This window comes from Arthrobacter sp. 2RAF22 (genome assembly GCF_052115325.1).
Taxonomy (GTDB): domain Bacteria; phylum Actinomycetota; class Actinomycetes; order Actinomycetales; family Micrococcaceae; genus Arthrobacter.
Window position 1 is genome coordinate 629,816 of record NZ_JBFRGL010000001.1, and the last position, 110,545, is coordinate 740,360.

General features: G+C 65.0%; 97 protein-coding genes, 3 tRNA genes and 1 pseudogene (1 of these 101 only partly in view). 29 read left to right on the forward strand and 72 right to left on the reverse strand.

Annotated elements, in window-relative coordinates; all coding sequences use genetic code 11:
- The 7 genes from AB4068_RS02895 to AB4068_RS02925 form a co-directional block, all read right to left on the reverse strand.
- A tRNA-Met gene (locus tag AB4068_RS02895) sits at positions 1-9 on the reverse strand; it reaches 68 nt to the left of the window's first position.
- Positions 10-71: 62 nt separating this feature from the next.
- Positions 72-143, reverse strand: a tRNA-Thr gene (locus AB4068_RS02900).
- Between the two features lie 118 nt (positions 144-261).
- Positions 262-624, reverse strand: coding sequence for a LysM peptidoglycan-binding domain-containing protein (locus AB4068_RS02905; RefSeq protein ID WP_441432605.1), 363 nt, complete (start codon positions 622-624; stop codon positions 262-264).
- Between the two features lie 126 nt (positions 625-750).
- Positions 751-2,940 (reverse strand): DEAD/DEAH box helicase, encoded by a 2,190-nt coding sequence (locus AB4068_RS02910; RefSeq protein ID WP_441432606.1) that lies wholly within the window; start codon positions 2,938-2,940, stop codon positions 751-753.
- 440 nt (positions 2,941-3,380) lie between these two features.
- Entirely contained in the window at positions 3,381-4,043 is a 663-nt protein-coding gene (locus AB4068_RS02915) for an MOSC domain-containing protein (RefSeq protein WP_441432607.1), read from the reverse strand.
- Positions 4,044-4,064: 21 nt separating this feature from the next.
- A complete protein-coding gene (locus AB4068_RS02920; protein WP_059387283.1) occupies positions 4,065-4,739 on the reverse strand; it encodes a response regulator in 675 nt (224 codons plus the stop codon).
- Complete coding sequence (locus AB4068_RS02925) at positions 4,736-6,220, reverse strand: sensor histidine kinase (protein WP_441432608.1); 1,485 nt, start codon at positions 6,218-6,220, stop codon at positions 4,736-4,738. Before AB4068_RS02925 ends, AB4068_RS02920 begins: the two co-directional genes overlap by 4 nt.
- A 91-nt stretch (positions 6,221-6,311) precedes the next feature.
- Between AB4068_RS02925 and AB4068_RS02930 the strand changes: the two genes are divergently transcribed.
- Entirely contained in the window at positions 6,312-7,496 is a 1,185-nt protein-coding gene (locus AB4068_RS02930; protein ID WP_441432609.1) for an acyl-CoA dehydrogenase family protein, read from the forward strand.
- A gap of 30 nt (positions 7,497-7,526) precedes the next feature.
- Here AB4068_RS02930 and AB4068_RS02935 read toward each other — a convergent pair whose 3' ends face one another.
- The 4 genes from AB4068_RS02935 to AB4068_RS02950 are packed head-to-tail and all read right to left on the reverse strand — an operon-like array spanning position 7,527 to position 12,029.
- Positions 7,527-8,888, reverse strand: coding sequence for an MFS transporter (locus tag AB4068_RS02935; RefSeq protein WP_441432610.1), 1,362 nt, complete (start codon positions 8,886-8,888; stop codon positions 7,527-7,529).
- Complete coding sequence (locus tag AB4068_RS02940; RefSeq protein ID WP_441432611.1) at positions 8,885-9,412, reverse strand: winged helix-turn-helix transcriptional regulator; 528 nt, start codon at positions 9,410-9,412, stop codon at positions 8,885-8,887. Before AB4068_RS02940 ends, AB4068_RS02935 begins: the two co-directional genes overlap by 4 nt.
- A gap of 53 nt (positions 9,413-9,465) precedes the next feature.
- The gene (locus AB4068_RS02945; protein ID WP_284990999.1) at positions 9,466-10,629 is read right to left on the reverse strand and encodes a cystathionine gamma-synthase; all 1,164 of its coding nucleotides are present in this window, start codon (positions 10,627-10,629) and stop codon (positions 9,466-9,468) included.
- 14 nt (positions 10,630-10,643) lie between these two features.
- Positions 10,644-12,029, reverse strand: coding sequence for a cystathionine beta-synthase (locus tag AB4068_RS02950; protein ID WP_306959016.1), 1,386 nt, complete (start codon positions 12,027-12,029; stop codon positions 10,644-10,646).
- Positions 12,030-12,085: 56 nt separating this feature from the next.
- Between AB4068_RS02950 and AB4068_RS02955 the strand changes: the two genes are divergently transcribed.
- The gene (locus tag AB4068_RS02955; protein WP_441432612.1) at positions 12,086-12,394 is read left to right on the forward strand and encodes a VOC family protein; all 309 of its coding nucleotides are present in this window, start codon (positions 12,086-12,088) and stop codon (positions 12,392-12,394) included.
- Positions 12,395-12,446: 52 nt separating this feature from the next.
- Here AB4068_RS02955 and AB4068_RS02960 read toward each other — a convergent pair whose 3' ends face one another.
- Positions 12,447-12,854 (reverse strand): VOC family protein, encoded by a 408-nt coding sequence (locus AB4068_RS02960; protein ID WP_059387279.1) that lies wholly within the window; start codon positions 12,852-12,854, stop codon positions 12,447-12,449.
- 138 nt (positions 12,855-12,992) lie between these two features.
- Between AB4068_RS02960 and AB4068_RS02965 the strand changes: the two genes are divergently transcribed.
- Positions 12,993-13,982 carry a DNA-3-methyladenine glycosylase family protein gene (locus AB4068_RS02965; RefSeq protein ID WP_306959018.1) on the forward strand — a complete coding sequence of 330 codons (990 nt, stop codon included), beginning with the start codon at positions 12,993-12,995 and terminating at the stop codon, positions 13,980-13,982.
- A 26-nt stretch (positions 13,983-14,008) separates the two neighbouring features.
- On the opposite strand, the gene AB4068_RS02970 is transcribed toward AB4068_RS02965, so the two are convergent.
- Complete coding sequence (locus AB4068_RS02970) at positions 14,009-14,971, reverse strand: hypothetical protein (RefSeq protein WP_441432613.1); 963 nt, start codon at positions 14,969-14,971, stop codon at positions 14,009-14,011.
- A 132-nt stretch (positions 14,972-15,103) separates the two neighbouring features.
- Positions 15,104-16,777, reverse strand: coding sequence for an AMP-binding protein (locus AB4068_RS02975; RefSeq protein ID WP_441432614.1), 1,674 nt, complete (start codon positions 16,775-16,777; stop codon positions 15,104-15,106).
- 101 nt (positions 16,778-16,878) lie between these two features.
- On the opposite strand from AB4068_RS02975, the gene AB4068_RS02980 reads away from it, so the two are divergent.
- Entirely contained in the window at positions 16,879-17,157 is a 279-nt protein-coding gene (locus tag AB4068_RS02980; RefSeq protein ID WP_059387275.1) for a putative quinol monooxygenase, read from the forward strand.
- Positions 17,158-17,208: 51 nt separating this feature from the next.
- Here AB4068_RS02980 and AB4068_RS02985 read toward each other — a convergent pair whose 3' ends face one another.
- The gene (locus tag AB4068_RS02985; RefSeq protein ID WP_441432615.1) at positions 17,209-17,580 is read right to left on the reverse strand and encodes a thioredoxin family protein; all 372 of its coding nucleotides are present in this window, start codon (positions 17,578-17,580) and stop codon (positions 17,209-17,211) included.
- 111 nt (positions 17,581-17,691) lie between these two features.
- Complete coding sequence (locus AB4068_RS02990) at positions 17,692-18,237, reverse strand: acyl-CoA thioesterase (RefSeq protein WP_441432616.1); 546 nt, start codon at positions 18,235-18,237, stop codon at positions 17,692-17,694.
- A 139-nt stretch (positions 18,238-18,376) separates the two neighbouring features.
- Between AB4068_RS02990 and AB4068_RS02995 the strand changes: the two genes are divergently transcribed.
- A complete protein-coding gene (locus AB4068_RS02995) occupies positions 18,377-18,601 on the forward strand; it encodes a hypothetical protein (protein ID WP_059387272.1) in 225 nt (74 codons plus the stop codon).
- Positions 18,602-18,784: 183 nt separating this feature from the next.
- On the opposite strand, the gene AB4068_RS03000 is transcribed toward AB4068_RS02995, so the two are convergent.
- A tRNA-Tyr gene (locus AB4068_RS03000) sits at positions 18,785-18,866 on the reverse strand.
- A gap of 133 nt (positions 18,867-18,999) precedes the next feature.
- On the reverse strand, positions 19,000-19,260 hold the full coding sequence (locus AB4068_RS03005; protein WP_306959021.1) for a hypothetical protein: 261 nt from the start codon (positions 19,258-19,260) through the stop codon (positions 19,000-19,002).
- A gap of 186 nt (positions 19,261-19,446) precedes the next feature.
- Here AB4068_RS03005 and AB4068_RS03010 point away from each other — a divergent pair, with 186 nt between their 5' ends.
- The 4 genes from AB4068_RS03010 (at position 19,447) to efeB (ending at position 23,731) form a co-directional block, all read left to right on the forward strand.
- Positions 19,447-19,938, forward strand: coding sequence for a YajQ family cyclic di-GMP-binding protein (locus AB4068_RS03010; RefSeq protein ID WP_059387254.1), 492 nt, complete (start codon positions 19,447-19,449; stop codon positions 19,936-19,938).
- A gap of 303 nt (positions 19,939-20,241) precedes the next feature.
- Positions 20,242-21,096 (forward strand): iron uptake transporter permease EfeU, encoded by an 855-nt coding sequence (efeU, locus tag AB4068_RS03015; RefSeq protein WP_332602774.1) that lies wholly within the window; start codon positions 20,242-20,244, stop codon positions 21,094-21,096.
- Positions 21,097-21,131: 35 nt separating this feature from the next.
- Positions 21,132-22,343, forward strand: a complete 1,212-nt coding sequence (gene efeO, locus AB4068_RS03020; protein ID WP_441432617.1) for an iron uptake system protein EfeO — start codon at positions 21,132-21,134, stop codon at positions 22,341-22,343.
- A complete protein-coding gene (gene efeB / locus AB4068_RS03025) occupies positions 22,340-23,731 on the forward strand; it encodes an iron uptake transporter deferrochelatase/peroxidase subunit (RefSeq protein WP_441432618.1) in 1,392 nt (463 codons plus the stop codon). Before efeO ends, efeB begins: the two co-directional genes overlap by 4 nt.
- Positions 23,732-23,781: 50 nt before the next feature.
- On the opposite strand, the gene htpX is transcribed toward efeB, so the two are convergent.
- Positions 23,782-24,651: a zinc metalloprotease HtpX gene (gene htpX, locus AB4068_RS03030; RefSeq protein WP_284990988.1), complete on the reverse strand. Its 870-nt coding sequence runs from the start codon at positions 24,649-24,651 to the stop codon at positions 23,782-23,784.
- Between the two features lie 154 nt (positions 24,652-24,805).
- Entirely contained in the window at positions 24,806-26,077 is a 1,272-nt protein-coding gene (locus AB4068_RS03035; protein WP_441432619.1) for an MFS transporter, read from the reverse strand.
- Between the two features lie 206 nt (positions 26,078-26,283).
- On the opposite strand from AB4068_RS03035, the gene AB4068_RS03040 reads away from it, so the two are divergent.
- From AB4068_RS03040 to AB4068_RS03050, 3 genes are all read left to right on the forward strand, one after another.
- On the forward strand, positions 26,284-26,763 hold the full coding sequence (locus AB4068_RS03040; RefSeq protein ID WP_059387252.1) for a Fur family transcriptional regulator: 480 nt from the start codon (positions 26,284-26,286) through the stop codon (positions 26,761-26,763).
- A gap of 7 nt (positions 26,764-26,770) precedes the next feature.
- Positions 26,771-28,255 (forward strand): catalase, encoded by a 1,485-nt coding sequence (locus AB4068_RS03045; RefSeq protein ID WP_441432620.1) that lies wholly within the window; start codon positions 26,771-26,773, stop codon positions 28,253-28,255.
- Positions 28,256-28,414: 159 nt separating this feature from the next.
- Positions 28,415-29,050: a DUF2461 domain-containing protein gene (locus AB4068_RS03050; protein WP_441432621.1), complete on the forward strand. Its 636-nt coding sequence runs from the start codon at positions 28,415-28,417 to the stop codon at positions 29,048-29,050.
- A 45-nt stretch (positions 29,051-29,095) separates the two neighbouring features.
- On the opposite strand, the gene AB4068_RS03055 is transcribed toward AB4068_RS03050, so the two are convergent.
- The 9 genes from AB4068_RS03055 to AB4068_RS03095 all read right to left on the reverse strand — a co-directional run bounded on the left by AB4068_RS03055 (position 29,096) and on the right by AB4068_RS03095 (position 39,437).
- Positions 29,096-30,667, reverse strand: coding sequence for an amino acid permease (locus AB4068_RS03055; protein ID WP_306959028.1), 1,572 nt, complete (start codon positions 30,665-30,667; stop codon positions 29,096-29,098).
- A 112-nt stretch (positions 30,668-30,779) separates the two neighbouring features.
- The gene (locus AB4068_RS03060; RefSeq protein ID WP_059387249.1) at positions 30,780-31,196 is read right to left on the reverse strand and encodes a DUF779 domain-containing protein; all 417 of its coding nucleotides are present in this window, start codon (positions 31,194-31,196) and stop codon (positions 30,780-30,782) included.
- Positions 31,196-32,218 (reverse strand): alcohol dehydrogenase AdhP, encoded by a 1,023-nt coding sequence (gene adhP, locus AB4068_RS03065; RefSeq protein WP_284990979.1) that lies wholly within the window; start codon positions 32,216-32,218, stop codon positions 31,196-31,198. The genes AB4068_RS03060 and adhP overlap by 1 nt, the downstream gene beginning before the upstream one ends.
- 124 nt (positions 32,219-32,342) lie before the next feature.
- Positions 32,343-33,866 carry an acetaldehyde dehydrogenase ExaC gene (gene exaC, locus AB4068_RS03070; protein WP_441432622.1) on the reverse strand — a complete coding sequence of 508 codons (1,524 nt, stop codon included), beginning with the start codon at positions 33,864-33,866 and terminating at the stop codon, positions 32,343-32,345.
- Positions 33,867-33,997: 131 nt separating this feature from the next.
- Entirely contained in the window at positions 33,998-34,624 is a 627-nt protein-coding gene (locus AB4068_RS03075; RefSeq protein ID WP_306959030.1) for a hypothetical protein, read from the reverse strand.
- An 82-nt stretch (positions 34,625-34,706) separates the two neighbouring features.
- Positions 34,707-36,071: a GAF domain-containing protein gene (locus AB4068_RS03080; RefSeq protein WP_284990976.1), complete on the reverse strand. Its 1,365-nt coding sequence runs from the start codon at positions 36,069-36,071 to the stop codon at positions 34,707-34,709.
- Between the two features lie 70 nt (positions 36,072-36,141).
- On the reverse strand, positions 36,142-36,420 hold the full coding sequence (locus AB4068_RS03085; RefSeq protein WP_441432623.1) for a hypothetical protein: 279 nt from the start codon (positions 36,418-36,420) through the stop codon (positions 36,142-36,144).
- Positions 36,421-36,440: 20 nt separating this feature from the next.
- A complete protein-coding gene (locus AB4068_RS03090; protein ID WP_441432624.1) occupies positions 36,441-37,886 on the reverse strand; it encodes an amidase in 1,446 nt (481 codons plus the stop codon).
- 117 nt (positions 37,887-38,003) lie between these two features.
- Positions 38,004-39,437 carry an FAD-dependent oxidoreductase gene (locus AB4068_RS03095; protein WP_441432625.1) on the reverse strand — a complete coding sequence of 478 codons (1,434 nt, stop codon included), beginning with the start codon at positions 39,435-39,437 and terminating at the stop codon, positions 38,004-38,006.
- Positions 39,438-39,623: 186 nt separating this feature from the next.
- Here AB4068_RS03095 and rarD point away from each other — a divergent pair, with 186 nt between their 5' ends.
- Positions 39,624-40,631, forward strand: coding sequence for an EamA family transporter RarD (rarD, locus tag AB4068_RS03100; RefSeq protein ID WP_441432626.1), 1,008 nt, complete (start codon positions 39,624-39,626; stop codon positions 40,629-40,631).
- A 122-nt stretch (positions 40,632-40,753) separates the two neighbouring features.
- Here the strand turns inward: rarD and gabT are convergent, their stop codons facing one another.
- Positions 40,754-42,118, reverse strand: coding sequence for a 4-aminobutyrate--2-oxoglutarate transaminase (gabT, locus tag AB4068_RS03105; RefSeq protein ID WP_441432627.1), 1,365 nt, complete (start codon positions 42,116-42,118; stop codon positions 40,754-40,756).
- A 69-nt stretch (positions 42,119-42,187) separates the two neighbouring features.
- Positions 42,188-43,618, reverse strand: a complete 1,431-nt coding sequence (locus tag AB4068_RS03110) for a gamma-aminobutyraldehyde dehydrogenase (protein WP_059387244.1) — start codon at positions 43,616-43,618, stop codon at positions 42,188-42,190.
- Positions 43,619-43,762: 144 nt separating this feature from the next.
- Between AB4068_RS03110 and AB4068_RS03115 the strand changes: the two genes are divergently transcribed.
- From AB4068_RS03115 to AB4068_RS03125, 3 genes are all read left to right on the forward strand, one after another.
- Positions 43,763-45,205, forward strand: a complete 1,443-nt coding sequence (locus AB4068_RS03115; protein WP_441432628.1) for a PucR family transcriptional regulator — start codon at positions 43,763-43,765, stop codon at positions 45,203-45,205.
- Between the two features lie 174 nt (positions 45,206-45,379).
- Positions 45,380-46,645: an MFS transporter gene (locus AB4068_RS03120; protein ID WP_306959038.1), complete on the forward strand. Its 1,266-nt coding sequence runs from the start codon at positions 45,380-45,382 to the stop codon at positions 46,643-46,645.
- Complete coding sequence (locus tag AB4068_RS03125) at positions 46,642-47,322, forward strand: FadR/GntR family transcriptional regulator (protein WP_307052450.1); 681 nt, start codon at positions 46,642-46,644, stop codon at positions 47,320-47,322. Before AB4068_RS03120 ends, AB4068_RS03125 begins: the two co-directional genes overlap by 4 nt.
- Before the next feature lie 174 nt (positions 47,323-47,496).
- Here AB4068_RS03125 and AB4068_RS03130 read toward each other — a convergent pair whose 3' ends face one another.
- From AB4068_RS03130 to AB4068_RS03185, 12 genes are all read right to left on the reverse strand, one after another.
- The gene (locus tag AB4068_RS03130; protein ID WP_441432629.1) at positions 47,497-48,876 is read right to left on the reverse strand and encodes an MBL fold metallo-hydrolase; all 1,380 of its coding nucleotides are present in this window, start codon (positions 48,874-48,876) and stop codon (positions 47,497-47,499) included.
- Between the two features lie 109 nt (positions 48,877-48,985).
- Entirely contained in the window at positions 48,986-50,452 is a 1,467-nt protein-coding gene (locus AB4068_RS03135) for an FAD-dependent oxidoreductase (RefSeq protein ID WP_332602756.1), read from the reverse strand.
- A gap of 30 nt (positions 50,453-50,482) precedes the next feature.
- A complete protein-coding gene (cobA, locus tag AB4068_RS03140; RefSeq protein ID WP_441432630.1) occupies positions 50,483-51,739 on the reverse strand; it encodes a uroporphyrinogen-III C-methyltransferase in 1,257 nt (418 codons plus the stop codon).
- A gap of 79 nt (positions 51,740-51,818) precedes the next feature.
- Positions 51,819-52,859, reverse strand: a complete 1,041-nt coding sequence (locus AB4068_RS03145; RefSeq protein ID WP_441432631.1) for an LLM class flavin-dependent oxidoreductase — start codon at positions 52,857-52,859, stop codon at positions 51,819-51,821.
- Between the two features lie 66 nt (positions 52,860-52,925).
- Positions 52,926-53,876 carry an ABC transporter permease gene (locus AB4068_RS03150; RefSeq protein WP_084784265.1) on the reverse strand — a complete coding sequence of 317 codons (951 nt, stop codon included), beginning with the start codon at positions 53,874-53,876 and terminating at the stop codon, positions 52,926-52,928.
- Positions 53,866-54,603, reverse strand: a complete 738-nt coding sequence (locus AB4068_RS03155; protein WP_307053605.1) for an ABC transporter ATP-binding protein — start codon at positions 54,601-54,603, stop codon at positions 53,866-53,868. The genes AB4068_RS03150 and AB4068_RS03155 overlap by 11 nt, the downstream gene beginning before the upstream one ends.
- A 106-nt stretch (positions 54,604-54,709) precedes the next feature.
- A complete protein-coding gene (locus AB4068_RS03160; protein WP_307053606.1) occupies positions 54,710-55,864 on the reverse strand; it encodes an ABC transporter substrate-binding protein in 1,155 nt (384 codons plus the stop codon).
- A 279-nt stretch (positions 55,865-56,143) separates the two neighbouring features.
- The gene (locus AB4068_RS03165) at positions 56,144-57,556 is read right to left on the reverse strand and encodes a sulfate adenylyltransferase subunit 1 (RefSeq protein ID WP_284990959.1); all 1,413 of its coding nucleotides are present in this window, start codon (positions 57,554-57,556) and stop codon (positions 56,144-56,146) included.
- Positions 57,556-58,626: a sulfate adenylyltransferase subunit CysD gene (gene cysD / locus AB4068_RS03170; protein ID WP_441432632.1), complete on the reverse strand. Its 1,071-nt coding sequence runs from the start codon at positions 58,624-58,626 to the stop codon at positions 57,556-57,558. The genes AB4068_RS03165 and cysD overlap by 1 nt, the downstream gene beginning before the upstream one ends.
- Positions 58,623-59,390 carry a phosphoadenylyl-sulfate reductase gene (locus AB4068_RS03175; RefSeq protein ID WP_307053607.1) on the reverse strand — a complete coding sequence of 256 codons (768 nt, stop codon included), beginning with the start codon at positions 59,388-59,390 and terminating at the stop codon, positions 58,623-58,625. The genes cysD and AB4068_RS03175 overlap by 4 nt, the downstream gene beginning before the upstream one ends.
- Positions 59,387-61,132 carry a nitrite/sulfite reductase gene (locus tag AB4068_RS03180; protein ID WP_284990956.1) on the reverse strand — a complete coding sequence of 582 codons (1,746 nt, stop codon included), beginning with the start codon at positions 61,130-61,132 and terminating at the stop codon, positions 59,387-59,389. Before AB4068_RS03180 ends, AB4068_RS03175 begins: the two co-directional genes overlap by 4 nt.
- A gap of 133 nt (positions 61,133-61,265) precedes the next feature.
- Complete coding sequence (locus AB4068_RS03185; protein ID WP_441432633.1) at positions 61,266-61,994, reverse strand: sirohydrochlorin chelatase; 729 nt, start codon at positions 61,992-61,994, stop codon at positions 61,266-61,268.
- A 63-nt stretch (positions 61,995-62,057) separates the two neighbouring features.
- Between AB4068_RS03185 and AB4068_RS03190 the strand changes: the two genes are divergently transcribed.
- Entirely contained in the window at positions 62,058-62,729 is a 672-nt protein-coding gene (locus tag AB4068_RS03190) for a trimeric intracellular cation channel family protein (RefSeq protein WP_441432634.1), read from the forward strand.
- 13 nt (positions 62,730-62,742) lie between these two features.
- Positions 62,743-63,165: a hypothetical protein gene (locus AB4068_RS03195; RefSeq protein WP_059387238.1), complete on the forward strand. Its 423-nt coding sequence runs from the start codon at positions 62,743-62,745 to the stop codon at positions 63,163-63,165.
- Positions 63,166-63,277: 112 nt separating this feature from the next.
- On the opposite strand, the gene AB4068_RS03200 is transcribed toward AB4068_RS03195, so the two are convergent.
- The 4 genes from AB4068_RS03200 to AB4068_RS03215 all read right to left on the reverse strand — a co-directional run bounded on the left by AB4068_RS03200 (position 63,278) and on the right by AB4068_RS03215 (position 68,074).
- Positions 63,278-64,258, reverse strand: a complete 981-nt coding sequence (locus AB4068_RS03200; RefSeq protein WP_441432635.1) for a hypothetical protein — start codon at positions 64,256-64,258, stop codon at positions 63,278-63,280.
- Between the two features lie 506 nt (positions 64,259-64,764).
- Positions 64,765-65,868 (reverse strand): polyprenyl synthetase family protein, encoded by a 1,104-nt coding sequence (locus AB4068_RS03205; RefSeq protein WP_059387239.1) that lies wholly within the window; start codon positions 65,866-65,868, stop codon positions 64,765-64,767.
- A gap of 9 nt (positions 65,869-65,877) precedes the next feature.
- Complete coding sequence (locus tag AB4068_RS03210) at positions 65,878-67,275, reverse strand: geranylgeranyl reductase family protein (RefSeq protein ID WP_441432636.1); 1,398 nt, start codon at positions 67,273-67,275, stop codon at positions 65,878-65,880.
- Positions 67,276-67,297: 22 nt separating this feature from the next.
- On the reverse strand, positions 67,298-68,074 hold the full coding sequence (locus AB4068_RS03215) for a demethylmenaquinone methyltransferase (RefSeq protein ID WP_084784263.1): 777 nt from the start codon (positions 68,072-68,074) through the stop codon (positions 67,298-67,300).
- Between the two features lie 128 nt (positions 68,075-68,202).
- Between AB4068_RS03215 and AB4068_RS03220 the strand changes: the two genes are divergently transcribed.
- From AB4068_RS03220 to AB4068_RS03235, 4 genes are all read left to right on the forward strand, one after another.
- Positions 68,203-69,615, forward strand: a complete 1,413-nt coding sequence (locus AB4068_RS03220) for an isochorismate synthase (RefSeq protein WP_441432637.1) — start codon at positions 68,203-68,205, stop codon at positions 69,613-69,615.
- A gap of 200 nt (positions 69,616-69,815) precedes the next feature.
- Positions 69,816-70,769 carry an ABC transporter substrate-binding protein gene (locus AB4068_RS03225; protein WP_059387235.1) on the forward strand — a complete coding sequence of 318 codons (954 nt, stop codon included), beginning with the start codon at positions 69,816-69,818 and terminating at the stop codon, positions 70,767-70,769.
- Between the two features lie 35 nt (positions 70,770-70,804).
- Positions 70,805-71,779, forward strand: a complete 975-nt coding sequence (locus AB4068_RS03230; RefSeq protein WP_059387234.1) for an amino acid ABC transporter permease — start codon at positions 70,805-70,807, stop codon at positions 71,777-71,779.
- Positions 71,776-72,552: an amino acid ABC transporter ATP-binding protein gene (locus AB4068_RS03235; RefSeq protein ID WP_059387233.1), complete on the forward strand. Its 777-nt coding sequence runs from the start codon at positions 71,776-71,778 to the stop codon at positions 72,550-72,552. The genes AB4068_RS03230 and AB4068_RS03235 overlap by 4 nt, the downstream gene beginning before the upstream one ends.
- 109 nt (positions 72,553-72,661) lie before the next feature.
- Here the strand turns inward: AB4068_RS03235 and menD are convergent, their stop codons facing one another.
- From menD to AB4068_RS03250, 3 genes are all read right to left on the reverse strand, one after another.
- Positions 72,662-74,371, reverse strand: coding sequence for a 2-succinyl-5-enolpyruvyl-6-hydroxy-3-cyclohexene-1-carboxylic-acid synthase (menD, locus tag AB4068_RS03240; protein ID WP_441432638.1), 1,710 nt, complete (start codon positions 74,369-74,371; stop codon positions 72,662-72,664).
- 207 nt (positions 74,372-74,578) lie between these two features.
- Positions 74,579-76,663: a PhoX family protein gene (locus AB4068_RS03245; protein ID WP_441432639.1), complete on the reverse strand. Its 2,085-nt coding sequence runs from the start codon at positions 76,661-76,663 to the stop codon at positions 74,579-74,581.
- A gap of 109 nt (positions 76,664-76,772) precedes the next feature.
- Positions 76,773-77,762 (reverse strand): o-succinylbenzoate synthase, encoded by a 990-nt coding sequence (locus AB4068_RS03250; protein WP_441432640.1) that lies wholly within the window; start codon positions 77,760-77,762, stop codon positions 76,773-76,775.
- Positions 77,763-78,098: 336 nt separating this feature from the next.
- On the opposite strand from AB4068_RS03250, the gene AB4068_RS03255 reads away from it, so the two are divergent.
- Entirely contained in the window at positions 78,099-79,169 is a 1,071-nt protein-coding gene (locus tag AB4068_RS03255) for a LacI family DNA-binding transcriptional regulator (RefSeq protein WP_441432641.1), read from the forward strand.
- A 115-nt stretch (positions 79,170-79,284) separates the two neighbouring features.
- Here AB4068_RS03255 and AB4068_RS03260 read toward each other — a convergent pair whose 3' ends face one another.
- The 4 genes from AB4068_RS03260 to AB4068_RS03275 form a co-directional block, all read right to left on the reverse strand.
- Positions 79,285-80,706, reverse strand: coding sequence for a glycoside hydrolase family 32 protein (locus AB4068_RS03260; RefSeq protein WP_441432642.1), 1,422 nt, complete (start codon positions 80,704-80,706; stop codon positions 79,285-79,287).
- A gap of 25 nt (positions 80,707-80,731) precedes the next feature.
- Positions 80,732-81,535: a carbohydrate ABC transporter permease gene (locus tag AB4068_RS03265; protein ID WP_253257148.1), complete on the reverse strand. Its 804-nt coding sequence runs from the start codon at positions 81,533-81,535 to the stop codon at positions 80,732-80,734.
- Positions 81,536-81,627: 92 nt separating this feature from the next.
- Positions 81,628-82,596, reverse strand: a complete 969-nt coding sequence (locus AB4068_RS03270) for a carbohydrate ABC transporter permease (protein ID WP_441432643.1) — start codon at positions 82,594-82,596, stop codon at positions 81,628-81,630.
- On the reverse strand, positions 82,593-84,011 hold the full coding sequence (locus AB4068_RS03275) for an extracellular solute-binding protein (protein ID WP_332602741.1): 1,419 nt from the start codon (positions 84,009-84,011) through the stop codon (positions 82,593-82,595). Before AB4068_RS03275 ends, AB4068_RS03270 begins: the two co-directional genes overlap by 4 nt.
- Before the next feature lie 392 nt (positions 84,012-84,403).
- Between AB4068_RS03275 and AB4068_RS03280 the strand changes: the two genes are divergently transcribed.
- From AB4068_RS03280 to AB4068_RS03295, 4 genes are all read left to right on the forward strand, one after another.
- A complete protein-coding gene (locus tag AB4068_RS03280; protein ID WP_441432644.1) occupies positions 84,404-86,575 on the forward strand; it encodes an amylo-alpha-1,6-glucosidase in 2,172 nt (723 codons plus the stop codon).
- Between the two features lie 12 nt (positions 86,576-86,587).
- Positions 86,588-87,598 (forward strand): glycosyltransferase, encoded by a 1,011-nt coding sequence (locus AB4068_RS03285; RefSeq protein ID WP_441432645.1) that lies wholly within the window; start codon positions 86,588-86,590, stop codon positions 87,596-87,598.
- Between the two features lie 104 nt (positions 87,599-87,702).
- Positions 87,703-88,548, forward strand: coding sequence for a phosphatase PAP2 family protein (locus tag AB4068_RS03290; protein WP_307053692.1), 846 nt, complete (start codon positions 87,703-87,705; stop codon positions 88,546-88,548).
- Positions 88,549-88,572: 24 nt separating this feature from the next.
- Positions 88,573-89,367, forward strand: coding sequence for an alpha/beta fold hydrolase (locus AB4068_RS03295; protein WP_441432646.1), 795 nt, complete (start codon positions 88,573-88,575; stop codon positions 89,365-89,367).
- A gap of 15 nt (positions 89,368-89,382) precedes the next feature.
- Here the strand turns inward: AB4068_RS03295 and AB4068_RS03300 are convergent, their stop codons facing one another.
- From AB4068_RS03300 to AB4068_RS03370, 15 genes are all read right to left on the reverse strand, one after another.
- A complete protein-coding gene (locus AB4068_RS03300; RefSeq protein WP_441432647.1) occupies positions 89,383-90,660 on the reverse strand; it encodes an acyltransferase family protein in 1,278 nt (425 codons plus the stop codon).
- Positions 90,661-90,903: 243 nt separating this feature from the next.
- Entirely contained in the window at positions 90,904-92,124 is a 1,221-nt protein-coding gene (locus tag AB4068_RS03305; protein ID WP_284990940.1) for an MFS transporter, read from the reverse strand.
- 147 nt (positions 92,125-92,271) lie between these two features.
- Complete coding sequence (locus AB4068_RS03310) at positions 92,272-93,225, reverse strand: hypothetical protein (protein ID WP_441432648.1); 954 nt, start codon at positions 93,223-93,225, stop codon at positions 92,272-92,274.
- 155 nt (positions 93,226-93,380) lie between these two features.
- Complete coding sequence (locus tag AB4068_RS03315) at positions 93,381-94,277, reverse strand: hypothetical protein (RefSeq protein WP_441432649.1); 897 nt, start codon at positions 94,275-94,277, stop codon at positions 93,381-93,383.
- Positions 94,278-94,646: 369 nt separating this feature from the next.
- On the reverse strand, positions 94,647-95,996 hold the full coding sequence (locus tag AB4068_RS03320) for a MinD/ParA family ATP-binding protein (RefSeq protein WP_370872700.1): 1,350 nt from the start codon (positions 95,994-95,996) through the stop codon (positions 94,647-94,649).
- A gap of 83 nt (positions 95,997-96,079) precedes the next feature.
- The gene (locus tag AB4068_RS03325; RefSeq protein ID WP_441432650.1) at positions 96,080-96,688 is read right to left on the reverse strand and encodes an AAA family ATPase; all 609 of its coding nucleotides are present in this window, start codon (positions 96,686-96,688) and stop codon (positions 96,080-96,082) included.
- Between the two features lie 92 nt (positions 96,689-96,780).
- A complete protein-coding gene (locus AB4068_RS03330) occupies positions 96,781-98,076 on the reverse strand; it encodes an MFS transporter (protein WP_441432651.1) in 1,296 nt (431 codons plus the stop codon).
- Between the two features lie 97 nt (positions 98,077-98,173).
- Positions 98,174-98,821: a bifunctional 4-hydroxy-2-oxoglutarate aldolase/2-dehydro-3-deoxy-phosphogluconate aldolase gene (locus tag AB4068_RS03335; RefSeq protein WP_059387220.1), complete on the reverse strand. Its 648-nt coding sequence runs from the start codon at positions 98,819-98,821 to the stop codon at positions 98,174-98,176.
- A gap of 54 nt (positions 98,822-98,875) precedes the next feature.
- A complete protein-coding gene (locus AB4068_RS03340) occupies positions 98,876-99,406 on the reverse strand; it encodes a DinB family protein (protein WP_441432652.1) in 531 nt (176 codons plus the stop codon).
- A gap of 146 nt (positions 99,407-99,552) precedes the next feature.
- Positions 99,553-99,894, reverse strand: coding sequence for a DUF5655 domain-containing protein (locus AB4068_RS03345; RefSeq protein ID WP_307053625.1), 342 nt, complete (start codon positions 99,892-99,894; stop codon positions 99,553-99,555).
- A 177-nt stretch (positions 99,895-100,071) separates the two neighbouring features.
- Positions 100,072-100,494 (reverse strand): arsenate-mycothiol transferase ArsC, encoded by a 423-nt coding sequence (locus tag AB4068_RS03350; protein ID WP_441432653.1) that lies wholly within the window; start codon positions 100,492-100,494, stop codon positions 100,072-100,074.
- 38 nt (positions 100,495-100,532) lie between these two features.
- Entirely contained in the window at positions 100,533-101,909 is a 1,377-nt protein-coding gene (locus tag AB4068_RS03355) for an NAD(P)-binding domain-containing protein (protein ID WP_441432654.1), read from the reverse strand.
- 37 nt (positions 101,910-101,946) lie between these two features.
- Positions 101,947-102,366: an arsenate reductase ArsC gene (locus tag AB4068_RS03360; protein ID WP_306959068.1), complete on the reverse strand. Its 420-nt coding sequence runs from the start codon at positions 102,364-102,366 to the stop codon at positions 101,947-101,949.
- Positions 102,363-103,076, reverse strand: a complete 714-nt coding sequence (locus AB4068_RS03365) for an aquaporin (RefSeq protein ID WP_441432655.1) — start codon at positions 103,074-103,076, stop codon at positions 102,363-102,365. The genes AB4068_RS03360 and AB4068_RS03365 overlap by 4 nt, the downstream gene beginning before the upstream one ends.
- Positions 103,073-103,423 (reverse strand): metalloregulator ArsR/SmtB family transcription factor, encoded by a 351-nt coding sequence (locus AB4068_RS03370; protein WP_441432668.1) that lies wholly within the window; start codon positions 103,421-103,423, stop codon positions 103,073-103,075. Before AB4068_RS03370 ends, AB4068_RS03365 begins: the two co-directional genes overlap by 4 nt.
- A gap of 158 nt (positions 103,424-103,581) precedes the next feature.
- On the opposite strand from AB4068_RS03370, the gene AB4068_RS03375 reads away from it, so the two are divergent.
- Entirely contained in the window at positions 103,582-104,394 is an 813-nt protein-coding gene (locus tag AB4068_RS03375; protein WP_059387214.1) for a DeoR/GlpR family DNA-binding transcription regulator, read from the forward strand.
- On the opposite strand, the gene AB4068_RS03380 is transcribed toward AB4068_RS03375, so the two are convergent.
- Positions 104,391-105,881 carry an SDR family oxidoreductase gene (locus AB4068_RS03380; protein WP_441432656.1) on the reverse strand — a complete coding sequence of 497 codons (1,491 nt, stop codon included), beginning with the start codon at positions 105,879-105,881 and terminating at the stop codon, positions 104,391-104,393. The two genes, AB4068_RS03375 and AB4068_RS03380, sit on opposite strands and share 4 nt — an antisense overlap.
- 78 nt (positions 105,882-105,959) lie before the next feature.
- A complete protein-coding gene (locus tag AB4068_RS03385; protein ID WP_441432657.1) occupies positions 105,960-108,296 on the reverse strand; it encodes a glycosyltransferase family 2 protein in 2,337 nt (778 codons plus the stop codon).
- A gap of 218 nt (positions 108,297-108,514) precedes the next feature.
- Between AB4068_RS03385 and AB4068_RS03390 the strand changes: the two genes are divergently transcribed.
- Positions 108,515-110,080: a chitinase gene (locus AB4068_RS03390; RefSeq protein WP_441432658.1), complete on the forward strand. Its 1,566-nt coding sequence runs from the start codon at positions 108,515-108,517 to the stop codon at positions 110,078-110,080.
- A gap of 141 nt (positions 110,081-110,221) precedes the next feature.
- Here AB4068_RS03390 and AB4068_RS03395 read toward each other — a convergent pair.
- Positions 110,222-110,545 (reverse strand): annotated as a pseudogene (locus tag AB4068_RS03395) (TasA family protein); the annotation flags it as partial.

The following is a 110,545-nucleotide window of genomic DNA, read 5'->3' on the forward strand; positions in this document are numbered from 1 at the left end:
TACACCGCCACGAATGAGAAAAACCTGCGTCAAGCCGGTCAAAAACCGCCTTGACACAGGCCCTCATTCAGAGCCCCCCACCGGAATCGATCCGGTGACCTCGTTCTTACCAAGAACGCGCTCTACCACTGAGCTAGGGGGGCAACGAGTAAATACTCTACCGGACGATTTCGCAGGCCACAAATCGGCTGCGGGACAGGGAAAAACGGCGCCGACACAATTTGCATCCGCCCCGGTTTCTTGAGCCGAAGAGCGTCCGCATCAGGGCAGTCGGAGCACTTGGCCAGGGTAGATGTGGTCCGGGTTGGGCACGGTGTCCGCGTTCACGGCGATCAGGGCATCCAAGTCGACGCCGAACTGCATGGCGATGCCGCTGAGGGTATCGTCGGTCTCCACTACGACTTCCGTGACCGGCCCTGCGTTGGCGGCGGAAGCACCGGCGTCGGGCAGTGCGGGGCCGGGCGCCACGGGAGCCTCCACTGACGGCTCCGGACCCGGGCTTTGGACCGTCTCCCCCGTTGAGGCTTCAGCGGCCTCCTGTGGGGCCTCAGACGGCCGTCCATCCGGCTTGTGTTCGGCCTTCTCGAAGCCGAGGTTCTTCTTCAACCCATCGAGGAATCCCATGAACCTAGCTTTCCACAGCCGGGCAAGCGCGGAACCTGGGCGGGCGTTAAAGTGGGGCCACCGTTAAACGGCCAGAGGCCGGCTCGAAAGCCGGCCTCTGGCGAGAAACCCAGGAACTAGTCCTGTTTACCACTTACTCTTGCGGTTGAAATCGCGGTTGCCCGCGTCGCCGCCAGTGCGCGGCTTGCGTGCGCCGCGGTCGGCGTAGCTGCCCGTCCCGGTACCGGCGCTGCTGCGCTCGCTGTAGGAACGGCCGCCGCGATCAGCGGAAGTGCGCTCGCCACCGGAGTAGCCGCCACGGTCGCCTTCAGTCTTACGGAACTCCTTCTTGAAGCCACCGTTGCCCTTGAAGTTTCCGCCACGGTCACCACCGGAGTAGCCACCACGGTCGCCGCCGCGGCTGCCTCCGGAGTAACCGCCACGCTCGCCGCCACGGTCAGAGGCCGGCTTGCGGCCGTTGTCCAGCTCGAGGTGAATCAACTCGCCGCCGATCCGGGTGCGGGACAGGGCACGCAACTGCTCGGGGCTCAGGTCTGCCGGGAGCTCCACCAGGGAGTGGTCCGAGCGGATGTCGATGCCGCCGATCTGTGCCGAGGAGATGCCGCCTTCATTGGCAATGGCGCCAACGATCGAACCCGGCATGACGCGCTGGCGGCGTCCGACGGCGATCCGGTAGGTGGCGTTGCCCTCGGTCAGGGCGCGGGTCGGGCCACGGGAACCGAAGCCGTCCTTGGAGCGCTCGCGCTTCTGGAATTCCGGTGCAGCCGGCAGTTCCTTGACCAGGAGCGGCTGGCCGCCCTGTGCCATGACGGCCAGTGCAGCTGCGATCTCCGAAGCCGGAACGTTGTGCTCCTCTTCGTAGGAAGAGATCAGGTCGCGGAACGCGGCAACGTCCTCGGACTCGAGGGTCTCCGTGATCTTGTCCGCGAACTTGCCAAGGCGCAAGGTGTTGACCGTCTCGGCAGTGGGCAGGTGCATCTGCTCAACCGGCTGGCGGGTGGCCTTCTCGATCGAACGCAGCAGGTACTTCTCCCGCGGCGTCATGAAGAGGATGGCGTCGCCGCTACGGCCTGCACGGCCGGTACGGCCGATGCGGTGGACGTAGGACTCGGTGTCGTGCGGGATGTCGTAGTTGACCACGTGGCTGATGCGCTCAACGTCAAGGCCACGGGCCGCGACGTCGGTGGCGACCAGGATGTCGATGCGGCCTTCCTTCAGCGCGTCGACAGTCCGTTCGCGCTGCTGCTGCGGAATGTCGCCGTTGATGGCGGCGGCCTGGAAGCCGCGGGACTTCAGCTTGTCAGCCAGGTCCTCGGTAGCCATCTTGGTGCGCACGAAGGCGATAACGCCGTCGAACTCTTCCACCTCGAGGATGCGGGTCAGGGCATCGAGCTTGTGCGGGCCCATGACCTGCAGGTACCGCTGGCGGGTGTTGGCGCCGGTGGTGGTCTTGGACTTGACCGAGATCTCGGCAGGGTTGTTCAGGTACTGCTTGGACATACGGCGGATCTGGCCCGGCATCGTGGCAGAGAACAGCGCAACCTGGCGGTCTTCCGGGGTCTGCTGGAAGATCTGCTCAACGTCCTCGGCGAAGCCCATGCGGAGCATTTCGTCGGCTTCGTCCAAGACGAGGTACTGCAGCTCGGACAGGTCCAGGGAACCCTTGGAGATGTGGTCGATAACGCGGCCCGGGGTACCCACAACAACCTGTGCACCGCGGCGAAGGCCAGCAAGCTGCGGGCCATAAGCGGAGCCACCGTAGACGGGGAGAACCGTGAAGTCATCGATGTGCTTGGCGTACGAGGTGAAGGCCTCGGCAACCTGGAGCGCAAGCTCGCGGGTCGGAGCGAGGACCAGTGCCTGCGTCTTGCGGGACGGGCCGTTCAGGTCGTGGAGTTCGGCCAGGCGGGACAGTGCCGGTACTGCGAATGCTGCAGTCTTACCGGTGCCGGTCTGGGCGAGGCCGACGACGTCGCGGCCTTCGAGCAGCAGCGGAATGGTTGCTGCCTGGATCGGAGACGGCTTCTCGTAGCCGACGTCCTGCAGGGCCGCAAGGACGCGGGGGTCGATTCCGAGGTCGACGAAGCGGATGCCCTCTTCCTCTTCTTCGACAGGCGATTCGGCCGGAACTGCAGCCGGGGCCTTGGCGGAAGCCTCGGCGGGTGCCTCGGCCGGGGCCTCACCGGGCGCTGCAGCCTCGATGAACTCAGCGGCGGGTGCGGCGGTTTCGGCGGGTGCGGTTTCGGCGATCTCGACGGCGGTCTCTGCTTCTTCAGCAGACTCGGCGACGAACGGGTCGTTCAGGTTTTCGGGCATAGGGGAAAGTTTCCTCATCCATAGGGGGCCAGTCGGCGCGGCCCGGTTGGGCTTGGCCGCAGTACACGTTGCGGGCAAAAGAACCCGAAGGCTCTGGTGCTCGCAAGAAGTCCGGCGCTGTCGCAATCCCATGGCAGGACTTCCCGCTGCATCTCTTGGCTGCTATCTCAGCAGTCTGTACAGCGTTTTCTTCGCCCGGCTCTCCCTATGAAACTGCCCACACACATTTTGCGGGCCCCAACACTGACCAGTCCTGCCTCAAGAATTGGGCAGGAAAAAGGGATTTCCGGAGTGGGGGATAGTTCAAGTGTAGGGCACAGATGAGTCCCTTGGCGACATAACGGTCGACGGCGGCGGTGAGCTTGCGCACAAACCCGCCACCGGCGCCGTCAAGGCCGCCCCTCAGGACGTCCTTCCCGGCTGTCCGCTCAACGGCCGCTTCAGGCATCCACCCCGTTGCGGCGCATCAGCTTTTCGAAGGTGTCGTGGTAGTCGGACTGCAGCAGGACTTCTCCGTCGGCTTCGGCGTCGAGGAGCAATTGCATGTCATCGAGGTTGGGGTTGCTGAACCACTGCCCCACCGTGATGCCATGTTTGGGCACAAACAGCTTGTGGATGTAGTCACCGGCCGAAATGGAGCCGGTCTTCACCACGCGCAGATAGGTGCCGACGCGTCCGGCTTCCGTGAAGCGCTTGACCCACTGTGGTTCGTTCATGCGGCGCTGGAAAGTCGCGCACGGCACACGCGGGGAGGTGACCTCGACTTCGACGTCCAGGCCGATCTTCCACCGTTCGCCGATCACGGCACCGCTGGTCTCGATTCCGGCAACGCGGAGGTTCTCCCCGAAGATCCCGGGAGGCATGTCCCTCTGGAGTTCACCCGCCCAGAAATCGGCATCGGCCTGGGAGTACGCATAGAGTGCTTGGTCCTCGCCGCCGTGGTGGATCCGGCTCGCCTGGATGTCTCCGTGGATTCCCAGCTTGTGGACCTTCACCGGCCCCTCGACGGGGCGCTTGTCAATGGCCGTCACTCCGACCGACCCTTCGGGATCGGGCAGGAGCTCGTATACCCGGCAAACAGCAAGCAACGATGCGGTATCCATGACTACAGTCTACGTACGCAGCTACGGATCGAAGCGATATCCCATGCCGGCCTCGGTATGGAGGTGTCGGGGCTGCGCAGGGTCGCGTTCGAGCTTGCGCCGGAGCTGGGCAATATAGACACGCAGGTACTGGGTCTCCTTGGCGTAGGCCTGTCCCCAGACCTGTGTGAGGATCTGCTGCTGGCTGACCAGCCGTCCGGCGTTGCGCACCAGCAATTCCAGGATGTTCCATTCCGTGGGCGTCAACCGGACTTCCGCGCCGTCTTTGGTGATCTTCTTTCCGGCCAGGTCAACCAGGAAGTCGGCGGTCTGGAGCGTCGGCGCTTCATGCCGGGGCGCTGCCCGCCTCGAGGCTGCACGGAGCCTGGCCAGGAGTTCGTCAAGGCCGAAGGGCTTGGTCACGTAGTCGTCGGCCCCGGCATCGAGGGCCTCAACTTTGTCTTCCGAACCGTGGCGGGCAGACAACACGATGATGGGCATGGTGCTCCAGCCGCGGATTCCCTTGATCACGTCCACGCCATCCATGTCCGGCAGGCCGAGATCGAGCACCACGATGTCCACTGGCTGCTGGGCAGCCGCCTTGAGTGCGTCTGCGCCGTTGCCGACGCTGATGGCACGGTAGCCGTGGGCATGGAGATTGATCTGCATTGCCCGGGCGATCTGGGCTTCATCTTCCACGATCAGCACGAGGCTCATGGCCGTCCTCCCGTCCACAGAGGGATTGTGACCACCATGGTCAGCCCGCCTCCCGGCGTCGCCTCGGCCATGAGCGTACCGCCCATGGCCTCGGTGAAGCCCTTGGCGACAGCGAGTCCCAGGCCGATTCCGCTGCGGCCGTCACGGCTGGATGGAGAATCATCGAGGCGTTGGAAAGGCTGGAAAAGCTCCAGCACGGCCGCGGGCGCTATCCCCGAGCCGTGGTCCATCACCCGCAGTTCGCTGGCCGGCCGACCATCCACCATGATGCCCGCACCGGTCCGCGCCACCAGCACAACATCGGAATCAGGCGCGTATTTCACCGCGTTCTCCACGAGGTTCGCCACAACGCGTTCCAGCATCCCGGCGTCGGCCTCTATATACGGAAGGTTGGCCAGTAGCTCGTTGCGTATGCGCTCCCCCGGCACCCCGCGTAAAGCCTCCGGCAGGATCTGGTGCCAGCCCAGTCCGCGCAGCAGCGGGTTCACGGCATCCGCGGTGATACGGGACATGTCCAGTAGGTTATCCACCAAGTGATCCAAACGGTCCGCGTAGTCCTCGATAGTGGCCAATAGTTCGCGCTCGTCTTCGGGAGCAAAGGTCACGTCTTCCTGGCGCAGGCTGCTGACGGCAAGCTTGATGCCCGCCAAAGGAGTGCGGAGGTCATGGGAGACGGCGCGCAGGATGGAGGTCCGCATCTTGTTGCCTTCCGCCAGGCGCGCGTTGTCCTGCCTGCTCTTGACCAGCTGCTGGCGCTCCCGCACGGCCACCACGAAGGCGCCGAACGCGGCGAGCATGCGGCGGTGCTGTTCGGAGAGCGGTCCGCCCCTGAGCAGGAGCGTGTAGTTGCGATCGACGACGGCGGCATGGTCGGCGGCCGCATGGGTCACCGGCGGTTGAATCCCGGAGCTTGCAAGGACCTTCCAACCCGGTCCGGTGGCGTCCGGCGAGTCAAACGTGGAGAGCAGCGTCATCGCTTCCATGCCGAGGTTGACGCGGATTTTGTCCAGGAACGACTCGAGGCTGCCGTCCGAGCTCAGGATACGAAGGGCCAATTCGCTCAGTGCCCTCGCCTCGGCTCCGGAATGCGCGGCTTCCTGGGCCCGTCGGGTCGCCAAACCGACGGCGAGCGCCACGCCGCACGCCACGGCAAGGAAGATGACCAGGGTGAAAAGCGTGGCAGGATCCGCGATCGAGAGGGAGCCCACCGGATCGGCTGAGAAGTAGTTCAAGAGCATGCTGCCGAGGACGGCGGACACCACCGCCGGCCACAACCCGCCGATCGCGGCAACGGCGGCGGAGACGGCCAATTGGAAGAGCATGATCATGGCGAAGTTCCGGTATTGCAGCGCGGATACCACGACTTCGATCGCAGAAGGTAGCAGCAGGGCCAGGACTAGGCCCGCCAGAATTCGGGGTCGCCCGATTCCCTTGACTGCCGGTAGCTGCAGCCCTATTGCGTTCACATCCGCGGCGGCCATGGCTCAATTCTGGCACGGCGCAGGTGCCGCGCCGGCGCCGACGGTCCTTACAGGACGCTGCGGGGAACATGTCCGGCCTTAGGATGCTGGCATGAGCCATTCAACGACGGATACCTCCGATGTCCTTGCCCTCGATTCCCTCTTGGGCTCCGAGGAACTGGAGCTTCGCGAGAAGGTACGCGATTTCACGGACCAGCGGATCCGGCCGAACATCGCCCGCTGGTACGAGGACGCGGTGTTCCCGCGGGAACTGCCGGCGGAACTCGGCGAACTCGGCGTCCTTGGCATGCATCTGGAGGGCTACGGCTGCTCCGGCCGCACCGCCGTCGAATACGGCGTTGCCGCCATGGAACTCGAGGCCGGCGATTCCGGCATCCGGACCTTCGTGTCCGTCCAAGGCTCCCTGGCCATGACGGCGATCCACAAGTGGGGCAGCGAAGAGCAGAAGGAACAATGGCTCCCGCGCATGGCTGCCGGCGAACTGATCGGCTGTTTTGCCTTGACGGAGCCGACGGCGGGTTCGGACCCGTCGTCCATGGCCAGCTTTGCCCGCCGCGACGGGACGGGCGACGACGCCTGCTGGGTGCTGAGCGGTTCGAAGCGCTGGATCGGGATGGCATCGATCGCGGACGTCATGGTGGTGTGGGCAAACACCGACGACGGCATCCGGGGCTTCCTGGTTCCGGCCGGCACCCCGGGAGTCGCCGTGACTCCCATCGACGCGAAGCTCTCCATGCGTGCCTCGATCCAGTGCGATGTGGTGTTCGACGCCGTCCGGCTGGGTCCGGAGGCACTCCTCCCGGGTGCCATGGGACTCCGCGGCCCGTTCTCCTGCCTCAACGAGGCGCGGTACGGCATTGCTTGGGGTGCCATGGGCGCTGCCCGCGACTCCTACGAGGCCGCGCTCGAATATGCCGGAAGCCGCATGCAATTCGGCAAGCCCTTGGCCGGCTACCAGTTGACCCAGGAAAAGCTCGTTAACATGGTCCTGGAGATCCAGAAAGGTACCTTGCTCGCCCTGCACCTTGGGCGGCTCAAGGATGCGGGCAAACTGCACCCGGAGCAGATCTCGGCGGGCAAGCTCAACAATGTGCGGGAGGCAATCAAGATCGCCCGCGAAGCGCGCACCATCCTCGGTGGCAACGGCATCACGCTGGACTACCCGCCCATGCGCCATGCCAACAACCTGGAATCCGTGCGCACTTACGAAGGGACGGACGAGGTGCACACGCTGATCCTTGGCCAGCACATCACGGGCGTCCCGGCTTTCCGCTAGCTCCGCGCGCGGGGGGACCAGCCCAGCGAGCTAGGCTCCGACCGAAACCGGTTCCTTCTTTCCCGCCTCCTTGCGGATGGTGGCGCTGATGACGGCGGCCACCGTGCACATCGCTGCGGCGCCGATCCATGCGTAGGTGTAGTGGCCAGTGGCATCGCGGATGTAACCCGCGAGCAACGCGGCCGCAGCGGCCCCGAGCTGGTGCGCGGCAAAGACCCACCCGAACACCACCGAGCCGTCCGCGCCGAACACCTTCCGGCAGATGGCCGCCGTCGGGGGCACGGTGGCCACCCAGTCCAGGCCGTACACCACTACGAACAGGATCATGCTCGGTTGCACGGTGGAGCCCAGAAGCACGGGCAGCACCAACAGCCCAACCCCGCGGAACTGGTAATACACAGCCAGGAGCACCTTGGGATTGAAGCGGTCCGTCAACCAACCGGAGGCGATGGTGCCCACGATGTCGAAGATCCCGACGACGGCCAACAGGCCCGCCGCGGTGGTTTCCGGCATGCCGTGGTCGTGCGCCGAGGGGATGAAGTGGGTGCCGATCAGGCCGTTGGTGGTAGCACCGCAGATGGCGAAACCGGCAACCAGGGCCCAGAAGGTGCGCACTTTGCTGGCGCGTTTGAGGACCTGCAGTGCGCGCACGGCTGCGTTGGGCGTCTTGGCGCCTTCCGCGTTGGCGACTTCCGGGACCGGGGCGGGCTCCGCCGTCGTCGCTTGGTCTTCTTCGGCTCCGTAGGGCTGGACCCCGACGTCGGCAGGTGAGTTCTTCAGCCAGCGCAGCACGAGCGGCACTACGGCAAGCGCACCCGCTGCGATGAGGAGCGACGCGCCGCGCCAGCCCGGGCTCTGGGCAAGCACCGCGATGAAGGGCAGGAACACTAGCTGCCCGGCCGCGCTGCCCGCCGTCAGGATGCCGATCACGAGTCCGCGGTTCTTGGAGAACCACGTATTGGCGATGGTGGCCGCGAAAACCAAGGCCATGGAGCCGGTGCCCAGCCCGATCAGGACGCCCCAGGTCAGCAGGATCTGCCACGACTGGTTGACGAACACCGTCAGGGCGGAGCCGAGACCGATCAGGCAAAGGGCAATCGCGGTGACGGTGCGGATGCCGAAGCGTTCCATGAGCGCCGCAGCGAACGGTGCCGTGAGCCCGAACAACACCAGGTTGATGCTGACTGCGAGCGACAAGACGGTTGTTGACCAGCCGAATTCCTGTTGCAGCGGCACCATGAGCACACCGGGGGCTGCACGGAATCCGGCTGCGCCCACAAGGGCCAGGAACGCGACGGCGGCCACCATCCAGGCGGGGTGGAGGCGCCGCTTCCGCGGAGTCTTGCCAGCTGGTTTGCCGGCGGAAAGTTCGGTGGGATTGGGTGCGGTCATGCGGAGGGCTCCGATTCGTCCAGGAGGTCGCGTCGGGCGGGGGCGGTGGCCAGGGCCATGGGGTGTTCCGATCGCGTGAGGCTATGCCAACTGGTGTTGGCGGCGGTCAGGCGGGACCCGCAATGGGAGCACGTATCGGCCGACGCCGTCGGCAGTCCACAGCCGTTGTGGATCACGCGCATGTGGGCGTTGTCCGCCGGCGCATCGAGATGCTTTTCGGACCAGATGATGATGGCGTTCAAGACCGGCAAAGCATCTTCGCCCTTGGGGGTGAGGACGTACTCCTGGCGCGTGCGGGCGCCGTCCAGGTAGGGCCGTTGGACAAGGAGGCCTGCCTCGACCAGCCAGCCCAGTCTTTTACTGAGGACGTTGTCTGCGATGTGGAGGCGGGTTTTGATGGCGTCGAAGCGGCCGTTGCCGAAGAAGACCTCCCGCAGCACCAGGCTTCCCCAAGGGTCGCCGAGGATATCGAGGCCGCGCGCCAGGCTGCACGTCCGCTCGGACCAATCGGATCGTAAGGGCATGGTTCGAGATTAGCTGGCTTTCCTAAAGAAAGCTAGGTGATTTGGAGGGGTTTTCAGTCGGTGATGTTGCCGATCGCCTGCTCGAGGTCCGCAATCAGGTCTTCGACGTCCTCGATGCCGCAGGAAAGCCGGATCAGGTTGACAGGCACGGCCAGCTCAGTGCCCTTGACCGAAGCGTGCGTCATCTCCGAGGGATAGTTCATGAGGGACTCGATGCCGCCCAGGGACTCGGCCAGAGTGAAGACCTGGGTGGATTCGGCAACTTTGCGGGCCGCGGCTTCGCCGCCCTTGAACTGCACGGAAATCATGCCGCCGAACTTCTTCATCTGCTTGGCCGCGAGCTCGTGGCCCGGGTGGGAAGGCAGCCCCGGATACAGCACGGCTTCAACCTCGGGGCGCTCCAGCAACCACTCGGCCACGGCCTGGGCGTTCTCGCTGTGGCGGTCCATGCGCACGCCGAGCGTCTTGAGGCCACGCGTGGTCAGGAACGCATCCATGGGTCCGGACACGGCGCCGACAGCGAACTGCACGAAGCCGATCTTCTCTGCCAGTTCGGCGTCCTTGACCACGATCGCCCCGCCCACCACATCCGAGTGGCCGCCGATGTACTTGGTGGTCGAGTGGACCACGACGTCGGCCCCCAGGGCGAGCGGGGTCTGCAAGTAGGGGGACGCAAAGGTGTTGTCGACCACCAGGAGGGCACCGGCGTCGTGCGCAACTTTGGCGAGCGCTTCGATATCGGTGATCTTCATCATGGGGTTGGAAGGCGTTTCCACCCAGACGATGCGGGTCTTGTTCGCCGCGACGGCCGCGGCAACGGCGTTCAGGTTGGACATGTCCACTGGTGTGTTGCCGATGCCCCACTCACCGAGCACGCGGTTGATGAGCCGGTAGGTTCCGCCATACGCGTCGTTGCCGAGGACGATGTGGTCGCCGGGCCGGGCAACAGCACGGATCAGTGAGTCCTCCGCTGCGAGGCCCGAGCTGAAGCTGAAGGCGTGGGTGCCGCCTTCGAGCGCGGCGAGCTGTTCTTGCAGCGCATCTCGGGTGGGGTTGCCGCCGCGGCCATACTCGTAGCCGTCGCGCAAACCGCCTATGCCGTCCTGGGCATACGTCGAGCTGAAGTGCAGCGGCGGAACCACGGCGCCGGTGCGCGGTTCGAACGCCTGGCCGGCGTGGACGGCACGCGTGTTGAATCCTGCTTCGTTTGCAGACATATGAACTCCTAGTGTCAGTTGCTCAGGTAGGCGAGAAGGTCGTGGCGGGTCAGGATCCCCACGGGAGCTCCAACGAACGTCACCATGACGGTGTCGACGTCGGACAGCAGCTCGCGTGCGGCGGAAATGGTCTCCAGGGAGCCGATCACGGGCAGGCGCTCCCCCATGTGCTCGGAGATCTTGTCGGTCAATTTCGCCTCGCCACGGAACAGCTTGGAGGTCAGCGTGCGCTCATCGACAGCGCCGAGCACCTCGCCCATGACCACGGGCGGCTCCTGCGAGAGGACCGGGATGTGCGAAACCCCGAATTCGTTCATGATGTTGATGACATCGCGGACGGTCTCGTTGGGATGGATGTGGACGAGGTCCGGCATTTCGCCGGTCTTGGACTTCAGGACCTCGCCCACCGAGGCTTCCTCGCCGCCGGAGAGGAAGCCGTAGGAACGCATCCACTTGTCGTTGAAGATCTTCGCCAGGTAGCCCCGGCCGGAGTCCGGCAGGATCACGACGACGACGGCTTCCTCGCCAAGGTCTTTGGCCACCTGCAACGCGGCAACCACTGCCATGCCCGAGGAACCCCCTACCAGGAGTCCTTCCTCGCGGGCCAGGCGCCTGGTCATCTCGAAGGAGTCGGCGTCGCTGACGGCGATGACATCGTCCGGCACAGTCTTGTCGTAGTTGGCCGGCCACATGTCCTCGCCGACGCCCTCCACGAAGTAGGGCCGCCCCGTGCCGCCCGAGTAGACCGAGCCTGCCGGGTCCGCGCCGATGACCTTGACGCGGCCGCCGTCGGACTCCGGCCGCTGGGCGGACACATCCTTGAGGTAGCGCCCGGTGCCGGTGATGGTGCCGCCCGTCCCGGCGCCGATCACGACGTGGGTGATCTTCCCGTCGGTATCACGCCAGATCTCGGGCCCGGTGGTTTCGTAGTGGCTGCCGGGGGCTGCGGGGTTGGAGAACTGGTCCGGCTTGTAGGCTCCGGGGATCTCCGACACGAGCCGGTCGGAGACGCTGTAGTAGCTTTGCGGGCTGTCCGGGGCCACGGAAGTAGGCGTCACGACAACTTCGGCGCCGTACGCCTGAAGTACGGCACGCTTGTCCTCGCCCACTTTGTCCGGGACAACAAAGATGCATTTGTAGCCCTTTTGCTGGGCCACCAGGGCGAGTCCGACGCCGGTATTGCCCGAGGTCGGTTCCACGATGGTTCCGCCCGGCTTGAGCTTTCCGTCCCGCTCCGCTTCCTCGATCATCTTCACCGCGATGCGGTCCTTGATGGAGCCACCGGGATTCACATATTCAAGCTTCACCAGAATGGTGGCTTTGATGTCCCCGGTCACGTGGTTGAGCTTGATGAGCGGTGTATTGCCAATGAGGTCCAGGACGGACTGGGCGTACTTCATAGGTACCAAGTTACCGCTTGGTCGGGACTGCTCCGGTGCAGCGGAGGACTCAGCACGTGGCACAGCTGACTCCGCCGGGCTCCGGATGCTCGATCGTCGTCGGAGACTTGCCGGCGCAGAGCGAGATGGCGCCGGGTTCCATGCGGGGCCTTCAGCTTGTGGTCGCGGATGCCCGCGCCGCACGCGAGGAATTGCTCGGCCGCGGGGTCGAGGCCAGCGAAATCACCGTCTTCGACGAGCGCGACGGCGGCACGTTCTTCGGCTTCAGCGATCCGGACGGCAACACGTGGACGGTGCAGGAACTCAAGGTCCGGGCCGAGAACCCGCTGATTCCGGCGGAGTCCCGCGGGCGCTTCGGAGAGTAGTTTCGGGAGCGTAGGGCCAGCTCCGCGTAAAGGGCCGTCCCGAGCAACCCATTCACTCTGCCGGTGCAGTGCCTCCTGCCGAAGAGTCCGTCTGCCAGAGGCCGAGGATGTTGCCTTCGGTGTCCTTGAAATAGGCGTAGTAACCCATGCCCGGAACAGCATCCTTGCCTTTGACCACAGAACCGCCCGCACTCTCGATTTGGCCGAGCGAAGCCTCGATGTCTTCGACGTCAACGGTGATGATGGGCGTCTTCAATTCCTCTGTACGCGGGAACAGTGCACCATTGATGGCCCCTGGCGCGCTCGGCATGCCCGTCTGTGGGTCCGAAGGCGTGGTGATGGCGATCGTGTAGTCCATTTCCTGCATGGGGTTGAGCATCCAGCCGAAGGCACCCTGGTAGAATGTGTTGGCCCGCTCCTTGTCGTCCGCGGGGATCTCGAAATGCACTACACCGGCCATTGCGTTCTCCTGAGATTGTCATGGAAGGCGCAGACGCCCCGCGCCACACGTGGAGTCTAGTCGTGTGGGTTTCGCGGCGTAAGGGCTTGAGCGCGGCTCTTTTCGAGTGTTGTCACACGAGCATGCGACCATGAATGAATGACCATCGTCGATGCCCCACCCGCCGCAGCGGCTGCGGCCGACGCATCAGTGCGATGGCACCCCGGCGGCCCCTTCGACCTCCTGCAGACCGTGGGAATCCTCATGCGCGGCAACGGCGATCCGTCCTTCGCTGCACGGCAGGACGGGGTGTGGATGGCCTTCACGACGCCGGATGGCCCGGTCACATTGCGACTCACCGCCGCGGGAACCGGCCAAGACACCCGTGTCGATGCCCAGGCGTGGGGCCCCGGCGCGGGCTCCGCCATTGCCTCCGTGCCTGCGTTGTTGGGGAGCGGGGACGACTGGTCCGGCTTTGATGACGCTGCGTTCCATGCCACCCTTCCGCGCATGGTCCGGGAAGCCCGACGCCGGAACCTCACCGTCCGTTTGCCTACCACCGGCCGTGTGGTGGACTCCCTCGTGCCCACGATTCTTGAGCAAAAGGTCACCACTATCGAAGCCCGCCGGGGCTACCGCTACCTGATGTACAGGTTCGGCACCGCAGCGCCAAGCGCAGGCCGCCTCCCGACGTCGGGCCCCTCGGGGCTGCTCGTGGCGCCGACCGCCGCCCAATGGTTAGCCATCCCTTCGTGGGAATGGCACAAGGCAGGCGTGGGTCCCCAGCGTTCGGCGACGGTCATGCGGGCGCTGCGATCCGCCGTCGCGCTTGAACGGCTCGCCTCACTCAGCGCGGTTGAAGCCGGGGCAAAGATGCAGACCATCCCGGGCATCGGCATCTGGACGGCCGCCGAGGTGGTCCAGCGGACCCATGGCTGCCCTGATTCGATCGCGGTGGGCGACTACCATTTGGCCTCGTACGTCGGTTATGCGCTCACAGGCAGGAAGACGGACGACGCCGGAATGATCGCCCTCCTGGAACCGTGGCGTGGGCACCGCCAGCGGGTAGTCCGGATGCTGGGGCTCAGCGGCTTCCGCAAGCCGACCTTCGGACCACGGATGACCATCCAGGACCACCGAGGACACTAACGCCACCAACGCCCTCCAACGCGGGGTCACTTACGGCCCATGTTGCCGCCCAACATGGGCCGTATGTGACCCCGCGTTCGGAGTTTCGCGCGTTTGATCCGGACAATCAGGCCAGAGAACCCTTCGGCCAGATCATCGGCGTTGGCCTTGAAGTAGGACCAGCCGGCATTGGTGAACGCTTCGTCCCTCCGGTTGTCCCGTGTCTGCTGTTCCCGCGTGAGATGTGGTGCGCCGTCGTACTGCACGGCGATCCGAAACCGCCGGTACCCCAGGTCCGCGGACGGCGACCACGGATCGTCCGGGTCGAGGCGGAGCTGCAGTTCCGGTTCAGGCAATCGCGCCTCCGACATTGCGAGCCGCAGGAATGTCTCCGGAAACGAATCTGCTCCAACCCGCATGTCTTCAAGGGCAAGCCGGGCCTTCTCCACGCCTTTCATGTTCGGATGCTGCCGGATCAGGAGCCGCAATCCTTCCTTGGTGGCGTAGGCCTCCGTCCTTCCTTCAAGGCCAGGCCGAGGCCTACGGATCAGCTGATCGCCCATGGCAATCACGTACCGCAGCGGCAACTGATGCGCCAGGTCAAGCCACGTCCGGGACGGGGAGGACACCGGGATACCGCCTATCTCCGTGACTTCGCCCTGGAGGACACGGACTCGGTGCCCCGTCACCCCGGTCCGGCGGACCCGGGGAAGCTCATGGGGCTTGCTCAGGTGGACCGTCTCGCAGTCGCCCAGCCACGGAGGAAGGCCGAGCCGGGTCAGTACCGCGGCGCTCTCATGGGACACCCAGGCGCCCGGTGTTGCCGCGGCAAGGACCCGCGCCTGTTCGGCAAACTCAAAGTCACGACCCGCAGGCAAGTAGATCAGCCGCCCGCCGTCGGACATATCCCTGGCCCGGAGCCGCTTCGGAGCGACGCCAAGCACGCGGGATTCATAGACCGTGAAAGGACGGTTACTAAGTTCCTCCGGCAGCGGCATGATGCGGACCATGGGATCCAGTTTGTCCGCAGTTTGACCCCGGCAAGGAGTTATCCACAGGCTGACTTCCAAGCAAGCCAACGCGGGGTCACTTACGGCCCATGTTGCCGCCCAACATGGGCCGTAAGTGACCCCGCGTTGGAATTAGAGTCCGAGGCGGGCGATCGCTTCTTCGCGCATGTCGATCTTGCGCACCTTGCCGGACACCGTCATGGGGAAGCTCTCCCTGATGTCGACGTAGCGGGGGATCTTGTAATGGGCCAGTTTGCCTCGGCAGAACTCCTGCACCCCTTCCAGGTCCAAAGCCGCTCCCGGTTTGAGGATGATGCACGCCATCAACTCCTCGCCGTACTTGGGGTCAGGCACCCCGATGACTTGGACGTCCTGGATGGCGGGATGGCGATACAGGAACTCCTCGATTTCGCGGGGATAGATGTTCTCCCCTCCGCGGATGACCATGTCCTTCATGCGGCCTTCGATGATGATGAAACCGTCCGAGTCCATCCGGGCGAGGTCGCCGGTGTGCATCCAGCCGTCGTCGTCGATGGCCTCGGCTGTCTTCTCCGGCTGGCCCCAATACCCGGCCATCACGGCGTAGCCCCGCGTGCACAGCTCGCCGATCCCTCCGCGTTCCAGGGTTTCGCCGGTGCCCGGATCCACGATCTTGGACTCGAGCCTGGGCATCGTGCGCCCTACAGTCGTGGTCCTTTGCTCAAGGGTGTCGGCCGCGAGGGTCATGGTGGATACGGGAGAAGTCTCGGTCATGCCGTAGCAAATGGCCACGTCCCGCATGTTCATCTCGGCGATGACACGCTCCATGACCTCGATAGGGCATAGTGAGCCGGCCATGACGCCGGTACGCAGCGTCGAGAGGTCGTAGGACGCGAAATCCGGCAAAGCCAGCTCGGCGATGAACATGGTGGGCACGCCATACAGCGAGGTCCCGCCAAAATCCTGCACGGCTTCCAGCGCTGCGGCCGGGGTGAATCCGCGGCCGGGAATGATGGTGGCCGCGCCGAAGCTCAGGGCGTTCAGGTTCCCGATGACCATGCCGAAACAGTGGTAGAAAGGCACCGGAAGGACCACGCGGTCGCGTTCCGTGTACCCCAACAGCCTGCCGATTTGGTTGCCGTTGTTGAGGATGTTGTGGTGCGTCAGGGTGGCGCCCTTGGGGAAGCCCGTGGTCCCCGAGGTGTATTGCAGATTGATGGGATCGTGCGGGTCCAGCTCCGCCATCCGAGCCTTGAGCGCTGAGGGGACGACGTCGTCCGCCCGCTTGAGCAGTTCGGCGTACGTCAGCTCGGCGTCAGTTTGCGGTTCGCCTGCGTTAAGCATGTCCAGTCCCAGATCGGGAAGAAACACGAGCTCCCGAAGCTCAGGGCAACTGGTCAAGGCGTCCCGGGCCATGGCCACATAGTCACTGTTCTTGTCCGATGGCGCGGCCACCAGCATCCGCATGCCGTTCTGGCGGACCACGAATTCGAGTTCATGGCTGCGGTAGGCCGGATTGACGTTGACCAGGATCGCCCCGACCTTCGCCGTGGCGTATTGCAGGATGGTCCATTCGGCGCAGTTCGGGCTCCAGATGCCTACCCTGTCACCCTTCGCGACGCCCATGGCGAGCAGCGCACGCGCGAGGCGATCGACGTCGTCGTTCAGTTTTTCGTAGCTCCAGCGCCTGGCCTCATCGCCCGGCACCACGGCGGCTTCGATGAGCGCGTCCCGCAACGGAAACCGCGCCGCGACGCGTTCGAAGTTGGCGCCGATGGTCTCTTCAAGCAGCGGGACGTCAGTGTCCCCGGCTGTGTAGGAAAGCATGAACGCACGCTACCAACTCCGGGGGCCAAGAGAAGACTTTTGCTTGGAAGTCCTACAAAATATTTCAGGGCCTTGGCGGGCCAGCCGGTAATGTGAATCCCATGAGTGCACCCATTGACCTGCAGGCCACGTTCATCCCCAACGACGGCGAATTCTTCCGCGTCAAGCTCGCGCTGGAAATCGCGATCGACGAAGTGGTCAACGAACCCGGCTGCATCCGCTACGAGCTCACCGAAGCCAACGAGGACAAGCTGGTCCTGACCGAACAGTGGGCATCCGAGGAGCACCTCGACACCCATTCCAAGGGCATCGCCGTCCAGGACCTCAACGAATCCCTCAGCGCCCTGCTCGCGGAGCCGGTGAAGCTCGAGCGCCTCTAACTAGCATCGGCTGTTGCCCACTGGAAAGTGGGCAACAGCCGATGGCGTTTGCTAGGGGTTTTCGGCGCGCTGCTTTGCGATGTGCGCGTGGACCTCATCCATGTCGAGACCCTTGACGGCCTCGATGACCTGCTCCAGCTGTGGTCCGTTCAGTGCGCCCGGCTGGGAGAACACGAGGACCTTTTCGCGGAAGGCCATGAGCGTGGGGATCGAGGAGATACCGGCTTCGGCGGCCAGCTGCTGCTCGGCCTCGGTGTCCACCTTGGCGAAGAAGACATCGTCATGCTTCTCGGAAGCGGCCTGGTATGTGGGGGCAAACTGCCTGCAAGGGCCGCACCACGCAGCCCAGAAATCCACCAGGACAATGTCATTGCCCTCGATGGTCGATGCGAACTGCTCGCCGGTGATGTCAACTGTAGCCATGCTTCCACGGTACGCGACCGCACCGCCTAAGTCGCGCTTGTTCGCTACCCGGCAAACCGGGAATAAAGCACGACGCCGGGCAGCTCGTTTGGGGCCGCCCGGTACCGTCGGCTAGTGCCAGAGGTGCGGGGCGGCCTTCCTGGCACCGGGGAGCGCGTTGCTCTCGCGCCACTCGTGGATCCATTCCGGAAGCTCGAGGTCCGCGGGGGGCTCGCCGAACTCGGCCAGGATTTCCTCCTGGCTCACGGGCCGGCCCTTGGCGACAAGCCTTGTGGCGATGTGCGCGCGGGCGTAGATCTCGCCGTCGGCCACCATTCGTTGTTCAAAGTAGATCGCCTTCGAATCGAGCCCGATGATCTTGGACTCGATGGTGTATTGCTGCCAGAGCTGCAACGACTTCCGGAACGCGACGGTCTCCCCAGCTGCCACGGGGCTCCAGCGGCGTCTGCGCATCTTTTGCCAGATCCCCGCGCGCACCATGAGGTCGAAGCGTCCAAGATCCATCAGCGAGAAATACATGCCGTTGTTGACATGCATCGCAATGTCGATGTCCGTGGGCAGCACTCGCATGGGCAAGGAAGACGTGCCCCAAACGCTGAGCCGGCTCCGCCTGGACGAGGTGAACAAGAGGAAGAGGGTTCGGAGAAGCAAATGCATAACCGCAATGTTACTCCCCAGTAACATTTCGGGACAGCCCCGTTTTGTGTGTCGCTACGTGGCATGTCGTTTACCGCCGGTTCACATGCCGCGGGAAGAATGTCTGAAAACAAATTGCAGAAGGCACCAAGGAGATCCCGTGAGCACCACCCAAACCATCAGGCCACACGCAGAGGTGTGGCCGGAACTTCCGCTCCACCAGGAGCTCGTGTTGCAGGACACCCGCGGCAACAGGATCGTAGGCACCTTGGACGGCATGACCGAGGATCGCAGCACGCTCTGGATCCAGTTGTCCGGAGGCCTGGGCCGGCAACTCGTCCATCACCAGGACGGTTACTGGCTGGAGCCGGGCAGCGCGAGCTAACTGGGCTTTCGTTTTCGACACGCAAAATCCCTGTCGACACCGGAATTCGTGCGTCGAGAATCCACCAGCGCCGCGCAAAGGATTTTCCGCGTCGAACGGCCCCGCGCGCGTCGAACGGGGCCTCCCCAGAAAACACGGACAAAAAAATCCCCGGAACCATGTGGTTCCGGGGATTTAATTTTGTGGCAGATGAGGGATTCGAACCCCCGTAGGCGTTGCCAGCTGATTTACAGTCAGCCCCCTTTGGCCGCTCGGGTAATCTGCCGAACTTCAAAGAAGTCACTCCCGATCATCGGTTCGTTTCCGATCCGGTAAGCGCGAGCAAGACAACCTTACAGAACTTCTGCCGAAGAATCGAAWCGAGCCCTCGAGGCCACAAAATCGGCGGAAATCTCAGGCTAACCAAGTATCCGTCCTGCAAGTTTGGCCTCGAAACTGGCCGCCTGCTCAAGGGTGATCTGGTTGAGCTGCACGGCCCGCAACAAGTCCGCGTGGACGCCATCCATCCGCGACGCCGCGTCCGGGACCGGGCTCAGGACCACGGAGGCGGCGAGCGCTGCGGCTGCAACCGCGCCTGCGGCCGTGGCGGCAGCGACTCCGATTGAACCGGCGGCGGCAGCGGCTGACTTGGTGACGTAGCGGACGGCCTGGTTGCTCATGGTGCTCCTTTTCAGGACGGGCTCTTCAAACTGATACAACTCTGTCGGGGCAGTCTCAGTTCCGGCCATGCGTGTGCTGTGAGCGAACTGTGAACGTTCAGCACACGCCGGGCGCTTCCGTACTAGGCTGGATGGCAGACAAAACCGCCCGTTTCCGGGCCACCCCCAACGATCACAAGGAGAGTCATGGCAGGCGAATCCACATTCGACGTCGTCAGCAAGGTAGACAAGCAGGAAGTCGCCAACGCGCTCCACCAGTCCCAGAAGGAAATCGCCCAGCGGTACGATTTCAAGGGCGTCGGCGCTGAGATCGACTTCAGCGGCGAGAAGATCCTCATGAAGGCCAACTCGGAGGACCGCATCCTCGCTGTCCTGGACGTGTTCCAGTCCAAGCTCATCAAGCGCGGCATCTCCCTGAAGTCCCTCGACCAGGGCGAGCCTTACCCCTCCGGCAAGGAATTCCGCCTGGAGTGCTCCATCAAGGAGGGCATTGCCCAGGACATCGCGAAGAAGATCAACAAGATCATCCGTGACGAAGCCCCTAAGTCCGTCAAGTCCCAGATCCAGGGCGACGAGCTCCGCGTCACCTCGAAGTCCCGCGATGACCTGCAGGAGACCATGAACATCCTCAAGAAGTTCGAAGAGGCCGATCTCCAGTTCGTGAACTTCCGCAGCTAGGACTTCGCGGCGGCCCAAGCCGCCATCCGGAAGTACGACGACGGCGCGTTGCCCGCTCAGGGGGCAACGCGCCGTCGTCGTTAACGGAGACAGGCGCGTCACTCCACGCAGCCTTTTGGGGCCGAGGCCTGGCGAAGGCCCCGGGATTCCGCGACTGCACCGATCCTCGGAGGTCAAAAGATTGCAGCGCGTGACATCCACCCCAAAATAATTACGACACGTTTCTTTTGCGCAATCACTTCCAGCGGGTACTGTACTTCCTTAGGTGAGCCTAAGTGTGGCTCCCCTAACGAAGGATTCCACATGACCGCGAACTTCCTGATCGGCCTGCGCGAGGGCCTTGAAGCCACCCTCGTTGTGGTCCTGCTCATGGCCTACTTGGTCAAGACCGGACGCCGCTCGCTGCTCCCCCGGCTGTGGGCCGGCGTCGGCATCGCCGTGGCCGTATCCATCGCCTTCGGCGCCTTGCTCACCTTCGGTCCGCAGGGACTGACTTTCGCCGCGCAAGAGGCGATCGGGGGCGGATTGTCGATTGCCGCCGTCGGGCTCGTCACCTGGATGGTCTTCTGGATGGCGCGCACCGCCCGCAGCCTCGGCGGCGAGCTGAAGTCGCAAGTGGACAAGATGGCCGACGGCGCCGCGTGGGGCCTCGTGGTGGTGGCGGCATTGGCGGTGGGCCGCGAAGGACTTGAGACTGCGCTGTTCCTTTGGGCTGCTGCCCAGGCCGCCGGCGAGTCGTCGCAGCCGCTGCTAGGCGCGCTACTCGGCCTGGCCGTCGCTGCCGGGCTCGGATACCTGCTGCATCGCGGCGTCCTCAAGGTCAACCTCTCGCGGTTCTTCACCTGGACCGGAGTCGGCCTCATCGTGATCGCGGGCGGTGTGCTCGCCTATGGCATCCATGACCTCCAGGAAGCCGGAATCCTGCCGGGGCTCCACACCCTCGCTTTCGACGTCTCCGCGGCCATCCCGCCGTCATCCTGGTACGGCACCCTGCTGAAGGGCACCCTCAACCTGTCCCCGGCCACCACGTGGCTCGAAGCCGGGGCCTGGCTGCTGTACGTGATCCCTGTGCTCTATTTCTACATCCGCACCAACGGTTCCTCGCCGCAACAGTCCACCGGCAACGCCCCCACGGCCCAAGCCGCCAACGCTGCCTAAAAGCTTCCCGCACCCCACAACAGAAGGAAACCCCCATGCCTGGCACTCCCCTGCCCAAAATGTCCCTGCCCACAACGGCTTCACGCCGCCGGACGTCCCTCGCCCTCGTCGCCGCTGCTGCCGCGGTGCCGCTCGTCCTCACCGGCTGCACGGACAACGCAAAGACGCCAGGCGCCAGCGCCTCCGCCGGACCGATCCAAGTCACCAGCACCAAAACCGAATGCAAAGTCTCCACGGGCAGCGTCCCCAGCGGCAACCTGAGCTTCGCGGTCAAGAACGACGGCACTGAAATTACCGAGTTCTACCTCCTCGCAGAGGACGGCCTGCGGATCGTCGGCGAAGTGGAGAACATCGGTCCCGGCCTGACCCGCAACCTGGTGGTCACTGCTCCCGCGGGCAAGTACACCACCGCCTGCAAGCCCGGCATGCAGGGCGACGGTATCCGTGCCGCCTTTGAGGTCACGGACTCCGGAAACAAGACCGGCGTCGATGCCGATTTCCAGAAGCTTGTGGACACTGGGGTCCAGCAGTACACGGCGTACGTCAAAGACCAGACTGAGCAGCTTGTGACCGGCACCAAGGCCTTCGCCGATGCCTACGCGGCGGGCGACGTAACGAAGGCCCGCGAACTGTACGCCGCAACCCGCATGCACTGGGAACGGATCGAACCCGTAGCGGAATCCTTCGGGGACCTCGACCCCAAACTCGACGCCCGCGAAGCCGACCTTGAACCGGGCCAGGAATGGACCGGCTGGCACCGCGCGGAGAAGGACTTGTTCCCGCCGTCGGGCTACACAGCGCTGACGGCCACCGAGCGGGCCAAAATCGCCACGCAGCTCGTTTCCGACACCGAGGAGCTCGGCAAGCGCACCCGCACAGTGGTGCTCTCCGCGGACAAGCTCGGCAACGGAGCCAAGGAACTCCTGGACGAAGTCGCGCGCGGCAAGGTCACAGGCGAGGAAGAAATCTGGTCCCACACCGACCTCTGGGACTTCCAGGCCAACATCGACGGCGCGCGGATAGCGTTCGAAAACCTCAAGCCTGCGCTCGCGCAGAAAGACCCGGCCCTGGCCACGAGCCTCGACGGGAAGTTCGCTGCCCTTGAGGCCGAACTCAAGAAGCACGCCAAGGGTGACGGCTTCGCGTACTACAACGAACTCAGCCCCGCCGAGGTCCAGCAGCTCGCCGCGCTGGTCGACGCCTTGGGAGAGCCGTTGTCCAAGCTCACCTCAGCCGCGGTCCTGTGAGCGGCTGCCCTTTCAACCACGAGACCGCTGAGGCGCCCGACGGCGGGACCCAGGCTGCCGCCGTCGGGCCGGCCAATGCGGCCGTTGCGTCCGCTGCCAAGGACGACGACGGCAAGCGCGGCATGTCCCGACGCGGACTGTTCTCCCTCGCCGGCGTGGGCGGTGTCGGTGCAGTGGCAGGCCTTGCCGCCGGGTACCTCAGCCATGACGCAGTGGCAGCTGAGGCGGCCCCGGCCAGTGCTGCGAGCGACGTGGTTCCCTTTTACGGCGAGCGCCAGGCCGGGATCATCACTCCCGCCCAGGATCGCCTCCACATCGCTGCCTTCGACGTGACGGTTGAGGACCGCGCCGCACTGATCCAGCTCCTGAAGGACTGGACCGCCGCGGCCGAAGCCATGACCACCGGTCGCACGACCGGCGCGACTGGCGCCGTCGACGGCCCCTACGACGCGCCGCCTGAAGACACCGGGGAAGCCCTCGATCTGGCGGCCGGCAAGCTGACGTTGACGTTCGGCTTTGGCCCGGGCCTCTTCGAAAAGGACGGCAAGCCGCGCTTCGGGCTGGAGGGCCGCAGGCCCGATGCCCTGATCGACTTGCCGCATTTCCCCGGCGATGCCCTCGAGGCCGCGCGTACCGGCGGCGACATTGTGGTCCAGGCCTGCGCCGACGATCCGCAGGTCGCCGTGCACGCGATCCGGAACCTCGCACGCATCGGCTTCGGCAAGGTGCGCGTCCGCTGGTCCCAGCTGGGGTTCGGCCGCACCTCGTCCACCTCACGGGCCCAAACGACTGCGCGCAACCTCTTCGGCTTCAAGGACGGCACGGCCAACCTGAAGTCGGAAGACACGGCACTCCTCAACGAGCACGTCTGGGCCACCGCCGGAACCCGCCCGGGTGAAGCGTGGATGGCGGGAGGCAGCTACCTTGTCTCCCGCCGGATTCGGATGCATATCGAGATCTGGGACCGGACCTCGCTCCGCGAACAGGAAGGGCTGATCGGCCGCACGAAAGGTGCCGGAGCGCCGTTGTCCGGAGGGGAAGAATTCACGGTGCCGGACTTCGCAATCAAGGGCCGCGATGGCGAGCCGCTGATTCCCATCGATTCCCACGTCCGCCTCGCCCACGCGGACCAGAACAACGGCGTGAAGATGCTTCGCCGCGGATACAACTACGCCGACGGTTCGGACGGGCTCGGCCACCTCGATGCAGGCCTGTTCTTCATCGCCTTCGTCAAGGACCCGCGGACGCACTACGTGCCCATGCAGATGATGATGGCGAAGAGCGACAAGCTGGCCCTGGAGTACCTCAAGCACACGGGCTCCGGCCTGTTCGCGGTGCCTCCGGGCATCAAGGCGGGCGGCTTCATTGGTGAGGGCTTGTTCGCATGAAGCCGCCCGTCGTCGGACGCGGCCGGTAGGGCGATCTACCGGACCGCTGGCTAGGAAAGCGGCCGTCCGGCCATCCGTTCGAGCCGCTCGATGCGCTCACGCATGGGCGGGTGGGTGGCGAACAGCTTGGTCATGGCACCGCCGCGGAACGGGTTGGCAATCATCAGGTGCGAAGTATTCACGAGGCGCTGATCCTGCGGCAGCGGCACCTGCTTCACGCCTGCTTCGATCCTGCGGAGGGCTGAGGCGAGCGCCAGCGGATCGCCGGTGAGCTCCGCGCCGTCGTGGTCGGCGTCGTACTCCCTGGTGCGGGAAATGGCGAGCTGGATCAGCGAGGCGGCAAACGGCGCCAGGAGGGCCATGGCGATCATGGCAAACGGGTTGGCGTTCCGCCGGTCCCCGCCGCCGAAGAACAGCAGCATTTGGCCCACCGAAGTAATGACGCCGGCGACGGCGGCCGCGATGGACGAAGTGAGGATGTCGCGGTTGTAGACGTGCATGAGTTCATGCCCGAGGACGCCGCGGAGTTCGCGCGCGTCGAGCAAGTTCAAGATCCCCGCGGTGCAGCACACGGCGGCGTTCTTGGGATTGCGTCCCGTGGCGAAGGCATTGGGGGTCATGGTCGGAGAAACGTAGATCCGCGGCATGGGTTGGTTGGCCCGCACGGAGAGCTCCCGGACGATTTGGTACAGCTGCGGAGCCTGTGCTTCCGAAACCGGGTACGCGGCCATGGAGCGGATGGCGATCTTGTCGCTGTTCCAATATCCATAAGCCGTTGTCGCGACGCCGATCACTGCCATGATCCAGATGGGCGACGCACTGCGGGTGCCCACACCGATCACGGCACCAAGACCCAGCAGCACCGCCCAGAGCACACCGAAGAGCGCTGCGGTCTTCAGGCCATTGTGATGATTATGCACTTCACTACTTTCTTGCAGTACGGCTTTTGGTTCTGTTCCGATTAACGCCGACGGCGGCCCGGACGTTCCGCCCAACTAGCTCGCATTTGTTGTCGTTCCGAGCCGCCATAACGACAACAACTGCGGGCTAGTTGGGCGCGGGGCTGGGTCCGGGCTAAGGCACCGGGTGGAGCGAATCGTACTGGAGGAATCCACGCTGACCGCGCGCCACCAGCCAGGCAAGCACTGCGCACAGCACGCCGCCGAGGAGCAGCACCCAGCCCTCGCTGAGAACTTTCGTGACTCCACCGGCGAGCATGTCCCCCACGCGCGGACCACCGGAAACCACCACAATGAACACGCCTTGCAACCGTCCCCGCATGTGGTCCGGAGTGGCCGATTGCAGGATGGTGGTGCGGAAGACCGCGCTGACGGAGTCCGAGATCCCGGCAAGGGCACAACACAAGGCCGCCGGGATGATCCACAGCGTGACGCCATCGCGCCCTGCGTCCCCGGCCAGGACCACCACCAGCCCGAAGGCCGCTATGGAGAAGCCCCATCCGGCGACGGACCACACCACCGCGCTCCCCTGGCGCCGCACCCTCCCCAGGGGCCCGGAGAACAGTCCCGCCAGGAAGGCGCCGACGGCCACGGACGCGAGCAGCACACCCACAGTGGTGTCACCGCCCCCGATCATCGTGGCTCCGATCGCGGGCATGAGGGCACGGGGCTGGGCGCAGATCATCGCAATGAGGTCGATGATGAACGTCATGCGAAGGTTGGGCCGGGTGCCCAGGAAACGGAAGCCCTCGACGACGGAGCGCAGCCCGGGTGCCGACGCGTTCTCCGCCGCGGGAAGGGCCGGGAGCTTGAACAGGCTCCACAGCGCGAAGGCGAAGCTGAGCGCATCGATCGTGTAGGTCCAGCCAAAACCGCTCGACGCGACCAGCACACCGGCCAGCAGGGGGCCTGCCGTCATGGAAATGCCCATGTTGAGCATGCTCAACGCGTTGGCGGCGGGCAGCAGTTCCTTGCGGACCAGCAAGGGAATAATGGCGCTGCGTGCCGGTCCGTTGATGCCCTGCGCGCCGCTCTGGATAGCGACGAGGAGGAACAGGATCCAGACATTGTTGAGCTGGAACCAGGCCTGGAGTGCCAGGGCCACGCTGCAGGCCCACAGGACGAGGGACGCAACAATGGCGACCGTCCGCCGGTCATAGGCATCCGAAAGGGCGCCGCCGAACAAGCCCGCAACCACCAGCGGAACCAGGGCAAAGATGCTGAGCAGTCCCACGTAGAGGCTCTGTTGGGTGATGCTGTAGACCTCGAGGCTCACGGCAACCAGGGTCAGCTGGGATCCGACCATCGACACCGAAGACCCCAGCCACAGGCGGCGGAATGCGGGGCTTTCGCGAAGCGGGGTCATGTCAGCCAGGAGTTTTGCCACCGTCCAACCCTACCCACCAAGCCATCCGCCCTCCCGGAGCGCCGCGGGGGCAGGGTTCGCAGCTGCGGTGCGGTCCGCCGTCGGGCCCGAGTCCGGGCCGCGAGCGGGGTGCCGTCGTGCCCGAGTGCCGCCCGCCGTCGGCGGGTTCATCCGAAGTTAGCCTCACCTTATTGTGAAGTACTCATAATAAGTGCTTCAATGGGCGTATGGCAGATCACACGGCAGACCAGGAAGCGTGGGCTTCCGCCCTGCATTCCCACGGACGCCGCGTGACCAAGCAGCGTCTTGCGGTTCTTGCTGCCGTTCAGCACAATCCACATTCCCCGGCCGAAGGCATCCTGGCTGCCGCGCGCAAGGAACTTCCCGAACTGACAGCGCAGTCTGTTTATGTGGTGCTGAGCGACCTCACGGACCTACAGATGCTGCGACGATTCGAACCGCCCCACTCTCCCGCGCTGTATGAGACCCGGGTGGGCGACAACCACCACCACGCCGTCTGCATCAGTTGCGGCCGGGTGGAGGATGTCGACTGTGCCGTCGGCCATGCCCCCTGCCTCACCCCGCACTGGGATGAGCACTCCAAACCCATGACCATCCAGATCGCAGACGTCCTGTACCAAGGCATCTGCCAGGACTGCCAGGCCAAACAACAGCTTCCTACTCACACGCAAGTAACCACGAAATAGGAGAACGATGACCGCGAACATCTCGACCACCCAGTCGGGCGCCCCCGTCACCTCGGACGCGCATTCCAAGTCCGTTGGTGCCGATGGTGCCATCATCCTGACCGACCACTACCTGGTGGAAAAGCTCGCCCAGTTCAACCGCGAGCGCGTCCCGGAGCGTGTTGTCCACGCCAAGGGCGGCGGCGCTTTCGGTACCTTCAAGACTTCCTCGGATGTTTCCAAGTACACCAAGGCTGCTTTCCTGCAGCCCGGTGTCGAGACGGACATGCTCATCCGCTTCTCCTCCGTCGCAGGCGAGAACGGCTCCCCTGACACGTGGCGCGACCCCCGCGGCTTCGCCGTCAAGTTCTACACTTCCGAGGGCAACTACGACCTCGTGGGCAACAACACCCCGGTGTTCTTCATCCGCGACGGCATCAAGTTCCCGGATTTCATCCACTCCCAGAAGCGCCTCCCGGGCACCCACCTGCGCGACGCCGACATGCAGTGGGACTTCTGGACCCTCTCCCCGGAGTCCGCACACCAGGTCACCTGGCTCATGGGCGACCGCGGCCTGCCGGCTTCCTGGCGTGAAATGCAGGGCTACGGCTCGCACACCTACCAGTGGATCAACGCCGAGGGCGAGCGCTTCTGGGTCAAGTACCATTTCAAGTCCAACCAAGGCGTCAAGACCATCACGGGCGACCAGGCTGAAGAGCTGGCCGGTTCGGACGCGGACTTCTACATCCGCGACCTCCAGGAGAACATTGCCGCCGGCAACTTCCCGTCGTGGGAACTGCACGTCCAGGTCATGCCTTACGAGGACGCGAAGACCTACCGCTTCAACCCGTTCGACCTCACCAAGGTGTGGCCGCACGCGGACTACCCGCTGATCCACGTTGGCACCATGGAGCTCAACAAGAACCCGGAAAACTACTTCGCGCAGATCGAGCAGGCCACCTTCGCGCCGTCGAACTTCGTTCCGGGCATCGCCGCCTCCCCGGACAAGATGCTGCAAGCCCGCATCTTCTCCTACGCTGACGCACACCGCTACCGCGTGGGCACCAACCACGCCCAGATCCCGGTAAACCAGCCGAAGAACCAGGTCAACAACTACAGCCAGGACGGCGCGGGACGCTACCTGTTCAACGCTCCTTCGGTTCCGGTCTACGCACCGAACTCCGTGGGTGGCCCGGCTGCTGTTGAGCCGCAGAACCCGGCCGGCGGCTGGGAGAACGACGGCGAGCTGACGCTCTCCGCACACTCCCTGCACGCCGAGGACGGCGACTTCGTCCAGGCCGGCGCGCTCTATCGCGAGGTGTACGACGACGGCGCCAAGGCCCGTCTGCTGGACACCATCACCGGCGCCGTCGGTGGCGTCAAGAGCGCCCACATCAAGGAACGCGCCATCCAGTACTGGACCAACGTGGACGCCGAACTCGGTGCCAAGCTGCGCGCCAACCTCGGCGCGGGCGAAGGCGAGTCGGCCGCGGAAGCAGCCAACAAGCTGTAACAACGGCCTCCAACGAAGCAACCCCGCTACGGAATTTACGTGGCGGGGTTGCTTTTTATGGCATGAATAGCGGGTCTTGTTTAGCGTTCCTCGGCGGGTTTTCCACATAGCAAGCGGTGGCTCTGGCTAGTTCGGCATGGTGATCCATAGGATCCTTACATGAGCACATTTACCGGGATCCCCGCAGAGGCGATCGCCTTCTATGCCGAACTTGAAGAGAACAACAACCGCGAATGGTGGCTGGAGCACAAAGACATCTACGACTCCGCCGTGAAGGAGCCATTGACGCTGTTATTGGACGAGCTTGAGCCACGATTCGGGCCGGGCAAGGTGTTCCGTCCGAACCGGGATATCCGTTTTTCCCAGGACAAGTCCCCCTACAAGACGGCACAGGGAGCGTTTGCGGCAGACAAGGAGGGCGTCGGCTTCTACCTCCAGCTCAGTGCAGACGGCCTGTTGGTCGGGGGTGGATGCCACTCGCGCACCCCGGAGCAGATTGCCCGTTTCCGCGCAGCCACGGATTCGCCGGCCAGCGGGGAGCAACTGCAGAAGATCGTCGATTCCATCGCCGGGGCAGGTTTCGCGGTGGAAGGCGAGAAGCTCAAGACCGTGCCTCGTGGTTTCGACAAAGACCATCCCCGGGCCGAGCTTCTGAAGCACAAGTCGTTGTCCGCAGGCATGACCTTGGGCGAACCGGAATGGATGTCCAAGCCCTCGGCCAAAGAAGAAATCGCCAAGCGTTGGGAGGTACTGCGCCCGCTTGTGGAATGGGTCAACGAACACGCGGCGCCGTAAGCGTAGGGCCGTGAATCTAGCCAAGCAGTGAGCCCGGTCCCGGGATCAAACCTTGCTGAGGCTGTCTTCGTCGTCGCCGCTCTTGTCGGAAGCCGCGGCCTTGTCGGACATAGCGGCGTTCCCGGCCACAGCGGCTTTCGCCGATGCGAACTTCTCGTTCAAGCGGGAGTGGCGCTGTCCATAGGCAAAGTAGATGGCAAGTCCGATTGCCAGCCAGATGGCGAAGAAGATCCAGGTCTCCACTGCCAGGTTTGTCATCAGGTAGACGCACAGGACGGCAGAGACCACGGGAAGCACCTTGCCGAACGGAACCCGGAAAGCCGGCTTCAGATCTGGACGCTTCTTACGCAGGACCAGGATGCCCAGGCTCACCATGACGAAGGCCGAAAGGGTACCTATGTTGATCATTTCCTCGAGAAGATCCACGTTGGTCAGGCCAGCGACGATTGCCACGGCAGCGCCGCAGATGATCTGGAGGCGGACCGGCGTCGAACGCTTGGCACTGGTCTTGGACAGCGCGCGCGGGAGCAGGCCGTCACGGCTCATGGCAAGGACCACCCTGGCCAGGCCCATGAGCAGCACCATGATGACGGTGGTCAAACCGATGAGCGAGCCAAACGCAATGACCTTGGCCGCGTCGGTGTTTCCAACCGCCTCGAAGGCCGTGGTCAGGGTGGGGTTCTTGGCTTCGGCCAGTTGGGTGTAAGACACCATGCCGGTCAGGGCCAGGGAGACCAGGATGTACAGCAGCGTCACCAGCGCCAGGCCGCCGAAGATGCCCCGTGGCAAGGTCTTCTGCGGGTTCTTGACCTCTTCCGCTGAGGTGGCGACAACGTCGAAGCCAATGAAGGCAAAGAACACCAACGCTGCGCCGGCAAAGATGCCCAGCGTTCCGTACTGCGCCGGAACCGCACCAGTGAGGAAGCCGAAGAAGGACTGCTTCATGACATCCGCGCCGTCGTTGCCCCCGGTAGGCTGCGATGCCGGGACGAAGGGCGCGTAGTTGGAGAACTTCACGTAGGTGAACCCGACAACAATCACGAACAGCACCACGGCGATCTTGATCAGCGTGAACACGTTGCCCACCCGTGCGGAGAGCTTCGTGCCAAGCACCAGGAGCACCGTGAAGATCGCGACAATCAGGAAAGCGCCCCAATAGAGATCCACGCCGGCGATGTTCACGGCCGGAGGCATATCCACACCCATGAGCGCAAAGACTTTGCTCAAGTAGATTCCCCAGTACTTGGCGATCACCGCAGCAGCGGTAAAGAGTTCAAGGATGAGGTTCCAACCAATGATCCAAGCGAGGACTTCTCCCATCGTGGCGTAGGTGAAGACGTAGGCGGACCCAGCAACAGGGATCGCGGTAGCGAATTCGGCGTAGCACATGATGGCCAAGGCACACGTGACGGCCGCGACGGCGAAGGAAATCGTGACGGCCGGGCCGGCGAAGTTCGCAGCCGCCTTGGCACCGACGGAGAAGATCCCGGCGCCGACGGCAACGGCGACGCCCATGATCATCAGATCCCACGTGCTGAGGGAACGCTTGAGCTTGCGTCCGGGCTCATCGGCGTCCGCAATGGACTGCTCGATCGATTTGGTCCGGAAGAGGTTCATAGAAGAGTCCACAATCTTGATGAGGTGGTAGAAACAGACTCATCAAGAGTAGTGTCCAGCCAATGGACCCCCACATTTGTCCCGAATCGTGAGACACAAGCACGGTCCATCTTCAGAGATTGGAGACGTTCCAATCCATCAACGTGGAACGGATAAGGAAGCGCTTCCCCTCAGGCGATTCCACTGAGAACCCACTCCCGCGGCCGTCCACTACGTCCACCGTCAGATGGGTGTGGGACCAGTAATTGAACTGCTCCCGGGACATCCAGAACTCCAGGAGCTGCGGCCGCTCGGGCTCGCCAATATCGAAAAGTCCGAGCAGAACGTCCGAATCACCGGTGATGAATTCGCCGGCGGGATAGCACATGGGTGAGGAACCGTCGCAGCAGCCACCCGATTGGTGGAACATGAGGGGACCGTGTTGCTCCCACAGCTTCCGGAGCAGTTCGATGGAAACGGCGGTGAGCGCCACCCGGGAAAAGTCTTCCCCGGGCAGTGTCACTGCGGCGTCAAGCCTGTTGCGGGGCATTAGAACCTCAGCACCACGCGGCCGTCGATCTTGGCATGCTTCATTTCGTCAAAGACCGCGTTCACCTCGGAGAGCTCCCGCGTGGACACGGTCGGGTGGATCTTGCCCTGCGCGTAAAAGTCCAGGGCTTCCTCCAGGTCCTGGCGTGTTCCCACGATCGAACCACGGACGGTCAGGCCCTTGAGCACGATCTCGAAGATCGGCGCGGGGAAGTCTCCCGGCGGGAGTCCGTTGAAGACGATGGTCCCGCCACGGCGGGCCATGCCGATCGCCTGCCCGAACGCCGAGGGGTGCACCGCCGTGACCAAGACGCCGTGGCAGCCTCCGGTTTCCCGTTGAATGACTTCCGCCGGATCTTCGTGCAGCGCGTTGACCGTGAGCTCGGCGCCGTGTTTCCTGGCGAGGGCGAGCTTGTCGTCGGCGATGTCCACAGCGGCAACCCGCAGGCCCATGGCCACGGCGTACTGGACTGCGATGTGTCCCAGGCCGCCGATGCCGGAAATAGTGACCCATTGGCCCGGCTTGGCCTCGGTCATCTTCAATCCCTTGTAGACCGTGACTCCGGCGCACAGCACCGGGGCGACCTCTACGGGGTCCGAACCTGCCGGGATCCTCGCAGCGAACCGGCTGTCCACCAGCATGTACTCACCGAAGGAACCGTCCACGCTATAGCCGGCGTTCTTCTGGGCTTCGCACAGCGTCTCCCAACCGGTCCGGCAGAACTGGCAATCGCCACAGGCGGACCATAGCCAGGCGTTGCCCACCAGGTCCCCGACGGCAAGGTCGGTGACGCCCTCGCCGAGGGCAACCACTTCACCCACGCCTTCGTGGCCGGGCACGAACGGCGGTGAAGGCTTGACCGGCCAGTCCCCCTCGGCGGCGTGCAGGTCTGTGTGGCACACGCCGCTGGTGATGACCTTGACCAGCGCTTCTCCTCGACCGGGCGTGGGAAGGGGAAGTGACTGGATCTGAAGGTCTTGTCCGAATTCTGTTACTACGGCTGCTTGCATTGTCGTCGTCATTGGCGAAATCCTTGCGTCGTTAAAACTAGATGTGCGGTGTAGGTGCTGCTTTCCTGAGGGGTGGCCAGGGTGGGCCGGCGGGGAGGGATCTGTGCTGGTCCCGCCCCGCCAGGTCAAATGAGGCTTAGAAGAAGCCGAGTTTGTTTTCGTTGTAGCTGACCAGGAGGTTTTTGGTCTGCTGGTAGTGGTCCAGCATCATAGCGTGGTTCTCGCGTCCGATGCCGGAGGACTTGTAGCCGCCGAACGCGGCACCGGCCGGGTAGGCGTGGTAGTTGTTGACCCAGACGCGGCCAGCCTGGATCTCCCGGCCTGCCCGGTAGGCAACGTTGCCGTTGCGGGACCAGACGCCGGCGCCGAGTCCGTAGAGGGTGTCGTTGGCGATCCCAATGGCGTCGTTGTAGTCGCTGAACTTCGTGACGGACACGACGGGGCCGAAGATCTCTTCCTGGAAGATCCGCATCCGGTTGTGGCCTTCGAAGATGGTGGGCTGGACGTAGTAGCCGCCGGCGAGGTCACCGGAAAGCTCGGTCCGGGCGCCGCCGGTGAGGACCTTCGCGCCCTCCTGCTTCCCGATGTCGATGTAGGAGAGGATCTTCTCCAGCTGGTCGTTGGAGGCCTGGGCACCGATCTGGGTGTCGGTGTCCAGCGGGTTGCCTTGGATGATCTTGTTGGTCCGGGCCACGGCGTCGGCGATGAAGGAGTCGTAGATGCCTTCCTGGACCAGGGCGCGGGAGGGGCAGGTGCAGACTTCGCCTTGGTTGAAGGCGAAGAGCGTGAAGCCTTCCTGGGCCTTGTCGTAGAACGCGTCGTTCTGCGCGGCGACGTCGTCGAAGAAGATGTTAGGGCTCTTGCCGCCCAGTTCCAGGGTCACGGGGATCAGGTTCTGTGACGCGTACTGGCTGATGAGCCGGCCCGTGGTGGTCTCGCCGGTGAAGGCGATCTTGCGGATTCGCGGGCTGGAGGCGAGCGGCTTGCCGGCCTCGACGCCGAAGCCGTTGACAACGTTCACGACGCCGGCGGGCAGCAGGTCGGAGATGAGTTCCATGAGGACCAGGATGGAGGAGGGGGTCTGTTCGGCGGGTTTGAGGACGACGGCGTTGCCCGCGGCCAGGGCCGGGGCGAGCTTCCACACAGCCATGAGGATCGGGAAGTTCCACGGGATGATCTGGCCCACGACGCCCAAGGGCTCGTGGAAGTGGTACGCGGTGGTGTCCTCGTCCAGCTGGGACAGGTGGCCTTCCTGGGCACGTATCGCGGAGGCGAAGTAGCGGAAATGGTCCGCCGCGAGGGGGATATCCGCGTTCAGGGTTTCGCGGATCGGCTTGCCGTTGTCCCAGGTCTCGGCGACCGCCAGCAGCTCGACGTTCTCATCGATGCGGTCGCCGATCTTGTTCAGGATTGCGGCGCGTTCGGTCGCGGAGGTCTTGCCCCAGGACGGTGCCACCTTGTGCGCGGCGTCCAGTGCCAGCTCGATGTCCTCGGCCGTGCCGCGGGCCACCTCGCAGAAGGCCTTGCCGGTCACCGGGGTGATGTTCTCGAAGTACTGCCCCTTGACCGGGGCAACCCACTCGCCGCCGATCCAGTTCTCGTAACGGTCCTTGAACGTGACCTTCGAACCCTCGGCACCCGGCTGTGCATAAACAGTCATCTGTAGCTCCTTTGCTGCGCATGATGGTGGCTTTGCTGTGCCATCAGCGTAGGAGCGGGGAGGTTGCAAGCAGGTTGCAACCTTATGGTTCAGATCACGTCGGGGCAGTACTCCCCTGCCGGGCCGGAAAGCTAGAGACCTGCAGGGAAATTGTAGGAGCTCGGAACCGGCGAAGGTGCGGAACCGAAGGAGAGCACCACTTCGTCGTGGGCCTTGAGAACCACGTCAGACACCGGCGCACTCTGTTTTACGCCGTTCAGGTATACGGTCCAACCTCCGGTTCCGCCGTGCGGTGCTCCGGTGGCATCCTTGCCGTCCAACACTCCCCATTCGCTGAGGACCTGGCCGAGCGTGTACTTCAGGCCGGCGGTGGGCGCTTCGATGTGGATGACGCCAGTCGTGTCGTGGGTGTGAAGTGCCGAGATTCCGTTGGGTTGCCCGTCGGCCCCGAAACTGAAACCAATCTCGGCCGGGACCGTGACGGCTTTGCCATCCACCAGGACGTCCAGATGGGCGTGGTAGTGCTCGGCTGTGCCTTCGGCGGTCAGGATATCCAGACCTGCGGCCTTGATTCTCTGGGCGCCCGCCGCGGGATCAAGTCCCCAGTCGGCGGCAGCCGTGGTGGCCGAAGCCGAGTGCGTGGCCGAAGTCGAAGGCGTTGCCGACGCGGGCGCTGTCTGGGCGGGTGCCCCGCAGGCTGTGACTCCGGCAAGGAGTCCGGACATGGTCAGGGCAACGGCGAGGCGTTTGTTCAACACGGAGGAAGCTTCTTTCGTTTGGCTCGCTTCTACGATACGGTCCAAAACTCCGTATTGCCCGAGTGCCACACGAGGGCCCGCCTCAGGCCGACAGTTCGCTTTCCAGTCGTTCTAGCTCGGCGACGACGGCGGCCCGCTTCGGCGAGCGCGGCGGCAGGAGCCTGAGGGCGGCAAGCCGGACGTCGACGTCGTTCTTCGCCTCGGGCAGTCCGGCATACTTGAGCAGCGCCTCGGCACTGCCGTCGTTCAGGACCGCCTCGCGCAGGAGCGCCGAAACCTTCTCGCGGAGCTCCACGATGCCGGGCGCTTCCGAATGCGGAAGGACGGCGCCTTTGTAGATCTCCAGCGCGATGCGGTGGGCGCCCCGCTGCAGGCAGGACAGAACCTGGGCCGCATCCTGGCCAAGGTCGATCGGGAGCCGGTAGGGGCGTGATTCCGGGACCGCGGCGGGGTCGAGCTCGTGGAGCACCTTGCGCAGGCGCACCATTTCGGCCCGCAACGTCACGCTCGAGCCATCCCCCGGATAGAGGGCCAGGGCGAGCTCCTCGGCACTGAGCCCTTCGGGACGGGTTCCCAGCAACGCCAGGATCTCGCTGTGCCGTGCGGACAGCGGAATGCTGCGCCCTCCGATGCTCAACAAGGCCTGGTCCCGGCCGAGCAGCTGGAGGCTGTTCCGGTACAGTCCTGTCCCCTGGCGTGAGCCGACGGCGGAAGGCGAGTTCCGGCGTCGGGCAGGCGCAGAGTGCTTAGTGGCCGCGAGTTGGAGCCTTTCCACCCGTAATTGCGCCTGCGCGGCCGCCACGGTTGCTTCAACGAGGGAAAGTGTGTGGGGTGCGACGGCCGCTTCCGTGCCGGTGATGTCGACGACGCCGAGCAGGGCTCCGGAATCAGGGTCATGGAAGGGCACCGCGGTGCAGCTCCACGGGTGGACGGAGCGCTTGTAGTGCTCGGCACCGGAGATCTGGATTCCACGGCCCAAGGCGAGCGCCGTGCCGGGCGCACTCGTGCCGACCGCGGCTTCGGACCAGTCCGCGCCGGCGACGAACATCATGCCTTCGGCGCGGCGCCGCATCGCGGGATTTCCGTCTACCCACAGCAGGCGGCCCAGCTCGTCCCCCACGGCGACCAGCAGCCCGCTCTCATAGCTGGGCTGGATGAGGAGCTTCTGGATGACGGGCATGATGGTGGCCAGCGGGTGTTGGCGGCGGTATTCCTCGAGCTCGTCGAGGTCGATGACCAGCGGCGCCTCGGGCTGGTCCGGGTTTGCTTTGAGCTGGGCGGATCGCTGCCAGGATTCCTTGATCAGGCTGCGTAGACCGGGAAGCTCCGTGGCGTCGGGAAGCCCGTAACGCCACGATTCCAAGTGTTCGTGCCCGGCGCGGGCATGACGCTGCAGCAGCTCGGCGGCGTCATTGACCGAAGCTGCCGGATGGATCGGATTCTTCATCGAACTCCCAAAACCGGACGCAGCACAGTACGGGCCAGTCTAGTTGCGACGCAGGGGTTTGTGTACCCGCTCACTCCGGGTGGATTTCGTACGACTCGACGTCACCCAACGCTTCGATCCGGGGTACGGGCAAGCCGACTTCCGCGACGAGTTCCGCGAAACTGTGGCCGCTGCTGAAGCGGTCAAATGTTGCCCTGTCCGGGCAGGTGTCGTAGACCGAGATGCCACCCTCAGTGGATAGGCACACGTGGATCTTCAACGCACCGGGTGGCAGGAGGCCCACCATGCGCTGGTGGCCTTCCAGCAGTTGAGCGGGATCTCCGTCGAAATGGTAGACGCCCATGAACATTGCTTCTCTCCTGTCGTGCTTCAGCTTGAGTGCGGTGCCGCCAACGCCCGCTCGAGGGCTTCAGGTTTGCGGTCCGCCCAGGGTGCGGCCTTCTCGAGCTGGCCCGCCAAGCGAAAGAGCGTGGCCTCGTCTCCGAACCGGCCAAGGAAGGACATGCCCACCGGCAGGCCGGCCGAGTCGACTCCGAGTGGCACCGACATGGCCGGGTTGCCCGAGATGTTGGCATATTCGCCGTCGAACATGAGGAAGCGGCCCGCTTCGCGCTCGCCGCGCAGCGGTTCTTCCTCGGTTCCATTCAGCGTTCCGAGGGGCAACGGTGGCCAGCCGACGGTGGGTGTCATCCAGACGTCGAATTCCTCGAAGAATCCAGCCAGGCGGCGGCTGAAGCGCTGCAATTCCCCCATGCCGAGGAGATACTGGCCACCTGTCAGAGCCCGCGAGCGCTCGACGTCGGCTGCGGTGAACGGCTCGATCTCACCGGCTTCCGGAGGCCTACCCATCCGCTGCGTCCAGTACGCCTCGATCCACGCGATCGCGCCACCATAGACGGCCCTGACCGCCCGGTGCCCGGCCCGTCCCAGGCCCTCGGGGTGCGCTTCCGTGACACTGTGGCCCAGCCCGGCCAGCAATTCCACGGTTTCCTCGAACACCCCTAGGTAGTCCGGATGCACTTGTTGCCCGGAGTTGGGCGTCGCGGTTGCGGCGATGCGAAGCTTTCCAGGAGCAGTTCCGGCCTCAAGCAGGAATGGCCGGGCCCGGGGCGGCGCCCAATATGGATCGCCGGGCGACTGACCGGCCGTCGCGTCAAGGAGCGCCGCCGAATCACGAACGCTCCGCGTCAGCGCATGTTCGACGGCGAATCCCCCGGCCACGTCGCCATACTCCGGGCCCATGGGAACCCGTCCGCGGGTCGGCTTGAACCCGAAAACCCCACACCAGGCGGCCGGGTAGCGCAGGGATCCGCCAAGATCGTTCCCGTGCGCCATGGGGACCATTCCGGAGGCGACGGCGGCGGCGGACCCGCCGCTGGAGCCGCTGGTGGACAGCCCCAGGTCCCAAGGGTTTCGGGTGGCACCATGCAAGGCCGGCTCGCAATGCGGGCTGAGCCCGAATTCCGGTGTGTTGGTCTTCCCGAGGATCGCAAGTCCGGCTTGGCGGTACCGGCGGGCAAGTTCCTGGTCCTGGCTTGAGACGTTGTCCTTCAACCAGCGGGAGCCTTCGTTGAAGGGAGCTCCGGCGATCTCGAGCGAGAGGTCCTTCACCAGGAAGGGAACCCGGGGAAACGGAGCGCCAGGAGCCGGGCCTTCTGCTCCGGGCTCCAGGTGCGCGACGATGCAATGCAGGACCGGATCGATCTCGCGGATACGGTCACGGCCGGCGTCGAGCAGTTCGCCCGGCGAGATCGCGCCGCTCTGCACCAGTTCTGCCTGCCCGACGGCGTCCGTCCAGCGGAGCTCCTCGTCCATGGCTCATTTTAGGACCGGTCGGCCGGGGCCGCTAGGCGCGGTCCGCGAGCCGATGGGCGCGGTGCGCGGCTAGCCGCTAGGCGCGGTCCGCGAGCCGTCAGGCGCGAGCCGCGTCCCCTAGCCGCGCGAGATCTCGATCATGTGCTCGCGCGGGACCACCTTGATGCGTTCGCGTACGACGCCGGCGTCCGGGTTTTCGGCGGTCCATGCGGCACCGAGGGCTAGTTCGTGCGCATCGAGCTTGTTCCAGCCTTCCCAGGTGGTGTACTCGATACCCCGCTCTTCCAGGAGGTTGATGATGGCCTGCGGGTCCGGGTTTTCGGCCGGGGGCAGGGTGAGGCGGTCCTCCAGGAGGCAGCCGATGGTTTCCAGTGCATCGCCCTTGGTGTGCCCGATCAAGCCGACGGGTCCGCGCTTGATCCAGCCAGTTGCGTAGATACCGGGCACCGGCTTGCCGTCGGCGTCCAGCACCCGTCCGCCGTCGTTGGGAATGACGCCGCGGCGGGCATCGTACTCAAGCTCGTCCAGCGGCGATCCGTGGTAGCCGATGGCGCGGTAGACCGCTTGGATCGGATAGTCCACGAACTCGCCGGTGCCCTTGACGTTGCCCGTGCCGTCCAGTTTCATGCGCTCGAACTTGATACTGGAGACTTTCCCGGAGCCGTCTTCGGAAACGATCTCCACCGGGCTGTGCAGGAAGTGCAGGTGCAGGCGGCGGGACGAGGGCTGCTCGGCTTCGGCATGTTCTTCGACGAGCCAATTGGTCAGCGTGTTGACCATGGTCTTGATCTGGTTGTTGCTGCGGATCGCCTCGTCCGAGGCTTCGTCAAACTCGAAATCTTCCGGGTACAGCACAATGTCCACGTCGTTGGAGTGCGAGAGTTCGCGCAGCTCCAGCGGAGTGAACTTGATCTGGGCGGGGCCACGGCGGCCGAAGACGTGCACATCCGTGACCGGGGAGGCCTTGAGGGCGGCATAGACGTTGTCCGGGATTTCGGTCACCAGGAGGTCGTCGGCGTGCTTGGAGAGCATGCGGGCCACGTCCAGCGCCACGTTGCCGTTGCCGATGACCGCCACTTCCTTGGCATCCAGCGGCCATTCGCGGGGCACGTCGGGGTGTCCGTCGTACCAGGAGACGAAGTCGGCGCCGCCGAAGGAGCCTTCCAGTTCGATTCCCGGGATGTTCAGGTCCGCGTCCTTGATGGCCCCCGTGGAGAAGATCACCGCGTCGTAGAACGAGCGGAAGTCGTGCAGCGTAAGGTCGCGGCCGTACGTCACGTTGCCGAGGAAGCGGATGTCTCCGCGGTCCAGGACCTTGTGAAGCGCGTTGACGATGCCCTTGATGCGGGGGTGGTCAGGGGCTACGCCATAGCGGATCAGGCCGTACGGCGCAGGGTATGCCTCGAAGAGGTCGATGCTGACCTCAACGTCGCCGTCCTTGACCTCGTTCGATTTGGTCAGGATATCCGCGGCGTACACGCCGGCCGGTCCTGCGCCGACGATGGCGACGCGCAACGGACGTTTTGAGGTGGTTTCGGCCGAGTTGGACACCGTGAACCCTTCTGAGACGGGAATCCGCCCCGCGTGGTGGGGCGCGCAGTTTCCAATTCTAGTTCTCAGTTGCGGCCGGAGTGTCAGTACGTGGCGCGAGGTGACACAACGGGGCGAGGAAACTCACAATAACTTTCCGGCCGTACGGTCAGGAATACCTCCGCAATATGTGATGTTCTTGACTTTGTGTCTACGCCCGAGCAAACCGCGCCCGCCCCGTCCGCCACCCCCGCTTCGAATGCTGCAACTGCAGCTTCCGCCGCTGCCACGGCGAAGAAGGAGACGACGGCGGGCGTCGTCTTCGGTATCGGGGCCTACGGTCTGTGGGGGCTGCTTCCGCTCTACTTCCTGGTGCTGCACCCCGCCGGAGCGGTGGAAATCGTCGCCAACCGGGTGGTGTGGTCGCTCATTTTCTGCGCCCTGCTCATCACCATCACCCGGACATGGCGCCTCCTCGGCAACGCCTTCAGGGACCGGGCGGTCCTTGGCCCGCTCGCCATCGCTGCCGGGCTCATCGCCATCAACTGGTTGACCTACACTTTCGGCGTTACCACCGGCCACGCGGTCGAAGCCTCGCTCGGCTATTTCATCAACCCGCTCGTGTCGGTCCTTCTTGGGGTGTTCGTCCTGAAGGAAAAGCTCCGCCCGCTCCAGTGGGCCGCCGTCGGGATCGGCTTCATCGCCGTCGGGGTCCTGACGGTCTCCTATGGCAAGCTGCCGTGGATCGCCCTGGTCCTGGCGTTCAGCTTTGGACTCTACGGATTCGTGAAGAAGCGCGTGGGGCCGAAGGTCAATGCCATCACGAGCCTCACGGTGGAGACTGTTGTCCTCGCTCCGATCGCCGGCGCCACCATGATTGTCCTCGGCCTCACGGGAGCCAGAACATTGGGAAGCAACGGCCCGGGCCATTTCTGGCTTTTGGCGGCTTCGGGCATCATCACGGCCGTGCCGCTCCTGTTCTTCGGTGCCTCCGCACGCCGACTGCCCATGACCACCATCGGCCTGCTGCAGTACTTCGCGCCGGTCCTCCAGTTCATCGTGGCCCTGGCCGTCTTCCACGAGGCCATGACGCCGGACCGCTGGGTGGGCTTCGGGATCGTGTGGCTGGCCCTGCTGCTCCTGACCCTCGACATGCTGCGCACGGCACGCAAGAACTCGGTCATCAGGAAAAGCGCACGCCTCAGCGCGGCCTAGTCCGCTTCCCTGCCTGGCGCCCATACCGGACATGCCCCTCGTTAAACGCCAAGGATGGACATAGTCAGGCTATGTCCATCCTTGGTGCGTAGAGGTGGGCATGTCCACCTGAAGGTTTGCGGCTAAGCGTTGGCCTTGATGGCCGCTGCCAGGACCTCAAGGCCGTCCAGGAGCAGTTCGTCGCTGATGACCAGCGGCGGCAGCAGACGGATCACGTTGCCGTAGGTACCGCAGGTCAGGATGATGACGCCTTCCTGGAGGCACGCCGCGGCAACGGCCTTGGTCAGTTCAGCGTTCGGCTCCTTGGAGCCGGCCTGGACCAATTCGATCGCCAGCATGGCACCGCGTCCACGGACGTCGCCGATGACCCCACCTGCAGAAGGATCAGCCGCGAGTTCGCGCAAGCGGCCGAGTGCGACTTCCTCGATGTGGCGGGCGCGGGCGTTGAGATCGTGCTGCTCCATGGTGCCGATGGCAGCAAGGGCTGCAGCACAAGCAACCGGGTTGCCGCCGTAGGTGCCGCCGAGGCCGCCCGGGTGGACGGCGTCGAGCAGGTCCGCGCGGCCGGTGATCGCGGACAGCGGGAGACCGCCGGCGATGCCCTTGGCCATGGTGATGATGTCCGGGACAACACCCTCATGGTTGACGGCGAACCATTCACCCGTGCGGCAGAAACCGGACTGGACCTCGTCGGCAATGAAGACGATGCCCTTTTCCTTGGCCCAGGCGGACAGTGCTGGCAGGAAGCCTTCAGCGGGAACGATGAAGCCGCCCTCGCCCTGGATCGGCTCGATGATGATCGCGGCAACCTGGTCGCCGCCGATCTGCTTCTCGATCATGGTGATGGCGCGCTTGGCGGCCTCCGCACCGGTGATCTCCGGGTTTTCCTCGCGGAACGGGTAGCTCATCGGCACGCGGTAGACCTCGGGCGCGAACGGTCCGAAGTTGGTCTTGTACGGCATGGCCTTGGCGGTGAGTGCCATGGTGAGGTTGGTGCGGCCGTGGTAGGCGTGGTCGAAGGCGACGACGGCGTCACGGCCGGTTGCCAGGCGTGCCACCTTGACGGCGTTCTCCACTGCCTCGGCGCCGGAGTTGAAGAGCACGGTGCGCTTCTCGTGGTCGCCCGGGGTAAGGCGGTTCAGCTGCTCGGCGACGGCGACATAGCCCTCGTACGGGGTAACCATGAAGCACGTGTGGGTGAAGTGCGCAGCAGCGTCCTGGACGGCGGCGACGACGGCGGGGTCCGAGGCGCCGACGCTCGTCACCGCGATGCCGGAGCCGAGGTCGATGAAGGAGTTGCCGTCGACGTCGCGGATGATGCCGCCGTCGGCGTCCTCAACGTAAACCGGCACGCCCGAGGACACGCCGGCGGCGACGACGGCCGCGCGGCGTTCGTTCAGGGCCTGGGACTTGGGGCCGGGGAAGGCGCCGTTGATGCTGCGCTTCTGGTTCAGGCGGTAGGTGATTTCATGTGCTGTTGCGGTCATGATGGTTCTTTCTTTCTTATGCTTGCCGTGTTTGGGCGTCGGGCGTTGCGCCTGAGTCAGGCATCTGAGTCATGCGTCCAGCGCACTCATCACGTGCTTGATGCGCGTGTAGTCCTCGACGCCGTACATGGACAGGTCCTTGCCATAGCCGGACTGCTTGAAGCCGCCGTGCGGCATCTCAGCGGTCAGCAGGATGTGCGTGTTGATCCAGACCGCGCCGAAGTCCAGGTCGCGGCTCATCCGCATGGCGGTGCCGTGGTCCGTGGTCCAGACGCTGGATGCCAGGGCGTATTCGACGTCGTTGGCCAGCTCGAGTGCCTCGGCCTCCGTGGTGAACTTCTGGACGGTGATGACGGGGCCGAAGGTTTCCTTCTGGACGACGTCGTCAGTCTGCTTGGCGCCGGTGATGATGGTCGGCTCGAAGAAGAAGCCCTTGTCACCCGCACGGTGGCCGCCGGTTTCGATCTTGCAGTTGGCCGGAAGGTGCTCCACCACCGAGTTCACGGCGTTGAAGTGGTTCACGTTGTTGAGCGGGCCGAAGTAGTTCTCGTCGTCGTTCTGCGAACCGGTGTGCAGCGTCTTGGTGTGCTCCACCATGGCGGCAACCATGTCGTCGTGGATGGAGTCCTCGATCAGCACACGGGTGATGGCCGTGCAGTCCTGGCCGGCGTTGAAGAAGGCGAATTCGGCGATGGCGGCTGCGCTCTTCTTGATATCGGCATCCTTGAAGACGATGGCCGGGGCCTTGCCGCCGAGCTCCAAGTGGGCACGCTTGAGGCCCTTGGCCGCTCCACTGGCTACGGCAATGCCGGCGCGGACGGAACCGGTGATCGAGACGAGGCCCGGGACCTTGTGCTCAACCATCATGGAGCCCGTGGCCCCGTTGCCGAGGACCACGTTGAGGACGCCGGCCGGGAAGATCTCCCCCGCAAGACGTGCCAGGACCAAGGTGGATTCCGGAGTGGTGTCGGAGGGCTTGAGGACAACGGTGTTGCCTGCTGCGAGGGCGGGGCCGATCTTCCAGATGCCCATGAGGAACGGGTAGTTCCACGGTGCAACCTGGGCCACGACGCCGATCGGTTCGCGGCGGACGTACGAGGTGTGGCCCTCGAAGTACTCGCCGGCGGACTTGCCTTCCATGATGCGCGCGGCGCCCGCGAAGAAGCGGAGCTGGTCTGCGCCCGCGGCAACTTCCTCGGACGCGATGAGGGCGCGGACCTGGCCGGTGTTGCGGTGCTGCGCCTCGACGAGCTCGTCGCTGTTGGCTTCGATGGCATCAGCGAGCTTGAGCAGCATGAGCTGGCGCTGGCCAGGCGTAACATGCTTCCAGGACTTGAAAGCTTCCTTCGCCGCGTTCATGGCAGCATCGACGTCGGCCGCGGTGGAGATAGGCGCGTGGGCGACAATCTCCCCGTTGGTGGGGTTCACGATGTCGAGCAGTTCGGTGCCTGCCGGCGTGACGAACTCGCCGTTGATGAAGTTCTGCAAGGTTTGGACCACGGTGTACAACCTCTTTCGGTGTCTAGGCATTGGTTGCAGCTGCTCCGAGCCTATGCCAGCACCCCCCGGCGCGGAATAGTCAGGTGCACACCCCGACTCCCCCGACTTAGTGCGAATGACCAGTGCGGGGATATCCTTTTTGGCATGGCAATGTCAATCGCCGCGCTCGTCGCCGTCCCCTCCCTTCGGCTCCGCAAAGCCGGCCTCGCGGAAACCACCTGGAACGAAGATATCCGCTGGGTGGCCGTGACCGAGCAGGAGGATCCCCAGCGCTTCCTCAACGGCGGCGAGTTGATCCTGACGACCGGGCTCCGGCTCAACGGGGCCGCTGAACAACGCCGCTTTGTGCGCCAGGTCCAGCGCGCGGGAGCAGTCGGCATCGGTTTCGGCACCGGGCTGACCCACGAAGCCGTGCCCCCCGCCCTCGTTGCGGAAGCGAACCGCTGGGGGCTGCCCCTCGTGGAAGTCCCGTACGAGACCCCGTTCATTGCCATCGGCAAACTCGTGGCCGATTCCCAATCCGCCGACCACTACTCCAAGCTGGAGCGCCTTATCGCCGGCCACCAGATCCTGGCCCGGGCCCTGCTGACCGGTGGCGGGCTCGGGGAATTGCTCAAGCAATTGGGCAGCATGCTCCGGTCCGACATCGCACTCACCCAGTTCAGCGCGCAGCTCTACAACAGCGTGGCCGGCAACCACGCGCCGACGGCCGACGACTGGGCATCCTTCCCCATCCCGACAGGCCGCCGCGACGCCTGCACCCTCTGGATCAAGCAACCCTTCGGCGACACCGGGATTGTCAGTTATGCGCAGAACCTGATCAGCGTGGAACTCAACAACATGGTCAAGCAGCGCCAGAGCCAGCGGGCCTTGGCGGGCCAGGTGCTGGACGATGTCATCCACGGAACCCTGGACACCGTCGAGGGCGCCCGCCGCCTGGCCGGCGTCGGAATCAACAGCACCCGCAAGAACGTGGTGCTCCTGGTGGTCTCCGCCGCCCACCACAAACAGCTCAGCAGCACATCGCTGCCGCAGTCGCTCGACGGCGGGGTGACCGCCGTCGTCGGGAAGGACCTGGTGACGGTAGTGCCCGACGACGGCAGTTCCGCGAGCGCGCTCGCCAAGGACCTCAGCGATCACCTGTTGGAAGCGGGAATCCACGCAGTGATCGGGATCGGCGGCGCGTACACCAAGCCGAACGGCGTGCGCTGGAGCTATTTCGAAGCGCGCGACGCCGTGGCGCACGGTTTACCGGTCAACGAACCTGAGCGGCTCAGCCTGACCTCTCTGTTGCTGGCGAGCGAGGACGTGCCGTTGGCGGACATGGCCAGCGAAGCGCTCACTCCCCTTCGCAAGTTCGACGCCACGCACGGCTCCGAGCTCGTCTCGACCCTTGAGAGCTACCTCAACCACAACGGCTCGGTGGCCGCCGTCGCCGAAGCCCTGACTTTGCACCGCAATACGGTGCGCTACCGCTTGGCGCAAATCACCGACCTCACCGGCTACGACCCCGCCCAGACGCCGGACCGCGTGCAGCTGTGGCTTGCCCTCGCGGTGCAGCGGCTGGGTGCCCGCAACCCGCGCTAAGGTCCCCTGCCGCCGTCGGCCAGCCCCGCCGCCGTCGGCCCAACTAGCTCGCATTTGTTGTCGTTTTCGGGGCTGAAAACGCCATTAAGTGCGAGTCAGTTGGGCTCCTGCGCAGCGTGGAGAGATTCACCACAAAACTTCCCAGATCAAACGTCAAACGTCTAACCTTTAAGCATGACCTCGACTCACCCGACTCCCCACGCAACGGAAGCAACAACTGTGCCCACCAGCGGCGGTACGGTGGCGCCGAAATCCCGGGTGGTCGCCGTCGTCGGGATCGTCGCCGTCATCCTGATCGGCCTGAACCTGCGCGCCGGCATCACCAGCGCGGCGGCGCTGTTCCACGATTTGCAGGCGTTCCTCGGCTACGGGGCGCTCGTCGCGTCGATTCTTCCGTCGATCCCCTTGCTGTGCTTCGCCGTGGCAGGGCTGGGAACCTCGTGGCTGTCGCGCCGGATCGGCGTCGAGAAGTCCATCCTCGTTGCGCTGGCCATGCTGGCCGCCGGACTCCTCGTCCGCAGCATCCCCGCGACCGGCGCCCTCCTCGCCGGGACCGTGCTGGCGATGTCCGGCCTGGCGGTGTGCAACGTGGCCATGCCGTCGTACATCCGCGAGCACTATGCAAGCAAGACGTCCATGATGACCGGCCTCTACACCTTCACGATGTCCGCAGGTGCCACCTTCGCGGCAGCGGTCAGCGTCCCCTTGGCCCAACAGCTGGGCTCGCCCTCGATGGGCCTGGCCGCATGGGGACTCCTTGGCGTCGCCGCACTTCTTGGCTTCCTCCCGATGGTCCTCCACACCCATCGCACTTCACGGAAGGCCAGCCAGGAGCACGTGTCGATGTGGCCCCTCCTGCGCACCCGGCTGGGATTCCTCATCACTTCCATCTTCACGTTGCAGGCCCTCCTGGCGTATGCCGTGATGAGCTGGTTTGCCTACATCCTGACGAGCCAAGGACTGAGCGCTTCCGAGAGCGGCCTCCAGTTCGGGCTCATGCAGCTGGTTTCGGTGGCAGCGGGCATGATCCTGCTGGCCATCGGCTCGCGGCCCGGCATGATGCGCCCCGCCCTGTACCTGGGTAGCGGGACCACCCTCCTGGCAATCCCCGCAATGCTGTTGCTCCCGACGTCGTTCGCCGCGGTTCCCGCCGTGATGTTCGGTTTCGGGCTGGGCATCTTCCCCCTGGTCCTGGTGATCATCAGCCGCAGCGGGCGTACGACGGCGGAGACCACCGCCATGTCCACCGTCGCCCAGTCCGTGGGGTACTTGATTGCGGCTTTGGGTCCGTTCGGCATGGGCCTGCTCCATAGCGCCACCGGTGCTTGGACGCTCCCCTTGGCGCTCCTTGCCGCGGTTGCCCTGGCCCTCATGGTCACCTGCCACCAGTTGACCAGCAAGCGGACGCCGATCAAGGCCGGGCCAAGGCCTGTCGCATGAGCCTCACACCTTCGCACCGGCCCGTCCTGGCCGATGAGGTCACCCGCCAGCTGCGCGGCATGATCCAGTCCGGGGAGTGGCCCCTGCAGGAGAAGATTCCGGCCGAGCCGGAACTCATGGCCTCGCTCGGAGTCTCGCGCGGGACGCTCCGCGAAGCCATCAAAGCTTTGGCGCACAGCGGCATGTTGGAGGTTCGCCGCGGCGACGGAACCTATGTCCGGGCCACCAGCGAGATCTCCGGCGCGGCCCAACGAATGTACAAGGAACACACGCAGGAGCACGTGGTCGAGGTCCGGGTGGGGCTGGACACCCAGGCCGCCCGACTGGCCACGAAGCACGCCACGGCCGAGGACATCGCCGCAATGCGCGCCCTCCTCCAAGTACGCCACGACGCATGGCTCGCGGCCGACTACCCCGCGTGGGCCCGGGCGGACTGGGATTTCCACGAACGGGTGGCCCTGGCTTCGGGCAACCCGCTGCTGCACCAGTTGTATGTGTCTTTCGGCGGGGTCTTCCACGACGACCTCCTGCGCCAACAGCGCAAGGCCGGCTTCAACGGCATCCCCCACGAGGGCCATGACGAGCTCGCCGACGCCATCGAGGCACGCGACGAGGCCGCCGCCGTCGCGAGCGTTTACCGCAACCTGGACTTCGCCGCGGAATGGCTCACGCACTGACCCTCGCTCACACATGGCTGGTTTTTCCCCGACGCTCGCTCACATCTATCGCGGTTTTGACGGACGCCCGCTCACATCATGTGAGCGGGCGTCTCTAGGAAACACCCCAAAGGTGAGCGGGGGTTTCACGAAAAGCCGTCATAGCTGAGCGAGCGTCCGCAGTGGCCCGGGCATCTAGGCCGGAGCGGCGCTCACCAGCTCGACGCCGGCATGAGCCGCCTCGCGGAAGAGTGCGTCGATGAGCACTACGCTGCGGCCGGCACGATGCAGCAGGCTTGCGGCGACGCTGGCCCGGTAGCCGGAAGTGCAATGCACCCAGATCCTTGAGTCCGGCAGTTCGTCCAGCCGAAGCAAAAGCTCGTGCAGCGGAACATTCACGGCCCCGAGCACATGGGAGGCGGAAAATTCCTCGGTTCGGCGCACGTCCAGAACTGTTTCACCGGAAGCCCGGTCCCGCTCCAGCCCCGCCCAGTCGGTGATCGGATATTGCACCAAAGCAGTGGCTGGTGCAAGAGCCCCAGGATCGTCGCCGACAGCTGCATCCGGGGAGTCGATTCCGATCCTCGCGAGGTCGCGGATTGCCTTTTCGACGTCGTCATGGGCACCTAGCAGGGTCAGCGGCTGGTTCCACGGCAGGACCCAACCGAGGTAGCTCGTGAAGCTCGAGCCTGTCCCGTATTCAAAGGCCACACTGCCGCGCAGGTGGCTCGCGGCGAATGCGACCCGGTTGCGCAGGTCCACCACCCATTCCCCTGCCTCGAGCCTGCGCTCCAGTTCCGCGGACTCCACCGATTCCGGGACTTCCAGCAACGCGGGCCCCGGGCCTAAGGCGTTGAGCGGGCTCATGTGCGCGTAGTAGCTCGGGTAGGCCGTGATATTCGCCAGGAGGTGCCGGACAAAATGGTCTTCGTCCGGGTCGGTGAGCGCATGGTTGGTGGCGGCCTGCTCTCCGATTGTCGATGCGGCGATCCTGCTCGCGGGACCGATGGAGCAGAACGAACCGAAGCCATGGGTGGGATACAGGATCGCGTCGGTTGCTGCCTCAGCCACGAGCCGCCGGACCGAGGCGTATTGGTCATGCGCCAGCCCGGCGGTGTCATCCGGGCCAATCAAATCGGTCCGGCCCACCGAACCGTACAGCAGGCTGCCACCGGAGAACACCGCTTGCCGGACGCCCGCCCCTGGATCGGGGTCCGAAACAATATAGGCCAGATGCGTGTGCGTATGGCCTGGCGTGGCCACCGGTTTGACGGAAAGCCTACCTACAGCGAACGCCTGCCCCGGAACAATCGGTTCATGTTGGAAAGCCACCTTGTCCGCGGCATTCACCAAGTAGCGGGCGTCGTGATCACGGGCAAGGATGAGGCCACCCGTGAGGTAGTCGTTGTGGAGGTGGGTCTCAGCGACATGCGTGATGGCCACTCCCGCAGCACGAGCTGCTGTTTCGACGCGGTCGGTATCGCGCTGGGGGTCGATCACGAGCGCCACAGTGCCGTCATGAACGAGGTAGCTGCGGTCCCCCAGTGGGGTCGTTTCGACGACGACGACGTCCATGCGGAGAGTCTAACCCCGATAAAGAACAACGCGGGGTCACTTAACGCCCATTCCGATGCCCCGGATGGGCGCTAAGTGACCCCGCGTTGCTTGGGCCCCAGTTGTAGAACTAGACCTGTGCAGCCACGCCGTCGCGGGAAATGTCCACCATGTCCTCACGCGGCACAACCTTGATGCGTTCGCGCTTGACCTCGACGCCGTGCGACGTGCCGGCCTCGGAAGCGGCGGCACCCAACGCGAGCTCGTGGGCGTCGAGGGCCAGCCAACCTTCCCAGCTGGTGAACTTTACGCCGCGCGCGTCCAGGAGCTCGACGACGGCGTCCGCCTCGGGAACGGCGGCCAGCGGCAGGTTTTCGCGGTCTTCCAAGAGGTACGTGACCGTCTCCAGTGCGTCACCCTTGGTGTGGCCAATGAGCCCGATGGGTCCACGCTTGATCCATCCCGTTGCGTACAAGCCCGGAACGTGCTCGCCGGAAGCGTCCAGGACACGGCCGCCGTCGTTCGCAACGACCCCGCGGCGGTGGTCGAACTCGACGTCCGGCAGCGCGGAACCGAAGTAGCCGATGGCGCGGTATACGGCCTGGACCGGGTAGTCGACGATCTCGCCGGTACCGCGCGCGTTGCCGGTTCCGTCCAGTTCGGTGCGCTCGAACTTGATCGCGGCTACCTTGCCGGGAGTCTCCGCGGAGTCCACGATCTCCACCGGGCTGTGCAGGAAGTGCAGGTGCAGCCGGCGGGAGGCCTTGAGCTCGGAAAGGTCCTCGGGCTGCTCGGCGATCCAGTTGGTGAGGGTGCCTACCATGGTCTTGGTCTGGTTGTTCGTCTGGATCTGGCGGTCAGACTCGTCGTCGAACTCGAAGTCCTCGGCGTAGAGGATGATGTCCACGTCCTTGGAGTGGGACAATTCGCGGAGCTCCAGCGGGGTGAACTTCACCTGTGCCGGACCGCGACGGCCGAAGACGTGGACATCGGTGACCGGGGAAGCCTTGAGGCCGGCATAGACGTTGTCCGGAATTTCGGTGACCAGGAGGTCGTCGGCGTGCTTGGAGAGGACACGGGCCACGTCCAGTGCGACGTTGCCGTTGCCGAGCACGGCCACGGATGTGGCCTCAAGCGGCCATTCGCGGGAAACGTCGGGGTGGCCGTCATACCAGGAGACGAAGTCGGCGCCGCCGAAGGAACCTTCCAGCTCGATGCCCGGGATGTTCAGGTCCGCGTCCTTGATGGCGCCGGTGGCGAAGATGACGGCGTCGTAGTGCGTGCGCAGGTCTTCGATGGAGATGTCAGTGCCGTAGTCGACGTTGCCGAAGAAGCGGATGTCGCCGCGGTCCAGGACCTTGTGCAGGGCGTTCACGATGCCCTTGATGCGGGGGTGGTCCGGGGCAACGCCATAGCGGATCAGGCCGTAGGGGGCCGGGTAGCGGTCGAAGAGGTCGATGCTGACCGTCAGCTCGCCGCTCTTGACGGCCTCGCTCTTGGTCAGGATGTCAGCTGCGTAGACGCCGGCCGGGCCGGAGCCGACGACGGCGACGCGCAGCGGACGTGCGGCGGTTCCTACGGTGGTGCTAGATGACACGGCTGTGTTCCTTTTCAGTGTGCAACGGGGCTAAGGGGTAACGACGCGGGGCTTGTTGGGGGTCAGGGTGCTGTAGTCAGCGGTCTTGAAATGTTCGGGGGCAAACGGGCTGACACGCACCACATCGCCGATCACAATCACTGCGGGATTTGCGACGCCGGCGGCCTCGGCTTGATCGGCAATCGTCGCCAAAGTGCCGATCGTGACGCGCTGTTCGGGCATGTAGCCGTTCTCTACGATACCTACCGGCGTGTCCAAGGGCATTCCGGAGTCCGCGAGGGCAGCGGCGGATTCGCGGAGTTTGGCTACACCCATGAGCAGGATCACGGTGTGGTCGGGGCGGGCCGGGACCTCGGACAGTTCCTCGTGGCCGGTCACCACGCTGAAACCCTTTGCGAGTCCACGGTGCGTCACGGGAATGCCCGCTGCGGCCGGCACTGAGATCGCCGAGGTCACACCGGGAACCACTTCTACCTCGACGCCGTTCTGCCGGCAGAATTCGGCTTCCTCGCCGCCGCGGCCCAGGACGTAGGGGTCGCCGCCTTTGAGCCGCACCACACAGTGGCCGGCCAGGGCTTCCTTCACCAGGATCCGGTTGATCTCCAGTTGCGGCACGGGGTGGTGGCCGGGGGTCTTGCCGACCTCGATCACGCGGACGTCCGGAGCAAGTTCCTGCAGCAAGTCGCGCGGTCCGAGGCGGTCCGCGACGACGACGTCGGCCTGGCCCAGGAGGCGACGACCGCGGACAGTGATAAGTCCCGAGTCACCGGGACCGCCACCCACGAGCGCGACGCTTCCGGTGGACGCACGACGACGGCGGAGCGGGAGGTCTCCCGTTTCCAGCGCGGTGGCAACTGCGTCGCGCAGGGCCATGGCGCGGCGAGGGTCTCCCCCGGCGTTGATGGCGATCTTCACGTCGTCGACGACGGCGACGGCGGGCGTCCAGGCTGCCGAGGATTCGTGGTCCGAGGCGTTGACGCACCAGATGCGCTGCGCCTCGGCGTCGGCTGCTACCTGGGCGTCCACAGCGGGAACGCCGGTGGCCGTCTGGACGAACCAGACGCCGTCGACGTCGGAGGAAAGGTAAGTGCGCGGCTCCCAGGTGAGCAGGCCGGAGGCTGCGAGTTCGCGGAGCGCGTCAGAGGCAACGGGAGCCACCACGGTCACCCGGGCGCCGGCGTCGAGCAGTCCCTTGGCGCGTCGGGCAGCCACGGGTCCGCCGCCCACCACCAGCACCGGGCGGCCAAGCAGCCGCAGGGCTGTGGGGTAGATGTCCTGTATTGCCATGAAAAAACTGTAGGGCCGGGCCGTAACATGCTTCAAAGGTCCGGAAACACCAGTTCACGCTAGGTAACCCGGCGTCACATTACGCCTGCGGGGTGGGTGCCTCCCAGCCGATCGCGGGAGCGACGTATTTGGCGATGTTGCCCAGCAGCTTGGCGTTGTATTCCACCCCGAGCTGGTTGGGTACCGTGACGAGCACCGTGTCAGCAGCCTGGACTGCGGCGTCCTGCGCCAGATCCTCGGCCAAGGCATCGGGCGCGCCGACGTAGCTCTTGCCGAACCGCGACAACGCACCGTCGAGCATGCCCACTTGGTCCCGGTTTTCCACCTGGGCGCGGAGCCCGAAATAGTGTTCGTCCTCGGCGTCGACCACGGGAATGATGCTGCGGCTGACCGAGACCCGCGGCTCAAAACCGTGTCCGGCTGCGGCCCAGGCCTCCCGGAACATGCTGATCTGTTCGGCCTGGAGCTGGTCGAAGGGAACCCCGGTGTCCTCGGTGAGCAACGTGGAACTCATGAGGTTCATGCCTTGTTCCGCGGCCCACACGGCGGTTTTGCGGGTGCCGGCGCCCCACCAGATGCGTCGCGGCAGCCCGGACGACGTCGGCTGGATCGGCAGGAGCCCGCGTCCGCCGCCCATGAAGGAGGGATCGGCTTCGGCCACTCCGTGGCCCGCGATCGCGTGCCGGAATACGGCGGTGTGGCGGCGGGCCATCGCGGAGTCGTCCTCACCCTCGGCAGGCGCATAGCCAAAGTACCGGGCGCCGTGCAGGGCCGGCTCGGGCGAACCACGGCTGATGCCCAATTGGAGCCTGCCTTGGCTGATGAGGTCCGTGGCCGCGGCTTCTTCTGCCATGTACAGCGGGTTTTCGTAGCGCATGTCGATCACGCCCGTGCCCATCTCGATCCGGCTGGTTCGGGCCGCGATGGCCGCCAACAAGGGGAACGGCGAGGCCTGCTGGCGCGCGAAGTGGTGCACCCGGAAGAAGGCGCCGTTGATGCCGAGTTCCTCCGCCGCAACCGCTAGGTCGATTCCTTGGAGCAAGGCGTCGCCGGCCGATGGAGTGCGCGAGCCTTGGACTGGACCCCAATGGCCGAAGGAAAGAAAACCGATTCGTTTCATGCCCGCGTCAACCACGGGACAAGCCGGGGAATTCCTTAGCGCGTGTTAGCGCGTGCTCCCCGTGAGTTAGCGCGTGCTGCCCGCGAGCAGGCCGCGGCGCAGCAGGAGGCGGCGCTCAATCGGCGCGAACACGACAAGCTCGATCAGGATGCCCACAAACAGGATCGCCAGGATCGCGGACATGACCGTGGCCATATCGGACAAGGTGCGGCCCTGGTCCAGGAGCGAACCGAGTCCGAAGCCGATGGTGCCGCCCACCGCGATGATTTCGGCGGCCATGAGTGAACGCCAGGAGAAAGCCCAGCCCTGCTTGAGGCCGCCGAGGTAGCCCGGAAGGGCCGCCGGCAGGACGATCTGCAGGGCCATCTGTAGTCGCGAGGCCCCGAGGACCTTGCCGACGCTCCGGTATTGCGGCGGGATCTGGTCCACGCCGGAAATCAGCCCGTTGATGATGGACGGGATGGCACCCATCAGGACGACGAAGTACACGGTGCCGTCCGAGAGCCCGAACCAAATGATTGCCGCTGGAACCCACGCCACCGACGGGAGGACCTGGAGCCCTGAAATGAGGGGCCCAAAGGCGCGGCGCAGCGGCTGCACCTGTGCGAGGAGCAGGCCCACCGGGGTGGCGACGGCGACGCTGATGAGGAAGCCGATCACGCCGCGCTGAAGGGAGGTCCAGACGGCTTCCTGGGCTTTGCCTTCGGCCCAGAGGGAACCGAACTGGCTCAGGACGTCGAGCGGTCCGGGAACCTGGTCGCGGCGCTTGAAACCGAGGGAGACATAGAACTGCCACGCCAGGATGAGGACCAGAAGTGCCGCAATCGGGAGGATGATCCGGGTCCAGTCGATGCGCGCCTTGCGGTGGGCATCCGACTGCAGCTTGTCCAGTCCGGCCTCGAGGTCACGGAGTTCGTCCGGGTTTCCTTTCAGGGACGGCGAGGTGATGTGGCGGGACTGTGGAGCTTGCTCGGCGGTGTCTCCTTCGGCAAGCCGGGTCTCTTGTTCAATTGGCATGGCGGCGGATCTCCTCGCGCAGGCGGCGGGTAATGGTTCCAGTCAGTTCCCCGGCACGGCCGGCGTCGGTCCGGTGTTCCTCAGTGACGTTCCACTCGGCCACGACCCGCCCCGGACGGGAGGACAGCAGCAGGACCCGCTGGCCGAGCCTGACGGCTTCGCGCACGTTGTGCGTCACGAACACGATGGTGCGGCCCGTTTCCTTCCAGATCCGCTCAAGCTCATCGTGCAGAAGGTCGCGCGTGATGGCGTCGAGGGCAGCGAACGGTTCGTCCATGAGCAACAACTGCCGGTCCTGGGCCAAGGCGCGGGCGAGTGCGACGCGTTGCCGCATGCCGCCGGAGAGTTCGTGCGGGCGTTTGTCCCCCGCGCCACCCAAATGGACGAGGTCCAACAGCTCGCCTGCGCGGGCAGCACGCGACGCCTTGCTCTGGCTGCCGGACTTGTCGGCGAGCTTCAGCGCGAGTTCGATGTTGCCGCGAGCAGTGAGCCACGGGAACAGCGCCGAATCCTGGAACATGAAGGCGGCGCCGTCGCTGGGCACCTCCAAAGCGCCCGACGTCGGCTGGTCCAGCCCCGCGAGGATGTTCAGCAGGGTGGATTTGCCGCAGCCGGACGCACCGAGCAGGGCGACGAACTCGCCTTGCTGGATGGTGGCGTTGACGTCGTCCAGCACCGGGGCGCCGTCGCCGAAGCGTTTACCCAGGTGTTCCAGTACGACTGGCATGGTCCCGTCCTTCGTTCGTTGCTTGTTGTTTCCCAACTAGCTCGCAGTTGTTGTCGTTATGAGCCGTCAAAACGACAACTAATGCGAGTCAGTTGGGCCGGTCGGTTCAGTCTTGGCCCAGTCCTGCGGCCGAGGTCTTCTGCCCGGTCACGCTGTTGAGGGCGCGGAGGTCGAAGATGCCGTTGATGTCGGCCGGCTTGGTGATGCCGGCGTCGACGCCGTCCTGGAGGAGTTTCTTGTAGGTCCCGGCGAGCGGGTCCACGGTGAAGGTGATGTTCTTCAGGGAGCGGTCGATGACGTCGGCCGGCAGCGTGCTGCCCGCGGTCGCCTTCAGCGCGGCGTTGATCGCGGTGGCCTTGTCGGCCGCCGAAGCGCTGTTGAGCCAGTTGACGGAGGCTTCGTGGCCCTGGAGCAATGCGGTCACGGTCTGCGGGTGTTCGGCGGCGAACTTCTTGCTGACGATCAGGATCGTGGTGGGGAACTGGCCCTTATCCCAGAGGTCCTTCTCATCCACCAGGACCTTGCCGCCGGCCTGGAGCACCAGACGCGAGGCCCACGGCTCAGGCAACCACGCGCCGTCGAGCTTTCCGTCTTGGAAGAGCTTGAGGGTCTGGGCGTTGTCCGTCGGGTTGATGGCGACGTCGCCGCCGCCGTTCGGGTTGGTCTTCAGGCCCTGCTTGCCCAGCCAGGCGCGCAGTGCCACGTCCTGGGTGCCGCCGAGCTGCGGGGAGGCCAGGGTCTTGCCCTTGAGGTCCGCGGCAGCGTTGATGCCTGGCTTGACTACCAGCTGCGCGCCGCCGGAGGCTGCGCCCGCGATGATGCTGATGGACGCGCCCTTGCTCTGGACGAAGGAGTTGATGGCCGGGTTCGGGCCAAGGTAGGCGGCGTCGATCGCGCCGGCGTTCAGGGCCTCAACCGCGGCGGGCCCTGCGTTGAAGATCTGGGTGGTGAGCTTGGTGCTGCCCAGCTTGCCGGCGATGATGCCCTTGCTCACGCCGACGAGTGCGGGGGCGTGGGTGACGTTGCCGAAGTAGCCCAGCTTGAGTTCCGCGGCGGGCGTCGTTGCAGCCGCGGCCTGGGTTTCGTTGTTCTTCGCGACAACCGATGCGACGGCGGCGCCGGCACCGATCAGCAGGACGAGCCCGACGGCGATGCCGATCTCGAGCGTGCGGCGGCGCTTGGGTTTGCTGGTTTCGCCGGCGACGATGCGCGTGGTTCCCGGGTTCGAGCCGGGCGGCGTGGGTTCTGGGGTGTTTGACATGGGGAAATCCTTGGGATGCGTTGCGGAAGGGGCAGAGCGTGTATCAGGCCCTGCGACATCGCCCCGAACGGGCGGGCAAGGACCAATCCGATGAGGTCATGGATTCACCATAGGGACTGTCATATTTGCCGTTCAACGACCCGGAAACCCGGGGTCACGCACGTTCATGCGGCGTCACAATTCGGCTCGCCCCAATGCAAAAAACCGCAGCTTGTTTCCCACCCCAAGCCTTGAAGGCCGGGTTTGGGAAACAAGCTGCGGTTCCGGTCATCGAGAACGTCAGATGACGTAACGTTCGTCCTCATGGTCGCCCGGGTGGTCCTTCACCAAGCCGGCCGCGAGCGTGTTGCCGTCCACGGGATCGATCACCAGAAACGCGCCCGTGCGGCGGTGGTGCAGGTAGTTCTCCAACGGCAACGGCGCGGCCAGGCGAAGCTGGGCGTTGCCGATGTCGTTCAGCTCAAGGCTGGAGGCAGCCTCGACGTTGAACGTGGCCAGGTCCAGCTTGCCCGTCACATTGCGGACCAACGCCTGGACGGTGCGGGTCCCGTGCTTCACGAGCACCTTGGCACCTTCGCGCAACGGCTTCGGCGAAAGCCAGCACAGCGCGGCGTACAGGTCGGCCGAGCTCTCGCGCACCGTCCCTGCTGCGGCAATGGTGTCACCGCGGGCGATGTCGATTTCATCGGCCAGGCGGATCGCCACGGATTGCGGAGCAGTAGCCTCGGCCAATTCGCTGCCGGCGAAGTCGATCCCGGTCACGGTGGTGATCCTGGGCTCGTGGCCCGGGCTCAGGACAGTGACCTTGTCGCCAAGCTTCACGGTCCCCTCCGTGATCTGGCCGGCGTAGGCGCGGTAGTCGCGGTACGCCTCGACGTCGAGCCCTGCGGCGACGGCGTCGGGAGCCAGCGCGCCCTGCGGGCGGATGACCAGCTGGACCGGGAAGCGGAAGCTCTCCAAGTGGCTTTCGAGCTCATCGGCGGCCGGAAGGGTTTCCAGGACTTCGAGCAGGGCCGGGCCGCTGTACCAGGGGGTGCGGTCCGAGCGGTCCACGACGTTGTCGCCGTCGAGCGCCGATACCGGGATGACCGCGACGTCGGCAATCCCATCGCTGCCCAAGCCAAGCTCGCGGGCAACCTTCTGCACGTCCGTCTCGATCTCGCGGAAGACCGACTCGCTGAAGTCCACGAGGTCGATCTTGTTCACGGCGACGATTACGTGCGCCACGCGCAGCAACTGCAGCACCGACAAGTGGCGGCGGGTCTGCTCCAGGACTCCCTTGCGGGCGTCAATGAGTACGACGACGGCATCCGCAGTGGATGCGCCCGTCACCGTGTTCTTGGTGTACTGAACGTGGCCGGGGCAGTCCGCGAGGATGAAGCTGCGGCGGTCCGTGGCGAAGTAGCGGTAGGCGACATCGATGGTGATGCCCTGTTCCCGTTCGGCGCGAAGGCCGTCGGTCAGGAGGGCAAGGTCGATGGCCTGGCTGCCGGTGGCGCCGGCTCCGCCGAAGCCACGGTCGGCAGAGGTGCGGGCGACGGCGTCGAGCTGGTCCGCGAGGATCGCCTTGGAATCGTGCAGCAGGCGGCCCACCAGGGTGGACTTGCCGTCGTCGACGGATCCAGCGGTGGCGAAACGGAACAGCGTTGATTCGCGCAGGCCGGTCTCCAGGAGTGCGGTTTCGGTGCTCATTAGAAGTAGCCGTCCTTCTTGCGGTCTTCCATGGCTGCCTCGGAGATGCGGTCATCTGCACGGGTGGCGCCACGTTCGGTGAGTGTGGATGCGGCAACTTCAACGACGACGTCGGCAACCGTGCGGGCGTCGGAAACGACCGCGCCGGTGCAGGACATGTCGCCCACAGTGCGGTAGCGGACGAGCTTGGTGACGACTTCCTCGTGCGGAAGCGGCATGGAAACCTCGCCGACTGCGCGCCACATACCGTCGCGTTCGTAGACCTCGCGCTCGTGGGCGTAATAAAGGCCGGGCAGCTCAATGCCTTCGCGCTCGATGTAGCGCCACACGTCCAGCTCGGTCCAGTTGCTGATGGGGAACGCCCGGACGTGCTGGCCCACGGTGTGGCGGCCGTTGTACAGGTTCCACAGTTCGGGGCGCTGGTTGCGGGGATCCCACTGGCCGAACTCGTCGCGCAGGCTCAGGATGCGCTCCTTGGCACGGGCCTTGTCCTCGTCGCGACGTCCGCCGCCGAAAACGGCGTCGAACTTGTTGCGCTGGATGGCGTCCAGGAGCGGCACGGTCTGCAACGGGTTGCGGGTACCATCGGCACGCTCGGCGAGCTCGCCACGGTCGATGAACTCCTGGACGGAACCCACCACGAGCTTGAGGCCCAGACGCTCCACCGTGCGGTCGCGGAAGTCGATGACCTCGGGGAAGTTATGGCCGGTGTCCACGTGCAGCACGGGGAACGGAACCTTGCCAGGCCAGAACGCCTTGGTGGCCAGGTGCAGCATGACCACGGAATCCTTGCCACCGGAGAACAGCAGCGCAGGCTTCTCGAACTCGGCAACAACCTCGCGGATGATATGGATGGCCTCGGACTCGAGGGTGTCCAGGCTGGACAGGCGTGCTCGGGGTTCGACGCCGACTGCCGCCCCCGCCCCTTCGCCGCGCGGCTGATCTTCGATCAGCCCAGCGCGCGGCTCCGACAGGCCCGATGCCACTCCCTGGGCGGCAGTCGGCGTCTCAGCAGCGTCGGTTTCCAGCACAGACAGCTCCAGGTCCTCGTTGGTGATTTGGGTACTCATACGTGTAGTCCGCATTCTGTCTTGTCGGTTCCTGCCCAGCGGCCGGAGCGGGGGTCCGCTCCCGGGGCCACTTTGCGGGTGCAGGGCTGGCATCCGATGGACGGGTAGCCCTGGCTCAAGAGGGGGTTGACGGGAAGGATGTTGTCTTCGGAGTACTGGACCAACTGGTCAAAGCTCCAGTCGGCCATCGGGTTGACCTTGACCAATCCGTTGGCCTCGTCCCAGGTGATCAGCGGGGTGTTGGTCCGGGTGGGTGCCTCGTCGCGGCGGACTCCGGTGAACCAGACTTCGTAGCCGGCGAGGGTCCGGCGCAGCGGCTGGACCTTGCGGAGCGCGCAGCACTGGGCGGCGTCACGGGCAAACAGGTCCTTGCCGAGGAGGCGGTCCTGCTGCTCCACGGTGTTCTCGGGGAGCACGTCCACGATGTTCACGCGCAGGTTAGCGGCGACTTCGTCCCGCGTGGCGTGGGTTTCCGGGAAGTGGTAACCGGTCTCCAGGAACAGGACGTCGACGCCGGGAAACTGGTCCGCGACCAGGGCCGGCAGCACGGCGTCGGCCATGGAGCAGGCCACGGCGACGGCGGGCAGTTCGAAGTTGCGGGCAACCCAGGCGATGACGTCGCGGGCGGGCGCGTTCCAGCCGAGCTCGGCGGCACCGGATTCGGCGAGGGCCTTGAGTTCGTCGTGGGAGCGCTGGCAGGGCCCACGGCCACCGGGGTCCCCGGCCGAGCTTGCGAGGTTGGGGAGTGGCTGGGGATTGGTCACTGGAGATCTCCTTCATCTGCGGAGTGCGCCCATTCGGCGAAGGTCTGGCCTTCGGCGCGGTCGGCCACGAACTTCCGGACTACCCGCTCTACGTAATCGGGCAGGTCCTCGACGTAAACCTTAAGACCGCGCACGGTGCGTCCGAGGCCTGCTTCTTCGCGGTTGGAGGAAGCCAGCCCGCCGCCCAGGTGAACCTGGAAGCCCGGGGTGGGGTCGCCGTCGGGCGTTGGCAGCATCATGCCCTTGAGCCCGATGTCCGCGGTCTGGATGCGGGCGCAGGAATTGGGGCAGCCGTTGATGTGCAGGGACAGGGCCTGCGGCAGCTGACCGCTGTCCGCGAGGTCGGCCAGGCGGCGTTCCAGTTCGGCGACCGCGGTGGCTGCCGTGACCTTGGTTTCCACGATGGCGAGCTTGCAGAATTCGATGCCGGTGCAGGCGATGGTGCCGCGGCGGAACACGGACGGGCGGGCGGAGAGGCCGAGGGTGTCCAGTTCGGCGACGAGCGGTTCCACCTGCTCCTTGGCGACGTCCAGCACAACGATCTTCTGGTGCGGCGTGGTGCGCAGTCGGAAGGAGCCGCGGGCTTCGAGGGTGTCCGCGAGCTTCACGAGCTGGCTGCCCGAGAGACGACCGGCCAAGGGTGTGGCTCCGATGAAGAACTTGCCGTCCTTCTGCTCGTGGATGCCGACGTGGTCGCCCGGGGTCGAGGGCTTGGGCGCCGCGGGGCCGTCGGAAAGCTTGAAGCCGAGGTATTCGTCCTCAAGGATCTGGCGGAACTTTTCGGGACCCCAGTCGGCCATGAGGAACTTCAGGCGTGCCTTGGTGCGCATGCGGCGGTAACCGTAGTCGCGGAAGATGCTGGTGACGCCGAGCCACACTTCGGCGGCTTGCTCAGGCTTCACGAACGCGCCGAGGCGCTTGGCGAGCATCGGGTTGGTGGACAGCGCGCCGCCTACCCAGAGGTCATAGCCGACGCCGAGTTCGGGGTGGACCATGCCGACCAGGCCGAAGTCGTTGATCTCGTGGACCACGTCCTGCGAGGGGTGGCCGGTAATGGCGGTCTTGTATTTGCGCGGCAGGTTGGCGAGCTCGGGGTCGCCGATGAAGCGCTCCGCGAGTTCGTGGATCAGCGGCGTAGGATCGATGATCTCGTCCTTGGCGATGCCGGCAACCGGGGAGCCCAGGATGACACGCGGCACGTCGCCGCAAGCCTCGGTGGTGGACAGGCCGACGGATTCGAGGCGGCGCCAGATTTCCGGAACGTCCTCCACCCGGATCCAGTGCAGCTGGATGTTCTGGCGGTCCGTCAGGTCGGCGCTGCCGCGGGCGAAGTCCACGGAGATCTGGCCGATGACGCGCAGTTGCTCGGTGGTGAGTGCGCCGCCGTCGATCCTCACGCGGAGCATGAAGTACTTGTCCTCGAGCTCGTGCGGCTCGAGCGTGGCGGTCTTGCCGCCGTCGATCCCGGGCTTGCGCTGGGTGTAGAGGCCCCACCAGCGGAAACGGCCGTGGAGGTCCGTGCCGTCGATCGAGTCGAAGCCGTGCTTGGAGTAGACAGACTCGATACGCTCGCGGACGTTGAGCCCGTTGTCTTCCTGCTTCCAGGTTTCGTTGGCGTTGAGCGGCGCGGTGCCGTCAACCTTCCACTGGCCATGGGGTTTAGCGGCAGGACGGGCGGTGCGGGCCGGGCGCTTGGGTGCAGCCTCGTCCGCAGACGCTCCGGCTAGAGCTGTATCAGTCATGCATCGACTGTAGGGCTGGCCAGAGAGGCGTAACAAAGGTCCGGGAAACGGAAAGTCACCTAGGGAAACATTTCGTCACGAACCGCCGTCGGGCCTTGTTCAGCTGGCCGCGCTGTGCATTCGACATGCCCGCTCAGGAGCGAGCGGCAACCGCCGCGTCGTAGCGTTCCAAGGCGATCTCCGCGAGCACCGGAGAGGGCAGCAGTGGCGCCGTCACGACGTCGGCGCCGGCCTTGGACAGCTGGTCGTGGAAGTAGCCCGTGGCCAGCAGATACGAGGACACGACCACCCGGCCGCCGTCGTCGGTGACTTCCGCGCCGGTGACTTCCGCGCCGGTGAGTTCGGCGCGCAGGGCCGCGACGCCGTCGGGCACGTTCGGCTCGGCACTCGCGCCATAGGCGACGCGCACCTTGTTCGGCAGCAACTCGGCGAGCTGGCGCGCCTGCTCTTCCGAATCGACGGAACCGTCCGGCAGCGACGAGCCCGCGGCGGCGAGCAGGACGCCGTCGCCCTCGCCGAGGCCGGCGTCCCGCAACCGTGCCGCGAGCAGTTCCGCGAGGCGCGGATCCGGCCCCAGCGGCGGCGCGGCGGTCACCTCGGGGCGAGACTTGATCGCCTTGGGGATGTCCACCTTGACGTGGTAGCCGGTGCTGAGCAGCAAAGGAACGACGACGGCGGGCGTGCCTTCCGGGAGCCCGGCCACCACGCCGCCCAACTCGGGCTCCTGGACGTCTACGTAGGCCTCGACGACGGTCAGGCCGGGGCGCAAGGCCTCAATCTCGGCCATGACCTGGCGGATAGCGGCCTGCCCTTCGACGTTCCGGGTTCCGTGGGCGCACGCGATCAAGACGGGGCTGTTCATGCGTGCAAGCGTAACGTTGGGCGAGCATGATCGCCCGTCTGTGAACGAAGAATGGAGCTGCATTTGTTCACTTTTGACCTTGCGCTGGTATGGCTGGATCTGGCCGGCGTCTTCTTTTTCGCCGTGTCCGGATCCTTGCTCGCGGCCAAGAAGCAGTTCGACATCATCGGCTCGCTCCTCTTGGCTTCGCTGGTCGGCCTGGGCGGCGGCGTCATCCGAGACATCGTCATCAATGCCGGCCCGCCCGCGGCGTTCACCAACCCGGTGTACCTGCTGCCACCCTTGTTGGCCGCGGGGCTGGTGTACTTCCTGTTTTCGAGCATCCAGCGCTTCACGTCCCTCTTGACACTGTTCGACGCCGGCGGGCTGGCCTTGTTCTGCATCACGGGGACGCTCAAGGCACTGGCCGCTGGGATGAATCCGGTGGCTGCAATCTTGTTGGGAGTCACCACGGCTGTGGGTGGCGGCTTGCTCCGCGACATCACAGCCAACGAAATTCCCAACCTCTTCAACGCACGGGATCTCTACGCCCTGCCGGCCCTCACGGGGGCCGCCCTGACCGCACTGCTCTGGAACATCGGCGCCTTCACCGGACTGACGGCGGCCTTGGTTGCCGGCTGGGTTTTCGCCTTCCGGGTGCTGGCTTGGCGGCGTGGTTGGCGGGTGCCCCTCGCGGTCCGGGGATGGCACCGCGCCGGGGTGTCCCCGGGCGCCGATTCACGTGGCCGCGATTAGCTAGGATGGGAGCATGACTGACATGTTCCTCGAGAAGTTCCGCGCGCTTGTACCGAAGTATCTCGAGGACGAATGGCAGGAAGAAGACGGGCTGTCCGCCGCTGAGCTGGACGAGGCCCTGTCCGCCCACTCGTTCACCATTCCCATGGTGCTGCGCGAGTTCTACCTCGCCCTCGGTGGTTGCGAGGACCTCATGGAGGCCTACCACTACTTCTGGGACCCCGAAGAACTCGAAGTGGACGACGAAGGTTTCCTCATGTTCTTGGAGGACGAGGAAGAGCAGTTCACTTGGGGCTTCCGCGTAGGCGACCTCGGCGTCCCGGATCCCATCGTGTGGCGCCGCAACAACGCCCGCGGCCAATGGAAATCCGAAGAAGGCACGTTCTCCGAGTTCGTGTTCGACATGTTCGACTGGGCCTTCAGCGACGAAGACTAGGGTTTTTGGGGGTACCGGGGGGCTGCCGAGGGCTGCGTTGGGGCCGCCGGGGGCGCCGGCGCCGCGCCTTCCTGACCCTCTTTGAATTTCGAGGAGCCGTGACACACCTGGATCAGGGTGTGTCGCGGCTTTTTTCGTGCCAAAGAAGGTCAGGACGGTCCGCGCTTTGGTGGAGTCTGCTGCTGGAGTACGACGGCGGCACCCACCCGGGCGCGTATCTTGCGGGGGCGAAGCGGCCGACTTCCCGGTGCCGAAACACGGTCAAGACCTCGTTGACCATCTCTTCAGGACGGTGGACCACGTCCTGGTAGAAGTAGTGCAACGACAAGAGCCCACCCTTCACACTGGCGTTGTCCCGGTACCGGTCCTTCTTGACCTGCCGCGGCTCCAGATGCGTATGGCCGTCGAGTTCCACTACAAGGCACTCGTTGATCAGGCAGTCCACCTCCCCCACCCCCGCCAGTTCCACATGCATCCGGACCCGGAGACCCGCCCGGACAAAGTGCGTGTGTGCGAGCACTTCCAGCAAGGAATCAGCCCTGGGCAGCACAAGATCCAGCGCAGCCCTCGCTGCTCCGTTGCGGTTGCCTTGCAGTTTCGTCTTAAGGAAGTCTGCGGTGATCAACCCGCGGCTAATTGCGGACTGGACAATTACCAAGGATTCCAGTTCGGGTCGGCATCTCAGGGCGTGGATAAGCACATCAGCTAGGCCGGCCACAGGAAGGTACGGATGCCCCGGGTGGCTACATCGGGCGTGGTCCACCACACCGTCCCGGACTAGGCCGCTACCGCAGCTGAGATGGATGGCCTCGTGTTTCCGGGAACTCCCCAGTCCTTGGACGCCTCCTGGCTCCTGCAGCTGCCACAAATTGTAGAAACGAACAGCCGAAACGCAGGTCAAGACGCCATTCGCCGCTAGCGCAGCAACGATGCCTGGATCGGCGCCCTCAATCGTGTAGATCCCACGGCGCAACAGGTTGAGCGTTCCGTTGCGGAGCCCTTGGGCCAACGCCGACTTGGGAAAGCCCGCTCTAAGCAGTTGCGCAGTCCGGGCCGCACCGCCCCGCCTCTGGAGGAATTGCACTATATCCATGTGGCCACTCCAGCAGCATCGCTCAGGCGACAGTAGCTCCGGGTTCCCCTATGTGGACAACTTTGCTGGCCCTTCCTGACCTTCTTTGGGTCCATAAACTGCCGGACACACCCCTTCTCAGGCGTGTCGGGGCCATGTTGAATTCAAAGAAGGTCAGGACGGCGCGCAGAATTCCCCGAAAACTCCGAAAATCCCTTTGACCGGGAAAGTTGCACCCGTGACAAAGTTGTCATATGCTGTAACCGGATTCACTAAATGCCTCCGGTGGATCTGATGCGAACGGAGATTATGGTCCCGGTTCGTTGCAGCGCGTGACTCGTAGCGTTGCAAGGAACCGGGGCCATTGCATTTAAGCCCAGCCCCCGCGCGCCCCACCCAACTAGCTCGCAGTTGTTGTCGTTATAACGGCTCAAAACGACAACAACTGCGAGTCAGTTGGGTCTGCGACGAAGGAAAAGGGGCGAGAACGACGGCACCCTCTGCAGGGCTGCCCACGCCGCCAAGACTCAGCTGGCGCGCTCCACCACAGCGTGTGCGAAGTTGGTCAGCGACTCCTTGACCACGCCTTCGGGCAACGGCTTCAAGGCTTCGATGGCTTCAGCGGACCACTGGCGCGCAATCACCCAGGATTCAGCAGTGACGGGATGCTCGCGGAGCCCCGCGACGGCCAGGGCCAGGGCTTCATCGGAGGACAGGTCGCCGTCAACCAGCTTCAAGAGTTCGACGGCGGAGTGGTCACCGTTGTCGGCGGCCTTGCGGAGCAGGAGGACGGGCAGCGTGGGAACGCCTTCCCGGAGGTCTGTGCCCGGAGACTTGCCGGACTTAACCTTGACGCCGGTCACGTCGATGACGTCATCGGCTAGTTGGAAGGCCACGCCGACCTTCTCGCCGTACTCCACGAGCACGTCTTCGAAGGCTTCGTCGGCGCCGGCAAAGATGGCACCCAGCTGGCCCGAGGCGGCAACCAGGGAACCGGTCTTGTCGGCGATGACGGAGAGGTAGTGCTCCACCGCGTCCTCGCCTTCGCGTGGGCCCACGGTTTCGTGCAGTTGCCCGAGGCACAAGCGTTCGAAGGTGCGGGCCTGGATCCCCAGGGCACGCGAACCGAGCTCTGACACCAGGATCGAGGCGCGGGCAAAGATCAGGTCACCCGTGAGGATGGCTACCGAGTTGCCCCAGACTTCGTGCGCCGTGGGGGCACCGCGGCGGTAGGGCGCGGAGTCCATCACGTCGTCGTGATAGAGGGTGGCGAGGTGGGTCAGTTCAACCACGACGGCGGCCTGGACCACTTCCGGACGGGAGGCGTCACCGAGGTGGGCACACAGGAGAGTCAAAAGCGGGCGGATGCGCTTGCCGCCGGCTTCCACCAGGTGACGCGACGTTGCGTCAGCCAGGGGATCCGAGTTGGCGATTGCTTCGCGGAGCTTCTTTTCCACGCGGGCAAGGTTGGTGGTGATGGCAGGACCCAGCTCCACGTCCTTGGCGATAGCCGCAAAACCGGCAGGAAGCTGCAGGCCAGTGGCGATCGCGGTGGTGGTGGGAGCGGGTTCGACAGCGTCCGGCAGGCCGTGCCCGGCGTGCGTCCAGCTGTGTTCGGCAGAGTGAGTCACGGGTTAACCCTAACTTTTCGCGGAGGAAAGCGTTGATTCGGTGCCGGTACGGGTGGGAGCGGCGGTGGACGTGGTGTTGGAGGTGGCCGGGACCAGCATCTCGAGGACGCGGATGGCGCGGTCCTCGAAGCCCTTGGCGGACGGATCCGTGAGGTTGGCGAGCATCCTGACCACAAAGCGCATCAGCACCGGAATGGGCATGCCGGTCCGTAGTGCGAGTTTCATGACGGCGGGCTTGCCAATGAGGGCGGCAAAGACACGGCCCAGGGTGAAGTGTGAACCCCATTGGTCCCGCACGTAGTCCGCGTACCGCGAAAGGTGCGCGTCGGCGTCGTCGACCGTCCATCCGGCCGAACGCGAGCGGACGGACGCATCAACAAGAAACTCGGCCGCAAAGCGGGCGGACTCCATGGCGTAGGAAATGCCCTCGCCGTTGAATGGTGAAACCATGCCGCCGGCGTCGCCCAGGAGCATGAGCCCCGGCGAGTAGTGCGGCGTGCGGTTGAAGCCCATCGGCAGCGCGGCGCCGCGGATCTCCCCCACTTGGTTTTCGGGCGTGAAACCCCACTCGGACGGCATGCCGGCGGTCCATTCGCGCAGGACCTGCTTGTAGTCGAGCTTGCCGAATTCTTTGGAGGAGTTCAGGATGCCAAGGCCGACGTTGGACGTGCCGTCACCGACGCCGAAAACCCAGCCGTAACCGGGCAGCGGCTTTCCGGACTTGCCAAGAGAGCCGGCGCGGGTACCGCGCCGAGCTTGCGAGGCGTGGGAAGCCGGCGAATGGAGCTCCAGCCAGCCTTCCATCCAGTCGTCGTCGTGTCGGGGCGAGGTGAAGTAGGTGCGGACGGCGACGCCGAGCGGACGGTCGTCGCGTTTGTGCATGCCGAGCGAAACCGCGGTGCGGGTCGAGTTGCCGTCGGCGGCGAGCACGACGTCGGCATGGAAGTCGCGCGTTTCGCCCGTCTTGCGTCCGGACTCGTCGAGCAGCGCGGCGCGCGCGCCGATCACCCGCCCGGCGTCGTCGCGCAGTGCTTCGGTGACGCTGTGGCGTTCAAGGACGACGGCGCCGGCCGACTGGGCGTGCCGGGCCAGTTCCTCGTCGAATCCGAGGCGCGTGCGGATGAGTCCGTAGGCGGGAAAGTCGGCGACCTCGGGCCACGGCAATTCAATGGTGCGGCCGCCGGCGATGAGCCTGAGCCCCTTGTTGCGGCGCCACCCCTCGTCCTCGGCATGCGGGAGGCCGAGCTTCTGGATTTCGCGTACGGCGCGCGGAGTGAGGCCGTCGCCGCAGACTTTCTCACGCGGGAAGCTGGTCTTTTCCAGCACGGTCACGGAAATGCCCGCCCGGGCAAGGTAGTACGCGGCGGTGGACCCGGCTGGCCCTGCGCCGACTATCAGTACGTTCACAGCGTCCTTGTTAATAGGCCGGTTAGCGGGACTGATCGCCGGCTTGGCGGCGCGGCTTGATCTGGCGGCGCAGCTTGGCCACGGGAACGCTTTCCCGGTGTTCGGCTCCGGGCTTCTGGGCGCGGTGCACCGCTACGATGCCGCCGCTCAGGTTGCGGTAGTTGACGTCGGTCCAGCCGGCTTCCTGCAGCCACGCGGCCAGGTGGTCCTGGTCCGGCCAGGCGCGGATGGACTCGGCGAGGTACACGTAGGCGTCCGGGTTGGAGGAGACCTTGGTGGCGATGGCAGGCAGTGCGCGCATGAGGTATTCGGTGTACATGGTCCGCCAAAGGGGCACGACCGGGGCGGAGAATTCGGCGATAACCAGGCGGCCGCCCGGCTTGGTGACACGGAACATCTCCGCGAGGGCCTTGTGTGGTTCGTTGACGTTGCGCAGGCCGAAGGAAATGGTGCACGCGTCGAAGGAGTTGTCCGCGAAGGGCAGCTTGGTGGCGTCCCCGGCAACGAAGTTGATGTCCGGACGGCGGCGCTTGCCGACCTTCAGCATCCCCAGGGAGAAGTCGCAGGCCACGACGTCCACTCCGGCGTCCGCGTACGGTTCGCTGGACGTACCGGTACCGGCAGCCAGATCCAGGACCTTTTGGCCTACCCGAACATCCATCGCATCCACGACGACGCGGCGCCAACGCCGGGTCTGCCCCATGGACAGGACATCGTTGACGACATCGTATTTGGGGGCGACATCGTCAAACATCGTCGCAACTTCGTCCGGACGCTTTTCCAAGGATGCTCGGTTCACCCTGCAATTGTCTCAGACAAATATGGGAAGAACTTTCGGGGCACTCCGGTCCGGGCCCGGTTCGCGCGCCGGGTTCCCGTTCCGGCAAGCGCGGCTACCGTTGCGCGCGGGAGTAATGTTGTTCCATCATGACGAGTACGCTCCGCACCTTGACAGTCCCCCTCGATGTTGATTCATCCTCCGGGGGACTGCCGTCATTTCTGGTCCGGGACGATGTCCTGTGCTGGTCCCGCCGAGAGAACGGACTGGTGGGCTTTGGCGAACTCGCGCGCTTCACCGCTTCCGGGCCCGATCGCTTCCTCGAGGCCGACATCTGGTGGCGCCACCTCGTCATCGAGGCCGACGTCACGGATCCCCTTGAGCTCCCCGGCACCGGCCCAGTGGCCTTTGGCTCCTTTGCCTTCTCCAAGACGTCCGACTTTGAGTCCCGCTTGATCCTTCCTGAAATCGTTGTCGGTATCCGGGATGGGCAGTCCTGGCTCACGCAGCTGACGCTCGACGACGTCGAACTCACCGAGGCGGGAGCGCTCGCGACCCTCGCGGGTTGGCTCAGCGGCGAGTCAGGGACCCGCGAGTCAGCGGCCGGTGAGCTTACGGCGGCAGGAGGCTCCGGCGTCGGGCACCCAACTAGCTCGCAGTTGTTGTCGTTTAGCGGGCCCAAAACGACAACAACTGCGAGTCAGTTGGGCGACGGGAAGGTGACGCTGGAGAGCGGTTCACTGAGCGAGGCCGCCTGGAAGCAGGCCGTGGCCGAGGGCGTGGCGAAAATCCGCACCGGAAAGCTGGAGAAGCTGGTTCTCGCGCGGGACGTCGTGGCGACGCTGCCCGACGGCGTCAACGCCGCCAAAGTGCTCCAGCAGCTGGCCAGCCGTTACCGCGAATGCTGGACCTACGGCGTCGACGGCTTGGTGGGCGCGACGCCGGAAATGCTCATCCAGGTGGAGGGCCGCACAGCACAGGCGCGGGTCTTGGCCGGGACGCTGGACCGTCGCGACGCCGAGGGCGTGGACGGCTCCCCCATGGAATACGCCGAACGCGTGCTGGCCGGTTCGGAGAAACAACGGCACGAGCACGAGATCGCCATCCAGTCACTGACCACCCAGCTCGCGCCCTTCTCCGAGGCAATGAACGCCCACAGCGAACCGTTCATCCTGGAACTGCCCAATGTGTGGCACTTGGCATCGGACGTGAAGGCCGAGCTCGCCGATATCGAGGGACATGTCCCTACGTGCCTTGCGCTGATCAACGCCCTCCACCCCACGGCTGCCGTGTGTGGCACACCTACTCTGGTTGCCGGGGAACTGATCCGGGAGCTTGAGCACATGGATCGCGGGCCGTACGCCGGTCCGGTCGGATGGCTCGACGCCGCGGGGAACGGCGAGTGGGGCATCGCACTGCGCGGCGCGATCATCGAGAGTCCTACCACCGTGCGCCTCTATGCGGGCTGCGGGATCGTGGAAGGCTCCGTTCCCGACGCCGAGCTGGCCGAGACCTGGGCCAAATTCCGGCCGATGCTCGAGTCGCTGGGGATTAGCAACTAAGCCTCAAACCCGAGGATTCCGTTCGAAACCTACCCTCCCAACTGTCTGGGGTGCGAGACAATAGCCACGTTGGGGGTCTTGATTTTTTACTTGGTAGGTTATCCAATAGTAAAACTTAGTTTTCTGTGACGCACATCTCATGTTCGGCGCTACACTATGAACCGATTAGTTTCGCATCCACTGCAAAAAAAGGTAAGAAAATGCAGAAATTCCGTTCGCTCCCGGTCAGTTCGACGCTCAAGGCTGCAACCATCATCGCAATCGGCGCCTTGGCACTGACTGCCTGCACCAACGCCTCAGAGGCCGGCCCGTCGAGCGCCGCCTCGCCTTCCGGCAGTGCCAATGCAAGCTTTGACCCCAGCACCATCACCAAGGACGACACCCTCGCTGCGCTGGTCCCCGCGGCCATCAAGTCCAAGGGCACGCTGACCGTCGGCTCGGACACGACCTACGCTCCTGCGGAATTCCTCGGAACCGACGGCCAGACCCCGGTTGGTTACGACGTCGACATCGCCAAGGCGATCGGCGCCACCCTTGGTTTGAAGGTCCAGGTGCAGACCGCCGAATTCACGGGCATCCTCCCCGCCCTCGGCCCCAAGTACGATCTGGGCATCTCGTCCTTCACCATCAACCCTGAGCGTCTCGGCGCCGTTAATATGGTCAGCTACTTCAACGCCGGCACCGCGTGGGCCGTGCAGAAGGGCAACCCGAAGAAGTTCTCCCTGGATGACGTCTGCGGCAAGTCCATCGGCGTGCAGACCGGCACGGTCCAGGAAGACCCGGACCTCTCCGGCCGCAACAAGAAGTGCGCAGCTGACGGCAAGCAGCCCATCAACATCGTGACACTCAAGAACCAGACCGACGTCACCACCCGTCTCGTCAACGGCAGCATCGACGCGATGGCAGCCGACTCCCCCATCATCGGTTACGCCCTGACGCAGACCAACGGACAGCTTGAGAAGCTCGGCGATGTGTACGACGCCGCTCCCCAGGGCATCGCTGTTGCCAAGTCGGACACCGCCCTCGCCGATGTCATCCAGAAGACCCTGACCAAGCTCATGTCTGACGGTTCCTACAAGAAGATCCTCACCGGCTGGGGCAACGCCGAAGGCGCCATCACCAAGTCCGAGGTCAACCCGGCGGTCAAGTCTTGAGTATTCCCGCCACCGATAACAAATCAGGTGCACAGATGGATCATCATCAACCAGGCCACGCAGCACCAGTGCTGAACGACGCGGTGCCTGTCAGGCACCCTGGCCGTTGGATCAGCGCCATCGTCATCGTTGGCGTACTAGCACTTATGGTGCAGAGCGTGATCACGAACCACAACTTCCGTTGGGACGTTGTGGGCACCTACATCCTGGACGTGAAGGTCGTCCAGGGTGTTGGCTGGACGCTTCTCCTGACCGTAGCTTCGATGGTCATTGCCATTGTCCTGGCCATCCTGCTGGCCGTGATGCGCCAGTCCGACAACCCCGTCCTGCGCTACACGAGCTGGGTCTGGGTCTGGTTCTTCCGCGGCACCCCGGTCTACACCCAGTTGGTCTTCTGGGGCCTGATCGCCGTCCTCTACCCCAAGATCAGCGCAGGGGTGCCGTTTGGCCCCGAACTGTTCAGCGTGGACACGAGCACCGTCATTACGGCTCTTGTTGCGGCGATCCTGGGGCTAGGCCTGAACGAATCCGCCTATCTGGCGGAGATCTTCCGGGCCGGCCTGAAGTCAGTGGACAAGGGACAGACCGAAGCCGCCGAAGCCCTGGGCATGGGCAACGGCAAGATCATGTGGCGGATCATCCTGCCCCAGGCAATGCGCATCATCGTCCCGCCCACCGGCAACGAAACCATCGGCATGCTCAAGACCACCTCCCTGGTCCTGGCAGTCCCGTTCACCCTGGACCTGACCTTCGCGACCAACGCCCTGGCCAACCGGATCTACCTTCCGGTGCCGCTGCTGATCGTGGCAGCCATCTGGTACTTGGTCATCACCAGCCTCCTCATGGTCGGCCAGCACTACATCGAGGCCTACTACGGCAAGGGCGTGGACACCAACCTGGCCCCGGCCGTCATCAACCCGGCAGCCGCCAAGGCCGCTGCCGCAGTGGCACCGAGCGCCGAAGCTGAGCCGTCCTTAAAGATGGACTTCCCCGAGGAGGACGCAAAATGACGATCACCACCCAGAAACCGCTGGTGCGGATCGAAGGCCTCCACAAGTACTACGGCCAACACCATGTGCTCCGCGGCATCGACCTGACGGTCAACCAGGGCGAAGTGTCCGTTGTCATCGGCCCGTCCGGTTCGGGCAAGTCCACGATGCTCCGCTGCGTGAACCTCCTCGAAACCATCAGCGCCGGCCGCATTTCCGTTGGCGACCAGCTGATCGGCTACCGCGAAGTCAACGGCCGCCTCCACGACCTGAAGGTCAAGGAAATCGCCGCGCAACGCCGGGAAATCGGCATGGTCTTCCAGCGCTTCAACCTGTTCCCCCACAAGACCGCGTTGTACAACGTGATGGAAGCGCCCGTGCAGGTCAAGGGCAAATCCAAGAGTGATGCCAAGAAGGCCGCCCTCGAATTGTTGGACCGGGTGGGCCTGGCTGATCGAGCCAACCACTACCCTGCTCAGCTTTCCGGCGGCCAGCAGCAACGCGTCGCGATCGCCCGGGCCCTGGCCATGGAACCGGAACTGATGCTCTTCGACGAGCCGACGTCCGCCCTTGACCCCGAGCTCGTGGGCGACGTGCTCAACGTGATGAAGGACCTGGCCAAGTCCGGCATGACCATGATCGTGGTGACCCACGAGATCGGCTTTGCCCGCGAAGTCGGCGACCGCCTGACCTTCATGGACGGAGGTGTGGTGGTGGAATCCGGTGACCCGCGCGAAATCATCGCCAACCCCCAACACGCCCGCACCAAGGAATTCCTCAGCCGCGTGCTGTAGTTCCTGCTGCGACGTGCGACGCGCAAATGCCCTGACGCGGCTGGAAATCCAGCCGCGTCAGGGCATTTCCGTGTCGTCAGCCAGATTGCGCGTCGCCAGGGCCGAACATCTACGCCCCGAGCAGCACCTGGGACACTGCCGCGGCGACCGCGGCCTTGATGCGCGCGTGCAAGGGACGCAACCCAGACCGGTCCGTGCGTACTTCCACGATGCTGCGCCCCTTCAAAGGCGAGGCAAGCACTGCGGCGAGCTCCGCCGTCGTACGCACCAAAGTGTGCCCGACGCCGTACGCCGAGGCGAGCGCTGAAATGTCCACGCTGTGCGGGGTGCCGAAGAGGCGCTCGACGGCGGTGCCGTAACCGCCGTCGTCCTCCACCTTGCCGTGCTCAAGGAGACCGAAGATGCCCCCGCCGGCGTCGTTGAGGACCACGATGCGCAGGTCCGGCCCGGGTTCGCCGGCTCCGAGGAGGAGGCCGCCGGCGTCGTGCAGGAAGGTGACGTCTCCCAGGAGGAGGGTGGTTTCGCGGCCCGCTCCGAGGGCGATTCCCGTAGCCGTGGAGATAGTTCCGTCAATGCCGGCGAGGCCGCGGTTCGCGAACACCGTGGCGAGGGGCTCGGGGTCGGGCTGTCCGGCGAGGTCGACGTCGCGGATGCCGTTGGAGGAGCCCAGGACCAGCTGCCCGCGCGCGTGTTTCCAGACGACGGCTCCCACGGCGGGTCCACTGGCCGCCAGCTCGGCCTCGAGGACGCCGTCGAGCGTGTGTTGGGCCGCAGCCCCGGCCAGGAGCCAGGCGTCGAGCCAATCATCAGAGCCGCGGCCGGCGAACCCTGCCAGTTCAGCCAGGGAATCGAAGCGTTCCTCGCGACGCCGGCCGTGTTCATACCAGGCCACCGGAACGGGCTCGTACATGGCGGCGGGGAGGTCGTTGCGGGCCAGGAGGGCGGCGACGGGCCGGGACAGCGTAGGCCGCCCGAAGACTACCACCCGCTCGATCGGCAGAGCAGATCCGGGCCCGAAGTTGTCCAGCATGAGGCGATACGGGCCGACCGCGTTGGGACCGAAGCGCGCGTTGGAGGAGGGCTCGGCGAGCAAGGGAAGGCCGTGGGCACGGGCGAACGCCTCGGCGACCGGACCGGCGTCGTGCCCTGCCAAAACCACCGTCCGCCGCTCGGTCAGTTCAGCGGGAGCGGGGGGCATGCTCAATGGTTGGGGACCGGAATCGTAGTGGAAAACTCCGTGGCCCTTGGTGGCGGGCAGCGCCTCGCCCGGTTCGGGAACCAGCGGCTCGCGGAAAGCCAGGTTGAGCTGCACTGGGCCGGGCGGCGTGTCCGCGAGGGCGCCGGTGGCCGCGTAGATGGCGGTCTCGACGGCCCGCTTCGGGTTGCTGCCCGCGGCGATGTCGACGGCGAAGCGAACGTGGTCGCCGAAGAGGTCGAGTTGGATGGTGGTCTGGTTGGCGCCGGTGCCGTGGAGCTCGGCCGGGCGGTCGGCCGAAAGGACTACGAGGGGCACGGCGGCGTGGTTGGCTTCCATGACCGCAGGCAAAAGATTCCCGACGGCGGTGCCCGAGGTGGTCAGGACGGCCGCCGGGGCTCCCGTCGACAGGGCCAAACCCAGTGCCGTGAAACCGGCCGAACGTTCGTCGATCCTCACCAGGAGGCGGACATTCCCGGCCGCTTCGGCCTCGGCGAGTGCGTAAGCCATGGGTGCCGAGCGCGAACCGGGAGAGATAACCACGTGCCGCACACCGCCGTCGAGCAACGCCTTGACGGCGATACGGGCAGCGGCGAGGGAGCTCAGGGAGCCTTGCGAAGTCACCGCACCAGTCTATTAGCGGCGCCTCCCTCCCGACGCTCGCTCACCTATAGGGCCAAAACCCCAAACGCTCGCTCACTCCCTTGAAGAGAGTGAGCGAGCGTCGGCCGAAAGACCCACATAGGTGAGCGAGCGTCGGCCGAAAGACCCACATACGTGAGCGGGCGTCAGCCGGTGCGTTGGTCGGGAAGGCGTCGGGCAAGGGAAGGGCTAGCCGTCCTTGCGGAACACCTGCACGACCGACGGTCGCGGGGCGCGGACCTGGCCGGCGGCCGGGGCGGCTCCGGCGCCCACGTAATCCGGGAAGAAGGAGTGGGGGGCGTCGAACGTCCCTTCCTCACCCGGGTGCTGCACGGCGACGAAGACGGTCCGCTCGTCGTCGTGCACGATCGGTCCGCACGTCTCGGCGTCGCGCGGCACGGCGAGGAACTGCTCAACCTTGCCGCGTTCGCTGCCATCCAGCGTGACCTTGAAGAGGCCGTCCGCGTACCCGATCGACGACGGCGCGCCGTCAGTGGCGATCCACATGTAGCCTGCCGAATCGAAAGCGACGTTGTCCGGGCAGGAAATGGGCGAGACCTTGTCGACCGGGAAGCCGGAGAAGTAGGTCGAGGAGTTCTTGGCGGGGTCTCCACAAACCATCAGGAGCGTCCAATTGAAGCGCGTAGACGTCTGGTCGCCGGTTTCGGTGATCTCCACGATGTGGCCGTCCCGGTTGAGCCTGAGCGGGTTGACCTCGGTGGCGCCTTCCTTGCCAGGCTTGCCGCGGTCCGAGTTGTTCGTGCAGACCACGTAGACCTTGCCGGTGGCCAGGTTGGGTTCGACGTCTTCGCAGCGGTCCATCTTGGTGGGGCCGACCTTGTCCGCGGCCAGGCGTGTGTAGACGAGTACCTCGGGGACGGACATGCCCGGAACTGCGGAGACGCCGTCGACCACCAAGGGAAGCCACTCGCCGGAACCGTCGAAGGCGCCGTCGGAGGGAAGCGCGCCGTTGCCGGTAATCTCCGACGCCGGAGAGTCGCCGGTGAACTTGGCAACGTAGAGGTCGCCCTCGGAAAGAAGGTCCATGTTGCTCCGGCGTGCCGCGGCCGAGTCGCCGGGCATGTACTTGCCCTTGGAGACGAACTTGTAGAGGTAGTCGAAGCGCTCGTCGTCGCCCATGTACGCCACCACGTGGCCCGAGTCGGCAACTATCACGTTGGCGCCCTCGTGCTTGAAGCGGCCCATGGCGGAGTGCTTCTTGGGTGTGGAGGAGGGGTCGAACGGGTCGACTTCAACAATCCAGCCAAAGCGGTTGGACTCGTTGGCGTAGCCGGCGTTGTTGGTGTTGAAACGCGGCTCATCCAGCTCCCACTTACGGGCCGTTGCCTTGTTGGAGAGGCCGTAGCGCTTGTCGCCCGCCGAGGTGCCGGGAGCCACGAAGTAGCCGTTGAAGTTTTCCTCGCCGGAGAGGATGGTGCCCCAGGGAGTGGTGCCTCCGGAGCAGTTGCCGAGGGTGCCTTTGATCTTCCGGCCTGAGGGATCGTCGATGGTCTTCACCAAGTCCGTGCCAGCGGCGGGGCCGGTGAGTTCGTAGGTGGTGTCGGTCAGGAAGCGGCGGTTGAGCGGCGCACCCTTGACGTAATTCCACGGCTTGTTCTTGTTCTTGCRCTCAAGTTCCACAACCGTGAGCCCGTGTGCGGCACGCCCGATCGCGCGCGCCTCCGCGGCCGCCAAAGTTGCCGGGAACATGATGTTCTCGTTGGTGTACTCGTGGTTGGTGAAGAGCACGGCACGGCGGTCCTTGGAATCCGGGATGGGCAGGATGTCCGTGTAGTCGTTGTTGTAGCCGAACTGTCGGGCCTGCGCTGCCGCGGTCTGGCCGTTCAGCTCGAAGGCCGGCGAGTCTGCGAAGAGCGGATCGCCCCAACGGATGATCGGCTGCCACGCGAATCCATCCGGGACGGTGAACGCGTCCACGGTGTAGTCGACCGGCTTGATCGGCGCGAACTTGAGCTTGGCCTTGTCGAAACCCGTCTTTGCAGCCCCAGACAGGCCAACGCCGCCGGGAACGTTTCCGGAAAGGCTGCCGCCCAGCACGACGGCGAGCGCACCGACGGCGCCGAAGCCCAGGGCGGCGCGGCGGGACACGGCTGCGGAAGCGATGTCGCGGAAGTAGGCGTTGGAACTCGTATTGCACACCTCGCCCGAGCAGGCGTTGTCGCACTTCAGGGCGCACGTCACGGGGCTGCGCTTGCCCTTCGTATGGCCGAGCATGGGGAGCAAGTCGAACTTGCGCTTGGTTGATTCAGACATGGGAAATACCTCCGGGGATTGAGTGATTTCCCAACCCTTACAGCGCTATCGGAATCCGAGAGGACGCTCCGGTTAAGTTCCGGTGAATTCCCAGACTTTTCCCAGCAATCTATGCCTCAAGGAGTGCGTGCACGCGACGGAGCCGGTCCAGCCACCACTCGCGACGTTCAGCGGGAGCCGCATACCGCTCCAGCAGCCCCTCGTCGGCGACGGCTTCGCGGACCCGGATCGCGCCGTCGTCGGGCACCAACGGATCCTGCGTGATGTCCGAGGCGAACAGCCGCACGGTCCCCAGCCCGCACGCGTACGGCAGTTCCGGCAGCGCGGCCGCGAGCGCGAGCCCCGCGCGGATCCCCACCGAGGTGTCCAGCGCCGAGCTCACGACGGCGGGAAGCCCGGCTTGCGCCACGATGTCCAGCGCGCGCCGCACTCCCCCGAGCGGCGCCACCTTGACCACGATCAGGTCCGCCGCGCCCGCGCGGGCCACCTTGAGGGGATCGTCTTCCTTGCGCACGGATTCGTCGGCGGCGATGAGCACGGGGGTGCCCTGCTGCACGAGCCGCCGGCGGACTTCGGCAAGGCCCTCGATCTGCGGCACGGGCTGCTCGGCGTACTCGAGCCCGACGGCGGATAGCCGCCCAAGTGCCTCCACCGCCTGCGGCACGTCCCAGCCTGCGTTTGCGTCCACCCGGATCGCGGCGTCCGGCAGGGCGTCGCGGACTGCGGTGACGCGCGCGACGTCGTCGGCCAGTTCCTGTCCGCGCTCGGCGACCTTGACCTTGACGGCGTCCACGCGGCCGAAGCGCTCCAGGACCTCTGGCACCCGGGCGGCCGGCACGGCGGGGACGGTCGCGTTGACGGGAATGGTGTCCCTCAGCGGCGGCGGAAAACCCTGCCATGCGGCTTCGACGGCGGCGGCGAGCCAGCGCGCGGCCTCGGCGTCGCCGTACTCAGGGAACGGACAAAATTCGCCCCATCCGGCCGGTCCGCGGAACAGGAGGGTCTCGCGCTCGGTGATGCCCCGGAACGTGACCCGCATCGGCAGGCTGACCACTTTTGCGGTGGCAAGGAGCTCGTCGAGGGTGGGGAACGGAGGCATGGTTTCACTGTAGCGTGGGGCGGCGCCGGGTCGGTTCCTAGGGCGGGGCGAGCCGGCTACGCCGGGTTGCCGCCCGGCGTCGTGGGGCCCCCGGGCGTCGTGGGGCCGCCCGGCGTCGTGGGGCCGGCGTGGCACGCGCGCCCCTCCGGACGCTCGCTCACCTTTGGGGTGTTTTCGGCCGACGCTCGCTCATGATGTGAGCGAGCGTTCGGCTGGAAGGCCATATATGTGAGCGAGCGTCGGGCTGGGGAACGCGGGGAACGTGGACCGGAACCACTCCTCACACGCGTTAGGTAGAATGCAGCAAGAATCGGAACCACAGCCGGAGGAGCCCGCATGCAGCGCAAGGCCACAGCACTCGACGTCGCCAAACGGGCGGGCGTCTCGCGGAGTGCGGTGTCGCTGGTGCTCAACGGCCGGGGAGACGGCAACGTGGCCAAGGAAAGCCAGGACCGCATCCGGCAGGCCGCAGCGGACCTGAACTACTCCCCCAACCCCATCGCCCTGAGCCTTCGGAACCAGCGAACGCGCGTGATCGGCATCGTGTCGGACGAGGTGGTGGTGAGCCCGTTCGATGGCAACATCATCGGCGGCGCCGACGACGTCGCCCGCGCCCACGGCTTCGTCACCGTCGTGATGGACACCGAGCGCGACGCCTCCCGTGACGAGAGCGCCGTCGAGACCCTGTTGGACCGGCAAGTGGACGGGCTGATGTACGTCACGGTCGGTTTGAAGCCGCTCGACGTCCCCCAGGGCATGCTGCGGGTCCCCTCTGTCCTCGCCAATTGCTACGACAGCAGCCCCGCCCCACGGCTGCACCACGTGATCCCGGACGAAGTTTCCGGCGGTCGGGAAGCCACAGAGCACCTCCTGCAGCTGGGCCATCGCGATATCGCATTCCTCGCCGGGGCCGCCGCCTCACCGGCTGTGCCCCTGCGCATCGTGGGGCATCGGGAGGCCATGGCCAAGGCCGCCATCCCGGTCCGCGAAGACCGCGTGTTCATGGCCGGTTGGGACATCAACGACGGCTTCCACGGCGCCATGGGCCTGCTCTCCGCCACCGAGCGGCCGACGGCGATTGTCTGCGCGAACGATCGACTCGCCATCGGCGTCGCCCTGGCTGCGGCGCGGCTGGGCCTTTCCGTACCGCGCGACCTCTCGATTATGGGTTACGACGACGAGTTCCGCATCGCGGCCACCATGGTTCCTGCGCTCACCACCATGGCGCTTCCCTTGCGCGAAATGGGCGCGGCCGCGATGGGCATGTTGCTTGGGCAGATTGGGGACCCGGCACGGCGACCGACGACGGGCGGCGGCGGCGGTTTCGAGGCCAACGGCGGCTTGGAAACCATGGTCCCCTGCCGTTTGGTGGTCCGTGAGTCCACCGGGCCCGTACCCGCTCTCTAGATCCGACCACTTTTGGCCGGGCCGCCGCCCGGGAATCCGCGGAAATACGGGGATCCCGGACTGCAGCACCGGCCAAAAGTGGTCAAAAGTTGAGTGCCCGACGGCGGCCTGCCGCCTATTCCGGCAGCTTCAGTTCCCAGACCTCCGCGGCCGCACCTTCGGGAAGCTCAAGGATCCATGCTTCCCCGGCCGCAGGGTAGGCGCGGAGTGTCGTGGCGACGGAACCTGTCCGATACACCTCCACCAAGGAAGCATCCACGAAGATGCGGAGTTCCTCGCCCTCGGACAACGGCCCTGCAAACACAACTTGCCGTTCCGCGCCGGAGGCCAGGACCAGCCGAACCTCACCGGCTCCAGCAACAGTCCCAGCCGTCACAACTGCCTCGGCAAACGGCGGCAAGTCAACGGCCCCGGAAGCCCCGGCCGCGAGGACAGGACCCCGGTAAGCGTCCACCTCCGGCGCCGGAGCAACCACCAATGCGCCGTCCTCAACCGAGAGGAAGCGCGGGTGGGTTAAGACGCCCGCCCAGCCTGCGGCGTCGATCTCGTCCTGCGAACGGCCACGCCGGCCATCACGACCCGGGCCTTCGTTGGCCCATCCCCACAGCAGGGCACGCGGCTCCGACTCCGAGCCGGACGAAGACGCAGTATCCAGCTGAACGATCTGCGGAGCATAGAAGTCCCTGCCAAGGTCGGACCTGCCGCCGGAACGCGGGACGAACACCGGCAGCCCGGTAGACGGGTCCTCGGCGAGCGAGCCGATCAGGTGGCCGACTCCGTTTGCGTGCTCGTGGTCATCCCCGGAGAGCCACAGGGAGAACATCATGACCCAGGTGTCGTCCCCGTCGGACGCCGCCTCGTCGGACGGCACACGGACCAGTTGCGGGCACTCCCAGATCTCAGCCGGCGTCTGCGCAGCCGCCACCGGGTTTTCCGTGGTCAGCCAAATGCCTTGGTACTTCCAGTCGGACATGTCCTCCACCGTGTACAGCAGCAAAGCAGCATGTCCATTGGCCAGCCCGGCGCCCTGCATGGCGTAGCGCTTGCCGTTGAAGTGGAAGATGAAGGGGTCGCGCACGGCCGTGACAAGGCCGTCGTCCGGCATGGAAGCGGCAATGTGGCCATCCTGTTCCCAGGACACCAGGTCCGCCGAGCCCCGGGAAATCACCACCTGCGAGTGACCCCCGTCGCCCCGCACGCCGGAGTACGCAGCGGTGGGGACACCGCCGTCGTCGGTCACTACGCCGGTCCAGCAGCCGAACTCGTCCGGCCCGCCATCCTGCGGGCGCAGCGCGACGGGGTGTTCATCCCAGTGGACCAGGTCCGGGGAGCTCACGTGGCCCCACTGGATCCGGTGGTGCCGTGCCGATTCCGGGTTGAACTGGAAGAACACGTGGTAGCGGCCGTTGATGTAGCTGACGCCGTTGGGGTCGTTGATCCAGCCGTGCGCCGGCCGCGGGTGGAAGCGCGGGAAAGCCGGGTCCGGGTGGGTGGCCGCCGCGGCGAGTGCAGGGGCGGACGAAATGAGGTCCGTCATCGAAGTCCTTTCAGGGAAGTAGAGGCTATTTGCCGGTGCCGGCGGTGAGTCCGTCACGCAAGGCGCGTTGGCCGAACATGAACACCACCAGGGCGGGAATCATGGAGAGGATCACGCCTGCCAGCACCACGGAGATGCTGCCCGTGCCCAGGTTGCCCTGCAGCGACACCAGGCCCAGCGGGAGCGTGAAGTTCTGCTCGGAGATGGTCAGGATGAGCGGGCGGAAGAACTCGTTCCAGTGGTAATTGAAAGCCAGGATGCCCACGATCGCCATGCCCGGCATCGCCAGCGGCGCATACACGGAACGGAACGTGCGCCACGGCGAGGCTCCGTCGATCGCGGCGGCCTCGCCCAAATCGGCCGGGAGCCCCAGGAAGTACTGCCGCATCAGGAAGGTGCCGAACGCCGTCGGGATCGCCGGAAGGATGAGCGCGAGGAGCGTGTCGGACAGACCGATGCCGCGGATCAGCATGAAGACCGGAACGATCGTCACCTGCGCCGGGACCATCATGGTGGCCAGCACAATCGAGAACAGTGCCCCGCGGCCGCGGAACTTGAGGTTCGCGAACGCGTAACCGGCGAGCGCCGCCGTGAACATCTGCCCGACGGCGATCAGTCCCGTCACGAGGGCGCTGTTGAGAACCAGAAGCATGATGTTGAGCTGCTTGAAGACCTGGTCATACGACGAGAAATCGGGGTTGAGGGGAAGGAACGACGGCGGCAGTTGGAACGATTCCGCCGGTGGCCGCAGCGAGGTGGACAGGGTCCACAGCACCGGACCGAGGATGAAAACGGACGCGATCAGGAGCAGCACGATTCGTCCCGCCATGCTCCAGTTCCGCTTCTTTCGCGGCGCGAGCCGCTGGGGAGCCAAGCGATCGACGGCGGCGCGCTGGGTTGAGGTTGTAGTCATGGCGGGCCTTACTGGTAGAAGACGAATCGTTTGCTGAGCCGGAACTGGGCGGCGGTAATGGCCATGATGATCAGCGTGAGGATGACGCCGATCGCCGAGGCCTGGCCGAACTCGAGGCGCTGGAACGCGGACTCGAAGATCACCATCACTGCGGTGCGCGTGGCGTCGCCGGGGCCGCCGCGGGTGAGGACGTAGGGCTGGTCGAACACTTGCAGGGCGTTGATGATCGCCATGACGGACGCCACCAAGGTGGTGGGGCTCAGGAGGGGCAGCGTCACGTGGAGGTGCTTGCGCCAGCCCGTGGCGCCGTCGATCGACGCAGCCTCGTACGTTTCGGTGGGGATGGACGCCAGTCCGCCGATGAACAACAGGAACGAGAACCCGAAGTTCTGCCACACGTACACGAGGATCACGACGGCGGCAGAACCGGCCGGCGTCGTCAGCCACGGGACGGCGGGGATGCCGACGAAGGACAAGAGCCAGTTGACCACGCCGAACTGTTCGTTGAACAGGTAGCGCATGAAGATGGACACCGACGCCGCGGACAGGATCAGAGGGAAGAAGAAGGCGCTGCGGAAGAAGACACGAAGCCAGGCCGGGAGCTTCTCCTGCACCATGATCGCCAGTGCTAGCGCGAGGCCGAGCTGAAGCGCGACGGCGACCACCACGAACAGGATCGTGTTCAGGAACGAAACACGCACTGTGGGGTCCTGGACCACTTCGGCGAAGTTGTCGAACCCGACGAAACTTGGCGCCGAAATAATGTCCCAGCGGAAGAAGGCGAGAACCACGGAAGCAACGATCGGCACGAGCGTGAAAAGCCCCATGCCAAGGATGGTGGGAGCGAGGAACGCCCAGGGCAGCCAGCGCTGACGCTGTCTCCCGGTAGTCTCGCCCCCGGTTCCGGCGCCGTTTCGGCGCTTTGGCCCCGCGCCGTTGCGGCGTTTGGTGGACATGCCCGTTGTTGCCGTGCTCATGCCTGCCTCCTCAAGGCGATCTCAAGGTCGCGTTGCATGGAGGCGAGGGCCTGCTTGAGCTGGTTCTCATCACCGCTGACGGCCAGGGATACGTTTTTCATCAGGGCGGTCTCGACGGCGGCCTGCTGGGGCGGCGCCGGAATGGGACCTGTGGTGGGGAATTTGTCGAGGGTGTCGTAGAAGACTTTCCAATGCTTGGGTCCGCGTCCGGCGTACAACTGCTCGTTGACCATGGAACGGCGCGCCGGGGTGGTGTTCGGCGTCGGGAAGACCAGGCGCATGGCTTCCAGGCTGGAAGCGAACTTGAGCCACTCCCACGCCGCGTCCTTGTCCTTGGCGGTCTTCATGATGGCGTAGCCGGCGGTGCCGAACTGGTGCCGCTGGGTGCGCCAGCGCGGGAAGAACTGGACGTCGAAGCCGTCTTCCTTCATTCCGGCTTCGTGGAGGCCTTCCACCCAGTAGCCGCCGGCCGGGGTCATGCCGATCCTGTTGGAGGCGAACAGCCCGACGAGTGAATTTCCGCCACCCTCCTCGGGACGAACGCCGAGGCCATCCTTGACGAGGCCGCGGAGGTAGTCGAACGATTCGTACACCCGCGGGTCATCCGCGTTGGGCTCAAGCCACTGGTAGCCGCCGGAGCGCAGCCCGCGTGACGGATCCTGGGCGTAGAAGCTGTCCCAGAGCCATTCGCCGCCGGTGGACTTGGATTCCTTGAGGAAGCTGGTGTCGTTGGCATAGAGCCAGGGCACCACGCCACCGAAGAGCCTGTTGGTCCAGTAGTACGGAGTGAAGTCCTGCGGCCTCGCTTTGCGCATCGAAGCCAAGGTGTCGCGGAAATCGACCTGGGTCCAGTTGTCTGCCGGACGTTCGAGTCCGGCTTGCTGAAGGGCCGAGGTGTTGTAGTACATGTTGGCGGCGTTCCAGTCGATGGGAAGCTGGAACAGGCTGCCCTTGTACATGAACGCCTCCACGAGGCTCGGGTGGACGTCCGCGAAGTACTCCTTCATGTCCGCGGCGTCGCGGCGAAGGTACTCGTCCAAGGGGTGCGCCAGTTTCTCGGCGAAGAGCTGGGCACCTTCCGTGGCCACGTAGACCACATCCGGTGGCGTTCCTGCTGCCACCATGGTGAGGATCTTGGTGAAGAAGTCCTTCCAGTCCGCGGCCTGGATGGCCTGGACCTTCACCTTGATCTCCGGGTGCACTTTAGCGAATGCATCGATGACCCGCTGGCGGGCGGCTGCGTCCGCTGCGGTTCCCAAGATGGCGATGCTAAGGCTGTTGTCCCCGCGGCCCGGGATGTCCATGCCGGTCAACCGCGGCCACGACGCCACTGTTGCTCCGACAATTCCCGCACCCAAGGCACCAAGGGCCGTCCTGCGTGAGATCTCACGCAGCTTCCCATTGCTTCCTGCCATGTCCAATTCCTTCCTAACACGTGTTAGGTAGCGTAAATCCATCGCCTAACACGTGTCAAGCGTCACATTCGTGTTACGGCTCCCTCACTCGTCCCCGACGCCCGCTCACCTATGTGCCCTTTTTCCCGGACGCTCGCTCGGATACAAGGCCAAACCGGCAAACCCTCGCTCACCTATGTGGCCTATTGGCCAAACCCTCGCTCACCAACCGCGCTCAACCCCAGGCCCACAACCCGCCATATCCGAGCGAGCGTCCACCCACAACCCGCCATATCCGAGCGAGCGTCCACCCAAGAGCCCCCATATCTGCAGGAGGGTTCACTTCCGAAGACGCGGCGAATACGCTGAAGCAAGCTGCCCCATTCCCCCGTCCCTAGCTTTGGAGCCCATTAATGACAGGTTGGAATGCCGAGAACCTCGCAGGTTCGGCCGGCGCAGGTGCCGTGACACTTTTGGCAGGAACATCGTTTTGCGTGTCGGCGGCCAACGGCGATATGGACCAACTGCGCCCGCACGGGATGTTCTTCCGCGACACACGGTTCGTTTCGAACTGGGCGTTGGAGGTGAACGGCCACCCCATCGAGGCCTTGGGTTCCCCTGTCCCGGAGCCCTATCGTGCCGATTTCGTCGGCCGAGCGTCTCGCACCGATGGCTTGGCAGACAGCCATCTCCTGATCGAGCGCCGGCGGAGCCTGTTCGGCGGGGTGCACGAAGAGATTACGATCAGGAATTTTTCCAGCAAGCCCACACACGCCACGGTTTCACTCACGGTCAATGCGGACTTTGCGGACATCTTCGAAGTGAAGGAAGGCCGGGCACGCCACGAGAGTGTGCATTTGACGCGGGCCAGTGACGGTTCGTTAGTCCTCGAGTCCCAGCGGGAGGGGCGGCACGTACTTGTCACCATTGACGCACCGAATTCCGAGGTTGACGGAGACGTCGTCAGCTACGACATCTCTCTTGAGCCCCAAGGCCATTGGTCCACGGGTGTGACGGCCACGCCCCGCATCGACGGAGTTGGACCCGAGGCGGACGCCCAGGTTTGGGGCAACCAGCGCGCCTACGATCTTCCTGAAGAAAGGCTTCAGGAGTGGCACGGCAGGGTTCCCATAACGGAGCTTGCCAACCAGGCCTTCGACAAAGCATTGGCCCGGAGCAGGGAAGACCTCGGTTCCCTCAGGATCTTCGACCCCGACCATCCCGGACGGACGGTGGTGGCCGCAGGATCGCCTTGGTTCATGGCGCTTTTCGGCCGGGACTCCCTCCTGACGTCCTTCATGACCCTTCCACTGGACCCGTCCCTGGCGTTGGGAACGCTCAAAACCTTGGCCGACCATCAGGGCCGGACCGTCAATCCGCTCAGCGAAGAGGAGCCGGGCCGGATCCTGCATGAGGTGCGCCTGGGCGCCACGACAGGCCTCGCGCTTGGCGGCGGCAGTGCGTACTACGGTTCAGTGGATGCCACCCCGTTGTTCGTCACGCTCGCGGGGGAGCTCACCCGCTGGGGGTTCCATTCCGAGGTCTCGGAGTCCCTTCTGCCGGCGGTGGACCGGGCCCTTGACTGGATCCGCGACTACGGAGACGCCGACGGCGACGGGTTCGTTGAGTACTCGCGGGCCACGGACCATGGCCTCCTCAATCAAGGCTGGAAGGACTCCGGGGACGGGATCAATTTCGCCGACGGCACATTGGCGGAGCCGCCGATCGCCTTGTGCGAAGTCCAAGGCTACGTCTACACCGCCTATCTCAGCCGGGCCTTGATGGCCCAGGAGGAGGGCGACCTGAAGCTGGCTGCGGTGTGGGGCGCGCGGGCGGCCGAACTCAAGCGAAAGTTCAACGAGCAATTCTGGCTCCCAGAACGCGGCTATTTCGCCATCGCCCTCGATCGCGACAAGCGGCCGGTAGACGCCTGCGCATCCAATATGGGTCACTGCCTGTGGAGCGGAATCGTCGACGACGACAGGGCTCGGTTAGTCGCGGAGCGGCTCATGTCGGACACAATGTACACGGGCTGGGGCGTCCGGACGTTGGCCTCGGACATGGCGGCCTACAACCCGGCGAGCTACCACAACGGCTCGGTGTGGCCGCATGACAATGCCCTCATTGCGGGCGGATTGATGCGCTACGGCTTCGTCGAGGAGTCCCAGCGCCTCGTCACGGGCCTACTCGATGCGGCAGAGGCGTTCGACGGACGGCTACCGGAGTTGTTCTGCGGCCTGGACAGGAAAACCTACGGGACGCCCGTCCCCTACCCTTCGTCCTGTTCGCCGCAAGCGTGGGCCGCTGCCACACCTGTTCACTTGCTGCGCGTATTGCTCCGTTTCGATCCTTGCCTCACTCACGGCGGCCTCTGGCTGGCACCGGTGGTTCCCGAAGGCTTCGGCCGGATCAAAATGCGGAACATCCCGCTTGCCGGCTCCCGGATCTCCGTGGAGGTGGTCAACGGAGAAACACGGGTCACGGACCTGCCCGAGGATGTCGCGCTGCACCGCGAAGCCCGCAAGCCGTTGTCCGATCTCTTGGATGTCCACCACGTCACCTCTGGTCTGCGGCGGGGGCACTAGGTGCGCATCGGCTTGGTTGCGCCGCCTTGGATTCCAGTCCCGCCGCCTGCATACGGGGGGACGGAGTCGATCATCGATATCCTCGCTCGCGGCCTGGTGGCCGCGGGCCACGATGTGCTCCTCGCCGCGGCGTCCGGAAGCACGTGTCCAGTGGACAAGGTCCCCGGCCCGCCGCTTGCCGACGGCTCCCGGATAGGGAACGGGACGGACGAGCTCCGCCACAGCGTGTACGCCTTCGCGGCCATGCACGACGTCGACCTCATCCACGACAACACCTTGGCGGGGCCGCTGTACCGGCATCGGCCGGAGGGAACGCCCATCGTCGCAACGGCGCACCTTCCGTTTTCAGAAGAAAACCATGACATTTACCAGGCCATGGCCACAGACACCGCGATCATTGCCATCTCGCACCATCAAGCGGAGACTGCCCCCGGAATCAAGATAAGGAGGGTCATCCACCACGGCATCGACACGCAATCCGTCCCGCTCGGAGCCGGCGACGGCGGCTACGCCAGCTTCCTCGGCCGGATGCATCCCGGAAAGGGCCTGCCGGAAGCAATAGAGACCGCCCGCCTGGCCCAGGTGCCGCTGCGAATTGCGGCCAAGATGTACAGCGCGGAAGAACATGAGTACTACGCCGCGGTTATCGCGCCGCTGCTGGGGCCCGACGTCGAATACCTCGGCGAGCTGAACGCTGCGGACAAGTTCGTCCTCCTGGGCGGGTCCGTGGCCTTGCTGAATCCGCTTCAGTGGGATGAACCTTTCGGCATGGCCATGATCGAGTCCCTCGCCGCCGGGACTCCGGTGGTGGCAACATTCCGCGGATCCGCCCCGGAAATCGTCTCCGAGGGCGTCACGGGCTACCTTCGTCCCAGCCCCCCGGAGCTGGCCGAGGCAGTCATCGCCGCCGCCGCGCTGGATCGCGCCGAGTGCCGCCACGCCGCGGAAAACTACTTCAGTGCCGAGCGCATGGTCGCCGAACACTTGACGCTCTACGAGGAGCTCCTCGCCGAGCAAAAGTGATCCTCCCAGCCAAATATGACACCCTGAAAGCAATGAGTTTTCCTAAGACGAGCCGGCTGCCGGCCACACGTGGAACCGCTACCAGGCGCTGGCCGGGCGCTGGGATGGGCTTGCTTTTTGTGCTCGCAACCCTGGCATGCATGGCCGCATTCGTTGCCACCTACTACTTTTTTGTTCGCACCACCACCGGACAGTACATCGACGAATCCGCCCTGGTGGAGGCCGCGACCATCAACGGTCCCACCGAGCGGGCGACCACCCAGTTCCTCGATTGGCTGCCGGTCACCTCGGTGGCGATTGCCGCCGTCGTGGTTCTTTTCGTCACCTTAATGCGCCGTCGCTGGAAGTCCGCGGGGATCGCGGTGGCCGCATGTGTCGCGGCAAACCTGGCCACCCAGCTCCTCAAGGACTGGTTCCCGAACAGGCCGTTCCGCGGCGTCCAGACCATTGAACTGAACTCGCTGCCCTCCGGTCACACCACGCTCGCGGCGTCTGCGGCTGCTGCGGTGTTCCTGGTGGTGTCGCCCCGCTGGCGGCCCCTGGCGGGGTTCCTCGGTGGCACTTTCGCGGTGGCGGCCGGAGTTTCCACCTTGATCAACCAGTGGCACCGGCCTGCCGACGTCGTCGCCGCGTTCCTCGTGGTCGGAGCGGTCATGCTGCCGGCCGGCTGGCTGGTGCTGCGCACGGGAAAGCGCTGGAACGTCCAGGACGGCCGCGGCGACCATTGGGCGTCGTCGCGTTTGTGGCTTTCGCTGTCGACCCTCGCGGGCGTGGTGGCCGCGGCCGTTGCGGTGTACTCGCTGATCGGAATCGCGAGCGGTTTCGGGCAGGAGAGCACCACCCACTACTTCTGGGCCGGGGTCTCCTTGATTGTCATCACCGGTTATCTGGCGACGGTCGCGGCCACTTGGCTATTTGGTCTGAATGCCCGACGGCGGCAGTCACCTTAGTGCCGCTCGGCGTACCCTGATGCTATGGGCGCCGAAGTCCTGGGTCTCAGGCTCACCACGGGTATTCGGGTTCCGTGTTTGGTCCATGGCGACGCCGATGCGAAGCCGGTGTTGCTTCTGCACGCCTGGGGCGAATCCCGCCGTAGTTTCGACCGCCTTGTACCCCTGCTGACGGACTTCAGGATCTACGCGCCCGACCTCCGCGGGCAGGGCGACGCCGAGAAACCGGAGCTCGGCTATTCGTTGGCGGAGCAGGCCGAGGACGCCGCAGCCATCCTGGATGCGCTCGGTGTGCACAGGGCGTCCGTTCTTGGTTCCTCGAGCGGCGGCTACGTGGCCCAGCAGTTAGCCATCGCGTACCCTGGTCGCGTCGCGGCGCTCGTGCTGGTTGGCTCTCCGCTGAGCCTTCGGGGCCGGACTGCTTTCGCCGATGAAGTCGCCACTCTGCAGGACCCCGTCGACGAGAACTGGGTCCGGAATTCCTTGGCTTGGTTCCCACTGCTGCATGCGGTTCCCACTTGGTTTATCGAGGACCGGGTGCGCGACGGACTCAGGATGCCCGCCGATGCGTGGAAGCTCATCCTCAATGGCTTGCGTACGGCAACTCCGCCCACCGAGTTCGGAACCATTCTCGCGCCCACCCTGATCCTGTGGGGCGCGCATGACGGTGTGTTGCCTCGAAGGCACCAAGAGGCCTTGGCGGCGCGAATATCAGGCGCGGTGTTGAAGGTCTATCCCGGGGTAGGGCATCTGGTCTTGTGGGAGTGTCCGGACCAGGTGGCAGCGGACACCATCGCGTTCCTCAGTTCGCGCGGCTGAGGTTCACGCACGGCATCACGCCCCCGGCTTCGCGGCCCCGACCTTCGGCACCAATGCGCGCAACCGGAGTCGGGCCGGTTCCTCGACATACCTGTACAGCAGGTGGGTGGCCAAGGCAATCCCGAGCAAGCATGCCACCCCGAGCTCGTTCTCCGCCACAGGTCCGGCGCCGTTCGGCCAGTCCCTGATGAGCCAGTAGAAGAGGTAGATGAAGAACATGTGGACCAAGTAAAGGCTGTAGGAGCTGTGCCCGCCATACTGCAGCCACCGGGCGGACAATGCCGAGCGGAGCCAGCCGCGGGTCAGGCTAAGCAGGGCAATGAGCAACGGGAAGGCAAGCACGGCCAGCCGTCCCGGACCCGGTTTACCTGCCGTGGCCAGAAAGACGACGACGGCGGTTCCGGTCAGCAGGGCGCCCGGACCGGCCAGGGCAGCGTTGAATTTCATACGGTTCGCATTCCGTGCGGCGATGCAAGCGAACGCTCCGGCAATGAAGCAGCATGCGATCCGCAGCAGCCATTCGTAAGGCTGATGCTCATCCGTGGCGATGGGCAAGTCCGGACCCCAGACGGCCGTCGGCAGGAGAACGAGCACAGAGGCGGCCAGCGCCGCGAGCGGATGGAGACGGCGTAGCCGGAACAGGACCAGCGCCAGCAGCGGAAATGCCAAGTAGGCCAGCCACTCGGCACTTACCGTCCATCCGGGCCCGAACCAACTGGCGCCGTCGGTACCCGGCTGGAACCAGAGATGCATCATCAGCAGCTGCTTGGCGAGACCCCACGGCGACAGGTCGGGAGACTCGGTCTGGAGGGACCATTCCCGCACGGATTCCTGCGCGCTCCCGTACACCAACCAAAGGCCCAACACGCCCACCACCAGAGCGAACGCGGGCCACATCCGGGCGAACCGGGCCCAGACAAAGTCCGCTGAAGCTCGCCAGCTGAACCGTGGGCCGAGTCGGTCCAGGTACGTGTAGGTGATGATGAAACCGCTGAGAACAAAGAACACGTCCACGCCCAGGTCGCCGTTGGCAATGATGGGTCGGAACAGCTCGTAGACGGGGGCAAGGAAGGTGTGCTGCATGGCTTGAAGGTGGAAGAACACCACCCACAGAGCGGCAACAAAACGCAGTGCGGTGAGCGTCGCCAGATCAGGCCGGGACTGCTTTGCGTCGCTCTTCGGCAGGCGATTCTGTGCCCCTGAACCAAGCGACGGGGCGCCGTCTTTGGCGGGATTCCCAGGGGTCGGATTCGCAGTGGGGGCACGATGCGGAGGCGCGATGACTGAGAACATCCAATTCACCATACCGGAGCCACCTGACCGGAATCTGGGAGCCGCATACCCAACTGACTCGCAGGTAATGTCGTTCTGAGCCCTCAAAACGACATTAATTGCGAGCCAGTTGGGCCCACACCGCCGGTGGTGGCTTGCAAAGCGAGGGGGTCTAGGCCCCGCCACCGGCGACGGAGCCGGTGGGTGGGCCCACAGCCGCGGGGTTCCCTGGCTGAGCTTGCGAAGCTAGGGGGCGGCTGGGGACTAGTAGTTCCTGCGGTGCTTGAGTTTCGGGAGCGCGACGGCGAATACCGCCGCCGCGGCCACGCCCAGGAAGCCGGTGGCCCAGACGCCCGCCGCGAGCGATACTGCGGCAGTGAGCGCCGAGAGCAGCACTGGCCCGCCCGTGGCACCGGCGTCGGAAATGAACCTCCACAGGCCGAGGAATTGCCCGCGGCCCTTCTCCGGGGAAAAGTCGGCGCCGAGAGTCATGATGAGTCCCGAGCTGATGCCGTTGCCGAAGCCGATCAGGAGCGAGGCCAGCAGGAGCCCCACGAACTCGGCGGAGGACGGCATCAGGAACAACGCCGCGCCCATGATGAGGGTGGACGGCACCGCGACCCACATGCGCCCCTTGCGGTCCATGAGCTTGCCGGCCGGATAGAACACCAGCATGTCGATCGCGCCGGACAAGCCGTAGATCAGAGACGCGTGTGTCGCGTCCAATCCCAGGTGGTCCGCCCACAACGGGATGACAACTTGGCGTGAGGCCCGCAGGGCGCTGAGCAGCAGGATCCCGGTCCCGATCGTGAGGAACACGCCCGCATGGGAAACCGCAACACCACGGAGGGTAGGCTCCGGACCCTTGCGGCCGCCGTCGACGTCGTCCGGCAAGACGAGATCCGGGATGGTGAGGGACAACACCGCGGCGGCCGCCATGCCCACCACGCCAACCCAATACGCCCCGCTGATGCCGGCGAACTGCATCACGGCCGCACCGACGAACGGGCCGATGAACACGCCGATCCGGGTCACTCCGCCCAACGTCGAGAGCGCGCGGGCCCGGTAAATCACGGGGACGGCTTCCGTGAGGTACTTCTGGCGCGCGAGGTTGAAGACGCTCGTGGACATCCCGACGACGGTCATCGCCGCGGCGAGCAGCCAGATTCCGTTGTGCGCAAGGAGCGGCGCGAATCCTGCGGCCAACAAGGCCAACGCTCCGGCGGCGCCTGCAGCCACGATGGCCCATCGTTCGCCGAATTTAATGGTGATGAGCGACGCGGGCAGGTTGAAGAACCAGGATCCCAGCCCGATCAGGGTGACCACCAACGCGGACACAGCCACGGACGCACCCAGGTCGCGGGCGGACAAGGCCACCACCGGAAGCACCGCGCCTTCGCCGATACAGAACAGCAGGGCGGGCCCAAAGGCGGGCAACGCGATGCTGCGGAGATTGAAGGGTTGAACGGTGCTGGTTGTCGTCATCCCTTTCATCCTAGGCCGCCACTCCATTTGCGACGCGCGAAATACCTGTCGCGCACGGAATTCCGGCAGCGTCAGGCATTCCGCGCAGCGTCAGGCATTCCGCGCAGCGTCAGGCATTCCGCGCAGCGCCAGGCATTCCGCGCAGCGTCAAAAGCCTCCGCGCGGACGACGCCGGGGCACGCCTGCCGCTGCCAGCTTCCGTTCTAACACGCCGGGCGCCATGAGTTCCGCCCACACCCAACGGACGACGCCGCACCCCGTGGCACGGATCCGGTCTTCGCGCAGCTTCTCCTCGACGACGGCTTGAGCGGGGGTCCGTCCCTTGAGGAATTCCGGTTTCAGGTACTTGTCGATGCCGTCAAACTCCCCGGCCACCCGCACACCCTTCCAATAGAAGTCCGAAAAGCCCACCAGGCCCGCTTCGTCGCGGAATTCGCGTTGAAGAACCGGGGCCTCAAAGCCGTCGACATGCATCAAGGCGCGGCTGTAGGATTCCCCCGCGGATCCGGACAGGGGATCTGCGAATTCGACCGCCGTTTGGATTCTCCGGATGGCCGCCGCCGTATAAATTCCGTCCGCTCCTGCCAGAAGCGCCTCTTTCGTGATGGCAGGCAATCCCCGTTTCCGGTCGGCTTTGAGCACGTGATCCAAGGGAGCGATCGCTTCGACGAACGGGGTGAAAGCTGCCAGATCCAGTACGGTGCGAACCCTGTCAGTCACCAGCAGTCCCTCGCGGCGACATACCTTGAGGCCGGAGGGGTCCGCGTAGTGGCGGGTTATCCCGGCCCGCGAGCGGCCGCCGTCGTTCCTCAGGGTCACGGCCTGCACCGGATGATGCAGGCCGATGGTGGGGATCCCCCATACTGACGCCGCCGAGTGCCTGGCGAAAATGGTCCGCGCTCTGGAGGTTTCGGCCGCCGCGCTGATCTGGACACGGTATTGTTCCCACGGTTTCAGCGCTGCCCACGCAGCGCCGTCGACGTACACGCCTTGGCGGACGCGATGCAAGGCACCCGTTTTGGCGCTGCGGGCGAGTTCCTTGAGGGTCGTTCCGTGAAAAAGGTGATCTCGGCTGAGTATCAGGCGTGGCAAGCGGGTCATGCCTAAGAACCTGCCACGGCGATTGAGGCCCGCGACAGCACCGAATTCCCCCATGTGGACAACTCCAGTGCTCTCCGACACGGTGTGTTCCCTGCGCCCCCGGAATTCCGTCTGCGTCAGGAATTTAGCGCAGCGCAGGGCACGAAGCGCAGCGACTACTTCAGGAAGCTGGCGTTGAACGAGTTCAGGTCCACGTTGATGCCGTTCAGGGTATGTTCGAACTTCTGCTGGATGCCCACGCGCATGGTGCCCGCGGTATTCCAGCCGCCGTACTGCACGGGGTTCGGTGCCAGGTAGTTGGGGACCCAGCTGGCGTAGTTGAGATTGCTCGTGTCGGTATCCCACAGGGGCACGTCCGCAAATGCGGTGCTGTTGCCCATCAACCCGGGCCACATGCCGCTGCCGCTGTAGATCACGGGCCGCACGCCAAGGCTCCGCACGCCATCCACCATGGCCCGCGTCACCAGGGATCCGCCGGGTTCGATGTCCAGGGCGAAGAACTGCAATTGGGACATGTACGGACCGGCCGCTTTGATCCCGTTCGACCAGCACGACGCGTCACGCGTGTAGACCGCGATCTTGAGGCCGGCGTCGAGCGCCATCTTCAATTGGGCCTGGGTCTGCTGCCACGGAGTGCACGTGCCCCAGACGGTGGAGTGCATCACGTAGAGACGGAAGCCCTCGGCGTAGGCCTGGCGGAACCAGTTGGGGTCGGTGATGGCCGCCGTGGTGTCGAGCACCTTGACGGAGCCGCCCTGGTCGGTTTGGGGTACAGCGTCCGCTTGGGGTACGGCGGCAGCCTGGGGCACGACGACGACGGGCGCGGGAGCGGCGGCAGGCTGCGGAACGGCGGGCGGTGCTGGAGTGGGGGCAGCGGGCGGTGCTGGAGCTGGCGTCGCGAGCGGGGCCACCTCAGCGGCGGGTGCGGCATTGGCGATTGGTGCGGCGCCGGCGTCGGGCGCTGTGTTGGCGGAAGGCCGAGCGCCCGTGGCACCCGTCACTCCGAGGAGAAGCACGGCAGCGAACATCAAGGCAAGTTTTTTGGGAATCAAAAGAGGCTCCTGGGTGCTGGCCTCGGGTTCAGAAACGGGCGCAGCAGGGTGTCATGAAGGCACGGAATTGGGTGCACCATGCCCGGGCCCAGTTCCCGGTCATGGCGAGGTCGCCCCGCAAAGCGAATGACGTCCAAGGGCAACTTTAGGGAAATCCCGGCGGAAGCGACAATTTGCAATCCGCGTAGTAGTCGAGTAAGAACCCGCTCTTACCCGGGCAAAAACAAGTAGTAATAGAGTGTCGCGGGCGTCACGCTAGGCAATAACTAAGTAGCCCCACCCAACTGACTCGCATTAGATGTCGTTTTGAGCCCTCAAAACGACATCTAATGCGAGCTAGTTGGGCGGGGCCCCCGAAAAGGGGAGGCGCTACACGTACCCGTCCACGATCGCGGCCGCGATCTCTTTGTACGCACGCCGGGTGTCGGGGCGCAGGACGTCAAGGGTGACCAGGTCGCCGTCGGCCACTCCCCTGTCGTGCGGGACGGCAATCAACTGGCGGCAAATCCCGGCGAGGTGTTCCTCGATGGCATCCTTGTCCACGCGGGACGACACCTCGTCCTTGTCCGTGATCACCACGATCGCGTTGCGCGCGAGGTCCTCGTAGCCGTGGCTCGCAAGCCACTGAAGGGTGCTGCGGGCACGCTTGGCACCGCTCACAGCGTAGCCGGCGGCGATGATGAGGTTGTCGGCCGATTGCAGGATGCCGCTCATGGCATTGTGCGTTACGCCGGTACCGCAATCGGTCAGCGCGATGGAGTAGTAGCCCGAGATCAGCTGGCGGATCCGCAAGTATTCCTCGGCGGTCAGCGAATCCGAAACTTCCGGGTCCTGTTCACCGGCGATCAGGTGCAGTCGGCCGGCATGGTGCATGTACCGGGCCAGCGCCGTGAGCGAATCGACGTTTTCCACGTTCTTGAGCAGGTCCGTGATGGTGCGCGGCGTGGCCTTTTGGTAGATGCCCTCGCCCAGCGCACGCTCCACGAGGTCGCCGGAATCGGGGTTCGCGTCGATGGCGCAGGGCGGGTCGCCGCGGAATTCCGCCAGGGTGAGGCCCACGCCGACCGTCGTCGAGGTCTTGCCGATCCCGCCCTTGAGGCTCAGCACGGCGGTGTTGTAGCTGCCTTGAAGCTGGCGGGAAATGCGCCGCGCGAGCTCGTCCTCTTCACGCTGCTTGGCGCTGGGACCGAGGTTCCACGCGCCGCCGGTCAGCCTGTAGAGCATGCCGCGGAAGCCACCGATGGGACGCGGTTTCTGTTCCCTCACGAAGGAACCCGGGGACGAGATGAAGTCTGAAATCGGAGCATTGGCGGCTGCGGCCCGTCCGGCTCGAGCGGATGCCGGCGAGTCAGCGCCCGACGCCGGTGCTGCCGCTGTCGGGATCTCGCGGCGCGGTTCCTCACGGCTTGCGTCACCGCTGGCCGGGTCGGTGACCGCTCCGGTGGATGCGTCGGCTGCGGCTGCCGCTTCGGCCCACGATCTGCTTTGCAGCGGGGCAGGCGTGGATGCGGGTGCGTCGGAATCGTTCGGCGTGATGATCGGCATGGTTCCTGTCCAGGGGTCACCCTCTTCGCGACGGCGATCGCGGCGTCGACGAAGCTCGGGCTGCCCTTCGATAGATGCAGCGGCGCTGGCTTCGTTCTCCACGGAATCCGGCATGGTCTTGTCCCCTAGGATTCGCAGCGTTGTGCGCCGCGGCTCTCGTTTGAATTGCTTCAACCAGCAATTCTAGGTGGAGACGGTCACAAACCCGTCATAGCGGGCGTGCCGCGCAGTTCGGACATTCGTTTTTTGGCGGTCGCTCAAGCCGGCGGGTCGGACGTCGGAACACCGCCGATGCCGAACACAACGTCAAGAAGCCCGACGTCGATCGCGTCGCCGCTGTTGTCGAGTTCGACGTGGCGGGCACCTTTCCACTCACAGGCGTTGACCTGGGATGCGGACCAGAATTGTTCCCAGTTATTGAGCTTCCATTCGTCGCGCTCATATCCCCGGGCTACAAGGCGCGCCCTGACGGCCTCCCCATCGGTTCGAACATGCACCACGATCAGTTCGGCCTCGGGCCAATGATGCTCCCGCCCGGCGTTGATGAGGTAGTCCGGATCGGCGAAGAACTTGCCAAAGGGTGCGTCCAGGACCACGGAGCGGCCGACGCTCAGGTTGTCACGGGTGAGGTCCAAAATGGACGCGTACTCCAGCGGCAGGATGGCCCGCTGGTAGAACTCATTATTATCGCGCTCGTTCGGATCGGAGCCGTCGAGTGTCAACAGCAGCTCCGTGAATCGCTTGGTGGCGGTGTCCTTGTCGATGTAAGCGGCACCGTGGTGTTCGGCGAGGAGCTTGCTGACGCTCGACTTGCCGGAGCCCGCCGGCCCGATCACAAAAAATACCTGCGGCATGGTTGTCTTCAACTGTCTGTTCTGCATTGAACCCTGGATCAAATTCTTTCAGTCAAGGGCTGTGGCGGGTAGGCGTTGTTGCCGTCCCCGCCACAGCGCCGAGGCTAGGCCGAAACTGTGGTCCGGCGGTCCTTAACGAAGAAGCCGTAGGAGAGTGCGCCCACCACCAGCAGGACTCCGCCAATCAGGAAGACCATGGTGTAGTTGCCGCCGGTTTCGGTAAGGATGAAGCCAGTGACGATCGGAGCGAGTGCCGCACCGAGGAAGCCGCCGAAGTTCTGGATGGCGCCCAAGGAAGCCACCTGGGAGGGTTCTGCGATGTCCGCTGCCAGCGTCCAGAGGACACCGATCGGCACTTGGGCGGCGAAGTAACCGACAGAGAGCAGGACGATAGCCAGTGCGGAGTTATCAACATAGGCAACGGGCAGGACGGCTGCGGCGGCGAGGAGCGCGCCTCCGACGATCGGGAGCTTGCGGGCGGTGACGGTAGGAATGCCGCGGCGGATGGCCCTGCTGGAGATCACGCCGCCGGTCAGCACACCAATGATGCCGCAGAGGAACGGCAGGGCCGCGAGCCAGCCACTCTGGCTGAGGCTGAAGCCACGGGCGGTCTGCAGGTAGCTCGGCAACCAGGTGAGGTAGACCCACACTGTGTAGAAGATGCCGAACGCGCCCAGGACCATGAACCAGGTGTTCTTCTGCTTGAGCAGCTCGCCCCAGCCGGCTTGCTTTTCCTTGGGCTTCGACTGCTCTTCGAACTCAGCACCCTTGATGAGGAACTGTTCCTTGAGCGTGGGGTCACGGTAGACGCGGAGCCACACGAGGGCGACGATCACGCCGAGTGCGCCGATGACGATGAACATGCCGCGCCAGCTCATGGTCAGCAACAGGAAGGTCAGCAGCGGAGGGGCGATGGCGTTGGCAATCTGCGAGCCGGTGTTGACGATCGAGACCGGCAGGGCGCGCTCGGTCTTGTTGAACCAACGGTCGGCGACCTTCAGCCCGGAAGTGAAGAATGGGGATTCCGAAATACCCAAGGCCACACGGGCGGCGTACAGGAAGCCGAAGGAATTGGCGAGGGCGGAGAGCATCGAGATGATGGACCAGAGTCCGGCGGCCCAGGCGAACATGCGCTTGGGACCATACTTGTCCACAAGGTAGCCGGCAGGCAGGTTGGCAATAGCGTACGGCCACGAGAACGCCGAAAGCAGCAACCCCATCTGAAGGGCGTTAAGGCCGAATTCCTTGGCAATCGTGGTGTTCGCGATGCTCAGGTTGTTTCGGTCCAGGTAATTCACGATCCCGCCGATGACCAGCAGAGCTACCAGGTACCACCTGATTCTCACGCGCCTCAGGGGCTTGGTATCCGTGGCGTCTATATCTGCTGATGCTTGGCTCATGCAGCTCACTCCTTTGTGTTCTGACCGACAGTCCTTGTCGGGTTGTGCTTTCGCCGGCTCCTGCCGGATTTGCTTGCCGGCTAGCGCCGGGCTTCGGTTAGCGCCGGGCTTCGTCGATCGCTGTGAGGAAGGTCTGCGCAGCGCGGGCGACTAGTCCGTAGTCGCCGTCGTTCCGGGCCGCCTTTGTCACAAAACTTCCCACGCCGACGGCGGTCACACCCGCGCCGAACCAGGCGCCGACATTCGCGGGCGTAACTCCGCCGGAAGGCATGATGGGTGCCTGCGGCAGGGGCGCCAGGATGGTCTTGACATATGAGGGCCCGCCCAGTTCAGCGGGGAACAGCTTGATGATGTCCGCCCCGGCTTCGAGGGTGTTGACGACCTCCGTGGGGGTGAATGCTCCGCTGGCAGTGACGGCTTGGTAGCGGTTTCCTGCAGCGATCATCTTCGGATTGAACTGCGGGCTGACCAACAGCCGAGCGCCCGCAGAGATGCTCGCAAAAGCAGCTTCTGCGTCGAGCACGGTACCGGCGCCAATCACGATGCCTTGGTCCCCGTATTTATCGGCAAGCCGCTCGATGACTCCCAGGGCACCGGGAACAGTCAACGGGACCTCCACTGCACGGATGCCGCCCTCGATGGCCGCTTCAGATACGCGGTAGGCCTCGTCGGCACTGTCCAGGCGGGCAATCAGCAAGGCGCCGGTGCGGACGATGGTCTCTAGTACTTCAAATTTGGTTAACATTGATTAAGAGATTACCCCAAATATTCACAAATTGGAACAGTCTGTGAAAACTTGTTAAAACTTCGGCGGCCGGAGGCTCAGCTGCTTCGCATGGAAGTCGAAATGCTTGGTGGCATAGGCATAGGTATCTGCGAGCGTCATGTCAGCTGTGAAGAAGGGGTCCCACCGGGTCGGGAAAGGCATCGATCTGGCCAGTGAGTCCGGGGATTCGCGTTCGAGGCGGTGCGCCAGTACCGTGATCGTCTTTTCGAGTTTCCGGCCCATCCGGTGCCGGTCATAGACCGTGGCGGCCGCCCGGGAACCCCAATAGTTCACCCAGTCGAACGGGCCGGTTCCCGCGTTCAAAGCGGCGGCGAACCCCCTGCCCCAGGATCGGGGCAGGCGACTCATAACGCGGACCAAGGGCAAGAGGGACCGGACGATCATGTATCCGAAGACCATGTGGAAAAGCAGTTCCTCGTTGGTCCAGCGGGTCCCGTTGCTCTTGCGCTTCAAATCCGATGGCGTCGCGTTCGCCAGCCAACTTTTCAGCTGAAGGCAGGCACGCCCGTATTCGGCGACGGTTGCTTCCCGGCCCGGATCCATGGCTCAAGTGTCCCGCAATCGACCGCCGAAGGAACGCCGATCGTGTCAAGTTTTTTCGGCCCGGGCGGGCCGGTCAAATCTGGTCCGGTGGGGCAGGGCCCGCGAAAGCTTCATGCCCTCGGAAACGAACCTGCGTTCATCCTGTTTCAGGCAGTGAGGGCATATCCTTCGCGGATCCAGGCCAGCATCTCAGCATCAAGCTCTGAAGGGTCCTTCAGGATGACTTCGTTATGCCACCGGTTAGCAGATACACGCTCGGCGCGGTGCACACGATCAGATTCGATTTGCCTGTCCAAAACAATGTTGACCAGAATCCCGCCTCGGCGGGGATGGATCCCCAGAAACGCGCGCCCGTGAGCGACATGGAACGACGAGGCGTTCTCCTGCAGCTCACACCCGTCAAGCGCAGAAATCTGATCGAGAAGGGCACCGTAAACGCCCGAGGAAACGGGATCGCCATCAATGCGTTCTCTTGCGGTACGTGCCATTCAGCCAGCATAAGGCGAAGGCTTGTCTCCGAGCCTTCGCTTGGACCCGGTTTAGTCGGGATTTCACGCAAAGCGCCTCGGGCCCCGCTTGTGACTATCAAGGAGTTGACCGGTTGAGGCCGTGTGCGAGGCGGAGGAGCCTGTCCCGTAATCGGCGGCCGAAGAAACGCCGGGGGCCTAGTTTTCCACGAGTTCGGCGTAGAGCCTTTGGACGCGGTCCTTGATGTCGTCACGGACCAGGCGCATGCGGTCCATGCCTTCGATGCCACGAGCGGAGGGCTCGTCGGTTTCCCAGGTCAGGACGCGGGCCGTGCCGTGGCGTTCGAGTTTGGCTTCGGTGCCCAGGACAACCACGACGTCGGCGGCGTCGAGCACGTCGTCTGTGATGGGTTTGGGGTGCTCGCCGGTGACGTCGATGCCGAGTTCGCTCAGGGACTCCACGGATTCGGGATTCAGTGCCTCGCATGGGTTGGTGCCTGCTGAATGAACCGCGACAGCGTCTCCGGCAAGGTCACGCATGAGCCCGGCGGCTAACTGGGACTTTCCGCCGTTCCTGCTGCAGACGAACAGGACGCTCGGGGTCTTGATTGACTCGATCATGCTTGTGATTCTTGCATCTGAGATCGCCGATTCTTGCATCAGGCTGCGCCCGAGCGTCCGTGGGTCAGCCCGGTGGGGAACCCGACGAGGACCGGCTCGGGAGCCGCGCAGCAGCCGGCGTCCTCCGATGATGCAATCTCCTGGGCGGGAACGTCACAGCTGGTGCCGGCGTCCGTGGAGCAGACGCCTGTTTCGGGCAGTTCAAGCTGGACGGTGTCAGCGGCTGTCTGGTCTCCGGCGAGGGCGGCAGCGACGGAGCGGACCTGTTCGTAACCGGTTGCCAGCAGGAAGGTCGGGGCCCGGCCGTAGGACTTCATGCCCACGATGTAAAAGTCCTTCTCGGGGTGCGCCAGAAGCCTCGCGCCGTGCGGAGGCACCGTGCCGCAAGAATGGAATTCAGGATCGATCAGCGGGCCGAGCCTTGTAGGTGCTTCAATGGCGGGGTCAAGGTTGAGTCGGAGTTCGCGGAGCATGTCCAAGTCGGGGCGGAAGCCGGTGCAAGGCACGACGACGTCCGCGTCGAGCGTGCGGCCATCGGCGGCTTCGACACTCACATGGGTATCCAGGGATTTCAAGGTGCTGATGCCGAAGCCGGTGTGCAGTTCGATGGTGCCGGCCTCGACCAAGCGGCGGAGCCGGGATCCGAGCTGGCCGCGGGCGGGAAGACCGTCAGCGTCGCCGCCACCATAGACCTTCTCCGCGGAGGCGCCCCGGACCGCCCAGAGGATCGTGGTTCCTGGTTCTTCCTTGGCGAGGTCCGCGAGGTTGATTAGGGTGTTCGCGGCCGAGTGCCCTGCCCCGACCACGAGGACACGGCGGCGGGCGAAGGCGGCGCGGTCCCGGCCCACTACGTCGGGAAGGGGCGAGGAGATCCGCTCAGCGGCCGCGTTCTCGCCGATGGCGGGCAGGCCGGAGGTGCCGAGCGGATTGCGGGTGGACCAGGTTCCTGAAGCGTCAATGACGGCTGCCGCGGTGTGGTCGCGGATTTCGCCGTCCTCGTGCTCGACCCGCACAACGAACGGCGTGGTGTCACGGTCCCTGACGTGGGTCTTGTCCAGGCCTGCACGGGTGACCGCCACAACTCGGGCACCCGTCTGGAGGCGGGAGCCGATGGCAGGAAGGGCAGCCAAAGGTGCAAGGTAATTGTCGATGAGCTCCCCGCCATACGGGAGTGCCGTGGGGCGCGGTGCCTCCCACCCGGATGCATCGAGCAGGCGGAGGGAAGCGGCGTCGAGGTTGAACCGCCAGGGTGAGAACAAGCGGATGTGGCGCCATTGTTCGATCGCGGCCCCCGCCGTCGGGCCTGCTTCGAAGATCACTGGTTCCAAGCCGCGTTCAAGGAGGTGGGCGGCCGCGGCAAGGCCGATAGGTCCGGCGCCGATCACGGCAATGGGAAGGTTCTTCACTGAATCCATGCTGTCCTCGGTTTGTCCAGTCTCCCTGCGTCCCGCGCTACGCAGCAGGGCTAAGGGATGCGATCAGGTCCTCGATGCGGGTCTTGATCTCGTCGCGGATGGGGCGGACGGCTTCAATCCCCTGGCCGGCCGGATCTTCGAGAACCCAATCCTCGTAGCGCTTGCCCGGGAAGTACGGGCATTCGTCGCCGCAGCCCATGGTGATGACGACGTCGGATTCCTTGACGGCCTCTGTGGTGAGGATCTTGGGGATTTCGGCGGACATGTCGATGCCAAGTTCGGCCATGGCTTCGACGGCGGCAGGGTTGACCTTGTCTGCGGGCTGGGAACCCGCCGAGCGGACCTCGATCCGGCCCTCACCGAGGGTCGTGAGGAAGGCGGCAGCCATCTGGGAACGGCCTGCATTGTGGACACAGACAAAGAGGACGGAGGGTTTCTTGACGGTTTCAGCGCTCATGAGAGGACCTTTCGATCGGGTGCGGGAGCTGACAGAGACGAAGGCAACGCGGGAACGCGTGGGTACAGGGCACGGATCAGGAAGAACCCTACGGCTCCGCCCAACAACTGCGCGAGGATGAACGCCGGAGCGGAGGCCGGGGCTATGCCGGCGAAGGTGTCGGTAATGGTCCGGGCCGCGGTCACGGCGGGATTCGCGAAGCTGGTGGAGCTGGTGAACCAGTAGGCGGCCGTGATGTAGCCGCCGACTGCAAACGCCACGCGCTCAGGGCGTCCGGAACGGATGGTGCCGAAGATGACCAAGAGCAGCCCGATGGTCGCGATGACTTCGCCAAGCCACAGCCCTCCCCCGGCGCGTTCATGCGTGGAGAGCGTCACGGCGTCGAGGCCGAACATCAGGTTGGCCAGCACTGTCCCGGCGAGGCCTCCTACGAACTGTGCGGCGATCAGTGCAAGCGCAGTGGGCGTATCCAGGATCCCCAGGGCGCGCTCCACCAAAGTGACCGCCGGGTTGAAGGATGCCGAGACCGGCTGCAGCGCCAGGATCAACGCCACGAGCGCGGCGCCAGTGGCGACGCTGTTCTGCAGGAGCTCCAGTCCGATGTCGTTCGGGGACAGTCGCGAGGCCATGACGCCGGACCCCACCACGGCCATAACCAGGAAGGCAGTTCCTACGAACTCCGCTACGGCCCGCCGTGTCAGAACGCTCACTGGCTTTGTCCCCCGATCAAGGCCGCCAGGCCGGACAGCGCGTCGGTGCGGGCGCGGTAGTAGACCCAGACTCCCCGCTTTTCGCGTTCCAGGAGACCCGCTTCGTGCAGGACTTTCAGGTGGTGGCTGATGGTCGGCTGTGACAGCTCAAACGCGTCGTTCAGATCGCACACGCAGGCTTCGCTGCCCTCATGGGACGCCACCAAGGACATCAACCGCAGCCGTACCGGATCGGCCAGCGCTTTCAGCAGCGGCACGATTCCTTCGGCTTTGGATTCAGACAAGGGCTCCCGGGACAGCGGCGAGCAACACGCCACGGTCTGGACGGGCGTCAACTGCAAGGACATAGACACACGTAAATATTCACATCTGTCGATGTTTAAGGCAAGGCCGTTTAAGGCAAGGCTGCGGCGATCAAGAAGGTTCCCGACTCCGGCGGCAAACACAAATCGGAACACTGTGTGAAAACTTGTTAAGATGGGTTTGTCACCGCGAAGGAGCAACCTTGAGTTCGTCAACATCACCTCCCCTGATCCCGGAGCAGCGCCATCAGGAGATTCTTCGCTTGCTTCGCCGCGAGGGAGTGCTGAGCATCCGCAGCCTGACGGAATCCATGAACGTCTCCCACATGACCATCCGGCGCGACATTACGGCCCTCGAAGATGCCGGTCATGTGTTGTCGGTCCAGGGAGGCGTGCGTTTGGCGGAGAGGACCAGCCAGGAACCTCCACGGGAGCGGGAATCACGGGCTCAGCTAGAGCTGCCTCGGAAAAAAGCAATCGCCGAGCTTGCGTCCCAGTTCGTTGAGGATGACATGGTCTTGTTCCTCGACGCCGGTACAACTTGCCAGTCCGTGGTCCCCTATCTCGGTGCCCGGAAGAACATCACGGTGGTCACCAACGATTTTTACGTGGTCACGTCTTTATTCGCATACCCCAACGTTGAGACCATCCATACCGGCGGTGTGGTGGATGCTTCCAGCGCTTCAAGTTCAGGCCGCATGGCCGCCGACGCCATCAAGCACATCAACATCGATCTGTTCTTCATGAGCACCGGCGCATGGAGCCTCTCTCGCGGCGTCACTACGCCGTCCATGGACAAGGTGGAAATGAAACTGGCCGCTCTTGAGGCAGCGTCGCGCTGCTTCCTGCTGGCGGACAGCACCAAGTTCGGAACCTTTGCGAAGTTCCGGGTCGCGCCGATCGAGCAACTGGACGCCGTCGTCACCGACGATGAACTGGAGCGGGACACCCGGGATAACATCCAAGAATTGGGCGTCACGGTGTACGTCGCGGCAGCGAACGGTTCCGGCCGCTAAGGCAAGGCCGGATCGTCGTCCGCCATCGACGCCGCCGCTGCCGTAATTCGGTTGGCCATTCCCTTGAAGATGACGCCGTGGAAGGGCAATACCGCAAGCCAGTACAAGCGTCCGCCCAGGCCTTTGGGGAAGAAGATCGCCCTTTGTTGGTAGAGCGCCCCGCCTTCGGCTTCTTCGGCGCGCATTTCCAGCCAGGCCCGCCCGGGGACCTTCATTTCCGCGCGGAGGCGCAACAGCGAGCCGCGGTCGATCTGCTCCACACGCCAGAAGTCCAGCGCGTCCCCCGTATTCAGGCGGGTCGGACTGAGCCGGCCGCGGCGGAGCCCCACTCCACCCACGATCTTGTCCATCCAGCCGCGCACGGACCAGGCCAGGGGAAACGAGTACCAGCCGTTGTCCCCGCCGATGCCTTCGATGACTTGCCACAATTGTTGCGGCGTCGCCGTCGTGAGCTGCTGCTGGTTGTCCTGGTACACCAGATGGCCGGCCCACTGCGGGTCGCTGGGAAGCGGATCACTTGGAGCACCGCGAACGGAGGAGTTCTGCCAGCTGGTTTCCACTTCCCCGCCGGTCTCCCGCGCCAATGCCAGGCGAAGCGATTCACGGTATCCAAGCAGCCCGGCTTCGGGTGGATCGATGTATTGGTGGATGTCCCGCTCCGCGACCACGCAGTTCTGCTGCAGGGATCCGATCAGCGGCACGGCCAAGGACCGGGGAATGGGGGTGACGAGGTTGACCCACTGGGATGCCAACCATGGAGTCAGGACGGGCAGTGCAATCACCGGACGACGCCGCAGCCCCGCTTCCGCGGCATAACCGTTCATCATCTCGTCGTACCGGAGGACGTCCGGGCCGCCCAGGTCGAAGGTGCGGTTGAGCGAAGCCGGGAGCCCGGCCGCCGCGACCAGGTAATAGAGCACGTCGCGGATCGCGATCGGCTGGACTTTGTTCCGCACCCATCGCGGAGCCACCATGAGGGGCAGCACCTCGGTCAGTTGCCGGATCATTTCGAACGACGCCGAACCGGAGCCGATCACGACGCCGGCCTGAAGGACGATCGCGGGCACGCGCGGTTCCGCTAGGAAAATGTCGCCCACTTCCTTGCGGGATTGGAGGTGCCGGCTGAGCGTTCCTTCCGGGTGCAGTCCGCCCAGGTAGATGATCCGTCCGGCGCCGGCGTCGGCTGCCGCGCGTGCTACGTTGCCGGCGCAGAGCCTTTCGGTCTGTTCAAAAGACCGCTGGCCGGATGGACCCATCGAGTGCACCAGGTAGTAAATGACGTCGGCCCCGGTAAAAGCCTCCCGCAAGGACTCGACATCCTCGAGGTCGCCGATCATTACGTTCACACGGTCCGCCCAGGGGACGTCCCTGAGCTTGTTCGCATGGCGCACCAGGACGCGGACGTCGTAACCGGCGTCGAGCAATCGGGGAACGAGCCGTCCACCGATATAGCCGGTGGATCCCAATACCACTGCAAGTGGATTCATTGTGCCCCTTCCGAATGACCTTGCGGAGCCGGATGCCCTTACTGAGCCGGAACGCCGACGCCCTATGCCAGCGTAGCCCTACACCGATCCGGCCCGTTTCCGGCGGTCGTTCTTGCCGCGGAGGTCGCGGTTCAGGCGGCGGTCACCGTGGTAGAGCAGAGACTCCCAGTCGACCTGTTCCGGGGTTTTGGGAATGATGGCCGGCGGCAGCGCCTTCGGCTTCTTGGGCTCGACGTACAGCCAGTTCAGCACGCCAAGGTACATGTCCACTCCGGAGTTGGCCAGTCCGATATAGGCCCGGATCGCGCCCGCGGCCATGATGGCGTTGAAGGCGGCGAAAGCGGCGTTGCCCCAGTTTCCAAGTTGCCAGTTGCGCCAGACGGTCAACAAGGAGAACGCAACGATCAAGTACGGAGCCAGGACATAGAGGGCCGGGGCCGCGGTGCGGTCCTTGACCTTCGGGGTGYGGACGAACGGGATCTTGTCTCCCGTGAGGGCCTGCTGGAGGGACTTCAGGACGCCGGCAAGATTGACCGGCAGCAGCACCAGGTTGAAGCCGTAGATCCGGAAGATGTCGCTGAACCGGTGGCCGCAGTCCCGCAGGTCGCTGCCCATCGCCAGGAAGTAGGGCAGGGCGGCGAGGAAGACCAAGGGGCTGAGGAGGCGGCTGTCGTAGGGGTACGCGAGGAGGAACAGCAGCCCGAAGCTCGCCCAGGTGATGGAGGCCATGTAGTTGACCCGCAACAGGATCTCGCGGAAGAGAACCGGCCGGGCCTGCCCACGGCGCTTGCGGATCTGTTCCCAAAGTTTCGGCAGGATCAGCAGGCCGCCGTTGGCCCAGCGCCGTCGCTGCACCACGAGCGATCCGAAGTCCGGCGGCGTGGCGCTGTAGCTGAGCCTCTCCGGGTAGTTGGCCAGGGTCCAGCCGTGCTTGCCAAGGTCCACGCTGGACTCGGTGTCTTCGATGACCGTGCGGTCCTGGATGTAGGTCCTGACTTCAAAGCCACCCACCGTCGAGATCTCGACGATGTCTTCCAGTGCGCGTTTGCGGATCACGGCGTTCGCTCCCACCCAGAACGTGGCGCCGTATTGGGTCATGCCTTGGTGCTGGATGTGCTGGATGTCCGTGGTGGCGCCGGCGATGCGCTCGATCCGGGTCGGTGCCCCGCGGAAGGAGGAATACGGGGTCTGGGTGACGGCTACCTTTTCATTGCCCGGGGATTCGAGAAGATGAACCAGGCGGAGGCAGTAGTCGCGCAGCAGCATCGAGTCGGCGTCCAGGGTCAGGACGTAGGTGGTGTCCGGGACGGACAGCACATCGCCGTCGTCGACTCCTGCGGGCCGCAAGACGGTGCCGTCCGCCGTCTGTTCCGGGTGCCACGTCCCGCCCATGAGCGAAAGGTAGGCATTCAGGTTCATGGCCTTGTTGGCCTCGTGGGAGAGGCTCGCGAACCGCTTCCGCTCGAACGTGGACACCCGGGCGTTGAAGATCCAGGTAAGCCGCGCGTACAGTTCAGCGATGCGTTCCGGGCCAGGCGAGGTCCGCTGCGCGTTCGCGGCCGTCAGGGCCAGGATGACCAGGCGCAGTTCCCGGGCCAGGCCCATGAGGACCAGATCGACGAAGAACTCATCCACGTGGTCCTCGACAGACTCGGTCTCGGCCATAGCTTCGAGCCATTCGGCGGCGTATTGGTATTCGGCGATGAGCCGCTCAACTTCGGTGCCCGCGTCCGGTTCAGCTTCTTGATCACGACGACGACGGCGGTACCTCGCGTAGGCGCCGTTGACCCTCGCCGCTGGTTCCTTGAGGGTTTCCGTGATCTGGCCGGCGAGCGCGCGGGTGGCTTCGAGGCGGCGGAGCACGTCAGGGTCTGCAGGGAAGGGTGGGTCATCGAGGAGCAGCACGACGCTGAGGTCCGGGAATTCCTGCAGGACCGCGGACCACATGGTGCCGCGGACTACTTCCGGTTCCTCCGCATAGGAGGGAATCAGTACGGTGATGCCCTCGGAGTAGTCGAAGAAGTGCCGGTCGAGCTCCCCTCGGGGAACCCGACGGTGGGCCCGAAAGCGGGTCAGGGCGCCCTGGCGGGCGGTGAGGTACATCAGTGCCGAGAACGTCAGGAAGGACACCACCACCAAGTAGGAGAGGGTTTCGGCGCCGAAGCGGAATCCGGCGCCGGGGTTGTCCACGAGCTGCTTGAGCACGGTCGTGATCACATAGCCGAGCCAGGCGAGGACAGTGGTGAGGACGCCGACGCGGCCGAGGACTATCTTGCGCCGCGACGGTGCTGGGTGGACGATCGAGAGCGGTTCAGAGCGTTTCTCCGCGCCCCACTGACGCTTCCGGGCTTTTGAAGACTGCCCGTCCGCGGTTCCCTGGTCATCCGGGCGTAGCAGCACGATCTGGTCCGACATGAATCCCCATTCGCCGTCCGTGCGCCCCCAGCGGACGCGCGGCACAATGCAGGCGTAATGTGACGGCCCGCACTACAGTGCGCCCCTATGATAGGCGAACGACGCGTAGTTGGGATAAGACTCGTGGAAATGCTACGCCAAGCTGCGCAGCCACCACCGGAGTGAGTTCTTTCCCGGACATCCGCGAAGTCCTATTCCAATGCTCTGGGGGTATCTCTGTGTCGAAACGCTTTCCCGGCCGCCGGCTGTCCGTCCTGCGTTTGGGCATCCTTTGCGTCATCGTGGTGGCGGCGGTCACGGCGGGCTACCTCGGACTCCGCAACGTCCAGGACGTCAGCGCCGCGGCCTCCATGCCTTCGGTGTTTTCCGGCTATGTGGACGTGACGGCGACGCCGCGGTTCGCGTTCGAAGATCCAGCAGTGCCCAGCGCGAAGGCCGTGGTGCTGTCCTTCGTCGTCGCCGATCCGAAGCAGGGCTGCGCCCCGTCCTGGGGTGCGGCGTACAGCCCCGACCAGGCAGCCTCCGACCTCGATCTGGACCGGAGAATCGCCCGGCTCCGCCAGCTTGGAGGGGCCCCGGCGGTTTCCTTCGGCGGGATGAACAACAATGAACTCGCAGTTTCCTGCAAGGACACGAAGTCCCTGACCGGCGCCTACCGGCAGATCGTGGATCGCTACGACGTCGCAACGGTGGATCTCGACGTCGAAGGCGCCGCCTTGGGCGACATAGCCGCAGCCGACCGACGTGCGCAAGCCGTCGCCGCCATTCAGAAGGAACGCAAAGCCAGCGGCAAGCCCCTTGCCGTCTGGCTCACCCTTGCGGCCGACCCGGACGGACTCACGAGCCAGGGCCAGGTCATCGTGGCGCATACCCTCGCGGGCGGCGTCGAGCTGGAGGGCGTAAACATCATGACGATGGATTTCGGCGCCAGTAAGCCTGCGGCTTGGAGCATGTCCCGGGCCGCGGAATCAGCCGCGGATGCCGCCCACGGACAGCTCGCCGCCCTCTACCGCAACGCCGGAACCGACTTTGGCAGCGAAACCCTTTGGCGCAAGCTGGGCCTGACCGTCATGGTGGGCCAGAACGACATTGCCGGCGAAATATTCACGCTCGACGATGCCGCCACCATGAACAGCTTCGTCAAGGACAAGGGCCTCGGTAGGTTGTCGATGTGGTCCATGAACAGGGACCGGACGTGTAGCCCCAACTACCCGGATGTGAGCAAGGTTTCGGACGGATGCAGCGGGGTGGTCCAGGGCTCCCAACTGTTTTCGGCCACGCTTGCCAATGATGTAGGGCTGCCTACGCCGGCTGTGGCTCCATCGCCTACTGCAACTGCCTCAATCAGTGCCACGCCCACCACCGACGATCCCGCAACCAGCCCTTATCCGGTGTGGAGCAGCTACGCCGCCTACACCGCGGCGGACAGGGTGGTGTGGCACGGCAGCGTCTACGAGGCAAAATGGTGGACCCGCGCGGACGTCCCGGACAACCCCGTTCTGCAGGGCGGCGCCACCCCGTGGAAACTCGTGGGTCCCGTGCTTCCTGGCGACAGGCCAAGCCCCAAAGCAACCGTGCCTGCGGGAACTTTCCCGGCATGGGCGCCGGAGACGATCTATCACAAGGGCGACCGCATTGTCTTCGAAGGGTCCGCGTTCGAGGCCAAGTGGTGGACCCAGGGAGACAGCCCGGAGGCAGCAATCCAGGGTGCGCCGGACTCCCCCTGGGCGAAATTGACCCCGGCCCAGCTCATGTCGCCCTCGCCCACCGCGCCAGCTTCCTGAACTTAAGCGCGAACTGGCAGCAGATGCCCTCTGCTTTTTGAGGGCATCTGCTGCCAGTTCGCGATGGGGTTTCGACGGGAAGGCCCTCCGCCGTCGTTTGCATGGGGGGCTCGACGGCGGAGGGCTGGCTGGGTGGGGGTGTTACTGGTTGGTGGCGGTGCGCTGGGTGCCGGTGAAGTTGAAGGCGATGGTGCTGCTCTGGTTCTGCAGGGTGTTGTCTGCGGTGGAGGGCAGGGTCAGGGTGACGCGGAGGTTGTCGGTGTGTCCGGCGGTGACCGAGGTGAGGTTGGCCAGGGTGAGGTTGGCGCCGATGACGGGGCGGGAGGCGAGSACGCTGGTGGTGGTGCCGGAGCAGGTGTAGGTGTAGGCGGGGGCGGTGCCGGCTTCGGTCCAGGCGGTGGAGCAGTTATCGACGGTGACCTGCAGGCCCATGGTGGTGTTGGTGTCCAGCAGGGAGGTCGGGGA

Excerpts from the sequence above, each read along its gene's own strand:
- AB4068_RS03295 (WP_441432646.1), top strand. The coding sequence starts at position 88,573 with ATGGGCGCCGAAGTCCTGGGTCTCAGGCTCACCACGGGTATTCGGGTT.
- AB4068_RS02950 (WP_306959016.1), bottom strand. The coding sequence starts at position 12,029 with ATGAAGTACGCCCAGTCCGTCCTGGACCTCATTGGCAATACACCGCTC.
- AB4068_RS02945 (WP_284990999.1), bottom strand. The coding sequence starts at position 10,629 with ATGTCTGCAAACGAAGCAGGATTCAACACGCGTGCCGTCCACGCCGGC.
- gabT (WP_441432627.1), bottom strand. The coding sequence starts at position 42,118 with ATGACCGCAACAGCACATGAAATCACCTACCGCCTGAACCAGAAGCGC.
- AB4068_RS03310 (WP_441432648.1), bottom strand. The coding sequence starts at position 93,225 with ATGACCCGCTTGCCACGCCTGATACTCAGCCGAGATCACCTTTTTCAC.
- AB4068_RS02970 (WP_441432613.1), bottom strand. The coding sequence starts at position 14,971 with ATGGTCCGCATCATGCCGCTGCCGGAGGAACTTAGTAACCGTCCTTTC.
- AB4068_RS03230 (WP_059387234.1), top strand. The coding sequence starts at position 70,805 with ATGGATCATCATCAACCAGGCCACGCAGCACCAGTGCTGAACGACGCG.
- AB4068_RS03150 (WP_084784265.1), bottom strand. The coding sequence starts at position 53,876 with ATGCCAATTGAACAAGAGACCCGGCTTGCCGAAGGAGACACCGCCGAG.
- AB4068_RS03195 (WP_059387238.1), top strand. The coding sequence starts at position 62,743 with ATGACTGACATGTTCCTCGAGAAGTTCCGCGCGCTTGTACCGAAGTAT.
- AB4068_RS03115 (WP_441432628.1), top strand. The coding sequence starts at position 43,763 with ATGGCAATGTCAATCGCCGCGCTCGTCGCCGTCCCCTCCCTTCGGCTC.
- AB4068_RS03270 (WP_441432643.1), bottom strand. The coding sequence starts at position 82,596 with ATGAGCACGGCAACAACGGGCATGTCCACCAAACGCCGCAACGGCGCG.
- AB4068_RS02990 (WP_441432616.1), bottom strand. The coding sequence starts at position 18,237 with ATGCATTTGCTTCTCCGAACCCTCTTCCTCTTGTTCACCTCGTCCAGG.
- AB4068_RS02985 (WP_441432615.1), bottom strand. The coding sequence starts at position 17,580 with ATGGCTACAGTTGACATCACCGGCGAGCAGTTCGCATCGACCATCGAG.
- AB4068_RS03235 (WP_059387233.1), top strand. The coding sequence starts at position 71,776 with ATGACGATCACCACCCAGAAACCGCTGGTGCGGATCGAAGGCCTCCAC.
- AB4068_RS03040 (WP_059387252.1), top strand. The coding sequence starts at position 26,284 with ATGGCAGATCACACGGCAGACCAGGAAGCGTGGGCTTCCGCCCTGCAT.
- AB4068_RS03350 (WP_441432653.1), bottom strand. The coding sequence starts at position 100,494 with ATGATCGAGTCAATCAAGACCCCGAGCGTCCTGTTCGTCTGCAGCAGG.
- AB4068_RS03005 (WP_306959021.1), bottom strand. The coding sequence starts at position 19,260 with ATGAGCAACCAGGCCGTCCGCTACGTCACCAAGTCAGCCGCTGCCGCC.
- AB4068_RS03305 (WP_284990940.1), bottom strand. The coding sequence starts at position 92,124 with ATGACGACAACCAGCACCGTTCAACCCTTCAATCTCCGCAGCATCGCG.
- AB4068_RS03080 (WP_284990976.1), bottom strand. The coding sequence starts at position 36,071 with ATGAAGAATCCGATCCATCCGGCAGCTTCGGTCAATGACGCCGCCGAG.
- AB4068_RS03185 (WP_441432633.1), bottom strand. The coding sequence starts at position 61,994 with ATGAACAGCCCCGTCTTGATCGCGTGCGCCCACGGAACCCGGAACGTC.
- AB4068_RS02925 (WP_441432608.1), bottom strand. The coding sequence starts at position 6,220 with ATGGCCGCCGCGGATGTGAACGCAATAGGGCTGCAGCTACCGGCAGTC.
- AB4068_RS03125 (WP_307052450.1), top strand. The coding sequence starts at position 46,642 with ATGAGCCTCACACCTTCGCACCGGCCCGTCCTGGCCGATGAGGTCACC.
- AB4068_RS03300 (WP_441432647.1), bottom strand. The coding sequence starts at position 90,660 with ATGTTCTCAGTCATCGCGCCTCCGCATCGTGCCCCCACTGCGAATCCG.
- AB4068_RS03360 (WP_306959068.1), bottom strand. The coding sequence starts at position 102,366 with ATGAGCGCTGAAACCGTCAAGAAACCCTCCGTCCTCTTTGTCTGTGTC.
- AB4068_RS03090 (WP_441432624.1), bottom strand. The coding sequence starts at position 37,886 with ATGGACGAGGAGCTCCGCTGGACGGACGCCGTCGGGCAGGCAGAACTG.
- AB4068_RS02960 (WP_059387279.1), bottom strand. The coding sequence starts at position 12,854 with ATGGCCGGTGTAGTGCATTTCGAGATCCCCGCGGACGACAAGGAGCGG.
- AB4068_RS03340 (WP_441432652.1), bottom strand. The coding sequence starts at position 99,406 with ATGGATCCGGGCCGGGAAGCAACCGTCGCCGAATACGGGCGTGCCTGC.
- AB4068_RS02920 (WP_059387283.1), bottom strand. The coding sequence starts at position 4,739 with ATGAGCCTCGTGCTGATCGTGGAAGATGAAGCCCAGATCGCCCGGGCA.
- AB4068_RS03275 (WP_332602741.1), bottom strand. The coding sequence starts at position 84,011 with ATGGCAGGAAGCAATGGGAAGCTGCGTGAGATCTCACGCAGGACGGCC.
- AB4068_RS02930 (WP_441432609.1), top strand. The coding sequence starts at position 6,312 with ATGAGCCATTCAACGACGGATACCTCCGATGTCCTTGCCCTCGATTCC.
- AB4068_RS03260 (WP_441432642.1), bottom strand. The coding sequence starts at position 80,706 with ATGACGGACCTCATTTCGTCCGCCCCTGCACTCGCCGCGGCGGCCACC.
- cobA (WP_441432630.1), bottom strand. The coding sequence starts at position 51,739 with ATGGCAATACAGGACATCTACCCCACAGCCCTGCGGCTGCTTGGCCGC.
- AB4068_RS03010 (WP_059387254.1), top strand. The coding sequence starts at position 19,447 with ATGGCAGGCGAATCCACATTCGACGTCGTCAGCAAGGTAGACAAGCAG.
- AB4068_RS03380 (WP_441432656.1), bottom strand. The coding sequence starts at position 105,881 with ATGAATCCACTTGCAGTGGTATTGGGATCCACCGGCTATATCGGTGGA.
- AB4068_RS03060 (WP_059387249.1), bottom strand. The coding sequence starts at position 31,196 with ATGCCCCGCAACAGGCTTGACGCCGCAGTGACACTGCCCGGGGAAGAC.
- AB4068_RS02935 (WP_441432610.1), bottom strand. The coding sequence starts at position 8,888 with ATGACCGCACCCAATCCCACCGAACTTTCCGCCGGCAAACCAGCTGGC.
- AB4068_RS03055 (WP_306959028.1), bottom strand. The coding sequence starts at position 30,667 with ATGAACCTCTTCCGGACCAAATCGATCGAGCAGTCCATTGCGGACGCC.
- adhP (WP_284990979.1), bottom strand. The coding sequence starts at position 32,218 with ATGACGACGACAATGCAAGCAGCCGTAGTAACAGAATTCGGACAAGAC.
- AB4068_RS03220 (WP_441432637.1), top strand. The coding sequence starts at position 68,203 with ATGACGAGTACGCTCCGCACCTTGACAGTCCCCCTCGATGTTGATTCA.
- AB4068_RS02910 (WP_441432606.1), bottom strand. The coding sequence starts at position 2,940 with ATGCCCGAAAACCTGAACGACCCGTTCGTCGCCGAGTCTGCTGAAGAA.
- AB4068_RS03290 (WP_307053692.1), top strand. The coding sequence starts at position 87,703 with ATGGGCTTGCTTTTTGTGCTCGCAACCCTGGCATGCATGGCCGCATTC.
- AB4068_RS03085 (WP_441432623.1), bottom strand. The coding sequence starts at position 36,420 with ATGTTCATGGGCGTCTACCATTTCGACGGAGATCCCGCTCAACTGCTG.
- AB4068_RS02905 (WP_441432605.1), bottom strand. The coding sequence starts at position 624 with ATGGGATTCCTCGATGGGTTGAAGAAGAACCTCGGCTTCGAGAAGGCC.
- AB4068_RS02940 (WP_441432611.1), bottom strand. The coding sequence starts at position 9,412 with ATGCCCTTACGATCCGATTGGTCCGAGCGGACGTGCAGCCTGGCGCGC.
- AB4068_RS03355 (WP_441432654.1), bottom strand. The coding sequence starts at position 101,909 with ATGGATTCAGTGAAGAACCTTCCCATTGCCGTGATCGGCGCCGGACCT.
- AB4068_RS02915 (WP_441432607.1), bottom strand. The coding sequence starts at position 4,043 with ATGGATACCGCATCGTTGCTTGCTGTTTGCCGGGTATACGAGCTCCTG.
- AB4068_RS02965 (WP_306959018.1), top strand. The coding sequence starts at position 12,993 with ATGACCATCGTCGATGCCCCACCCGCCGCAGCGGCTGCGGCCGACGCA.
- AB4068_RS03180 (WP_284990956.1), bottom strand. The coding sequence starts at position 61,132 with ATGACTGATACAGCTCTAGCCGGAGCGTCTGCGGACGAGGCTGCACCC.
- AB4068_RS03335 (WP_059387220.1), bottom strand. The coding sequence starts at position 98,821 with ATGTTAACCAAATTTGAAGTACTAGAGACCATCGTCCGCACCGGCGCC.
- AB4068_RS03050 (WP_441432621.1), top strand. The coding sequence starts at position 28,415 with ATGAGCACATTTACCGGGATCCCCGCAGAGGCGATCGCCTTCTATGCC.
- AB4068_RS03120 (WP_306959038.1), top strand. The coding sequence starts at position 45,380 with ATGACCTCGACTCACCCGACTCCCCACGCAACGGAAGCAACAACTGTG.
- AB4068_RS03160 (WP_307053606.1), bottom strand. The coding sequence starts at position 55,864 with ATGTCAAACACCCCAGAACCCACGCCGCCCGGCTCGAACCCGGGAACC.
- AB4068_RS03345 (WP_307053625.1), bottom strand. The coding sequence starts at position 99,894 with ATGGCACGTACCGCAAGAGAACGCATTGATGGCGATCCCGTTTCCTCG.
- AB4068_RS03370 (WP_441432668.1), bottom strand. The coding sequence starts at position 103,423 with ATGTCCTTGCAGTTGACGCCCGTCCAGACCGTGGCGTGTTGCTCGCCG.
- exaC (WP_441432622.1), bottom strand. The coding sequence starts at position 33,866 with ATGACTGTTTATGCACAGCCGGGTGCCGAGGGTTCGAAGGTCACGTTC.
- AB4068_RS03225 (WP_059387235.1), top strand. The coding sequence starts at position 69,816 with ATGCAGAAATTCCGTTCGCTCCCGGTCAGTTCGACGCTCAAGGCTGCA.
- AB4068_RS03165 (WP_284990959.1), bottom strand. The coding sequence starts at position 57,556 with ATGAGCACCGAAACCGCACTCCTGGAGACCGGCCTGCGCGAATCAACG.
- AB4068_RS03130 (WP_441432629.1), bottom strand. The coding sequence starts at position 48,876 with ATGGACGTCGTCGTCGTCGAAACGACCCCACTGGGGGACCGCAGCTAC.
- AB4068_RS03280 (WP_441432644.1), top strand. The coding sequence starts at position 84,404 with ATGACAGGTTGGAATGCCGAGAACCTCGCAGGTTCGGCCGGCGCAGGT.
- AB4068_RS03265 (WP_253257148.1), bottom strand. The coding sequence starts at position 81,535 with ATGGCGGGACGAATCGTGCTGCTCCTGATCGCGTCCGTTTTCATCCTC.
- AB4068_RS03045 (WP_441432620.1), top strand. The coding sequence starts at position 26,771 with ATGACCGCGAACATCTCGACCACCCAGTCGGGCGCCCCCGTCACCTCG.
- AB4068_RS03330 (WP_441432651.1), bottom strand. The coding sequence starts at position 98,076 with ATGAGCCAAGCATCAGCAGATATAGACGCCACGGATACCAAGCCCCTG.
- AB4068_RS03145 (WP_441432631.1), bottom strand. The coding sequence starts at position 52,859 with ATGAAACGAATCGGTTTTCTTTCCTTCGGCCATTGGGGTCCAGTCCAA.
- AB4068_RS02975 (WP_441432614.1), bottom strand. The coding sequence starts at position 16,777 with ATGCTTTCCTACACAGCCGGGGACACTGACGTCCCGCTGCTTGAAGAG.
- AB4068_RS03250 (WP_441432640.1), bottom strand. The coding sequence starts at position 77,762 with ATGCCTCCGTTCCCCACCCTCGACGAGCTCCTTGCCACCGCAAAAGTG.
- AB4068_RS03155 (WP_307053605.1), bottom strand. The coding sequence starts at position 54,603 with ATGCCAGTCGTACTGGAACACCTGGGTAAACGCTTCGGCGACGGCGCC.
- cysD (WP_441432632.1), bottom strand. The coding sequence starts at position 58,626 with ATGAGTACCCAAATCACCAACGAGGACCTGGAGCTGTCTGTGCTGGAA.
- AB4068_RS03200 (WP_441432635.1), bottom strand. The coding sequence starts at position 64,258 with ATGGATATAGTGCAATTCCTCCAGAGGCGGGGCGGTGCGGCCCGGACT.
- efeO (WP_441432617.1), top strand. The coding sequence starts at position 21,132 with ATGCCTGGCACTCCCCTGCCCAAAATGTCCCTGCCCACAACGGCTTCA.
- efeU (WP_332602774.1), top strand. The coding sequence starts at position 20,242 with ATGACCGCGAACTTCCTGATCGGCCTGCGCGAGGGCCTTGAAGCCACC.
- AB4068_RS03255 (WP_441432641.1), top strand. The coding sequence starts at position 78,099 with ATGCAGCGCAAGGCCACAGCACTCGACGTCGCCAAACGGGCGGGCGTC.
- AB4068_RS02980 (WP_059387275.1), top strand. The coding sequence starts at position 16,879 with ATGAGTGCACCCATTGACCTGCAGGCCACGTTCATCCCCAACGACGGC.